104 protein-coding genes and 2 pseudogenes (2 of these 106 cut by a window edge) are annotated in these 115,343 nt (G+C 53.3%); 61 read left to right on the forward strand and 45 right to left on the reverse strand.

Annotated features, from left to right (window positions below):
• Nucleotides 1–339 carry the end of a metal-dependent transcriptional regulator gene (locus CpATCC19410_RS02285; RefSeq protein ID WP_013241303.1) on the forward strand. The gene continues 342 nt to the left of window position 1, outside the view, so only the last 339 of its 681 coding nucleotides appear in the window; its start codon lies off the left edge, out of view; the stop codon is at nt 337–339.
• A gap of 18 nt (nt 340–357) precedes the next feature.
• On the opposite strand, the gene CpATCC19410_RS02290 is transcribed toward CpATCC19410_RS02285, so the two are convergent.
• The gene (locus tag CpATCC19410_RS02290; RefSeq protein WP_013241304.1) at nt 358–831 is read right to left on the reverse strand and encodes a tRNA (cytidine(34)-2'-O)-methyltransferase; all 474 of its coding nucleotides are present in this window, start codon (nt 829–831) and stop codon (nt 358–360) included.
• 68 nt (nt 832–899) lie between these two features.
• Between CpATCC19410_RS02290 and CpATCC19410_RS02295 the strand changes: the two genes are divergently transcribed.
• Nucleotides 900–1,745 (forward strand): bifunctional methylenetetrahydrofolate dehydrogenase/methenyltetrahydrofolate cyclohydrolase, encoded by an 846-nt coding sequence (locus CpATCC19410_RS02295; protein ID WP_014522356.1) that lies wholly within the window; start codon nt 900–902, stop codon nt 1,743–1,745.
• The gene (locus tag CpATCC19410_RS02300) at nt 1,738–2,064 is read left to right on the forward strand and encodes a DUF3017 domain-containing protein (protein WP_014401012.1); all 327 of its coding nucleotides are present in this window, start codon (nt 1,738–1,740) and stop codon (nt 2,062–2,064) included. Before CpATCC19410_RS02295 ends, CpATCC19410_RS02300 begins: the two co-directional genes overlap by 8 nt.
• 6 nt (nt 2,065–2,070) lie before the next feature.
• Here CpATCC19410_RS02300 and CpATCC19410_RS02305 read toward each other — a convergent pair whose 3' ends face one another.
• The 3 genes and pseudogenes from CpATCC19410_RS02305 to CpATCC19410_RS02315 all read right to left on the reverse strand — a co-directional run bounded on the left by CpATCC19410_RS02305 (nt 2,071) and on the right by CpATCC19410_RS02315 (nt 5,127).
• Nucleotides 2,071–3,171 (reverse strand): HNH endonuclease signature motif containing protein, encoded by a 1,101-nt coding sequence (locus CpATCC19410_RS02305; RefSeq protein ID WP_013241306.1) that lies wholly within the window; start codon nt 3,169–3,171, stop codon nt 2,071–2,073.
• 282 nt (nt 3,172–3,453) lie between these two features.
• Nucleotides 3,454–4,545 (reverse strand): annotated as a pseudogene (gene metX, locus CpATCC19410_RS02310) (homoserine O-acetyltransferase MetX).
• A 78-nt stretch (nt 4,546–4,623) separates the two neighbouring features.
• Nucleotides 4,624–5,127 (reverse strand): hypothetical protein, encoded by a 504-nt coding sequence (locus CpATCC19410_RS02315; RefSeq protein WP_014300495.1) that lies wholly within the window; start codon nt 5,125–5,127, stop codon nt 4,624–4,626.
• Between the two features lie 200 nt (nt 5,128–5,327).
• On the opposite strand from CpATCC19410_RS02315, the gene CpATCC19410_RS02320 reads away from it, so the two are divergent.
• The 5 genes from CpATCC19410_RS02320 (at nt 5,328) to CpATCC19410_RS02340 (ending at nt 11,285) form a co-directional block, all read left to right on the forward strand.
• Nucleotides 5,328–7,175: an HtaA domain-containing protein gene (locus CpATCC19410_RS02320; RefSeq protein WP_013241310.1), complete on the forward strand. Its 1,848-nt coding sequence runs from the start codon at nt 5,328–5,330 to the stop codon at nt 7,173–7,175.
• A gap of 125 nt (nt 7,176–7,300) precedes the next feature.
• Nucleotides 7,301–8,356 carry a heme/hemin ABC transporter substrate-binding protein gene (locus CpATCC19410_RS02325; protein ID WP_013241311.1) on the forward strand — a complete coding sequence of 352 codons (1,056 nt, stop codon included), beginning with the start codon at nt 7,301–7,303 and terminating at the stop codon, nt 8,354–8,356.
• Nucleotides 8,340–9,392 carry a FecCD family ABC transporter permease gene (locus CpATCC19410_RS02330; RefSeq protein ID WP_013241312.1) on the forward strand — a complete coding sequence of 351 codons (1,053 nt, stop codon included), beginning with the start codon at nt 8,340–8,342 and terminating at the stop codon, nt 9,390–9,392. Before CpATCC19410_RS02325 ends, CpATCC19410_RS02330 begins: the two co-directional genes overlap by 17 nt.
• Nucleotides 9,389–10,231: a heme ABC transporter ATP-binding protein gene (locus CpATCC19410_RS02335; protein WP_013241313.1), complete on the forward strand. Its 843-nt coding sequence runs from the start codon at nt 9,389–9,391 to the stop codon at nt 10,229–10,231. Before CpATCC19410_RS02330 ends, CpATCC19410_RS02335 begins: the two co-directional genes overlap by 4 nt.
• A gap of 145 nt (nt 10,232–10,376) precedes the next feature.
• The gene (locus CpATCC19410_RS02340) at nt 10,377–11,285 is read left to right on the forward strand and encodes an HtaA domain-containing protein (protein WP_013241314.1); all 909 of its coding nucleotides are present in this window, start codon (nt 10,377–10,379) and stop codon (nt 11,283–11,285) included.
• A gap of 67 nt (nt 11,286–11,352) precedes the next feature.
• Here the strand turns inward: CpATCC19410_RS02340 and CpATCC19410_RS02345 are convergent.
• Both CpATCC19410_RS02345 and CpATCC19410_RS02350 read right to left on the reverse strand, forming a co-directional pair.
• Nucleotides 11,353–12,667 (reverse strand): annotated as a pseudogene (locus CpATCC19410_RS02345) (O-acetylhomoserine/O-acetylserine sulfhydrylase).
• Between the two features lie 182 nt (nt 12,668–12,849).
• Nucleotides 12,850–15,060, reverse strand: a complete 2,211-nt coding sequence (locus tag CpATCC19410_RS02350; RefSeq protein ID WP_014401014.1) for an NADP-dependent isocitrate dehydrogenase — start codon at nt 15,058–15,060, stop codon at nt 12,850–12,852.
• A gap of 252 nt (nt 15,061–15,312) precedes the next feature.
• On the opposite strand from CpATCC19410_RS02350, the gene CpATCC19410_RS02355 reads away from it, so the two are divergent.
• Nucleotides 15,313–16,542 (forward strand): MFS transporter, encoded by a 1,230-nt coding sequence (locus tag CpATCC19410_RS02355; RefSeq protein WP_013241318.1) that lies wholly within the window; start codon nt 15,313–15,315, stop codon nt 16,540–16,542.
• Here CpATCC19410_RS02355 and CpATCC19410_RS02360 read toward each other — a convergent pair.
• Nucleotides 16,539–17,309: a MerR family transcriptional regulator gene (locus CpATCC19410_RS02360; protein ID WP_014300497.1), complete on the reverse strand. Its 771-nt coding sequence runs from the start codon at nt 17,307–17,309 to the stop codon at nt 16,539–16,541. The genes CpATCC19410_RS02355 and CpATCC19410_RS02360 overlap by 4 nt on opposite strands.
• 69 nt (nt 17,310–17,378) lie before the next feature.
• Here CpATCC19410_RS02360 and CpATCC19410_RS02365 point away from each other — a divergent pair, with 69 nt between their 5' ends.
• From CpATCC19410_RS02365 to CpATCC19410_RS02380, 4 genes are all read left to right on the forward strand, one after another.
• Nucleotides 17,379–18,278, forward strand: a complete 900-nt coding sequence (locus CpATCC19410_RS02365) for an exodeoxyribonuclease III (protein ID WP_041481570.1) — start codon at nt 17,379–17,381, stop codon at nt 18,276–18,278.
• An 86-nt stretch (nt 18,279–18,364) separates the two neighbouring features.
• Nucleotides 18,365–18,544 carry a hypothetical protein gene (locus CpATCC19410_RS02370; protein ID WP_013241321.1) on the forward strand — a complete coding sequence of 60 codons (180 nt, stop codon included), beginning with the start codon at nt 18,365–18,367 and terminating at the stop codon, nt 18,542–18,544.
• 169 nt (nt 18,545–18,713) lie between these two features.
• Entirely contained in the window at nt 18,714–19,742 is a 1,029-nt protein-coding gene (gene trpS, locus CpATCC19410_RS02375) for a tryptophan--tRNA ligase (protein ID WP_014401016.1), read from the forward strand.
• A 135-nt stretch (nt 19,743–19,877) separates the two neighbouring features.
• Nucleotides 19,878–20,963: a YhjD/YihY/BrkB family envelope integrity protein gene (locus tag CpATCC19410_RS02380; protein WP_014300499.1), complete on the forward strand. Its 1,086-nt coding sequence runs from the start codon at nt 19,878–19,880 to the stop codon at nt 20,961–20,963.
• 97 nt (nt 20,964–21,060) lie between these two features.
• On the opposite strand, the gene CpATCC19410_RS02385 is transcribed toward CpATCC19410_RS02380, so the two are convergent.
• Entirely contained in the window at nt 21,061–22,275 is a 1,215-nt protein-coding gene (locus tag CpATCC19410_RS02385; RefSeq protein ID WP_013241324.1) for a D-alanyl-D-alanine carboxypeptidase family protein, read from the reverse strand.
• A gap of 35 nt (nt 22,276–22,310) precedes the next feature.
• Between CpATCC19410_RS02385 and CpATCC19410_RS02390 the strand changes: the two genes are divergently transcribed.
• Nucleotides 22,311–23,201, forward strand: coding sequence for an amidohydrolase family protein (locus tag CpATCC19410_RS02390; RefSeq protein ID WP_014522359.1), 891 nt, complete (start codon nt 22,311–22,313; stop codon nt 23,199–23,201).
• A gap of 61 nt (nt 23,202–23,262) precedes the next feature.
• On the opposite strand, the gene CpATCC19410_RS02395 is transcribed toward CpATCC19410_RS02390, so the two are convergent.
• Genes CpATCC19410_RS02395 through CpATCC19410_RS02405 form a run of 3 tightly spaced genes read right to left on the reverse strand, consistent with a single transcriptional unit; the run spans nt 23,263 to nt 25,651 of the window.
• Nucleotides 23,263–24,498: a SatS C-terminal domain-containing protein gene (locus CpATCC19410_RS02395; protein WP_013241326.1), complete on the reverse strand. Its 1,236-nt coding sequence runs from the start codon at nt 24,496–24,498 to the stop codon at nt 23,263–23,265.
• Between the two features lie 20 nt (nt 24,499–24,518).
• A complete protein-coding gene (locus CpATCC19410_RS02400) occupies nt 24,519–25,385 on the reverse strand; it encodes a C40 family peptidase (protein ID WP_014522360.1) in 867 nt (288 codons plus the stop codon).
• A complete protein-coding gene (locus CpATCC19410_RS02405; protein ID WP_014522132.1) occupies nt 25,382–25,651 on the reverse strand; it encodes a hypothetical protein in 270 nt (89 codons plus the stop codon). Before CpATCC19410_RS02405 ends, CpATCC19410_RS02400 begins: the two co-directional genes overlap by 4 nt.
• Nucleotides 25,652–25,715: 64 nt before the next feature.
• On the opposite strand from CpATCC19410_RS02405, the gene upp reads away from it, so the two are divergent.
• Both upp and CpATCC19410_RS02415 read left to right on the forward strand, forming a co-directional pair.
• Nucleotides 25,716–26,351 carry a uracil phosphoribosyltransferase gene (upp, locus tag CpATCC19410_RS02410; protein WP_014300503.1) on the forward strand — a complete coding sequence of 212 codons (636 nt, stop codon included), beginning with the start codon at nt 25,716–25,718 and terminating at the stop codon, nt 26,349–26,351.
• A gap of 201 nt (nt 26,352–26,552) precedes the next feature.
• Nucleotides 26,553–26,990 carry a helix-turn-helix domain-containing protein gene (locus tag CpATCC19410_RS02415; protein WP_013241330.1) on the forward strand — a complete coding sequence of 146 codons (438 nt, stop codon included), beginning with the start codon at nt 26,553–26,555 and terminating at the stop codon, nt 26,988–26,990.
• 22 nt (nt 26,991–27,012) lie between these two features.
• On the opposite strand, the gene CpATCC19410_RS02420 is transcribed toward CpATCC19410_RS02415, so the two are convergent.
• Nucleotides 27,013–28,614: a phospho-sugar mutase gene (locus CpATCC19410_RS02420; protein ID WP_013241331.1), complete on the reverse strand. Its 1,602-nt coding sequence runs from the start codon at nt 28,612–28,614 to the stop codon at nt 27,013–27,015.
• A 277-nt stretch (nt 28,615–28,891) separates the two neighbouring features.
• On the opposite strand from CpATCC19410_RS02420, the gene CpATCC19410_RS02425 reads away from it, so the two are divergent.
• The 3 genes from CpATCC19410_RS02425 to CpATCC19410_RS02435 all read left to right on the forward strand — a co-directional run bounded on the left by CpATCC19410_RS02425 (nt 28,892) and on the right by CpATCC19410_RS02435 (nt 35,586).
• On the forward strand, nt 28,892–30,088 hold the full coding sequence (locus CpATCC19410_RS02425) for an amidohydrolase (protein ID WP_014401019.1): 1,197 nt from the start codon (nt 28,892–28,894) through the stop codon (nt 30,086–30,088).
• Nucleotides 30,089–30,215: 127 nt separating this feature from the next.
• Entirely contained in the window at nt 30,216–31,637 is a 1,422-nt protein-coding gene (locus CpATCC19410_RS02430; protein WP_041481571.1) for an NAD(P)H-quinone dehydrogenase, read from the forward strand.
• 523 nt (nt 31,638–32,160) lie between these two features.
• Nucleotides 32,161–35,586: a pyruvate carboxylase gene (locus CpATCC19410_RS02435; protein ID WP_013241334.1), complete on the forward strand. Its 3,426-nt coding sequence runs from the start codon at nt 32,161–32,163 to the stop codon at nt 35,584–35,586.
• A gap of 70 nt (nt 35,587–35,656) precedes the next feature.
• On the opposite strand, the gene CpATCC19410_RS02440 is transcribed toward CpATCC19410_RS02435, so the two are convergent.
• The 5 genes from CpATCC19410_RS02440 to CpATCC19410_RS10795 all read right to left on the reverse strand — a co-directional run bounded on the left by CpATCC19410_RS02440 (nt 35,657) and on the right by CpATCC19410_RS10795 (nt 40,853).
• Entirely contained in the window at nt 35,657–37,114 is a 1,458-nt protein-coding gene (locus CpATCC19410_RS02440) for an MDR family MFS transporter (protein ID WP_013241335.1), read from the reverse strand.
• A gap of 110 nt (nt 37,115–37,224) precedes the next feature.
• On the reverse strand, nt 37,225–37,611 hold the full coding sequence (locus CpATCC19410_RS02445) for a hypothetical protein (RefSeq protein WP_013241336.1): 387 nt from the start codon (nt 37,609–37,611) through the stop codon (nt 37,225–37,227).
• 116 nt (nt 37,612–37,727) lie between these two features.
• Nucleotides 37,728–39,503 (reverse strand): acetyl/propionyl/methylcrotonyl-CoA carboxylase subunit alpha, encoded by a 1,776-nt coding sequence (locus CpATCC19410_RS02450; protein WP_013241337.1) that lies wholly within the window; start codon nt 39,501–39,503, stop codon nt 37,728–37,730.
• 244 nt (nt 39,504–39,747) lie between these two features.
• The gene (locus CpATCC19410_RS02455; RefSeq protein WP_013241338.1) at nt 39,748–40,626 is read right to left on the reverse strand and encodes a sulfurtransferase; all 879 of its coding nucleotides are present in this window, start codon (nt 40,624–40,626) and stop codon (nt 39,748–39,750) included.
• Between the two features lie 77 nt (nt 40,627–40,703).
• A complete protein-coding gene (locus tag CpATCC19410_RS10795; RefSeq protein ID WP_162281814.1) occupies nt 40,704–40,853 on the reverse strand; it encodes a hypothetical protein in 150 nt (49 codons plus the stop codon).
• A 491-nt stretch (nt 40,854–41,344) separates the two neighbouring features.
• On the opposite strand from CpATCC19410_RS10795, the gene CpATCC19410_RS02460 reads away from it, so the two are divergent.
• Both CpATCC19410_RS02460 and CpATCC19410_RS02465 read left to right on the forward strand, forming a co-directional pair.
• Nucleotides 41,345–42,415, forward strand: coding sequence for a Cj0069 family protein (locus CpATCC19410_RS02460; RefSeq protein ID WP_014401021.1), 1,071 nt, complete (start codon nt 41,345–41,347; stop codon nt 42,413–42,415).
• 290 nt (nt 42,416–42,705) lie between these two features.
• Entirely contained in the window at nt 42,706–44,820 is a 2,115-nt protein-coding gene (locus tag CpATCC19410_RS02465) for an acyltransferase family protein (protein ID WP_013241341.1), read from the forward strand.
• Between the two features lie 37 nt (nt 44,821–44,857).
• Here CpATCC19410_RS02465 and CpATCC19410_RS02470 read toward each other — a convergent pair whose 3' ends face one another.
• The 7 genes from CpATCC19410_RS02470 to CpATCC19410_RS02500 form a co-directional block, all read right to left on the reverse strand.
• Complete coding sequence (locus CpATCC19410_RS02470) at nt 44,858–45,274, reverse strand: DUF3151 domain-containing protein (RefSeq protein ID WP_013241342.1); 417 nt, start codon at nt 45,272–45,274, stop codon at nt 44,858–44,860.
• Nucleotides 45,275–45,278: 4 nt separating this feature from the next.
• Entirely contained in the window at nt 45,279–45,908 is a 630-nt protein-coding gene (locus CpATCC19410_RS02475; RefSeq protein ID WP_013241343.1) for a Maf family protein, read from the reverse strand.
• Nucleotides 45,909–45,927: 19 nt separating this feature from the next.
• Nucleotides 45,928–46,830, reverse strand: coding sequence for a ribokinase (locus tag CpATCC19410_RS02480; RefSeq protein ID WP_013241344.1), 903 nt, complete (start codon nt 46,828–46,830; stop codon nt 45,928–45,930).
• Between the two features lie 67 nt (nt 46,831–46,897).
• The gene (locus CpATCC19410_RS02485; protein WP_013241345.1) at nt 46,898–47,932 is read right to left on the reverse strand and encodes a LacI family DNA-binding transcriptional regulator; all 1,035 of its coding nucleotides are present in this window, start codon (nt 47,930–47,932) and stop codon (nt 46,898–46,900) included.
• A 179-nt stretch (nt 47,933–48,111) separates the two neighbouring features.
• Entirely contained in the window at nt 48,112–48,360 is a 249-nt protein-coding gene (locus CpATCC19410_RS02490; RefSeq protein WP_013241346.1) for an acyl-CoA carboxylase subunit epsilon, read from the reverse strand.
• Nucleotides 48,361–48,461: 101 nt separating this feature from the next.
• A complete protein-coding gene (locus CpATCC19410_RS02495) occupies nt 48,462–50,093 on the reverse strand; it encodes an acyl-CoA carboxylase subunit beta (protein WP_014522361.1) in 1,632 nt (543 codons plus the stop codon).
• Between the two features lie 258 nt (nt 50,094–50,351).
• Nucleotides 50,352–51,983, reverse strand: coding sequence for an acyl-CoA carboxylase subunit beta (locus CpATCC19410_RS02500; RefSeq protein ID WP_014522134.1), 1,632 nt, complete (start codon nt 51,981–51,983; stop codon nt 50,352–50,354).
• A 273-nt stretch (nt 51,984–52,256) separates the two neighbouring features.
• Between CpATCC19410_RS02500 and CpATCC19410_RS02505 the strand changes: the two genes are divergently transcribed.
• Genes CpATCC19410_RS02505 through CpATCC19410_RS02525 form a run of 5 tightly spaced genes read left to right on the forward strand, consistent with a single transcriptional unit; the run spans nt 52,257 to nt 55,846 of the window.
• A complete protein-coding gene (locus tag CpATCC19410_RS02505; protein ID WP_014401023.1) occupies nt 52,257–53,102 on the forward strand; it encodes a biotin--[acetyl-CoA-carboxylase] ligase in 846 nt (281 codons plus the stop codon).
• Nucleotides 53,103–53,573 carry a hypothetical protein gene (locus CpATCC19410_RS02510; protein ID WP_014401024.1) on the forward strand — a complete coding sequence of 157 codons (471 nt, stop codon included), beginning with the start codon at nt 53,103–53,105 and terminating at the stop codon, nt 53,571–53,573. It abuts the gene before it with no gap.
• A gap of 53 nt (nt 53,574–53,626) precedes the next feature.
• On the forward strand, nt 53,627–54,832 hold the full coding sequence (locus CpATCC19410_RS02515) for a 5-(carboxyamino)imidazole ribonucleotide synthase (RefSeq protein ID WP_013241352.1): 1,206 nt from the start codon (nt 53,627–53,629) through the stop codon (nt 54,830–54,832).
• Nucleotides 54,833–54,872: 40 nt separating this feature from the next.
• On the forward strand, nt 54,873–55,373 hold the full coding sequence (gene purE, locus CpATCC19410_RS02520; protein WP_013241353.1) for a 5-(carboxyamino)imidazole ribonucleotide mutase: 501 nt from the start codon (nt 54,873–54,875) through the stop codon (nt 55,371–55,373).
• Nucleotides 55,374–55,378: 5 nt separating this feature from the next.
• Entirely contained in the window at nt 55,379–55,846 is a 468-nt protein-coding gene (locus tag CpATCC19410_RS02525; protein WP_013241354.1) for a YdcF family protein, read from the forward strand.
• A 61-nt stretch (nt 55,847–55,907) separates the two neighbouring features.
• On the opposite strand, the gene CpATCC19410_RS02530 is transcribed toward CpATCC19410_RS02525, so the two are convergent.
• From CpATCC19410_RS02530 to CpATCC19410_RS02555, 6 genes are all read right to left on the reverse strand, one after another.
• Nucleotides 55,908–56,111 carry a hypothetical protein gene (locus tag CpATCC19410_RS02530; protein WP_013241355.1) on the reverse strand — a complete coding sequence of 68 codons (204 nt, stop codon included), beginning with the start codon at nt 56,109–56,111 and terminating at the stop codon, nt 55,908–55,910.
• A 39-nt stretch (nt 56,112–56,150) separates the two neighbouring features.
• Complete coding sequence (locus CpATCC19410_RS02535) at nt 56,151–56,987, reverse strand: carbohydrate ABC transporter permease (protein WP_013241356.1); 837 nt, start codon at nt 56,985–56,987, stop codon at nt 56,151–56,153.
• Nucleotides 56,984–58,069 (reverse strand): carbohydrate ABC transporter permease, encoded by a 1,086-nt coding sequence (locus tag CpATCC19410_RS02540; RefSeq protein WP_013241357.1) that lies wholly within the window; start codon nt 58,067–58,069, stop codon nt 56,984–56,986. The genes CpATCC19410_RS02535 and CpATCC19410_RS02540 overlap by 4 nt, the downstream gene beginning before the upstream one ends.
• Nucleotides 58,070–58,246: 177 nt before the next feature.
• Nucleotides 58,247–59,506, reverse strand: a complete 1,260-nt coding sequence (locus CpATCC19410_RS02545) for an ABC transporter substrate-binding protein (protein ID WP_014300512.1) — start codon at nt 59,504–59,506, stop codon at nt 58,247–58,249.
• Between the two features lie 158 nt (nt 59,507–59,664).
• Nucleotides 59,665–60,342: a TIGR03089 family protein gene (locus CpATCC19410_RS02550; RefSeq protein ID WP_014300513.1), complete on the reverse strand. Its 678-nt coding sequence runs from the start codon at nt 60,340–60,342 to the stop codon at nt 59,665–59,667.
• 116 nt (nt 60,343–60,458) lie between these two features.
• Complete coding sequence (locus CpATCC19410_RS02555; RefSeq protein ID WP_013241360.1) at nt 60,459–62,027, reverse strand: LCP family protein; 1,569 nt, start codon at nt 62,025–62,027, stop codon at nt 60,459–60,461.
• 116 nt (nt 62,028–62,143) lie between these two features.
• On the opposite strand from CpATCC19410_RS02555, the gene CpATCC19410_RS02560 reads away from it, so the two are divergent.
• The 3 genes from CpATCC19410_RS02560 (at nt 62,144) to CpATCC19410_RS02575 (ending at nt 65,175) form a co-directional block, all read left to right on the forward strand.
• The gene (locus CpATCC19410_RS02560; RefSeq protein WP_013241361.1) at nt 62,144–63,094 is read left to right on the forward strand and encodes a glycosyltransferase family 2 protein; all 951 of its coding nucleotides are present in this window, start codon (nt 62,144–62,146) and stop codon (nt 63,092–63,094) included.
• Between the two features lie 174 nt (nt 63,095–63,268).
• Nucleotides 63,269–64,357, forward strand: a complete 1,089-nt coding sequence (gene manB, locus CpATCC19410_RS02565) for a mannose-1-phosphate guanylyltransferase (protein ID WP_013241362.1) — start codon at nt 63,269–63,271, stop codon at nt 64,355–64,357.
• Between the two features lie 518 nt (nt 64,358–64,875).
• Nucleotides 64,876–65,175 (forward strand): WhiB family transcriptional regulator, encoded by a 300-nt coding sequence (locus CpATCC19410_RS02575; RefSeq protein ID WP_014300514.1) that lies wholly within the window; start codon nt 64,876–64,878, stop codon nt 65,173–65,175.
• Nucleotides 65,176–65,278: 103 nt separating this feature from the next.
• On the opposite strand, the gene CpATCC19410_RS02580 is transcribed toward CpATCC19410_RS02575, so the two are convergent.
• Nucleotides 65,279–65,734, reverse strand: coding sequence for a metallopeptidase family protein (locus tag CpATCC19410_RS02580; RefSeq protein ID WP_013241364.1), 456 nt, complete (start codon nt 65,732–65,734; stop codon nt 65,279–65,281).
• Between the two features lie 94 nt (nt 65,735–65,828).
• Between CpATCC19410_RS02580 and CpATCC19410_RS02585 the strand changes: the two genes are divergently transcribed.
• The 4 genes from CpATCC19410_RS02585 (at nt 65,829) to manA (ending at nt 70,133) form a co-directional block, all read left to right on the forward strand.
• Nucleotides 65,829–66,230 carry a DUF3499 domain-containing protein gene (locus CpATCC19410_RS02585; RefSeq protein ID WP_013241365.1) on the forward strand — a complete coding sequence of 134 codons (402 nt, stop codon included), beginning with the start codon at nt 65,829–65,831 and terminating at the stop codon, nt 66,228–66,230.
• Between the two features lie 186 nt (nt 66,231–66,416).
• Nucleotides 66,417–67,796 (forward strand): phosphomannomutase/phosphoglucomutase, encoded by a 1,380-nt coding sequence (locus CpATCC19410_RS02590; protein WP_013241366.1) that lies wholly within the window; start codon nt 66,417–66,419, stop codon nt 67,794–67,796.
• A 137-nt stretch (nt 67,797–67,933) separates the two neighbouring features.
• Nucleotides 67,934–68,920: a hypothetical protein gene (locus CpATCC19410_RS02595; RefSeq protein ID WP_014401027.1), complete on the forward strand. Its 987-nt coding sequence runs from the start codon at nt 67,934–67,936 to the stop codon at nt 68,918–68,920.
• A gap of 55 nt (nt 68,921–68,975) precedes the next feature.
• Nucleotides 68,976–70,133 (forward strand): mannose-6-phosphate isomerase, class I, encoded by a 1,158-nt coding sequence (gene manA, locus CpATCC19410_RS02600; protein ID WP_013241368.1) that lies wholly within the window; start codon nt 68,976–68,978, stop codon nt 70,131–70,133.
• 69 nt (nt 70,134–70,202) lie between these two features.
• Here manA and CpATCC19410_RS02605 read toward each other — a convergent pair whose 3' ends face one another.
• Nucleotides 70,203–70,970, reverse strand: a complete 768-nt coding sequence (locus CpATCC19410_RS02605; protein ID WP_014522362.1) for a lipase chaperone — start codon at nt 70,968–70,970, stop codon at nt 70,203–70,205.
• Nucleotides 70,971–71,592: 622 nt separating this feature from the next.
• Between CpATCC19410_RS02605 and CpATCC19410_RS02610 the strand changes: the two genes are divergently transcribed.
• The 9 genes from CpATCC19410_RS02610 (at nt 71,593) to secA (ending at nt 82,555) form a co-directional block, all read left to right on the forward strand.
• Nucleotides 71,593–71,946: a DUF4259 domain-containing protein gene (locus CpATCC19410_RS02610; RefSeq protein WP_013241371.1), complete on the forward strand. Its 354-nt coding sequence runs from the start codon at nt 71,593–71,595 to the stop codon at nt 71,944–71,946.
• Between the two features lie 191 nt (nt 71,947–72,137).
• Nucleotides 72,138–73,577, forward strand: a complete 1,440-nt coding sequence (ahcY, locus tag CpATCC19410_RS02615; protein WP_013241372.1) for an adenosylhomocysteinase — start codon at nt 72,138–72,140, stop codon at nt 73,575–73,577.
• Nucleotides 73,577–74,197: a dTMP kinase gene (locus CpATCC19410_RS02620; RefSeq protein WP_013241373.1), complete on the forward strand. Its 621-nt coding sequence runs from the start codon at nt 73,577–73,579 to the stop codon at nt 74,195–74,197. Before ahcY ends, CpATCC19410_RS02620 begins: the two co-directional genes overlap by 1 nt.
• A 138-nt stretch (nt 74,198–74,335) precedes the next feature.
• On the forward strand, nt 74,336–75,013 hold the full coding sequence (gene mtrA / locus CpATCC19410_RS02625; RefSeq protein ID WP_013241374.1) for an MtrAB system response regulator MtrA: 678 nt from the start codon (nt 74,336–74,338) through the stop codon (nt 75,011–75,013).
• Between the two features lie 29 nt (nt 75,014–75,042).
• Complete coding sequence (gene mtrB / locus CpATCC19410_RS02630; protein WP_179946589.1) at nt 75,043–76,701, forward strand: MtrAB system histidine kinase MtrB; 1,659 nt, start codon at nt 75,043–75,045, stop codon at nt 76,699–76,701.
• Nucleotides 76,694–78,430 (forward strand): MtrAB system accessory lipoprotein LpqB, encoded by a 1,737-nt coding sequence (gene lpqB / locus CpATCC19410_RS02635; RefSeq protein WP_013241376.1) that lies wholly within the window; start codon nt 76,694–76,696, stop codon nt 78,428–78,430. The genes mtrB and lpqB overlap by 8 nt, the downstream gene beginning before the upstream one ends.
• Before the next feature lie 18 nt (nt 78,431–78,448).
• The gene (locus CpATCC19410_RS02640; RefSeq protein WP_014300518.1) at nt 78,449–79,057 is read left to right on the forward strand and encodes a ComF family protein; all 609 of its coding nucleotides are present in this window, start codon (nt 78,449–78,451) and stop codon (nt 79,055–79,057) included.
• Between the two features lie 137 nt (nt 79,058–79,194).
• Complete coding sequence (gene hpf / locus CpATCC19410_RS02645) at nt 79,195–79,857, forward strand: ribosome hibernation-promoting factor, HPF/YfiA family (protein WP_013241378.1); 663 nt, start codon at nt 79,195–79,197, stop codon at nt 79,855–79,857.
• 154 nt (nt 79,858–80,011) lie between these two features.
• On the forward strand, nt 80,012–82,555 hold the full coding sequence (gene secA / locus CpATCC19410_RS02650; protein ID WP_014401034.1) for a preprotein translocase subunit SecA: 2,544 nt from the start codon (nt 80,012–80,014) through the stop codon (nt 82,553–82,555).
• A gap of 12 nt (nt 82,556–82,567) precedes the next feature.
• Here the strand turns inward: secA and CpATCC19410_RS02655 are convergent, their stop codons facing one another.
• Nucleotides 82,568–82,999: a hypothetical protein gene (locus tag CpATCC19410_RS02655; RefSeq protein WP_014300520.1), complete on the reverse strand. Its 432-nt coding sequence runs from the start codon at nt 82,997–82,999 to the stop codon at nt 82,568–82,570.
• A 156-nt stretch (nt 83,000–83,155) separates the two neighbouring features.
• On the opposite strand from CpATCC19410_RS02655, the gene CpATCC19410_RS02660 reads away from it, so the two are divergent.
• The 4 genes from CpATCC19410_RS02660 to CpATCC19410_RS02675 all read left to right on the forward strand — a co-directional run bounded on the left by CpATCC19410_RS02660 (nt 83,156) and on the right by CpATCC19410_RS02675 (nt 86,610).
• On the forward strand, nt 83,156–83,566 hold the full coding sequence (locus CpATCC19410_RS02660) for an HAD-IA family hydrolase (protein ID WP_013241381.1): 411 nt from the start codon (nt 83,156–83,158) through the stop codon (nt 83,564–83,566).
• Complete coding sequence (locus CpATCC19410_RS02665; protein ID WP_013241382.1) at nt 83,566–84,072, forward strand: DUF6912 family protein; 507 nt, start codon at nt 83,566–83,568, stop codon at nt 84,070–84,072. Before CpATCC19410_RS02660 ends, CpATCC19410_RS02665 begins: the two co-directional genes overlap by 1 nt.
• A gap of 188 nt (nt 84,073–84,260) precedes the next feature.
• Nucleotides 84,261–85,319 (forward strand): ferredoxin reductase, encoded by a 1,059-nt coding sequence (locus tag CpATCC19410_RS02670; RefSeq protein ID WP_013241383.1) that lies wholly within the window; start codon nt 84,261–84,263, stop codon nt 85,317–85,319.
• Nucleotides 85,320–85,335: 16 nt separating this feature from the next.
• On the forward strand, nt 85,336–86,610 hold the full coding sequence (locus CpATCC19410_RS02675; protein WP_013241384.1) for a fatty acid desaturase family protein: 1,275 nt from the start codon (nt 85,336–85,338) through the stop codon (nt 86,608–86,610).
• Nucleotides 86,611–86,620: 10 nt separating this feature from the next.
• On the opposite strand, the gene rsgA is transcribed toward CpATCC19410_RS02675, so the two are convergent.
• Together rsgA and aroA are read right to left on the reverse strand one after the other, a co-directional pair.
• The gene (gene rsgA, locus CpATCC19410_RS02680) at nt 86,621–87,637 is read right to left on the reverse strand and encodes a ribosome small subunit-dependent GTPase A (protein WP_013241385.1); all 1,017 of its coding nucleotides are present in this window, start codon (nt 87,635–87,637) and stop codon (nt 86,621–86,623) included.
• Nucleotides 87,637–88,911: a 3-phosphoshikimate 1-carboxyvinyltransferase gene (gene aroA, locus CpATCC19410_RS02685; RefSeq protein ID WP_014300522.1), complete on the reverse strand. Its 1,275-nt coding sequence runs from the start codon at nt 88,909–88,911 to the stop codon at nt 87,637–87,639. Before aroA ends, rsgA begins: the two co-directional genes overlap by 1 nt.
• Nucleotides 88,912–88,931: 20 nt before the next feature.
• Between aroA and CpATCC19410_RS02690 the strand changes: the two genes are divergently transcribed.
• Nucleotides 88,932–89,600, forward strand: a complete 669-nt coding sequence (locus CpATCC19410_RS02690) for an SOS response-associated peptidase (RefSeq protein ID WP_014401035.1) — start codon at nt 88,932–88,934, stop codon at nt 89,598–89,600.
• Here the strand turns inward: CpATCC19410_RS02690 and ybaK are convergent.
• Complete coding sequence (gene ybaK, locus CpATCC19410_RS02695) at nt 89,559–90,062, reverse strand: Cys-tRNA(Pro) deacylase (protein WP_014300523.1); 504 nt, start codon at nt 90,060–90,062, stop codon at nt 89,559–89,561. The genes CpATCC19410_RS02690 and ybaK overlap by 42 nt on opposite strands.
• Nucleotides 90,063–90,109: 47 nt before the next feature.
• Here ybaK and CpATCC19410_RS02700 point away from each other — a divergent pair, with 47 nt between their 5' ends.
• The gene (locus CpATCC19410_RS02700; protein ID WP_013241389.1) at nt 90,110–90,781 is read left to right on the forward strand and encodes a sigma-70 family RNA polymerase sigma factor; all 672 of its coding nucleotides are present in this window, start codon (nt 90,110–90,112) and stop codon (nt 90,779–90,781) included.
• The gene (rsrA, locus tag CpATCC19410_RS02705; protein ID WP_013241390.1) at nt 90,781–91,062 is read left to right on the forward strand and encodes a mycothiol system anti-sigma-R factor; all 282 of its coding nucleotides are present in this window, start codon (nt 90,781–90,783) and stop codon (nt 91,060–91,062) included. The genes CpATCC19410_RS02700 and rsrA overlap by 1 nt, the downstream gene beginning before the upstream one ends.
• A gap of 83 nt (nt 91,063–91,145) precedes the next feature.
• Here the strand turns inward: rsrA and CpATCC19410_RS11105 are convergent, their stop codons facing one another.
• Together CpATCC19410_RS11105 and CpATCC19410_RS02710 are read right to left on the reverse strand one after the other, a co-directional pair.
• Complete coding sequence (locus CpATCC19410_RS11105; protein ID WP_014300525.1) at nt 91,146–91,220, reverse strand: 50S ribosomal protein bL37; 75 nt, start codon at nt 91,218–91,220, stop codon at nt 91,146–91,148.
• Between the two features lie 80 nt (nt 91,221–91,300).
• On the reverse strand, nt 91,301–91,561 hold the full coding sequence (locus CpATCC19410_RS02710) for a WhiB family transcriptional regulator (protein WP_013241391.1): 261 nt from the start codon (nt 91,559–91,561) through the stop codon (nt 91,301–91,303).
• A gap of 614 nt (nt 91,562–92,175) precedes the next feature.
• On the opposite strand from CpATCC19410_RS02710, the gene CpATCC19410_RS02715 reads away from it, so the two are divergent.
• Nucleotides 92,176–92,598, forward strand: coding sequence for a hypothetical protein (locus CpATCC19410_RS02715; protein ID WP_013241392.1), 423 nt, complete (start codon nt 92,176–92,178; stop codon nt 92,596–92,598).
• 66 nt (nt 92,599–92,664) lie between these two features.
• Here CpATCC19410_RS02715 and CpATCC19410_RS02720 read toward each other — a convergent pair whose 3' ends face one another.
• The 3 genes from CpATCC19410_RS02720 to CpATCC19410_RS02730 form a co-directional block, all read right to left on the reverse strand.
• Nucleotides 92,665–93,522: a GDSL-type esterase/lipase family protein gene (locus tag CpATCC19410_RS02720; protein WP_013241393.1), complete on the reverse strand. Its 858-nt coding sequence runs from the start codon at nt 93,520–93,522 to the stop codon at nt 92,665–92,667.
• Between the two features lie 104 nt (nt 93,523–93,626).
• Nucleotides 93,627–94,832 (reverse strand): Rv3212 family protein, encoded by a 1,206-nt coding sequence (locus tag CpATCC19410_RS02725; protein ID WP_013241394.1) that lies wholly within the window; start codon nt 94,830–94,832, stop codon nt 93,627–93,629.
• Nucleotides 94,829–96,154: a DEAD/DEAH box helicase gene (locus CpATCC19410_RS02730; protein ID WP_014522690.1), complete on the reverse strand. Its 1,326-nt coding sequence runs from the start codon at nt 96,152–96,154 to the stop codon at nt 94,829–94,831. Before CpATCC19410_RS02730 ends, CpATCC19410_RS02725 begins: the two co-directional genes overlap by 4 nt.
• Before the next feature lie 282 nt (nt 96,155–96,436).
• Here CpATCC19410_RS02730 and CpATCC19410_RS02735 point away from each other — a divergent pair, with 282 nt between their 5' ends.
• From CpATCC19410_RS02735 to CpATCC19410_RS02770, 8 genes are all read left to right on the forward strand, one after another.
• Complete coding sequence (locus CpATCC19410_RS02735) at nt 96,437–96,664, forward strand: DUF3107 domain-containing protein (protein ID WP_013241396.1); 228 nt, start codon at nt 96,437–96,439, stop codon at nt 96,662–96,664.
• A 2-nt stretch (nt 96,665–96,666) separates the two neighbouring features.
• Nucleotides 96,667–97,557, forward strand: coding sequence for a DUF3152 domain-containing protein (locus CpATCC19410_RS02740; RefSeq protein ID WP_013241397.1), 891 nt, complete (start codon nt 96,667–96,669; stop codon nt 97,555–97,557).
• 68 nt (nt 97,558–97,625) lie between these two features.
• Nucleotides 97,626–98,465 (forward strand): TIGR02569 family protein, encoded by an 840-nt coding sequence (locus CpATCC19410_RS02745; protein WP_014366630.1) that lies wholly within the window; start codon nt 97,626–97,628, stop codon nt 98,463–98,465.
• A gap of 3 nt (nt 98,466–98,468) precedes the next feature.
• Nucleotides 98,469–101,657, forward strand: a complete 3,189-nt coding sequence (locus tag CpATCC19410_RS02750) for an ATP-dependent helicase (protein WP_013241399.1) — start codon at nt 98,469–98,471, stop codon at nt 101,655–101,657.
• Complete coding sequence (locus tag CpATCC19410_RS02755) at nt 101,654–104,878, forward strand: ATP-dependent helicase (RefSeq protein ID WP_014401038.1); 3,225 nt, start codon at nt 101,654–101,656, stop codon at nt 104,876–104,878. Before CpATCC19410_RS02750 ends, CpATCC19410_RS02755 begins: the two co-directional genes overlap by 4 nt.
• A gap of 36 nt (nt 104,879–104,914) precedes the next feature.
• A complete protein-coding gene (locus tag CpATCC19410_RS02760; RefSeq protein WP_013241401.1) occupies nt 104,915–105,994 on the forward strand; it encodes a potassium channel family protein in 1,080 nt (359 codons plus the stop codon).
• A gap of 55 nt (nt 105,995–106,049) precedes the next feature.
• Nucleotides 106,050–106,709, forward strand: coding sequence for an NAD(+) diphosphatase (locus tag CpATCC19410_RS02765; RefSeq protein WP_014401039.1), 660 nt, complete (start codon nt 106,050–106,052; stop codon nt 106,707–106,709).
• Entirely contained in the window at nt 106,702–108,753 is a 2,052-nt protein-coding gene (locus tag CpATCC19410_RS02770; RefSeq protein ID WP_013241403.1) for an ATP-dependent DNA helicase UvrD2, read from the forward strand. The genes CpATCC19410_RS02765 and CpATCC19410_RS02770 overlap by 8 nt, the downstream gene beginning before the upstream one ends.
• On the opposite strand, the gene CpATCC19410_RS02775 is transcribed toward CpATCC19410_RS02770, so the two are convergent.
• Nucleotides 108,747–109,634: a hypothetical protein gene (locus CpATCC19410_RS02775; protein ID WP_013241404.1), complete on the reverse strand. Its 888-nt coding sequence runs from the start codon at nt 109,632–109,634 to the stop codon at nt 108,747–108,749. The two genes, CpATCC19410_RS02770 and CpATCC19410_RS02775, sit on opposite strands and share 7 nt — an antisense overlap.
• Between CpATCC19410_RS02775 and CpATCC19410_RS02780 the strand changes: the two genes are divergently transcribed.
• Nucleotides 109,633–110,148, forward strand: a complete 516-nt coding sequence (locus CpATCC19410_RS02780; protein WP_041481572.1) for a M48 metallopeptidase family protein — start codon at nt 109,633–109,635, stop codon at nt 110,146–110,148. The genes CpATCC19410_RS02775 and CpATCC19410_RS02780 overlap by 2 nt on opposite strands.
• Before the next feature lie 67 nt (nt 110,149–110,215).
• Here the strand turns inward: CpATCC19410_RS02780 and CpATCC19410_RS02785 are convergent, their stop codons facing one another.
• Complete coding sequence (locus CpATCC19410_RS02785) at nt 110,216–111,604, reverse strand: zinc-dependent metalloprotease (RefSeq protein WP_013241406.1); 1,389 nt, start codon at nt 111,602–111,604, stop codon at nt 110,216–110,218.
• Nucleotides 111,605–111,685: 81 nt separating this feature from the next.
• Here CpATCC19410_RS02785 and CpATCC19410_RS02790 point away from each other — a divergent pair, with 81 nt between their 5' ends.
• A complete protein-coding gene (locus CpATCC19410_RS02790) occupies nt 111,686–112,741 on the forward strand; it encodes a YlbL family protein (RefSeq protein WP_014401041.1) in 1,056 nt (351 codons plus the stop codon).
• 16 nt (nt 112,742–112,757) lie between these two features.
• Here CpATCC19410_RS02790 and CpATCC19410_RS02795 read toward each other — a convergent pair whose 3' ends face one another.
• A complete protein-coding gene (locus CpATCC19410_RS02795; RefSeq protein ID WP_014522693.1) occupies nt 112,758–113,462 on the reverse strand; it encodes a hypothetical protein in 705 nt (234 codons plus the stop codon).
• Between the two features lie 44 nt (nt 113,463–113,506).
• A complete protein-coding gene (locus CpATCC19410_RS02800) occupies nt 113,507–114,010 on the reverse strand; it encodes a PPA1309 family protein (RefSeq protein WP_013241409.1) in 504 nt (167 codons plus the stop codon).
• Nucleotides 114,011–114,151: 141 nt separating this feature from the next.
• On the opposite strand from CpATCC19410_RS02800, the gene CpATCC19410_RS02805 reads away from it, so the two are divergent.
• Nucleotides 114,152–115,343, forward strand: the beginning of a protein-coding gene (locus tag CpATCC19410_RS02805; protein ID WP_013241410.1) for a UPF0182 family protein. 1,775 nt of this gene lie beyond the right edge of the window; the window shows 1,192 of its 2,967 coding nt (coding positions 1–1,192); its start codon is at nt 114,152–114,154; its stop codon lies off the right edge, out of view.

Genomic DNA, 115,343 nt, shown 5'->3' on the forward strand with positions numbered 1-115,343 from the left:
TTGCTTGAGCGTATCGACGCCCACCTAGGCCACCCGACACGAGATCCGCACGGTGATCCGATTCCTTCTCAGGAAGGAATCGTCGATTCTATCCCAACACGAGAGCTCGGAGAGTTTGAAATTGGCGAGACCGTCATTGTAGAAAGAATTCATGACCGGGATCCTGATCTATTGCGCTATCTCGCTGGCCACGGGGTATTGCCGGGAGTGTCCGTTACAATCAAGCAACCTGTCTACCCAGGGATGAGTCTTATCTCGGTAGATGGAAAAGACGTTCCGCTTGCCGACGCCAGTTTGTGGGCGATTAATGTGACGGAGGCTGAGGCGTCGAAAGGCTAAGCAACCTTGGGTGACTGCTTAAACCCCGCCTTGGTAGCCTAGTTGGCGCCATACCTCATAGGCAGCCACGGCAGCTGCATTTGAGAGATTCATGGAACGACGTCCTGGCAGCATTGGGATGCGAACCAGCTGGGTGATGCGAGGATGAACTAAAGTTTCTTCTGCTAAGCCAGTGGGTTCGGTGCCAAAGAGTAGTGCATCGCCGGACTCCCACCTGATATCCGAATGATGAGTTTTCCCGTGCGTGGTAAAAGCAAAGATACGGGTGTGCGGGAGAGAATCGAAACATCTTTCCAGGTTCTCATGAATGCTTACCTCAGCCAGATCGTGATAATCGAGTCCAGCTCGGCGGAGGTTTTTCTCTTCGAGGTTGAATCCTAGAGGACCCGCAAGGTGTAAATGCGCTCCAGTACCAGCGCACATCCTTATCGCATTCCCTGTGTTCGGAGGTATTACAGGCTGGTCAAAAATGATATGAGCGAATGCAGACATGAAAGTAATCTTAGATCTGTTCTGGAAGGAATCGACGATTCGTTCCAGAAAGTGCAATAATTCGTACTGTGACTGCTATTAAATTAGATGGAAAACTGTACCGAGACGAGATCTTTGCGGACCTAGAAGACCGTGTTCAAACTTTAAAAGAAAAGGGGATCGTTCCCGGTCTGGCAACCGTTTTGGTGGGTGACGATCCCGCAAGTCACTCTTACGTAAAAATGAAACACAGTGACTGTGAGCAGATTGGCATACGATCCATTCGTCGAGACCTTCCTGCTGATATTTCACAAGAAGAGCTGTTGAACGTTATTGATGAGCTGAATAATGACCCCTCATGCACGGGCTACATCGTTCAGCTTCCATTACCGAAACATCTGGATGAGAACGCGGTTTTGGAGCGTATCGATCCTGATAAAGATGCTGATGGTTTACATCCAGTTAATTTGGGCAAGCTCGTGCTCAATGAAGATGCTCCATTACCGTGTACTCCGAACGGAGCAATTCATCTACTAAAGCGTTTCGGCATTGAAATCGCAGGTAAAAAAGTGGTTGTAATCGGCCGGGGAGTAACTGTAGGAAGGCCGATTGGTTTGATGCTAACTCGTAGAAGTGAGAATGCAACGGTAGTGCTGTGCCATACCGGAACGAAAGATCTTACGAAGGAAACGCTTCAAGCCGATATTATCGTCGCAGCTGCAGGTCAGCCTCATATGATAACAGCAGACATGGTAAAACCCGGCGCTGCTATTTTAGATGTAGGGGTCTCTCGTAAAGACGGAAAGCTCTTGGGGGATGTGCACCCCGATGTTTGGGATATTGCAGGGGCTATTTCTCCGAATCCCGGAGGCGTGGGTCCGCTTACCCGTGCATTTTTGATTCGTAATGTGGTGGAGCGCGCGGAACTTGGTTAAAATTTCGCCTCTCGATAATCCTCACGACATTGGCCGGAAGGAATCGAAGATTCCTTCCGGAATCCAGTACATAGGGCTATCGCTCTTCGTGATCGCTGTCGCCATCTCAGGTGTCTATTCGCTTACTGAGCATTGGCGTCGCGCCACTTTCGTGCTTGGGACAGCTTTGCTGTGGTTAGCGGTCCTGAGATTGACTTGTGATTCGAAAGTATTGGGTGTTCTCTCTATACGCTCGAGGGCATTTGATGTGATGTATGCATCGGCAGTCGGTGGAGCGATGGTGTTTCTTTCTTACTCGATCGATTCGCTGGGCTCATAGTGGTATCTAGCTGCGATTTGCTTGCCGACGCGCCCTCATCCGTTGCTCCTCATGTTTTTTCCACGATTGGCCGAAACGAGGTGGGCGTTTAACGCCTCCTGGCTGTGATTTTTTGATGACACCATTGGGAAAGTACCAAGTAGCTACCCGATTCTCATCGATTGAGTAATGAACTCGCTGCTCGGTTTTAAAATTATGATGGAACCGACAGAGGCAAGCCAGATTATCTGGAGTCGTCGGGCCATTTTCATCGTGATTAATGACATGATCGATGTCGCAATGCTGTGCGCTGACAGTGCAGTTGGGGTAGCGGCAGGAACCGTCGAGTAGCTGCACCGCTGCCCGGATTTCATCGGTGGGATGATACGAGTCTGTATATGCATCCGCATCGATTACCCGGGTGGCGTCGATAGCGGAGGAATCGATGATTCCGCCGTCGACCATACGCATGAGGCCATCAGTGCCTTTAAAAACATTGAGAATAACTTTCGTCGTTATTTTCTTATCAATCAAATTCATAAAAGAATCGATGAGCTCAGCACCGGGTTGTTTCTTAAGCGCTTGTTGCAGCACACAAGCTTCTGCATCGGTCATGGTTACGCTAAGGCGTGTGTATCCGTCGAGTCCCCGTTTAAAAGATGCTGTCCGTTGCTGCTGATCCTGTGGTCTTTGCGCAGCTGGGGGATCGATTCCTTCAATGTAATTTCGAATATGTTTAGATAATGTTGCCTTCTGCGGTATTACTTGGCCCGATACCTGTGGAGTGAAATACTCACATAGATAGCTATCTACCTGTGGTAATAAATTTTTATTTATGGCCATGAGGTGCTTTTCCAGGATCACAAGTCGAGGCATATCCAAATGCCAGTGAGTTTGTAAACAAGACAGTAATTTTGGAAAATTTCTCAGCATAACTCCCACTCGCAGTCCACTTTTCGCCTCATGTCGGGAAATGTTCATGGAAATGCTTAGGGCATCTACCTGAGTATGAAAATCCTCTTCCTTTTCAGGAACCTGATGCAGCCAAAACGTAATGAGCTGACGATTAATACTCATCTGAAATGCGGATACCGAGTTACTCGTATCGGTGTGCCTAAAACCAACCATGAAAACTCCCTGTTTAAAGCTTTACGACGCTCACCTATAAGCGGAGCCAGCCGATATTTCAGGCTCAGCCTAAGTCGGCGACAAAATGTAGATGGCTTCGAATAAAAGTTATGCACAGGCGAGGACCTGAAGAGGGAAAGAAGTAATGGCGTGGCATTAGTTATCCACATTTTTGACGGTTGAGTGTTAGTCGATTGTTTTTTCTTTTTGTCTTGTATATAGCCCGACTTTTCGGATATCGCACGCAAGGGGAAGTGAGCTTCAAAAGGAGATGATTGAGGTTTAGGGGCTGAGGTGTGGGAAAGAATCGTCGATTCTTTCCCACACCTTCCTGATGATTCGATCCATCTGTCGGGTTTCTGTCAAGAACGCGTCGTGTCCTATTGGGGAGCTTATTTTTGCCATGCCCAATAGGTTTTTGATGTTTCGGGAAATGTGTTCCTGTTGGTGATAAGGGTAGAGAATGTCGGTATCTACGCCAGCAACCATCGTCGGCACGCTAATAGAAGCGAGTGCTTTGTTTAGGCCGCCACGTCCGCGCCCGATATCGTGACGATTAAGGGCTTCTGTGAGTATTACGTAGCTGCCGGCGTCGAAACGCTCTGTTAGCTTCCGCCCTTGATGTTGCAGATAACTTTCTACTGCAAAACGCTGCGAAGCATCCCTATAAGCACCCAAAGGATTCTCATCGTGCTGGGCAGAAGTGCCGAATCTTTCATCAATCTCTAGCTCCCCTCGGTAGGTGAGGTGCACGATCCTGCGTGCAGCGGCAAGCCCATCAACGGGGTAATCGGCGGCGTAGTAGTCGCCATTTTTCCAGTGGGGGTCGCGTTCGATTGCACTGATTTGGGCGGACTGAATGCCGATTTGCCAGGCGCTCGCTCTCGCTGACACTGCGATCACTAGGGCGGCTCGAAGCATATCTGGGTAAAGAATCGACCATTCCATCGCACGAGCACCGCCCATTGAGCCGCCGACGATTGCATGAATTTTATTGATGTTAAGCGTGTTAAGGAATTGTTTTTCACAGTGCACAAGGTCACGAATAGAAAGGGCGGGGAATCGGGATCCTCAAGGGCGGGCGTCGGGGTGCAAAGTGCTGGGGCCGGTAGAGCCCATGCAACCGCCGAGCGCATTTGTGCATAAGACACAGTAGCGGCGAGTATCGAGCGCTAATCCATCCCCGATAAGGCCGTTCCACCAGCTTATTGCGTTGGAGTCTCCCGTGAGAGCGCGCTCGACGATCACAAGATTATCGCCACGAAATGTGTCCCATGCTTGATACGCGATAACGACGTCAGGAATCATGATGCCGGCTTCCGTGCGAAAGTCGCCGATGGGAACAATCGTGAGTTCTCCTGTGGTTTTGAGCATGTCATGGCTCCTTGGCTGTTCGCGGTGAGGATCGCGTACATGCTACATGGACAGCTCTGTCTAGTTCATCCTTTTGTGCTACGCCGCAGTGCGCATATGCTTCCTAGCTTGCCGACGCCCTCCCGAACCCTTGCGCCATATCGAACTCATCCCTGGCATAAACCAGGTGAGGATTCCTGTGATTGCTGCGGCGATGGAAGCTGCGAGTAATTGGCTAATATGTGGCGCCGCCAAAAATAATCCGATGCATACCGCGGTGATGGCTACCCAAAACAGCACGATGAGGAGAATTTGCCGTCGCCCGGAACTTTTGGCATTTTCTGCCCAAGGTTGTGTGGGAAAGCGATTTTTTGCTTCTGTTCTGATTCGCCGAGCTGTTTTTTGTGCGGGTGCGATGGTGGAAAAAAGTATAAAGATAAGGCCTGCACCGACGATGATGAGATCGCCGAACACTGCTCCAAAGGCGAGCGTTGCGCAAGAAAAAGTAATAGACAAACGTTCGGACCAGTTGAGGGGTAAACCTTGGGTGGGATCGACGTCTGGGTAGAGATTCTTAAAGGCTGAGGTAGTGGAGGTATTCATGCAAAATCCTTCGAGAGGCCAAGGGATGGACTAGAAGATTAGGTAAGTGTAGCCTATACATGTTTTCTGTTAGGTAACACTTCCTTTTTTCGTCGCCTCACCTTCGATCGGCTCTTTAAAGAACTCTGTTGTGGTTTCTTTTGGGTGCTGTTTTAGGAAAGAATTGACGATTCCCTCCCTCTTCTAGGAGTCATCTACTCATGTTGAAACCTCGCAAATTGGTCTTAGGGCTGATGAGCGTTGCAGCCCTTGCAACTGCACCGCTATCAGTTGTCTTTGCCTCGCACGCGTACGCTGCTGAAGAACAATGCTCCTTTGACTGGGGTATCAAACAAACCTTTAGGTATTACATGCTTAAAGGAGCTGCAGGACAAACCGGTGGGCAGTGGGCTACGGAAGGAATCGGCTTTTCTGGTAGCGATACGGGACACGATGGAGCTTTTAACTTCACCCCAAGTAAAGCTCGTGTTGAAGGTACTACTGCCACCATTCCTTTCGGTGGCCTCATCCACTTCAAAGGACACGACCATGGTGGTGGCGTCTACCTGTTAGATATGACTCTTAGCGACTGGAAAGTTGTTACAAACGGTTCGTCTGCAGAAATTAAAGTTGATTACGTCTCTTATGAATCAGATATGAGTAATACTCATGAAAGAGGAGCTCAGATCACTGGTGACGATGTAACTATCGCCACGATTAATCTTTCGAACTATGCCGACCCCTCGAGCGGCTCTGTCGACTTAAGCGGTACGACAACTTTGACGAGCGAAGGCGCCAAACTATTCATCGCTTACCAAGCAGGGGAGACGATGGACGATACTCGGGGACACGTACGTCTTGATGGGCAGTGTTCCCCATCCATAGAGGGTGGTAATGGTTCTGGAGGATCAACAGGTGGCAAAAAGCGTGCGCTATCTTCGATCAAAGGAAACTTTACCGGCTTTAATAAAGAAGCCATGTCTATTTTGTCAGAAACCAATGACACCATGAACGCCACCACGATTTTCATGGACAATGCAGGCCACTTTCTCGATTCTTTGAAAGACTTTGAGACCCGTGGAACCGGGGCTGGAAAAACTAACTCGACGACGAGAACTACTCGAGGAAGTAACGCCACCGCCGCAAATGGCCAGGATTCTGGAAAGAATCGTCAATTCCTTCCCAAAACTGAGAACCAAACCCCACCTTCCCCCTCGCAACAAACCGCTGGAAACACCACCCCTCAGACATGCGAATCTGACTCTAAAGGAATAGAGAGTGCTACGGCTCGCTGGGGTGTGAAAAAATCGTTCCAGTCTTATATCACTGGCTCGATCGCCAAGGGAAAGTGGAGCCTGGACCAAACGACTCACAGTGGTGGACAGTTTGTGTTTTCCGGAAAATCTGGAGCTGTGGACGTAGCAAAGCGCTCAGGGAAAATTAAATTTGCAGGTGGAGTGAACTTTAGCGGCCACAACGGCATATTGGATCTACGTATCTCCAATATTGCAATTGGTTTTAATGGAAACAGCGGAGTGATGTATGCCGATGTTCGTTCATCTGATCTGCAAGGTAACAAGAGCGATTACGGTCATATACCGCTAGCCAATCTGAGCTTTGCTTCGCTGGATCTTTCGGACTCCAAGGTTTCAGGAAAGGCCTCTGCAACGTTAACTAAAGAGGGCGCTGGGGCTTTCGCTGGTTTTTATGAGGCTGGAACAGAGTTAGATCCTGTAGATTTTGATGCTGGCCTGGGCGGTTCCGCGGATTGTGATTCCAGCGTCGCTAAAGCTGGAGCTAACACTGCCACTAGCAACGGAGCTAAAAAAGCATCCGGAACCACGGCCTCTGCTAAGCAAGGAGACAAAGACGACAGCGAAGAATCGTCTATAGATTCCCAGAACCCACAAGAAACTGGCTATAAGAATGGTGCAAAGAACTTTAAGATCCGTCAGGCCTCCGATGACAAGGACGGTATCGATCCCAACATGTATCTGTTGCTCATTGTCGCTGGTTTTGTGATTGCTGGAGGCAGCATGGGGCGTTTGGTTCTTAACAATCCTTCATAGATTCAGATCCCCCATTACTTAATTGCTGGTTTGTTTATGACCCTTGTTGTTGAGCTCTCGGCCGTAGTTTTGCAATAGGCTGTGGAAATAGATGACCTCGACAGCACCGCGAATAGGATTTTTTGATGAATAAGTTTGTGCGTGTGGCTGCATCAGTGGCGTGTGCGTTGGCACTGGTAAGCTGCGGCGTTCAAGGGTCGTATGATTCCACTAAGGAGTTGCGCGAGTCCTTTCCTACGGATGTGAAGGATCCTCGGAGCTTCAAAGGAGTGTCGGAAGTAAAGAACTTTGACGACGTCCAACCGGTTGCAGACTCCGTTTCCCCAAAGCTTCCTGTGAAGCTGACCGATGCTGATGGATATGAGGTCGAAGTCACGGATGTTTCGCGAATTTTAGCTTTAGACATCTATGGCACATATACAAAGACCCTTGAGGGGTTGGGCCTAACAAAGAACATTGTGGGACGTACGGTGTCTTCAACGGAGAATGCGCTGAAGGATCTTCCAGTAGTCACAGAGGGTGGCCACACCATTAACGTGGAGGCTGTGCTGAATCTTCGTCCCTCGTTGGTTATTGTGGACCATTCCATTGGGCCGCGGGATGCCATTGATCAGATACGCGCTGCTGGTGTTACTACCGTGGTTATGGAGCCCACACGTACTATTGATTCGGTATCTGAGGATATTAAGAATCTCGGCGGGGTAGTAGGGCTTAACGACGAAGCCGTAAAGCTGGCCGAGCGAAGCGTCAATGAGATTCACTCGGCGCAGGAAGCCATTAAGGAAATTGCGCCAAAAGATCCAATGAAGATGGCGTTCCTTTATGCTCGTGGTAATGGCGGAGTCTTTTTTATCATGGGTGACGGCACAGGGGCTAAGGACCTTATCGAGGGATTAAGCGCTGTGGATCTTGCTGCTGAGCATAAGCTTTCTTACGCAGAACCCGCCAATGCAGAGGCCCTAGCCAAGATTAATCCTGAAGCAATCATCATGATGTCAGGTGGCTTGGAATCTACGGGAGGTATCGATGGCCTACTGTCGCGTCCAGGCGTCGCGCAAACGACTGCAGGTAAAAACAAACGAGTGATTACCATTCCCGATGGACAGTCTTTGGCATTTGGCCCGCTGACTGGCCAGACCCTCCTCCGAACCGCGCAGGCTTTATATGCTCCGCAAACGTAGTACTTCAGTCCGTGATGTTTTTGAACACCGAGCTAGGCGCAGAGCGATACTCTTTATTGTTCTCGCCGGCTTGGCGTTTGTAGCGTTTGTAACTTCTCTTGCTTTAGGCCAATACTATGTTCCGCTGCAAGATCTGCCTTTTATCCTATTCAATCGAGGCGACGAGGGCCTTACCACTAGCGTGGTGTGGGAAATTCGGCTGCCACGTATTGTGCTAGGCCTTCTGGTTGGAGCCTGTTTAGGTGTGGCTGGCACATTGATGCAAGCAGTATTTGCCAACCCGCTTGCCGAACCCTCCATTATCGGTGTGACCTCGGGGGCTGGCGTGGGCGCTGCTGCCGTCATCGTGTTTAATATTGGTTTTCTGGGGACTTTTACGGTTCCTGTCGCTGCGTTTATCAGTGCAGTTTTGGTTACTGTGATTATTTATCAGTTGGCGCGCCATCAGGGAAAAGTTGCGGTGGTCAATCTTATCCTCACGGGTATCGCGATCAATGCCGTATGTAATGCTCTGATTTCTTTTCTGGTCTACTTGGCCCCCACAGCAAACCGGGAACAGATTGTCTTTTGGCAGATGGGTTCGCTTAACGGTTCGCAGTGGAAGCATGTTTGGGTGGTGTTGCCGATAGCAATAGCCGGTGTTTTGATAGCAGTCCGATTAGGACGCCAACTAGATGTCCTCGCGCTAGGGGAGCGGGCGGCCGTCCACACGGGGATTCATGTTTCTCGGTTGCGGATTATCGCTATTGCGGCATCGACCATTCTGACTGCCGGCGCGGTTTCTTTTGCCGGTTTGATTGGGTTTGTTGGTCTTATCGTTCCGCACTTGCTGCGTAGTCTTGTTGGGCCAGAAAACAAGATTCTTTTACCGGCTTCTGCTCTCACGGGCGCTGTGCTCATTGCTTTTGCGGATGTCGCGGCTCGTACGTTGATTCCTTTTGCGGACTTGCCCATTGGTATTTTCACCGCAATAGTTGGCGGGCCGACATTTTTCATCTTGCTTCGTCGTATGCTCAAGAAAGGTTCGGTTCATTGAGTAAACAGCCGGCAGTCGTCGTCCGCGATCTTACCGTCGCTATCGGCGAGAAGATTTTGCTCGACAAAGTCACTTTTGAAGCTCGCCGGGGGGAAATCACTGGTCTGATCGGTCCTAACGGCGCGGGAAAATCGACGCTTCTTGCCGCAATTAGTGGTGATCTCGAGCGCTCAAGTGGCACCATCGACATTCTAGGGCACGACCCAGCTACCAGTTCACCGAAAAGCTTGGCGCGGATCCGTGCCGTGATGATGCAAGATGTGAGCGTCTCGTTTGAGTTTCTTGTACGCGATGTGGTCGCGATGGGGCGGCGTCCCTGGGAAGGTACCGAAAAACAGCTTTTCGACGACCCCCTCATCGACGCCGCTCTCGCAGCTACGGATGCTGCTCACCTGGCCGGGCGTGATGTAATCACCCTCTCTGGAGGCGAACGCGCGCGCGTGGCCTTGTCTCGGGTCCTGGCCCAGCAAACGCCTGTGGTGATGCTTGATGAGCCCACGGCTGCGTTGGATATTCGCCATCAAGAACAGGTTTTGGGGCTTATGCGCACAATTGCTCGTGAGACAGATGTGGCGGTGATCGTTGTGCTTCATGATCTCAACGCAGCCGCTGCGTATTGCAACCGAATAGTTTGTTTAGCTAACGGTTCCGTGGCTCAGGAAGGAAACGTCGATTCCGTCTACACAGACGAGAATCTGTCCACCGTATATGGGTGGCCAATTCATGTGGAAAAACGTGAAGATGACTCTCTTTTTGTTCATCCCGCGCGTGATCAGGGAGGCAAGCAGGAAGCTGATTTCGTGGCTTTGGCAAATCAAGCAGCGGCAGCCACTACCTAAGGCGATAAAACTGAGGCTGTTTTCTCTGAGAGCTAAAAGTTCAGGGGTGTTCGGGGTAAACCTTTAGTAGTCATACTAGGCAAGGTGCCCTAATCTTTAATAAGGTATGCCTTGCCTTTTAAATGTCTAAAGATAGGATCCCTCCGTGTTTAAGCGACTCGCTGTTCCCTTGGCAGCCACAATGTTTGCTGCCAGCATCGCCGTCCCTCAGGCTGTGGCATCTGAAAAATGTTCGATCGAAGTTGTAGGTGGAACTCTCAGCTGGGGGGTTAAGCATTCCTGGCGGAGTTATATCCAAGGGCCTATCGCAAGAGGCAAATGGGAAACCGCAGGCGCGGTCACCGAAAAAGGAACGAATAAAAGCGGTGCCGATTTTGCTTTCACGTTCGATGTGGACCCTCACGCTTCTCAGGTGACTGTGGATACTGAAGGAAAGGTCACCTCGGCAGAGATCAAGACAAAAACGTCTTCTCTTACCTTTACCGGCCACGGCGATGCGCTGCAGTCGATAATGAAAGATCCCTATGTGTCTATTGAGGGGCAGAGTGTAAAGGCTGGATCCTCTTATGAAGGGTATTACGTAGAAGGCAAGGAGATGACCAGTTACAAGGCTTCAGATCGTACTGAGGCTAACAAAAAGACTGGCACGGATACCTTTGCTGCGGGACAGCTCCAGGGCTGGAAGCTTGATAATGAAAAGTTGAGCTTTTCCGGGAAAAATATGAAATACACCCCCAAGCCTCTTACTGATGCTAAGAAGAACATTATTGAGGGGATAGATATCCTATTCATGGGTATATATAACGATGAATACAAGCCGGAAATTGATGACGTCAACGTTGAACTGACAGTTAAGAAAGACTGTGTTATCAAACAAAATCAAGCGTCTGGCGTAGCAAAAGGGAATTCCTCGAAAGACGCCTCGCTTGGCGACTTCCCTAAGATTTGGAGCATTGTTCTTGGCGTTGCCGGACTTGCGGCTACCGTAGCTATTTTGTTCCAAGTTCTTGTGAAGTCTGGCCTTTTGCGTAATCTTCCCTTCATTCAAAAGTAGGCGGCTTTAGAAGCCGGGGGTAAGACATGTGAGGCGAAGAGAACGGTTCTTCGCCTCACATGTTTGTCTAGATGGCGTCGAGCCCTACTTGTAGATCGGCGATTATGTCTTCGATCGACTCGATCCCCACGGAAAGGCGTACGGTGGCGGGCGTAATGCCAGCAGCTTCAAGAGACGCTTTATCGGATTGGGAATGCGTAGTGGTGGCTGGGTGTACAACCAGCGAGCGAACGTCTCCTATGTTGGCTAGGTTTGAGTGGAGCTTGAGGGCGTCGATAAAGCGCCACGCTTCCTCCTGGCCTCCGCGGACATCAAAGGATAAGACTGAACCTGTGTGGGAAAGCTTTAGCTTTTCTTTCGTAACAAACCACGGGGAACTGGGGAGTCCTGCGTAGTTAACCTTGGATATTTTGGGGTGTTGGGCCAGGAACTCTGCGACGGCTCGGGCATTCTCGTTGTGACGCTGGATCCGGAGTGAGAGCGTATCCAGGCCCTGTGCTGTTACCCAGGCGTTAAACGGGGATGGGGCAGCGCCGGTGTCGCGAAGTAGCCCAACGCGTGCTTTAAGTCCAAAGGCTGCTGGCCCAAGGTCTATATATTTAAGTCCGTGATAAGCAGGGTCGGGGGTTATAAAGTCGGGGAAGAGGGGCTTTCCGTGCTTTTCGACGCTCCAGTCGAAGCGGCCACCGTCGATAAGCACTCCTCCGAGCCCTGAGCCGTTGCCTGTATAAAATTTTGTGAGGGACGCTACAACCACGTCGGCGCCAAGCTCTAGTGGTCGAACGAGTGCTGCCGTGGCAAGAGTGTTATCGACGATCAAAGGCACATAATTTTTATGTGCAACGTCTGCGAGCGGGAATGTCTAGGATATCGGCTTGGGGGTTAGCAAAGGTTTCGCCATAAAGGGCGACAGTATTGTCCTGTATTGCGTTCTCCCATGAGGTGGGATCGTCGGGGTTATCTACAAAAGTCGTTTCAATTCCGAGACGCGCAAGGGTCACGGTGAATAGGGTCTCGGTGCCGCCGTAGATTCTCGGGGAGGAAACGATGTGAGATCCGGCGCGGGCAATGTTGAGAATCGCTGCGGTTTCGGCAGCCATTCCTGAGGAGAATAGGACGGAATGGACTCCTCCTTCCAAAGAAGCGAGTCTTTCTTCGACTGCATTAACTGTTGGGTTTGTGAGTCGGGAATATACCGGCCCTGCGTCGGAAAGGTTGAAGCGATTCGCTGCATGTTCCGCGTCATTGAAAACATAGGAGGATGTGAAGTAAATGGGGAGATTCCTCGCCCCGGTGTCTGCATCGACGGTTTGACCGGCATGGATAGCGCGGGTATCAAAGTCCCATTGATCGGATTGGGAGTTGTCGTACTTGGTAGTCATTTCTTGCCTTTCTGGATAAATTTACGTTGGCAAGAACGCTAGACCCTATCTAAAGAAAAATAAACCGCTTGGTCTATTTTTTAAAGAAAATGCAGGTAGTTGCTGAATTAAAATATAGACTAAGCGGTTTTTATGGAAAGCCGCACCCGTGCATGAACGTGGTGCGGCTTTTAGAGAGTGAGCTACTTTATGGAACTAATGATGTCGTTGTAGCTAGCAACGGGACGCATGACAGCGGTGGTCTTGGCATCGTCGGGATGGTAATAGCCGCCAAGATCTGCAGGAGCGCCCTGAACTGCGAGGAGTGCGTCGGCGATATCCTCTGAGTGTGTTTCCAAGGCCTCTGCGACAGGGGTGAAGGTGGCAGCGAGGTCAGCGTCTTCGGACTGAATCGACAATTCCTTCGCCCAGAACTTAGTAAGGAAGAAATGCGAACCACGGTTGTCGATTTCGCCCGCTTTGCGCGATGGGGAGTAGCCCTCGTTGAGGAGGGTTTCGGTGGCACGGTCGAGGGTATCTGCAAGTATTCCGGCCTTGGTGTTGCCCTCTGTATTGGCAAAGTGACGTAGGGACTCTGCAAGAGCTAGGAACTCGCCAAGAGAGTCCCAGCGGAGGTGGTTTTCCTCGACAAGCTGTTGGACATGCTTGGGGGCAGAACCGCCGGCGCCTGTTTCAAAGAGTCCACCGCCGGCCATGAGTGGAACCACGGAGAGCATCTTTGCAGAGGTGCCGAGCTCGAGGATCGGGAAGAGATCCGTGTTGTAATCACGGAGCACGTTTCCGGTAACGGAGATGGTGTCCTCCCCGCGGCGGATGCGGTCGATGGAGAACTGCGTGGCCTCGACGGGGCTCATGATGTGAATATCGAGGCCCTCGGTATCGTGGTCGGCAAGATACTTTTCCACGAGGGCTGCTAGGTTACGATCATGAGCTCGTTCAGGGTCGAGCCAGAATACTGCAGGCATGCCAGAGAGCCGTGAACGAGTGACCGCCAGTTTGACCCAGTCTTGAATGGGTGCATCTTTGGCCTGGCAGGCGCGCCAAATATCGCCGGCTTCTACGTTGTGCTCAATCAGGACCTCTCCCGCGGAACTTACAACCTGCACGGTGCCATTAGCTTCGATCTTGAAGGTCTTATCGTGTGAGCCGTACTCCTCGGCTTTTTGCGCCATGAGCCCGACGTTGGGAACGGTGCCCATTGTGGTGGGATCGAATGCACCATTCTTCTTGCAATCGGCAATAACGGTTTGGTACACGCCGGCATAGGAGGAATCGGGGATAACGGCTAGTGTGTCCTGTTCTTCATCATTCTTGTTCCACATGTGTCCAGAGGTTCGGATCATGGCTGGCATGGAGGCGTCGATAATGACATCCGAGGGGACATGGAGGTTGGTAATACCTTTAGCGGAATTAACCATGGCGATATCTGCGCCCGATTCAAGGGCCTCATCGAACGCGGCTTTGATTTCGGCGCCATTGGGCAGAGACTCCAACCCGGAATAAATTGCGGCGAGGCCATTCTCGCCATTTAACCCCGCTGCTTCTAGCTGCTCACCGTACTTTGCAAATACATCTGCAAAGTAAGCGCGGACGACATGCCCAAAGATGATGGGGTCGGAGACCTTCATCATGGTGGCCTTGAGATGTGCGGAGAAGAGGACGCCCTCATCCTTTGCACGCTTGACCTGATCTGCGAGGAATTCATCGAGCGCCCGGGCGGAAATGAAGGTTCCATCCACGACCTCACCTTTGAGAACTTTAAGCCCGTCTTTAAGGACTTTTTCCCCATTATCGGTTACCAGTTTAATGGTGAGGGTGTCGTTGTCAGGCATGATCACGGACTTCTCGTTATGGCGGAAGTCGTTACTTTCCATCGTGACCACGTTGGTCTTGGAATCTGCGGACCATGCACCCATGCGGTGAGGGTGCTTCTTGGCAAAATTCTTTACTGCGATGGGCGCACGACGATCTGAATTGCCCTCGCGGAGCACAGGGTTGACGGCCGAGCCCTTGACCGCGTCATAGCGGGCGCGAATATCCTTTTCCTCTTCGGTGGAAGGGGAGTCGGGATAATTCGGGAGCTTGTAGCCTTGGGACTGTAATTCGGTGACTGCGGCTTTAAGCTGAGGAACGGAAGCTGAGATGTTGGGCAGCTTAATAATGTTTGCTTCCGGAGTCTTGGCGAGCTCGCCGAGTTCTGCAAGAGCATCGTCGACCTTTTGATCCTCTGTGAGGAACTCTGGGAATTGTGAGAGGATGCGGCCTGCGAGGGAGATATCGCGGGTCTCCACCTCGATGCCCGCGGTAGAGGCGAACGCCTCGACTACCGGCTTGAGGGAGTAGGTGGCGAGAAGCGGTGCTTCGTCGGTGCGAGTGTAGATGATCTTTGCCATGAGTCTCCTCTTTAATCGGGCTCGTTGTACAAATAAAAAGAATACCTGTTGTGCAGCATAAATGCTTTCCAAATGGGGTAAATGTGGCTGTATGCTGGGGATAGTCGTTAGGGGGCCGGGGGTAAAAACAGTACAGCCGTTCTGTTTATCAGGCGATGCTATTGCGTTAAATGTCCGCTTGTGGCGTCAGGGTGGCGGAGCATCCCCGCGCTCTTGCATAAAGTGAGCTCATTGGCTGTAAGGTAGTCCGATGTGCAAAAAATGATGCGTCGCCCAATTCCCCGACAAACTGACATTTCTGAGCAGCGTCGGCTCGCCACCATGATCGCCTTGGCTCTCGGAACGTTTGGTCTGGGAATAACAGAGTTTGTCACGATGGGGCTGCTCAATCAGATCGCTGCGGATTTCAGCGTTAGCGAAGATACTGCAGGACATGTCATTGCCGCCTATGCCCTAGGCGTGATGATTGGCGCTCCTCTTATTACTGCACTAACGGGCATGATTCCGCGTCGTAGGCTTTTGCTCATCCTTACGTTTGCCTTTGTGGCCGGAAACGCATTGACCTTCTTTGCCTCCAGCTTTTCCGTACTTATTGTGGCGCGCGTTATCGCGGGTCTACCACAAGGCGCATTCTTCTCAGTAGCAAGCCTGGCCGTTGCGTCGATGGCGCCTGAGGGGCAGCGCGGCCGTTCTCTTGCTTTTGTTGGGATGGGTCTTCCCCTTGCCACTGTTTTGGGTGTTCCAGCTGCTCAAGCTCTAGGTCATGCCACGAGCTGGCACGCTGCATATTTGCTGGTGACTATCGTGGGCGTGGTTACTCTCGGCCTGCTCTGGTTCCTTATGCCTCACATGACCAAGATGAAGCCAACCAGTCCCTTGACAGAATTGGGGGCTCTGGCTCGCGGTCAGGTTTGGGCGTCGTTACTTATTGGCTCAGTGGGATTTGGCGGCATGTTTGCCGTATATACCTATATCTCTTGGACCATGACGCAACAAGCGGGGCTACAGGAAAATCTCATGTGGCTCGTGCTTATGGCTTATGGAATCGGAATGATCGCCGGAAACTGGCTTGGTGGCCGGTTATCTGACTGGAGTGTGGAATACGGAATTTTTTGGGCATTGATTGCCATCGTGGTCACCTTGGCCGGCTTCTTCTTTACCAGCCATAATGCCGTCTTAGCGACCATCAATTTTGGGCTCATCGGGCTCTCCGGCTCGCTGCTTATCCCCTCATTACAAATCCGGCTAATGGACGTTGCCGGCCAAGCGCAGACACTGGCTGCAGCGCTCAATCAGTCTGCCCTAAACATCGCCAATGCTGCAGGCGCACAGTTCGGAGGAATCGTAATCGCTGCCGGCTATGGTTATTCAGCACCTGCTCTCGCTGGTGCCGCACTAGGGATCGCTGCCATTATTCTGTGGATCCCCGCTCATATTTTCCGCATGCGAGCTGAGCAGAAGCCCACGGCGTCGGCAAGCTAAACCCACGACGGATTATCCACGTCCACACCTCCGCGCTGGGCAGCGTCGCGGACAAGCTCCAAAAGATAAGGCGCAAGGCCCTGATAGTGAGCGGCAAAGCGGTCGTCGCTCACATACATTTGCGCCAAAATGAGTTGTTTTGAAAGCGAAGACTCGTACCATTGATCGATTTGTTCGCGATGCAGCGCAACGATCCGGTCTGCTGCCGCGGAACCAGGACGCACTCCCGCTTGCCAGGCGCTGTGTAACTCGGACACAAAAGCTGCATCCGAGGCCTGGGCATTCTGCCAATCGTTTGTGGACATTGAACGCACTTTGCTTTGCGACGCCGCCCATTCCTCCGATTCACCCCACCGCGACTCAGCCTCATCCCGATAGTCAGCGTAGTTCTCGCTCCAGTCATGGGAAAAAGCATTGGCAAAGTCCTGCGGGGTCATGGAAGTTTCTCCTCGGAGTAGCTTTTCGACGGAAAGAATTGCCGATTCCTTCCTAAAAATCTCTTGTTTAAGTAATTTCAATTGCCTCTGAAGGTGCTCTTTTTCCGTGGACGGCTCCTCCAAAATGTTTTGGATGGTTTTTAAGCTCAGCCCGGCTTCTCGATACACCAAGATAGTAAAAGCCTTTGTGAGGTCTTCTTCGGTGTAGAGACGGTAGTCGCTATGGTTGCGCCATTGGGGCTCCAACAATCCGATGGTGTCCCAGTGCCGCAGTGCGCGTGTGGTTATGCCAAGAAATTCGGCTGCTTCACCTATGGTGAGTTCGTTCATGCTCACTATTGTGACGCTTGACGTTGGGGCAAGGTCAAGAAGCAGAAAATTAAAGTTAGGATGAACATCATGCAGATTACGACGGTCAACGTTAATGGCATCCGCGCAGCCGTGAAAGAGCGCAGCGAAACGAATAAGGGCATGCTCCCATGGCTGGATGGCTCTGGTTCGGACGTAGTACTTTTGCAAGAGGTCCGAGCATCTGAAAAGGACACCTTGACAGCGCTTGCTCCGGCACTCGATGCTGGTTGGCACTATGTGGGAACTCCGGCCGCTGCTAAGGGGCGCGCCGGCGTAGGAATCTTGAGCCGATCTGAGCTTTTCGACGTTCACGTGGGAATCGAAGGATTTGAAGATTCTGGCCGGTATATCCAGGCAACGTTGCATGACGGCACCGATGACGTGACAGTCGGCTCGCTATATCTGCCTTCTGGCTCGGCACAGACGGAGAAACAGGATGAGAAGTACCGCTTTTTGGACGTCTTTGAGCCTTTCCTTGAGCAAGCGGCCAAAGACCATAAATACATGGTGATAGGCGGCGACTGGAATATCTGCCATCGGCGCGAAGACCTGAAAAATTGGAAGACCAATAGAAAGAAATCTGGATTCCTTCCCGACGAGCGCGCTTTTATGGATTCGGTATTTGGCACGTTCCCTGATGCTGCCTCTCAGGTGGAGGACGCTGGGCAATGGGCCGGTGCGGTGGACTATGCTTCTGATGGAAAACGCAAGCCGGCGCTTAACCCTCAATGGTTTGACGTGGCGCGTCGTCTGCACCCTCAGGACGCTCCTTATACTTGGTGGACGTATCGTGGCCAAGCCTTTGATACAAATGCCGGATGGCGCATTGATTATCAAGCTGCGACCCAAGCGATGCTAGATCGCGCTGAAAAGACCTGGGTGGATAAAGCTGAGGCTTATGATCTGCGATGGTCGGACCACTCGCCATTGAGCGTTATTTACCATTAAAAGGTGGGGGCTTCGGTACCTGCGAAGTTTTCGAGTAGGATACACCGGGTTGTTATTCCTGTGTACGTTATTTTCTAGGAGCTTTCATGCGCGTTAAGAGTCTCATTGCGATGGTTGTCGGTCTTGTCTTGTTTGTGGGGGCTCACTTCATGATCGGCGCATACGATGTGAGCTCTATGCTTTGGTCCATCATCATGGGCGTTGGTGGAGCAATGGCAGTTGGTGGACTAGTGGGGGCTCTGTGCAAAGAGCCGCGGAAGCAGTAACACAAAATTTGTGTAATTTTTAGACTATGGCCTGTTGCTTTATTGCGGCAGGCCTTTTGTCTACGTATGTATAGCTCTAAGCGCTGAGCCGAAGCTTTTAAAGTTAAGAAGCTGCGTGGCTTTTGTGCTCAGCGTGTGCGTCGAAAAGCAGGATACTAGAATAACCATCATGACTGAATCGAAGGCTGTAAAAAAGCAACGAGTACTGTCGGGAATCCAGCCGACAGCTGATTCCTATCATCTGGGCAACTACCTCGGTGCTTTGAAGCAGTGGATTGATCTCCAGGATGGATATGATGCGTTCTATTTCATTCCTGATCTTCATGCCATCACCGTGGATCAAGACCCCAAAGAGCTACGCCAGCGCACTATTGCAGGAGCAGCGCAGCTTTTGGCATTGGGCATTGACCCCGAAAAGTCGACGCTATTTGTCCAGTCGCATGTTCCAGAACATGCGGAGCTGGGTTGGATCATGACGTGCCTGACAGGGTTCGGTGAGGCAAGCCGCATGACGCAATTTAAGGACAAATCTGCAAAACGTGGCGCTGATCGCACTTCTGCGGGCCTATTCACATATCCAATGTTGATGGCTGCGGATATTCTCCTATACCGGCCTCAGCTCGTGCCGGTTGGTGAAGACCAAAGACAGCACCTGGAGCTGACTCGCACCCTCGCAGAGCGTTTTAATTCCCGCTTTAAAAAGACCTTTGTTGTTCCAGAAGGAATCATTCCGGAAGGCGCCGCTAAGATCTACGACCTGCAGGATCCCACATCAAAGATGAGTAAATCGGGAACAAATCCTAAGGGACTCATCAATCTTCTCGACGAGCCCAAAGTATCTATTAAACGCATCAAATCTGCTGTTACGGACAGCGACGGCGAAATTCGCTACGACAAAGCTAACAAACCAGGTGTTTCCAACCTCCTGGTGATCCAATCAGCGCTAACCGGTAAATCTATCGACGACCTCGTAGCCGGGTACCAAGGCCAAGGCTATGGCGCTCTCAAGACCGACACCGCTGATGCCCTTGAAGCTTTTGTGACACCGCTTAAAGCCAAATACGACATGTATATGTCCGACCGGGCAGAGCTTGAGAGAGTCCTTGCACTTGGAGCTTCCAAGGCGCGGGAGGTAGCCTCCCGAACGCTTGCGGATGCGTATGAGCGCATCGGTTTTCTAAAGGTTGGGAAAGAATAGACGATTCTTTCCAGAAAACATCTAACAAGTTGACAACGATCCGGCCCAGATGACTGAAATCTCGGGCCGGTTTTTGCTTCTCGTCTCTATCGTGGAAACAGATAACAAGAAAATTTTTGTCAAAAGGAATCCCTCATGCCCACAGTATCCACGTCAACTCGCCAAGATAAACACAAAACTGATGAGTACGGAATTGAGCGATCCAATGCCGATGAACCAGGATTTGTGGATAAATATCGCGCTAAATGGTCATGGTTCGACCACATTATGCGGATGAACGAGCGGTATGGCAAAGAAGGCGGCAATCAGTATTCCGCTGGTATTACGTACTTCTCAGTCCTATCCATGTTCCCCCTGTTGATGCTCATTATGGCGATTGCAGCGTCGATGCTGGCACAGCGTCCTGACTTGCTTGCACAGCTTCAGGAGAAAATCGTCGCTTCTGTCGACGGATCCATCGCCGAGACTCTGACCAAGATTCTGGACACCGCTATCGCCCAGCGTGGTGCCATGTTTGGCATCGGTGGTCTGACGGCATTGTGGTCGGGTCTTGGATGGATGTCTAATCTGCGCTATGGCGCGTCGAAAATGTGGTGTTACCCAGTTACTGGGGAGAATTTCTTTAAAGCAAAATTGCAGGATCTGCTTGGGCTAGTGGGCCTCATTTTTGCGTTTATGGTTGCTTTTGGCGTTACTGCTATTGGCTCTTCAGGGCTTACAGAGCGCTTGCTCGTTGTGGTTTCTTTAGACAAAGTTCCCGGTATATTTCTTCTCACCTTTGCCGTCTCGATTCTGCTTGGGTTGATCGCTAACTTCTGTGTTTTCCTATGGATGCTTAAATACCTCCCGCGTGGCGAGGTGCCTATGAAGTCTGCAGTGCGTGCCTCCATTATCGGTGCGGTTCTTTTCGAGGTGTTCAAGCAACTTGCCGCCCAGTTCTTCTCGAATGCTTTGAATAACCCCGCGGGGGCTACGTTCGGACCAATCATCGGCGTGATGGTTTTGTTCTATTTTGTTTGGAGAATTCTGATGTACTGCTCTGCGTGGGCAGCTACCACAGAAGAATCCCTAGCGATAGCTAAGCTCGACGTGCCAGCACCTGCCGTGATTCGGGTGCGTGAAGAGGTCCGAGTTAGCAATGACAAAGGCAAAGGAATCGGGATCGGAGTGGCAACTGGTGCTGTTGCCGCCGCAATAGTTGCGGCTTTAAGAAAGAAATAAACTCAAAAGGAGTCAGGTATGAAGCACCCTCTAGACAAAGGAATTGGTGTAATCCGTTGTCTTTCAAGAGGGTGCTTCATGCTATAGCCTGCTCTTTTCACGCCTTCCTATCGTGTTTCTTTCTCCCCAAGAACCATGTCAATATTCCTAAGACTACGAGTCCTAGGGTCGCCCCTCCGATAACAAGGACCGGGGCGTGGTTTCTGTCTCGACTTGGAGCATCGCCTTCTTCAGGAGTTGGCGGGGTCGGTAATTCAGATGGCGAAGGTTGGGAAGGAATCGACGTTTCTTTCAAATTCCCCACCTTTTCCCCTCTTGGAACCGCATAGGCGGCGTCGATAAGCTTTTGCGCCTGTTGCCATGGTCGGCCTTGTTCCACGGTGGTATCTAGGATCACCGCGGCGAGGCGACGCCCGTCGATGTTTTTCGCCCCGACAAAAGTATGGTGGGCGTCGTCGGTATAACCGGTTTTCCCACCGATGCCGTGCTCGTCGTTAAGGAAGAGCCCGTTGTCGTTCCATACCTGGAATGTGGGGGTGGCGGCGTTGCCAGGTAGTTCTATGTGCTCTGTGGCTACCATTTTTGCAAAAGTCGGGTTCTTCCAAGCATGGCTATAAATAAGCGCCAAGTCGTGGGCCGAAGTGGACATCCCGGGGGCATCGAGGCCGGAATAGCTGGCGGCGTAGGTGTCGACTGTACCCAGGGAGTGCGCTAGAGCATTGACCTTTTCCAGGGTTTTGTTATCGCCGCCAAGCCGCTGTGCTAGGGCGTGGGCAGCGTCGTTTCCGCTGTTGAGAAGCAAGCCATAGAGAAGTTGCTCATTGGTGTACTCGACGCCGTCTACATATCCCACCGCAGAGCCTTCCTGATTGGCGTCCTCGGCGGTGATTTTTACTTTTGCTTTCAGATTGAGCTCGTCGAGCGCAACAAGTGCGAGTAGCGCTTTGATAACGGAAGCTGGTCTATAGCGTCCGTGCGGGTCTTTTGTGGCGATAACGTCGCCGTTGTCCAGATCAAAGACCATCCACGCGGAGGCGGTGTTTGCGGGTTCGTTGAACCCCTTCGCTTTTGTCACACCGCAGCCACCGCGATATTCATTGATAACCGTAGGCCGGGGAGTGGGCGAAGTCTGTCCTGGTTTCAACTGCTCAGAAGTGGTTTCCGCCGGGGGAGGGGTGAGTGCGTATTCGCAGTTATTGGTGTTGGGTGCCGATGATCGCGGGGTAGGGTCGGCTAGCGCCGCGGGGGTTAAAACAAACGCTAAGGTAAAAGATGATGCAGTTAACGCTGCGATCGTGGATGACACTTTCATAACAATGATCGTGCCTGTGCCTTAATGTTATATGCATGTACGACACCCCAGATTTTCGAACAGAGTTTAAGATTCTCCAGCCGGAGCTGCTTCATGCAATGCCAAAGATCATTCTTGGCGACGCCGGTGACGCAGCTTACCTCAACGCCCGGATTCGAGAACTGGGCGATGATACTGTTGCCTACTACGAATGCACGGTGCCTCTCGACTCCGCGGATGCCGCCATTGCAGCCGCGGAATCCGCGCCCTTCCCCGTGGGCATAGTACTCGATCTTGACGATAAACCGGCGCCTCTCAAACAACTCAAAAATCCGGTAGTTCTAGCCTGCAGGACCTCCAACCCGGGCACCGCTCGTGTGCTGCGCGAAAATTTAATCGCCTACGATTTTGTTGGCCCGCTCGAACACCAAATACATGCCGGCGCTACCCGCATACTCCACGGCATAGAGCTTTTCGACGACTTCTGCGTTACCGACGGCGATCTTAAACCCGGACGACTTTCCGCGTGGGTTTTAGATCGACGTATTCCCGTCCTCACCAACCCAAGTGAAGACCTGAATTCCGGAGACATTAGCGACCTCTCAGATCACCCGCTACCCCTTATGCATAAGCTCGGCTTCCAAGCCGCCCCTGCGTTATTGAGCACCGATCGCATGCTCGAACTAGTTGAGCACTTTGATTATTCGATCGAAGACCTTTACTCACTAACTATGACGGCGGTTTTCGTCTCTTATGCACCAGAGTTCGTACGGTCTCAGCTCATCGAATCAACTATTGCTCCTTTCTTTGCAAGTCTCGGCGATGAATACGGCGGGGAAGCAGAAGACGTGGAGGTTGGGAAAGAATCGACGATTCTTTCCCAACCTCCACTAGAACTGGTTACGGAGATGGGCATTGATCTCAAAGATCTTGGGTTTAACCAGTAAGCCTCATAACAAGAAAAGGCCCTACGCATCATGCGTAGGGCGGGGGAGAATTGGCGATTCTTTAGAACTTGCTAAAGCGCTTGGTTAGCATTGCTTCGAGTTCTTTCCAGCCTTCTGCGTGGTCGTCGAAAGGCGGGGTCGGGGTGTAACCTGATACTTCGCTGGAGCCAAGCATATAGGAGATGTAATCCTGCATGCGAGGGTTGGCCAGGAAGTAGGAGTTAAGGGAGTCGTCTGCGGCCCAGTCGGCTGCGTCGGCAAGCAATTCGTAGGCGCGACCCATCTGCGCGGTGTCCACGGCCTCCACGCTGGAATTGATGTCGCGAACCAAACCATTGAAGGAATAGACGTTATCAGCGTGCACGGTGACATCGAGCTCACCGGCGTTAAGCGGGACCATGAGGTCTTCCCACGTAGAGACTTTAGCTAGGTCGTGATCTTCATGCTCGACAAGCCAGCGCAAGAGCGCTTTAGACGAGGAGAAGGTGAAAATCTCACCAAACTTGCCTAGGAAGACGGGTTGAGCCTCAACGTAGGTGCGCAGGGTATAGAGGGTGCGACCGTCGATTGAGATTTTAATGGGATCGATGCCCGCTGCGGCCCAGGGGGTGGTGTCGTAGGGATCAACTTTTTCGGCTTCGGCCTTCTTTTGCTCTTCTGCCTTTTCGCGTGCGATGCGAGCGGCTTCTTCTGCATCTTTAATGCGAGAAGCAGCGTCGTCGATGGCAGCGGATTCCGTGGTGAGATCTTTGACCGTGATCAGCTTGTCTAGGCTATCGACGACCATGCCCCAATTGCTCAGAATCACACGTCCGATGGCGCTCCATTCTCCAAGGCCACCTTCTCCTGCGAAGTGATCGACGCCGCGCTCAGGGTTGCTCAGGATGGAATGAGAGGAGAAAAAGACGAGGATATCGGTAGTGCCGGTGACGTCGCCAAGGCTGCGGGCAATCTTGAAGTTGCGGGCCACGGCGGAGACGTTGTCATAAGAAGGACGCTCAGAAAGCAGTTGGGGCGTGCCGACGATGTCGAATTCTTGGCGTGCGGTGGGAACAACGCGATTAGCTGCTCCTGCGTTAAAGGAATTCCACTTAGGATGGTCGCTAAGATCGTGCTTTGCGCCGGATTCGAGGAAGAGCAGAACCTCTTCAGGGGAGGAGAAGACGTAAAGGTCGTCGCCCTTCCCTAGGAATGCTTGCCATACTGCGCCGTGTTCGCGCCACTCGGGCGCCCAGAGAGTGTAGAAGTCGCCCTCAGTCAGCGACAGTTTGACGGGAACGATTCCTTTGTTAGCCATGGCTATGTATCCTAGCGGGTTTAGTCCGTAGGTCGGAAGTAACCCTTAAAAGCCATTCCCATATTCGTTGTACGCAATGGATTTATTTGAACGGGGTTTCCTGCCTCAATGATAGTTCCGTCCCCTGCGTACATGGCCACGTGTCCGTCCCAGACGACTAGGTCTCCAGGGAGAAGCTGCTCTCGGGTGACCTGTGTGCCTACCGTTTGTTGTTCTGCAAGGCGGGGAAGCTCTACGCCAGCTTGTCTCCATGCCCACTGCGTAAGGCCGGAACAATCGAATCCAGCAGTAGAGGTCCCTCCCCAGCGGTATGGGGTTCCCAATGCGCTTTTGGCTGCGGTTACTGCCAAGGCGCCGGGAGTTTGGCTCATACCAGCGCTTTGGGTAGTTCCATGCATGGGTGGTGCGTGAGAATCAGGCTTGTCACCGGAGCTTTCAACACTATCTATCTCAATGCCGGCTAGCCGGTTCAATTCGGCGGTGACCCCGGCAAGCTTGATAGAAGCCGTGTGCAGGCGCGCATAGGCAAGTTGAACGTATATTCCTGGTAGTGCCGCGATCTCCGCCAGCGCAGGTACTGAGATAGCAGGTACTGGACTAAAAACTCGGGGGAGTAAAAGTGCTGATTCCTTAAGAAAATCGGCAGCCATATGACCAAGCTCAGTTCGGACTGCGTCAATCTCGGTATGCGCTCGAGGGAGCAATCGATGTGCATGCTCTATATCGGTGGCTAGCCTATGGGCGTCGTCGACAAGCTTAGGGTGAGCGCCAAAAGTAGCGGCTAGGGGCAAAGCCGCGCGAAACAACGGAACACAGGGCAGTGTGAGCAGTTGCGACGGCGGTGCGAGGGTGCTCAGCATGGAGACAACTGCTGCGAGGTTAATCACAGTGTCTCCAGTGAAAAGGCGAGGGATGTATCGGCGTTCTCCACCGCTTCGAGGCTGTGTAGGGCCTTGTCCACGAGGATTTCTGCACGGGTGCATTGCGCCGTCGACCGTGCCATAAATGCGTCGAGACAGCTGTTGTAAGCAGCAAAGAAACTGCCGAGTTCGGGAAGGCTCGCGCCGACGCTATGCGCGATGGGGACGAGAGAGGCAGCATCGTTGGCAAGCTGGGCAATGAGCGTGCGTGCGTGGTCTGGATCGATCCTCATGAACACTTAGACGTTTGCGAGTGTGGTTCTGGTTCCCAGTTATAAGGAGGCTACGATAGGGGGCATGGAGATTACGATCGTCGACCACCCCCTCGCGGCTTCCCGACTAAGCATTATGCGAGATAAGCGCACTAATAACGCTGGATTCCGTGCAGCGCTAGCGGACCTTGGTGCAATGCTGATCTATGAGGCTTCCAGAAGTTTGGAGGTGGAAAACTTTCCGATGAGCACACCTGTAGCCGATACCCAAGGAATTAGGCTGCAGGATCCGCCGATCATCGTTCCTATCATTCGCGCAGGCCTAGGCATGGTGGATCCAGCGTTGTCGATGATTCCTGATGCGCAAGTGGGTTTTCTGGGGCTCGCCCGAGACGAAGAGACTCACGAGCCGGTGCCATATTTAGAAGCACTTCCGGCGGACCTATCTGGCCGCACAGTGTTCTGTGTAGACCCTATGCTTGCTACAGGTGGCTCGTTGTTGCATGCGATTAAATTGCTGGCCGATCGCGGCGCAACAGATATTACTGCGGTGTGCATGGTGTCTGCTCAAGCGGGAGTCGATGCCCTTGCAGGGTCGGGACTGCCATGTCGATTGGTCACTGCAACGATTGATCCTGAGCTCAACGAGAATGCATATATCGTGCCGGGCCTTGGCGACGCAGGTGATCGTCTTTACGGACCACGCAATATCGATCTTTAGAGGTTAGCTTCCCCTTGCCGAGCTGCGCTGTATTCAGAGGCGTATAGCCTCTACCACTTTCTATAACATGTAAATTATTAATCCACTGCGAGCCATATTAAAATTAGGGAATATTTCCCAACAGGGCTCAGCTGTAACGGTCAAGATCTTGCCCAATACATTGTGCGGACTTTGCCAATTGCAGTGGGCAGTGTGTGTTGCATGGTGAATGGTTGGCAGCAGTGGCCGAGTTTTGGTCATGCGTTGAGCGTGCGATTGCGCACGCTCCGTAAGATGCGTGGCCTGAGCCAGGATCGGCTTGCAGAACTCTCTGATGTGAGCCGTAACCAAATCTCCAACCTTGAGCGCAACGAGAATAGTGTGACTAAATCGGCCGACCCTACGATGTCCACGGTCTATCGTTTAGCTCGCGCTCTCCACGTGCCGCCTGCAGTTCTTCTCCCCGCAGCCACGGACATTGTGCAGGACATCTGCAAAGACAATGCCGCCGATCTTGGCGTAGACCTGGTGTGGCCCGCAGCCCCTGAGGACACGCTAGCTTTTGATATCCAACACCTTTATGGACTGCGCATGGGAGAGAATCCCCGCTTTGTCGATCCCTCGGGGCCTAAAGCAACACCTGGAGATGCCACCGGGTGATGTGTGCATCTGCGAAAACTCATTAAAAGCGCAGGGCTCGGCTCCGCATCTCATCGCACAATTGGGCAAGAAGTTCCTCGGCCTGTTCAACACTGGTGGCCTGAGATACCTCCAGGTACATTTTGACTTTGGATTCAGTGCCTGATGCTCGAACAATAGCTCTGATCGAGGCATCCTCGTTGCTGCCGCTGAGCTTGAGTCCGCGAATCTCCGGTAGTTGGGTAGCTGTGACAGCAAGTCCGGCAAGCTGCTCAGGAGGGTTGGCAACCCAATCGGAAACAAGCTCTGCAGGGTCGATGGTTCTTACCGCGATCTGGGTGCCGGTGAAATAGCCATATTGACGGTAAAGATCATGAAGCGCGCTATGAAGCCCTAGCCCTAATCCCTTAAGCTCTGCAGCCCATGCACATGCCACAAGAGCTGTGACCACGCCGTCTTTGTCTCCTACTCGGTGCAAATCTGGGGCCACGCCATTTGCTTCTTCGCACGCATAGGCAATACCACCATCTTGCGCCGCAGAGGCTGCCGCAGCCGCTAGGTTTTTGAAGCCAATGGGGGTCTCTTGATACAACCATCCGCGGTCCTTGGCCATCACACTAAGCAGCTGAGAGGAGACAGTAGTGGTAGCCACGACCGGTTGTGGAATAGCATCTTCCGGGCTCCAATTGGGAACAAGCCGAGCAGCCAGCAAAGGGCCTAGCTCATCGCCTCTGAGCATTCGAAGAGTGCCGTGTTCGGTGCGGATCCCCACAGCGCAGCGGTCGGCATCTGGGTCTAGGGCAATGAGAACATCGGCGTCAACAGCTTCTCCGTGTTCAAGCAAAGCAGCCACTGCCGTTGGCTCTTCCGGATTTGGAAAGTCCACAGTGGGAAAGGTGGGGTCGGGATACAACTGAGAGCGGACAGGAAAAACTTGTGCAAAGCCTGCTGCCTGGAGGCAGACCTGCAAAGTGCGACCGCCCACGCCGTGCATAGCGGTAAAAGCGACGCGGAGATTAGCCCGGTCGGAGTTTACCCGTAATAAATCCGCTTGTGCGGGGATAATTGTGGAGACCGCATCATCGATGTAACGGCGGAGAAGATCTGAGCTCGGCCGTACGGAGACGCGCGGTATCTGGGAAGAATCGTCTATTCCATCGTAAATAGCCTCGATGCTGCGCGCGCTGGCGTCGATAAGCTGCCTTCCGTTGTGGCAGTAAACCTTGTAGCCGTTGTCCGCGGCTGGGTTGTGGGACGCGGTGATTTGGACGCCACCATCGAGTTCCCATTTGCGAATGAGCCAGGGGATGAGCTGAGTGGGAGCGGGCATGGGCATGAGAAAGACCTCGAACCCGGCCCCGGCGAATACTTCTGCTGTTGTAGTAGCAAAGGCGTGTGAACCATAGCGGGCGTCGTAGCCCACGGCAACGCGCAGCGGAGCGGCATCATCGTGGAAGACGTCGCCGATTCCCTTGATCAGGTCCTGAGGGTAAGTCCTTGCATGAGGCGTGGGAGACGCCGCTGCTTGCTCCGCTAACCACATGGCTACCGCTGAGGTGAACTTGGTGACGTTTCCTACGTTCATCTGGTTGGAAGCTGGGCCGACGGGGGCTCGGACGCCGGCTGTGCCAAATCTTAAGGACATACTGTGCCTCTTTTCGCACGTGAACTGATGGAACGGATAAGAACTGCGGAAGTGCGGAAAAATGGACCGAGATCTTAATAACCTGAATTTATAATTTTAGAGATTTCTTTCCTGGCGCGCTGGCACCTCCTGACTGTGGCTTTGCCGCGCCGGGACCATTGTGGGCGTAGTACATTTGCTACGCAGTGCTGGTTTGAGCGCCATATAGGTAGCCAGATGGGTAGCTTTTCGTGGTCGACCCTCTAGGATGAGCAATCGAGAGTGAAAGGGGTTGATCGTGGCTACTTCGATTTCCGAGCATGTGAACGCTTGGATCGCGGATCATCAGGAGGAAGTAATTGGATGGCGCAGGCACCTGCATCGTTATCCTGAGCTATCGCATATGGAGTTTGCTACCACTGATTTTATCGCTAAGACTCTCATATCTTATGGCCTGAGCCCCATAAGGTTCCCCACAACTGGTTTGATGGTCAACGTTGGGCCGAATACAGAAGAAAAAGTGGCGTTCCGAGCAGACATAGACGCTCTCCCCATCAGCGAGCAGAATGATCTTGATTATGCTTCCCTCAATGCTGGCGTTATGCACGCCTGCGGGCACGATGTCCACGCGACAATAGCTCTAGCCACCGCATGCGCACTCGCCTCGGCAGAACTTAATATTGGTGTTCGCGTGATTTTTCAGCCGGCAGAGGAGGTCATGGATGGGGGAGCTCCAGATGTGATCGGATATGGGGCGCTGGAAGGAATAGCCAATATCTTTGCAATCCATGCAGAACCCAAGCTTAAGGTCGGTTATGTAGGCGTGCGTACGGGAGCCATCACAAGCGCATCTGACGTCGTCGAGGTTCATGTCACGGGACCAGGCGGGCATAGCTCGCGTCCGCACCTCACTGTGGATGTTGTGTATGCCCTTTCTAAACTGGTGGTTGACCTGCCAGGACTACTTTCTAGGCGTGTGGACCCTCGTACCGGTACGGTATTAGTGTTTGGTTCTATTAACGCAGGTTATGCCCCTAATGCTATCCCGGAATCTGGCTCGGTGACCGGTACGATCCGTACCGCGGATATTACTGTGTGGCGGACAATGGGAGAGCTGCTCCGTGAATTGATTCCGCAAGTCCTTATGCCCACGGGGTGCGAGGTATCTATCGTGCATCATAAGGGAGTCCCTCCTGTGCTCAACGATGATGTGGCTACGGCACTGCTTGCCGACGTCGCCCGCAGTATAGACCCCAACGCAGTGGTGCAGGCACCGCAGTCATCCGGCGGCGAAGATTTTTCGTGGTACCTCGAACACGTGCCGGGATCGATGGCGCGTCTGGGATGCTGGGATGGGATCGGAGAACCCGGTGACCTGCATCAGGCGGACATCCTTATAGACGAGCGCTGCATTGCGGTCGGTGTTAAATTATTTGGCTCAGTTGTGGATCGGTATAACCACAATGCTGAACTCTTTTCCCAGCCTTCGCGGTAAAACGCAGTGGCGTCGAAAAGCTCAAAACTGAGCTGACCCTGTTTTAGCCGCAGGCTTGTCGTATGTCACATGACGCGTCATGTACTGCGTTAGACTATGGGCGGATGAACTTAAACCAGCCCCACCCATGTCTGGAGGAATTTTGACTCGAATCGTCATTATCGGCGGCGGCCCTGCTGGATACGAGGCCGCACTTGCTGGTGCCAAATACGGCGCCGACATCACTATTATTGAAGATCGTGGCTTGGGCGGGGCCGCCGTTATCAACGATTGCGTGCCATCAAAGTCCTTTATCGCGGGCGCAAACATCAAGACAGACTTGCGCCGTGCAGATGATATGGGGCTGAACAAGGGGATAGGCGAGGCCAATCTTCTCCTGGACGCGCTGAATGCTCGCGTGCAGGCCTTGGCAAGGGAACAATCTGGGGACATTCGCCGTTCCGTGATTAATCAGGGCGTGAGGGTGCTCGATGGGCGGGGATCCTTTGACGATTACAACCCGAAGCAGACCCTCCACTACATAAAGGCCGAACTTAACGACGGCACCGTGGAGACCATTGAATGCGATCTGGTCCTCGTAGCCACCGGTGCTACCCCGCGTATCCTTCCTGGTGCGCAGCCAGACGGAGAACGCATCCTCACCTGGCGACAGCTCTATGACCTGAAGGATCTTCCCGATCATCTTATTGTGGTCGGATCAGGAGTGACCGGTGCGGAATTTGTTTCAGCGTTCGCAGAGCTAGGCGTCAAGGTGACCATGGTGGCCTCACGCGACCGTATCTTGCCTCACGACGATGCCGACGCAGCCGATACCCTGGAGTCGGTGCTCGCTGAACGAGGCGTCTCGTTGGAAAAGCATGCCCGTGTGGATTCTGTCTCTCGCACTGAAGATGGCGGTGTGTGCGTACGGACTTCCGACGGCCGTGAGATTTTTGGGTCCCATGCTCTTATGGCCGTAGGTTCAATTCCTAACACCAAGGATCTAGGATTGGAAAAAATCGGTGTAGAGATGACTCGGTCGGGTCATATCTGCGTAGACCGTGTCTCTCGCACCAATGTTCCCGGTGTATATGCCGGCGGTGACTGTACCGACCTGTTCCCGCTGGCTTCTGTTGCCGCCATGCAGGGACGTATTGCCATGTACCACGCGCTTGGAGAAGGCGTGAAGCCGCTGCGCTTGAAAACTGTCTCCACTGCGGTATTTACCCGCCCGGAGATTGCGGCAGTTGGCGTGACACAACACCAAATCGAGTCCGGTGACGTTAACGCCCGTACGGTGATCCTCCCATTAGAGACCAATCCTCGTGCAAAGATGCGTTCGCTGCGCCATGGCTTTGTCAAGATGTTCTGTCGCAGGCATTCGGGCATTGTTATCGGCGGTGTCGTGGTGGCTCCTACAGCTTCAGAATTGATCCTTCCGATCGCAGTTGCTGTGACCAACCAACTCACCGTGTCTGATCTGGCAGAAAGCTTTGCTGTTTATCCTTCGATGTCTGGCTCTATCACGGAAGCCGCGCGGCAGCTTGTGAGCCATGACGATCTGGAATAACGCCTATATTTGAAGCCTCTTATAGCCCCGCTTAGTCCTTCTGATCCTGCAGGGCCCGGAAAAGCAATATCCGGGCAGTAGGGGATGATGCGACTTGTGGGGCGTACGGGTTATATCTACTGAGAAAGATCTGCTGTCTCTCCCTGTTGTAGGGGCATCCGCGACGAATCAAACAAAATAGGGGTGGGGGAGAGATGTTTTTACAGGGAAAGCTCTTGTGCTGTTGTGAGAAACCGCATTTAGGCGCTTGTATGTGCGCGCTCTATAGATTAAAAAACCTTGGCAAACTTTGCATAAAAGGTGTAGTAAAAGTGTGAAATATGCTGTTAACCAGAAACCTGTGCTGACTCTTTTGTTGCGAGTGGGTAAACTCAACAACCGTCGTTGTAACTCTGCTCACAAACCAGGTTTTCTGTCTGTGGGAACACCGTGTCGGTGCCTATCCGAGGTGTAAGCCCGAGGGGGATAGCTAGGCTTATGGGTAGGGTTACGTGTCTCGTTAAAACACAAGGACTCTTTAGCCGTGCATCACTCCACGCAGAAAACTGCTACGCATCATCCGACGTCGTTTTCCAAGATTTTGGTCGCTAATCGCGGCGAGATTGCAGTTCGTGCTTTTCGTGCTGCTTTTGAGACTGGGGCTTCAACGGTAGCTGTCTACCCCATGGAAGATCGGAACTCTTTCCACAGGTCATTCGCCTCGGAGGCTGTTCTCATTGGTGAGGGCGGGTCCGCAGTTAAGGCATATCTAGACATTGATGAGGTCATTCGGGCAGCCAAGCAAACAGGCGCGGATGCCGTCTATCCGGGCTATGGATTTCTTTCAGAAAACGCCCGATTAGCCAGGGAATGTGCGGAAAACGGGCTCACTTTTATTGGCCCGCCGCCCTCAGTACTTGATTTAACAGGCGACAAGTCGGCGGCCGTAGCCGCAGCCCGTGAGGCAGGACTTCCTACTCTCACGGAGACCGAACCTACAGATGATCCGAAGGAATTGGCGATTCTTTCCAAAGATCAGGTCTATCCGCTCTTTGTTAAAGCCGTCGCGGGCGGCGGTGGCCGAGGGATGCGTTTCGTAGAAAAGCCGGAAGATCTGGAAAAACTGGCAGCAGAGGCCTCTCGTGAGGCTGCGGCTGCATTCGGCGACGGCCGCGTTTATGCCGAGCGCGCTGTGATCAACCCACAGCACATCGAGGTTCAGATCCTAGGTGATGCCGAGGGAAATATCGTTCACCTCTATGAACGCGATTGTTCGCTCCAGCGGCGGCACCAAAAAGTTGTGGAGATTGCGCCGGCACAGCACCTTGACCCTGATTTGCGGGACAAGATTTGTGCAGATGCCGTGGCCTTTGCTCGACATATTGGCTATATGGGTGCCGGAACCGTGGAATTTTTGGTTGATGAGGACGGAAACCATGTCTTCATTGAGATGAATCCCCGCATCCAGGTGGAGCACACGGTGACGGAAGAAGTCACCCAGGTGGACTTGGTTAAGTCACAGATCATGATTGCTGCTGGTGCGACGCTAGAACAATTGGGGCTACGCCAGGAGGACATCCATACTGAGGGCGCCGCTCTGCAGTGCCGTATCACCACTGAAGATCCCAATAATGGTTTCCGGCCAGATACCGGAACTATTACGGCGTATCGCTCTCCAGGGGGCGCCGGTGTGCGTCTCGACGGCGCAGCAATGCTTGGTGGAGAGATCAGCCCGAACTTCGATTCCATGCTGGTAAAGATGACGTGCCGCGGCGCTGATTTTGAAACGGCGGTTGCCCGTGCGCAGCGTGCGCTGGCGGAGTTCGTGGTTTCTGGTGTGGCTACGAACATTGGATTCCTGCGTGCTTTGCTGCGTGAAGAAGACTTCCAATCCAAGCGCATAGCCACCGGTTTTATCGCGGATCACCCATGGTTGCTCCAGGCTCCTCCGGCGGATGATGAGCAGGGCAGGATCCTTGATTACCTTGCAGACGTGACAGTAAATAAACCCCACGGGATACGCCCAGCTGTGGTCAATCCGGTGGAGAAACTGCCCGTAGAATCCAAAGGAAAATTACCCAGGGGCTCCCGCGACCGACTCCTTCAAATGGGACCGGTGGAGTTTGCACGTGCTCTGCGTAAACAAGATGCACTTGCAGTCACTGACACCACGTTCCGCGATGCCCATCAGTCGCTGCTGGCTACGCGCGTCCGCTCTAACACGCTTATCGACGCCGCCCGCCACGTAGCGCGTCTCACGCCTGAGCTTCTCTCCGTTGAAGCCTGGGGCGGTGCAACCTATGACGTCGCTATGCGATTCCTCCACGAGGACCCGTGGGAGCGCCTAGATCACCTGCGTGAGGCCATGCCCAACATCAATATCCAGATGCTGTTGCGTGGGCGCAATACCGTGGGATACACCCCTTACCCGGATTCCGTGTGTGCTGCTTTTGTCAACGAGGCGGCTCGCTCCGGCGTAGACGTCTTCCGTATCTTTGATGCTCTTAACGACGTCTCCCAAATGCGTCCGGCTATCGACGCAGTCCTCAACACCGGTACCACAGTTGCGGAAGTTGCAATGGCCTACTCGGGGGATCTCACTAACCCCAAGGAGAAGCTCTACACCCTGGATTATTACCTCAATCTTGCTGAGCAAATCGTTGATTCAGGCGCTCACATCCTGGCTGTTAAGGACATGGCTGGTCTGATGAAGCCCGCCGCCGCCACCAAACTGGTCACCGAGTTGCGCAAGAATTTTGATCTGCCCGTGCACGTTCACACTCATGACACCGCAGGCGGACAGCTGGCCACCTACTGGGCGGCTGCTGCTGCCGGCGCCGATGCGGTGGATGGTGCTTCCGCGCCGCTGTCCGGTACCACATCGCAGCCATCGCTCTCTGCCATCGTGGCGGCCTTTGATAACACTTACCGTTCAACCGGGCTTTCTCTCGACGCCGTGGGATCGCTGGAGCCGTACTGGGAAGCTGTTCGTAAGTTATATGCGCCGTTTGAATCCGGAACCCCCGGGCCAACCGGCCGCGTCTACCTTCACGAGATCCCGGGTGGTCAGCTTTCCAACCTGCGGGCTCAGGCTACAGCCTTGGGCTTAGCTGACCGCTTTGAGCTCATAGAAGATACCTATGCTGCTGTTAATGAGATGCTCGGGCGACCTACTAAAGTCACGCCTTCCTCCAAGGTTGTCGGCGACTTAGCCCTTTATCTGGTGGGGGCGGGAGTCGACCCCAAAGACTTTGCGGCCGATCCGCAAAAGTATGACATTCCTGACTCCGTCATTGCCTTCCTCCGGGGAGAATTGGGAACTCCTCCCGGTGGCTGGCCAGAAGAGCTACGCAATAAGGCTCTCTCCGGACGCAAAGAGTCAAAGGACACCCTTGCTGAGCTGCCCGCTGAGGAAGCCGCAGCACTGGCTGATCAAGCTACTGTTCGCGGGACTCTAGATCGTTTGTTATTCCCTAAGCCAGCACAGGAGTTTTCGGAGCATCGTCGTCAGTTCGGTGACACCACCAAACTGGGTGACGCAGAATTCTTGTATGGCCTGGTGGAAGGAAAAGAGACCGTCATCCATACCGCGGACAACAACGTTCCCATGATTGTAAGACTCGATGCAGTCGGTGAGCCCGATGAGAAGGGCATGCGGAATGTTGTGTGCAACGTCAATGGACAAATCCGTCCGATTCTTGTTCGTGACCGGAGTGTCGAATCTATTACTGCCTCTGCAGAAAAAGCGGATACCGCCAATGTTGGCCATGTTGCAGCACCGTTCTCTGGCGTGGTCACGGTGACAGCAGAGCCTGGTGCGAATGTTGCGGCAGGGGATCCCGTTGCCGTTATCGAGGCCATGAAGATGGAAGCCACCATCTCGGCTACCAAAGACGGAACCATTGAGCGCATCGTTATGACTCAACCCACCAAGGTCGAAGGCGGAGACCTACTTCTGGTTATTAGCTAAGACCTATACAAGTTCAAGGGCGGCCACTCGTATGTAAGTGGCCGCCCTTGGGCGTGGGCACACAAAATTATCACTCGGTCTTGCTGACATGGACCTTGACGGTGACGGGGGTGATAAAGAGCGAAGTCACTAGAATCAGTCCAGCGAAAACCGTTCCGGCCACGAATGCGGTAGTTGTACCCTCCGACTGCGCTATTGCGGGGGCTGCCGTGGAACGCATCGCAACGATGGTCATAATCCCGATCATCACGGCAGTTCCCATAGCGCCACCTAGCTGCTGCAGCGTATTCACAATCGCCGAACCATGCCCGTAGAGACGAGACGGAAGGGACGACAAAGAGACCGTCATCAAAGGGGTCATCACAAAAGCAAGTCCCACGCAGAAAAGACAATGAACAACGACCACAATCATCACCGAAGCCTCAGCAGTGAACATGAGGGTTGCAACAACCATTGACACGAACATGAAAACCGCGCCGGGAATCACCAAGGGACGGGGGCCTACGCGATCGTAGATTCGGCCAATAAAAGGTGAAACTAGGCCTTGGAATAAACCCCCGGGCAGTAGTGCCAGGCCGGTGGTTAGGGCAGAAACGCCGATTCCTTCCTGCAAATAAATCGGGATCACATTCACCATTCCCAAGAGCGCAGTGAGACCCAACATGAGGACTATCGTGGATAAGACGAAGTTGCGGATTGTAAAAGGGGACATATCTAAAAGGGCACGACCCGATTGCGCTAGACGCAGCTGCCGACGCACAAAGAAGGCTAGAGAGGTCAGCCCTATGAGGAAGACTGCGGCGGGTGGCCAGTGGGCGTCGACAAGCTCTCGGATAGTAGAAAAACCATAGATGATCCCTCCGAAGGCCAAGGCTGATAAGGCTAGCGAGGCTATATCAAAAGGAACACGAGAAACGTCTTGCACGTTGGTCACTACGATAAATCCCAGAATAAAAACAGCTCCAGCTACTGGAATCACTACCCAAAACAACCAGTGCCAGGATAAAGAATTCAGGATAAAACCTGAGAGAGTTGGGCCAAAAGCAGGAGCTACTGAGATGACGATTGAGTTGATGCCCATCATCGTGCCGCGTTTGGCTGGCTCCACCAACGTGATGGTCATCGTCATCAACAGTGGTAGCACTATGGCGGTGCCCATCGCCTGCACGATTCGTCCCGCGACCAGCACCCAAAAGACGGGGGCTATGGCACACATCAGCGTGCCTAGGATGAACAGGCCCACAGCAGTTAAAAAGTTCATCCGGGTAGTAAAACGTTGGAGCAGGAAGCCAGTCGCTGGGATCACGACCGACATGGTGAGTAAAAATCCAGTAGCCAGCCACTGAACAACGTCGGCTGTGACCCCAAAATCAGCCATGATTGACGGAAGCGCGACCGACAGCACCGTTTCATTCAGAATCATGATCATCGCCGCAACAACGACGACGCCAAGGATTAACCCCACACGCGGTTTGGAAGAAACGTGTGCTTGGGATGGCTCGGGGATGCGTTGCGATGAAGTCGCCACGGAACGTCCTATCTTTGGTTGATTACTTTTCTTTGAGGCGCGGAGGAAGCGCGTAAAGCGTCACAAAGCAAGATAGCTTACGCGGGTGGGAAAGAATCGACGATTCCTTCCTACCTAGTAAGGGTGATGCCGTGCGCCTCGCACCACCGTTCGATGGGACCCCGGATCTCATGTACCCCGTCACCGACCGTCTTTTGGTCGAGGATAGGGTCGTTAGGTAATTCCCTAGCAGGGTCTCCCGCGGGAGCAATGTCAAGGATCCCGCTTAGTCCGTGTTCCGTGGTGGTCAGGTGGAGGACCGCGAGAGCAATCATATCGATATTTGTTTGTTCGCACACTGCCCAGGAGTACATGGAATTATCGTGCCAACGGTGGTGGGCTTGGTCGACATCAAAGTGTGCGTCGATTAGCCGGATGGCGGGGGTGTCGTCGATTCGGTCGTCGTTATGCAGAGGACGCGCATAGAAGCGCCCGCCGTTGATATCGGTTGGTTCCATAGCACATATTCTAGAACGCCGTTCAATGGTTGCGTAGACGTGGAAAAGCCGCACGCTTTACGACGAAAACATCGATGAGCATGCGGCCTTCAAACGGATAAAAATCGCCTGGTGCGCTATTTAATTTCGAGCAGAACCTGTCCCTTGGTCACACCTTCGCCTGCGGCGGCCACAAGCCCTGTGACGGTGCCGGACTTATGTGCCTTGACTGGGTTTTCCATCTTCATAGCTTCGAGCACTACAACAGTGTCGCCTTCGGCAACTTCAGCGCCTTCTTCTACGTTGACTTTGATAACTGTGCCCTGCATCGGTGCTGCCACCGCATCGCCGGATACAGCTGCTTTGGAGCCACCTGCGCGGCGCTTCTTGGCTTTTTTCTTTACGCCACCAGCGCCTCCCAGTGCGAGGTCGCCGGGTAGTGCAATCTCCACGCGACGGCCGTCGATTTCCACGACAACCTTTTGGCTTGGGGTTGCTTCCTCGTCTTCTGCAACGTCAGCGGGATCCACATAAGCAGGAATTGGGTTATCCCATTCCTCTTCGATCCACTTGGTGTAGACGTCAAAGCCGGAGTCGTTACCAACAAAGGCGGGGTTTTCAACGATGTGCCGGTGGAAAGGAAGCACAGTTGGCATACCCTCTACAACGTACTCACTGAGAGCGCGACGTGCTCGCTGGAGGGCCTCATCGCGGGTCTCTCCGTAGACAATGAGCTTTGCCAGCATAGAGTCAAATTGTCCGCCAATCACAGAACCCTCAACGATGCCGGAATCCATGCGCACGCCGGGGCCGGAAGGCTCAACGTATTTAGTGATTTTTCCTGGGGCTGGCATGAAGTTGGAGCCTGCGTCTTCACCATTGATCCGGAACTCAAAAGCATGTCCACGCGGTGTGGGGTCTTCCTTGATATGGAGTTCATGCCCCTCGGCGATGCGGAACTGTTCACGGACAAGATCTAATCCGGTGGTTACCTCAGTAACTGGATGCTCCACCTGGAGGCGTGTGTTGACCTCAAGGAAGGAGATGAGGCCGTCGGCGCCTACGAGGTATTCCACGGTGCCGGCACCGTAGTATCCGGCCTCACGGCAGATTCGCTTTGCGGACTCGTGAAGGGAAGTACGCTGTTGATCGGTGAGGAACGGTGCGGGAGCTTCCTCCACAAGCTTCTGGAATCGACGCTGCAAGGAGCAATCGCGGGTACCAGCGACTACTACGTTTCCGTGTTGGTCTGCAATCACCTGACACTCAACATGGCGGGCTTTGTCCAGATAGCGTTCCACAAAGCACTCGCCGCGGCCGAATGCCGAAACGGCTTCGCGGGTAGCTGACTCGTAGAGGTCTGCAACCTCATCCATGGTGTAGGCGACCTTCATGCCACGGCCACCGCCACCAAAGGCTGCCTTGATAGCAATGGGGAGGCCGTGCTCTTCTGCAAAGGCCACAACCTCAGCTGCGTTTTTAACAGGTTCCTTGGTGCCTGGGGCCATCGGCGCGTCCGCTTTAAGAGCAATGTGGCGAGCCGTAACTTTGTCTCCCAGGTCGCGGATGGATTGTGGGGAGGGGCCAATCCAGATCAGTCCTGCTTCGATGACTGCCTCTGCAAAGTCACCGTTTTCAGATAGGAAGCCGTATCCGGGGTGGATAGCATTGGCACCGGACTTGCGGGCTGCGTCGAGAATTTTTTCTACAACGAGGTAAGACTCAGCGGAAGTCTGCCCGCCGAGAGCAAAGGCCTCGTCTGCCAGGGACACGAAAGGGGCCTCGGCGTCTGGCTCTGCGTACACAGCAACGCTTGGGATGCCGGCGTCGCGCGCGGCGCGAATGACTCGAATGGCAATCTCGCCGCGGTTAGCAACGAGAACCTTCGTGATCTTCTTCTGTTCCACAGACACTGAAGCTCTCCTAGTTCTTGTGAAAGTATGTTGACTTATGCGACGACGGTCTTTGCAGCCGCATTTATCGCATAGGTCCGAACGGTTATCGATTATGCAGAGTGGACTACTAAATCTTCAGCAGGCCGTTGAATATCGATGCGTTGTGCATCACATATTGTTGCACATTCGGCACTTTTTCAAAGCAAAAGCTCCCAGAGATTTAACTGTAGGAGCTTTTGCTGCTGAAAGTAATTATAGCGTCCTACACCTGGCCCGGTTCATCTCCGGTGGCGATGGGCATCTTGACCATGTTGCCCCATTCAGCCCAAGAGCCGTCATAATTTCGAACAAAATCATATCCAAGCAGGTGTTTTAGAACGAACCATGTATGTGCTGCGCGGTCTCCCACTTGGCAATAAACAACCGTTTCGGCGTCCTTGGGGATCTCCGCATAAAGAGCGGAGAGCTCTTCGGCAGAGCGGAAGCGGCTATTGGGGTGTACGGATTTTTCCCAAGGAATATTCACTGCAGTGGGGACATGCCCCCGCCTTAGGACCCCAGAAGAGGGGGAGTCGGCGTCGGCAGTGCCGTTATATTCCTCGGGGCTACGGACGTCGATAAGCTTTGGCGTGCCCAGTTTTTCTAGGAGTTCCTGAACATAAATGCGATCTGGATGGTCGGCGCGCTTAATAACGGGGTAATCGGTAGCGGGGTATTCGGGTACCGCATAGGAAGTGTCGCGTTCTTCTGCCATCCAGGCGTCGCGGCCACCGTTGAGGATGCGTACGTCCTCATGGCCAAAAAGCTCGAAAATCCATAGGGTAAAGGCTGCCCACCAGTTGGATTTGTCCCCGTAGATGACCACTGTGTCATCCCGGGCAATGCCTTTAGCGCTCATGAGCGCGGCAAAGTCTTCGCCCGTGATGTAATCGCGGATCGTTTTATTGTTGAGGTCTTTTGCCCAGTCGATGCGTACGGCGCCAGGGATATGCCCGATGTCGTAGAGCAAAGAGTCCTCGTCGGACTCCACAACTCGGAGCCCCTTAGTGCCCAGTCGAGCACTGAGCCACGAGGCAGAGACGAGTTTCTCGGGATGTGCGTAGTCCTGAAACAGAGGATGGGGATCGTAGGGTGCGGGCATTGGACGACCTTTGCGCTTACATGAAATACGGATGATTAATGGAACGTGAATGCATTTCTTGATAGATATCAAAAATCTTAAACCACTCGGTGGATGGAGGTCAGTGCCTTAATCATCACGATGTGGCCACCGTAACTATTTTTGATCATGTTGTAGTGGTGGGGAACGGGCATGGAGGAGCCTTCGACGATGTCGTCTAGTGCGTTCCTTTTTATGTAATTCCCCACTTCCTGCACTGTGACGTCAGGTCCTGAACTTTTACAACCGAGACATGTCTAGCTTATGCAATAGACGGGTCGTACGTCACGCAAAATTAAAGATGTGTTTTTCATTACTGCCGTGTTTGTTGTGATCCTTGTGGGTCGGAGATCTAATACGATGAAAATAAGGTGTGTGACACGAGACTATAAATCCGCGCGTCACGCCAGCAACAACATGGCAGTCCTATGCAGCTGAAACTCAGATAGCTTTAGTTAACGGGCTGGTTGCCGTTGGCGTCGCAAAGCCTGCAACGATAACAGCGGTGAACGATGGTGTGTCGTGGGGGCGGATTTGAAAAGTAGTGCCACGTTATGTGCATTGTTGTGTCCTGTTGATCGCTGATCCTCTCTAGGCGGCTGGGTAGCAGTTGTCTCGTTTAATAGTTCGAGGTGTTTTAAGGCATCGCGGACATGCGTAGGTCCCGAAGGCCTCCGAAGATCCCCGAAAGGTTATGTGCATGCACAAGAGCATCGTTGTTTTTGAAGTAGAAGGCGGAAGCGATAAGCAGTTCAACGGTCACCGCAAAGATACTCTGCCCATCGTGAATGCGATCAAAGAAAAAGGGTGGCATTCTGAGGTGGTTTTCTACCGCCCCGAGTGGTCTGAACAGCTGTTTGACTATGTTTCGCAGAACTTTGATGGGTATATTTCCCGGGTTAATCCAGGCAATATTCCTGGCGGGGAAAAGGGGTACTTTGAGCTTCTGACCAAGCTTTCCGACGCCGGCCTCGTAGGCATGTCCACTCCCGTGGAGATGATGGAATACGGCGCAAAGGATGCCCTGGTTAAACTCAGGGACACAGACCTAGTTCCCTCGGATACCGCTGCGTATTATGACGTCGAGTCCTTCCACAGCACTTTCCCCACGTCTTTGTCTTATGGGGAGCGCGTACTTAAACAAAATCGTGGCTCCACAGGTTCTGGTATTTGGCGCGTGCAGCTTGAGGATAAAGAACTTGCGGCTTCTATCGCCCCGGGAACCGCACTGCCATTGGACACCAAGCTGCGCTGTACCGAGGCAGTGGACAACCACACAGAGCTTCGCGAGCTCGGTGAGTTCATGGATTTCTGTGATCAATACATCATCGGTGACAACGGCATGCTGGTGGACATGCGTTTTATGCCACGCATTGTGGAAGGGGAGATTCGTATTCTCCTTGTTGGCCCTCATCCGGTATTTGTTGTGCATAAGAAACCAGCCGCAGGTGGAGACAACTTCTCTGCCACCCTCTTCTCTGGCGCAAAGTACACCTATGACAAGCCAGAGGCCTGGCAGTCGCTCGTGGATATGTTTGCAAACGCCCGTCCCGTGATCGCAGAGAAACTCGGTGGAGACAATATCCCGCTGATCTGGACCGCCGATTTCATGCTTGCCGACGGCCCCAACGGTGAAGACACCTACGTTCTAGGGGAAATTAACTGCTCGTGCGTTGGCTTTACCTCCGAGTTGGACATGGGAATCCAAGAACTCGTAGCTGAAGAGGCAATCCAACGCGTGGAAAAGAAGGCGGAAAAAGAGAACGCGTAACCGTCTCTTTCTCAACGTCAAGGGCGTAGCGGGCGGTGCAGAGCGCGCAATTTGTTGCGTATTTTGTCTGCCCGTTCGCGAGTTTATAACTCCAGCCTCTGTTTTGCCCTCCCCCAACCAGGGGAGGGGCAGGAGCCGCTCGACAATGATGTCGAGCGCAAAGCAACACAAGAGTCCTGTGCGTCGGCCATACGACTATGTGCGGAATAGGTAAAGCGGTGTTGATTTGGTAAGAAATAAAAGGACTTTTTTAGGCACCACAATCGGGATAGTTTAAAGCTCAGGTATCAATGGCCGCTGGGACAACTCAACAATCGAAAGCGAAAGCTACCAAATACAGGTTTGATCTTGACGGCCTGCGCGGTATCGCTATCGCTTTTGTCGTCATATTTCATGTTTTCGTCGGCCGTGTCTCCGGCGGCGTTGACGTCTTTCTTTTATTGTCTGGCTACTTCTTTCTTGGATCGCAGTTACGATATGCGACTAAACCAAACGCGAGTTTGAACCCATGGTGGCCTGTTTGGCGGACAATTCGCCGGCTTTTCCCTGCACTGCTGGTTACGCTGATGTCCACGATATTGGCTGTACATTTGTGGATACTAGAACTACGAACCACCAATCTGTCCGACCAGCTTCTGGCATGCATCGGCTACTTCCAAAACTGGGAGCTTGCAACGCAAGGCGCAGCCTATGGCGCGGCATCAAGCACTACAAGCCCGCTACAGCACCTCTGGTCGATGGCCGTCCAGGGGCAGTTTTACCTGATGGCTATCGCCTTTGCCTGGGTGCTGGCAGTCGGCATAAAATTGATGCATCGTCGCCGGAGGGTCGTTACTACGCTGCGTCTAGCCGCAGGTATCCCGCTGATCCTGGTCACCATAGGCTCATTTGGCTATGCGGTGTACCTGCATTGGCAAGACCAGTCGCTGAATTACTACTCCACGTGGTCACGTTTGTGGGAGCTTTCCCTCGGTGCGGTACTCGTTTTATACGCCGAAAAGCTCAGGCTTACCCAACGGTTAAGCGTTGCTTTTACCTATCTGGGCTTGTTGATGGTGGTCTCTACAGGACTGCTTTTCGACGGCGCAGCGCTCTTCCCCGGACCCGCCGCACTTTTCCCACTCGGCGGTGCCACCCTCGTGATTCTCGGTGGCGGACAAGGCGCATCCTGGCTCAGCAATCGTTTTATGCTGTGGCTGGGAAAGATTGCCTACCCCCTCTATCTGTGGCACTGGCCAATTCTGATTGTCTCCACAGCCTATCTTGGAGAAAAACGCCCGAGCGTGGCCTTGGGACTTGGCGTGGTTGTTGTTTCTATCCTTTTGGCGCAGATCACGCACGTGTTCATCGAGGAACCGTTTAAACAGCACGCAAAGCGTCCGGTTTCTTTGGAAGGCCGTAGCCGGGCGGCAGTGGCTTCTCTTTCCACCCCCAGCGGCAGCATTCGTGCCGTCGCGGGACTGTGCGTGGCCACGCTGTGTGGGACGGCAGTGTGGATTCCTTCCGTATGGCAAGAAGAAATCGACCGCGTGAGTGGAACACAGCTCAACCCAACGCTATACCCGGGGGCAGCTGCACTCAAGGGCGTTCGAGTTCCCAATGTTCCCTTTGAACCCGATCCTTTTGTCCTTGCTAATACTCTGTCGCCGGCGTGGACTGACGGCTGTATTTCTTTGCTCGGTGATGACCCAGAGGTTATTGCCAACGATAAACTAGGGCCCGATCATTGCTTGTACGGTGATATCCACGCTAAAAAAGTAGCGTACTTAGTAGGTGGCTCTCACGCCGAACAATGGATGGCTGCATGGGACGAGATCGGAAAGCAGCATGGGATAAAAATTGTCCCCTTCGTGCGCCAGGGGTGTCCTATATATGAGGAAGAAAAAGACGACGTCTTCTCTCAAGAATGCACAACTTTTAACCAGAAAGTCATTGAACGGATTAAAGAAGATCGCCCTAACCTGGTGATCAGTAATTCCACCCGACCGCTTCTAGAAAAAGGCCATAGCCAGGATGAAGTTCCTCAGAGCTACCCCACGTTCTGGGAATTTCTTAAAAAAGAAAAGATTCCTTTTATTGGGCTAAGGGATAACCCATGGTTTGTTCTCGCCGAGGGAGAAGGCTGGATGGTCTCCCAGTGCGTGGAAAATGGTGGGAGCATCGAGGAGTGCGGGTTGCCGCGTTCGCAGGTGTACGCCGACACAGATCCGTCTCAGAAGTTTTTCACTACAGACTCGATGCTGTCCGTGGATACAGCAGACTGGTTCTGTCCAGATGATTTTTGTCCAGCTGTTATAGGAAACATCTACGTTTATCGCGACGGAAACCATATTTCTGACGCCTACGCGTTGTCTCTTGTCCCGCTTCTCTGGGCCCAGATCGGCACGTTCGTGGGCAAGGTTTAGGAAAGAATCGACGATTCTTTCCTAAACACAGCAGTTTTTAAAGCAACGTGGCAACTGACTCGGGATCGGCGTCGGAAAGCATTTGCCGGCAGCGGTCGTATTCGGATTGATCGCCAATGAGCTGAGAAGCCCGCGCCAGAGCTGCGATGGCGCGCAGAACTCCTCGGTTGGGCTCGTGGGAATAGGGCACGGGTCCCCATCCTTTCCAGCCATGCGCGCGCAGCCTGTCAAGACTGCGGTGGTAGCCGGTCCTGGCAAAGGCGTAAGCCGCAGCCAGAGCGTCGGCATCAGTTGTTGTGATGGCGTCGAGTCGTGATTCCGCCAGGAGCGCCCACGCGAGGGGGCTCGCAGGGTGCCGGAGCACTACCGCTGCGGTGATTTCTGGCTCAGCAGCTGCCTCGTCTTCCGGGAGCATGACGGGCGGGGGTGCGAGCATATCATTGAATTGTGTCATGCCGTCATTCTTCCAGAATCTGTATGTTCCAGAAATCTGAGACATTCAAACCAAAGGAATAGAGAGCGCGACGAACAACGGGCAGAGAAAGACCAATAACGCTGGAAGGATCGCCGTCGATGGCGTCGATAAACCAGCCTCCAAGCGCCTCGAGTGTAAACGCCCCTGCGCACTGCAATGGCTCTTCGGTCCGAGCGTAGGCTTCAATATCGCTGTCGCTGGCTGGGGCAAAGCGAATCTTGGTAACAGATGTCTCCACATGCTGATAGCTTGTCGACGCCCCACCAGCAGCGCCGTTGATAATGCAGTGTCCAGTAATGAGGTGAGCAGTGCGACCGCGTTGCTCTAGCCATCGTTGAATCGTACGCTCGACGGTGTGCGGTTTTCCCTGTAGCTTTCCGTCGAGCAGCAGCATGGAATCCCCACCGATCACTACATCGCCGGGGTGTCGGCTCGCCACGGCATGCGCCTTTGCCGTGGCGAGTTGTGCGACTATATCCTCCGGTTGTTGTCCTTGGCATTGTTCAAGGAGGCTGTCCTCATCAATCTCAGCGGGGTCGATGATGGGATCTACGCCGGCAGAGCGAAGAATTGCGCGTCGGGACGGTGATGCAGATGCAAGGACGATTCTCATTCCTTACATCTTATCCGGGCTAACGCGGGAGTTCGGCGCCCGCGTTAGGGTAGGAGACCTGGGTGCCTCGATACTGCACGGCATAGGCGGCGACCCGGACGGCGTGCTGTGCAGCTTCTACAGAAGACGCTCCGCTGAGCAATTGAGCCACAAAGGCGCCAGCGAAGGCATCCCCAGCTCCAGTTGTGTCCACTGCGGTTACCTTTGGTGACGGAACTATGACGCTGGCCTGAGGATCTGCCACAAGCGCGCCTTTACTACCTAGAGTGAGAACAACCGAGGCAAAACCCTGGGCTAACAATTCTTGAGCGAGCTCGTGCGGGTCATCGCTGCTGATGCTGCTGCCCAGTTGCTCCAGAATGAGGTTGGCTTCATGCTCGTTAGCCATGAGTGGGTCTGCTTTGAGCAAAGCTTCACGATCCACGGATATAACGGGAGCAAGGTTGACCACAATGCGACCAGTTGCTGCTTTTATCGCTTCGAGGAATCCATCGGCAGGAATCTCTCCCTGAAGAAGTACGATATCCGCACCTGCGATAGCTTCTGCATTTTTGGCCACATAAGCGGCGTCGACAGCAGCATTTGCGCCAGGGATCACGATGATGGAGTTCTCTCCGTCATCAGAAACTGTGATTACTGCGCTGCCCGTGGGGCCGTCGACAGCCGAGACATGTTCTAGAGATACGCTGGAGGCGCGCAGCAACTCCATAGCAGGTTCGGCGTAGGAATCTTTACCTACAGCGCCGATGAAGACAACTTTTGCACCTTGGAGTGCTGCTGCTACTGCCTGATTCGCGCCTTTTCCACCGGGAGAAATGGAACTATCCATGCCGAGGACGGTCTCTCCCGGCGTAGGAGGCCGGTGAACACGCACGCTCAAATCTGCATTGATGGAGCCTATGACGGCAACAGTCTTTAGCATGGTGGTTACTCCTAACTGGTGGGATGGTCGCCGGACCTTTGTTTGATTCTATTGTAGGAACGCGTTTTTAAGTTAGCGTGTGGGAATCTCTGACTTTGAGCACAGTAGGGACGACAACCGAGTCAGGCATCGTGTCATTTTTCATGATGGAATACAACAACTCGAAGGCCTTTTGTCCGATGGTTTCCACTTGCTGATCAATGACAGTAAGCGGTGATTCCTGGAGAGTAAACACGGCTGCATTATCAAAACCAATAAGCGCCACGTCTTTACCAATTTTCAGCTTGCGGGAATAGATAGCGCTCAGCGCGCCGACAGCCATCATCATGTCGCCTGTGAGAATACTATTGACTCCGCGGTCTAAAAGCTCGAGAGTTCCTGCGCGTCCAGCGTCATAGTGATACCCGCCGAAATAGACGTCGGGGGAAGGGATACGTAGGTCTTCCTTGATGGAAGTAATTGCCTCGAGTCGTACTCTGCCAGTGGAAGTGTCTTGAGGGCCAGCTAGGTAGCCGATTTTTGCATGGTTGTTTAGGCTGAGGAGTCGGATAGCTTCCTTCATAGCTGGGAGCGGATCCGAGGTAACTGAAGGCACAGAACTTCCAAGGACGCTTCGGTCTGCTGCGACGATGGGGACCCCGGCGTTTGCAAGCTCTGTGATTTTCTCTGCGGATTGAATATGGGGAACCACGATGATGCCGTCGACTTGCTGGCTGTTCATCGTATCGAGCGCGCCGTTGAGCACGCTAGGAGATTCATCTGTGTTGGAGAGAATCGTGCTATAGCCTTTGGCGCGCGCGGCCTGCTGGATCTCAAAGGCAAGGGTATTGAAATATGGGTTGCAGATATTGGGCAGCAGAACGCCGATGAGATTTGTTTTTTGGTTGCGGAGCGCTTTTGCCTGTGCGTTGGGGCGGTAGTTGAGTCTTTTAGCGGTTTCCGCGACGATCGTACGTGTGGGCTCTGGAATCACTGGATTGTGCGCGAGGGCACGGGACACTGTGCTGATAGAAAAACCGGTCTCAGCGGCAATGTCTTTAAGCGTTGTTGACTGGCGGCGGCGACGCGGATAAGACGTGCTGGGAGTACGAGGAGCTTCCATAAAACCTGCTTTTGGTGCAAACGTTTGCAATCGGAACTTAACTAAAATTAACTTACACCAATATTATTGCCAAATGGGGAAATGGAAGAAAATGGCTGTTATCTACAGGTAATCCCCCTCCTTCTCCAATATGGAGTAATAAAAGAAGGGGGTGTATTGTCGGATTTTTCTAAGTTTGCTTAGTAGAAACTTACATTCCGAAAGGCTGTGGGGTTGTACGTTGTGGGACGTTGTAGCCGCTCTTCAACATTGCCCCAGAGGTTGCGATCACGGTCTTTAGCGGCGGCTTTCTCTGCGTCCTGAGCAAGGGAAGCGATCACGGTGGTGATTGCTGCAACTTGAACATTGTCCGGATTACCTTTTACCACGGTGAGAAAGGGCTTCTTGGCCGGGGCTGCTTCTGCGGTTGTAGTGGACGTGTCAGACATAGAAAATACCTTCTGGCCATGGGGTGAACAGGATAAGAACTTGGTGCGGTTAGATATGCGACGGCTAGCGGCACCAAGCCCCTAAAAGACATATTCGAATATTAAAGCGGAATGTTACCGTGCTTCTTGGCCGGCATATTAATAACTTTGCGGTCAAGCAGGCGTAGTCCTTCTATAATTTGGCCACGGGTCTCGCTTGGTGGAATAACGGCATCCACATAGCCGCGCTCGGCTGCCATGTAAGGATTGACTAGGGTTTCCTCGTATTCCTTTTCATATTCCTTGGCCAGTGCGACAACATCCTGTCCATTGGCTGCGGCGTTCTTCAGTTCCTTGCGGTAGATGAATCCTACTGCGCCTGAAGCACCCATGACGGCGATTTGGGCGGTAGGCCATGCAAGTACGATATCCGCTCCCATATCCTTTGACCCCATCACGCAATAAGCGCCGCCATAGGATTTGCGAGTAATCACCGTGATCTTGCCAACGCTTGCCTCGGAGTATGCGTAAAGCAGCTTGGCGCCACGACGAATGATGCCGTCGTATTCTTGGCTTGTGCCAGGTAGGAATCCCGGGACATCCACGAACTCGATGATCGGAACGTTAAAGGCATCGCATGTGCGGATAAAACGAGCTGCCTTCTCTGAGGCCTTGATATCCAAACAGCCGGCGAACTCGGTGGGCTGGTTGGCCACGATGCCTACGCTTCTGCCTTCTACTCGGCCAAAACCGATAATGATGTTGCCAGCATAGTGTTCCTGGACCTCGAAGAAGTCGCCGTCATCAACAATGCGAGAGATGACGTCCTTCATGTCGTACGGCTGGTTTGGGGAATCGGGGATCAATGTGTCCAGCTCAAGATCGGATTCAGTGATGTTCTCCTGAATCGACCCAACCATAAGATCAGCAGCTTCCCTAGGTGCCTCTGCGCGGTTGTTGGATGGCAGGAAGCCCACGAGATCGCGAACCCAATCCAATGCGTCTGCGTCATCGGAAGCGGTGTAATGAGAGGTGCCAGAAGTGGACATGTGGGTGTGGGCTCCACCCAATTCTTCTTGGGTGACTTCCTCGCCGGTGACGGTCTTGATTACGTCAGGACCGGTGATAAACATCTTGGAGGTCTTATCCACCATGATGATGAAGTCGGTGAGAGCCGGGGAATAGACGTGCCCGCCGGCGCAAGCTCCCATGATGAGGGAGATCTGCGGGATAACGCCAGACGCCAGTGTGTTGCGATAGAAGATCTTGGAATAAAGGCCGAGGGAGACAACACCTTCTTGGATGCGGGCCCCAGCGCCTTCATTAATGCCGATAAGTGGGACGCCGGTCTTGATGGCTAGGTCCATGATCTTGACGATCTTCTCGCCGTATACCTCACCCAATGCGCCACCAAAGACGGCGCCATCTTGGGAGAAGACACAGACTTTACGTCCATCGATGGTGCCGTAGCCGGTAACCACGCCGTCTGTAACAGGGTGCTTAGCGTCAAGCCCAAAGTTCTTGGAACGATGGCGGGCTAATGCGTCGACCTCGACAAAAGAGTTGTCGTCGAGGAGATACTCGATACGCTCGCGAGCGGTCTTTTTTCCCGCTGCGTGTACCTTCTCAATCGAGGCTGGGCCCATAGGGGCTACAGTCTCGGCGAGGCGGGAGCGAAGATCCGCGAGTTTTCCGGCAGTGGTGGTGAGATCGGGAGCCGAGGCTCCCTGACCATTGATCGTTGCGGCAGTCATGACTCAATAGTGTAAAGGTAGTACCCAAAAATTGTGAGATGTTTCAAAAAACTTCGGTATGTTGCTAGAGGTTTTTTCTGCTATATGGAGAAGTCGCCAGAATTAGGGCTCTCGACCAGCAAAAATTTTCCTCTTTGGGGGTAGATGCTTTGAAGTTTTTTACAGATATATGGGGGTGGTAGGGGAACGGTCCGGCGCGGAAAAACTCTTTGGGAGTTGGTCTCTGCGCACGGACCGGGTTCTAGCGTTGGTAGAACCTTATAGCGGAATATTTCCGTGCTTGCGTGCTGGGCGCTGCACGTGCTTGTTTTTGAGGAGCCGGAGGTTGCGCGAAATATGCCCGCGGGTCTCGCTGGGCAAAATGACTGCGTCGATAAGCCCGCGTTCGGCAGCGAGATAGGGGTTGAGCATGTGGTCTTCATACTCCCTCTCTAGAGCCTCGCTGAGAGCCACAACGTCGTCGCCATTCTCGGCTGCTGCGATGAGTTCGCGTCGGTGTAGGAATCCTACGGCTCCGGCTGCCCCCATCACGGCGATTTGGGCGGTGGGCCATGCCAGGTTGACATCAGCGCCTAGGCCTTTGGATCCCATGACGCAATATGCTCCGCCGTAGGCTTTCCGCATGGTGACGGTGATTTTTGGAACTGTAGCCTCGCCATAGGCGTACAGTAATTTAGCGCCACGACGCAGGATTCCGTTATGTTCTTGGCCTGCGCCGGGGAGGAACCCGGGGACGTCGACAAGCATGACGATGGGGACATTGAAGGCATCGCATGTGCGGATAAAGCGTGCGGCCTTTTCTGACGCATCAATGTCGAGGCAGCCGGCGAATTGGGTGGGTTGATTGGCAACAAAACCTACTGATTCGCCTTCGATCCGCCCGAATGCCACAACAACGTTTTCTGCGCGATCGGCCTGAATCTCCAGATATCCGCCATCGTCTGTTAGGGATTCAATGACGCTGCGGACGTCATAGGGGATTGAGGGGGAATCCGGAATGATGTGGTCGAGTCTCAAGTCGTCTGGAGTGAGATTATCCTCGATACTTCCTGCTTCTTGATCATAATCTTCACGCGGGGTGACACTGCGATTGTTAGAGGGGAGGAAGCTTACAAGGTCTTGAACAAAATCGAGGGCCTCTTCATCATTTGCTGCAGTGAAATGGCTGTTGCCGGCTGCAGACATATGGGTGTTGGCGCCGCCCAGTTCCTCTTGGGAGATGATTTCTCCTGTTACTGTTTTAATAACGTCAGGTCCGGTAACAAACATCTTGGATGTTTGGTCTACCATCACCACAAAATCAGTGAGAGCTGGGGAATAGGCGTTTCCGCCCGCGCAACTTCCCATAATGACGGAGATCTGGGGAACCACTCCAGAGGCATTGATGTTGTGGTAGAAAGTCTGGGCGATGAGGTCTAGTGATACGGCGCCATCCTGAATGCGGGCACCTGCACCTTCATAGAGTCCGATAAGGGGCCGTCCGGTGGCCACGGCGAGCTTCATAATCTTGATCATTTTTTCGCCGTACACCTCGCCGAGGGCACCGCCGAAAACGGTTCCGTCTTGGGAGAATATGCATACCTCGCGGCCGTCGATAGTGCCCCAGCCGGTTACAATTCCGTCGGTGACGGGACGTTTTTTGTGCATACCAAAGTCGAAGGTGCGGTGGCGTGCGAGCTGGTCCGTTTCAATGAAAGAGCCTTCATCTAGAAGGTAATCGAGCCGTTCGCGAGCCGTGAGCCTGCCGGCTTGTTTAACTTTATCCAGAGCTTTTGTGCCCATGGGCTGGCCTGCTTCAGCGCGTCGTGCTTTGAAGTCCGCGATCTTGCCGGCGGTGGTTGTCATGTCTTTAAGTGCGGCAACATCAACAAAAGGTGAGGAAAGTGTCATGTTTGGCAGCATAGACTGCTAGCGCAACAGTTTCCAGAACAAAATGTTAAATTTTTTCCGGGAAAAGTGTGTTTTCCCACCATAGCCGGGTTGTTTTGTGTACAAAAAATTTTTCCGCATGTCTTTCTACGGTGCTTTTTATAAGGACGTCCCATCCCACAAACTGGAAATCAGGCACCCAGTCTGTGCCGGAAATAGGGGACAGGCGAGTTATGACGAGTAATAAAGCAAGCGGCTAAAATGATGCGAATGAGCATAGGGTCAGGAGAAACGATGGACAAGGACGCAGCACAAAGCGCTCTCGTAGAAAGCGACGGCGGTAGTCGTGACTCGCGAACCCCTCTCAACGTCGAGTGGTTGCGCGAGCAGCTGGTAGTCGACGGCCCCTTCGCAAGCATTCTTCATTCAGCAACGACGGGCTCCACTAACACGGATCTGGTTGCCGCCGCGCATGAGGGGGCGCCCGCATGGACTGTCTTTCTCACAGAGCACCAAACCTTAGGGCGGGGGCGCATGGGGAGACGTTACGAGGCGCCGGCGGGGGCGCAGCTCACCCTTTCCGTACTTATCCGGCCACCACGGGAATCGGTTTTCCGGCTCGGCACGATGCCATTAGCTACTGGATTAGCGCTTATCGACGCTCTCAAGGGCGCAGAAGGAGTCGGCCTAAAATGGCCCAATGACCTGCTCCGCGAGGGACGTAAGCTGTGCGGTATTCTCGCTGAAGCCGTGAGTCTAGGAGAAGAGCCTGCCGTGGTCATAGGCCTTGGGCTTAACACCTCGCTCACGCGTGAGGAGCTTCCGGTGCCGCATGCCACAAGCCTGGAACTAGAAGGAATACCCTACGAACGTAACGAGCTAGCAGTTCGAGTGCTGACCGCGCTCCACCGGCGGCTGCGCCAATGGGAAGACAACGACCCCACCCTGATGGCAGAATACCGCCAGGTGTGCACCTCTATAGGTGCTGACGTTCGAGTGGTCCTATCAGAAAACGAGGAGCTCCTCGGCGTAGCGGAATCCGTCTCCGACGCCGGACTGATCTGCGTTCGTGACTCGCAAGGGGAGCTCCACGAGCTCATGGCCGGCGACGTGACCCATTTGCGACTTCAGGATAAATAAGTGGCACGAGTCCGAGTTCTCCCCGACGAAATTGTGCGTGTGGACGTCACCCGCTCACTTGTCTCCCTGATCTACCCCGTCTGCGAGCTCCTGCTGATCACAGGCGTGTGCTGGATGCTCATCGGATACCTGGATCGCGACCCCCAGGACTCCGTCCAACTGCGCAACGCCGTGGTAGGGCTGTGGGCGGCGCTGGCCCTCTGGCGGTTTGCTCTGCCTGTGCTGCGTGCCCGCAAAGAACGCGTGATTGTCACCGATCAACGAGTGATTCTGCGTGCTCAAGGCATCATGGGGGCTAGCGAATCAATCCCGCTGCGTGCGGTGCGCCATGTGGGACGTAAGCGCAAGAATATTTCTTTGGCCGTCTCTGGCTACCAGCGTCCCATCATGCTGATAAACGTAGCAAAAGCCAAGCACGTGGTTGCGTCTATTGAGGAAGGTATGAATCAAGGGCGCGGGTATTGGGGATAGAGGGGCCACTAACAGCCCCCTTCTCTTCTGCTCACAAGCTATAGTTGTTACCCGTGACTCACAGCAATGGTAATCCAGCAGCGCACGCACCAGACATGCCAATTCTGTGTGTGATTGGCGACGGGCAATTGGCACGAATGATGCACACAGAGGCCATTGAACTGGGGCAATCGATACGGGTTCTGGCAAGCTCTCATGATTCTTCCGCTGCCCAAGTAACCGCCGACGTGATTATTGGTGATTACACTAACCTCGACGACCTGCGTCGCGTCGTGGCCGGATCGAATGCCGTGACTTTTGACCATGAGCATGTGCCATCTGAACACCTGCGCACACTTATCGCTGAGGGCTACAATGTACAGCCTCAGCCCGATGCTTTGCTCAATGCCCAAGACAAACTTGTGATGCGTACGCGTCTTAAAGAAATGGGCGCACCGGTCCCACCGTTTGCTCCGATCACTAGTGTGGAAGACGCCCGCGCTTTCTGGGAATCGGTGGACGGACAGGTGTGTGTGAAGGCACGCCGAGGCGGCTATGACGGACATGGGGTGTGGTTCCCGGATTCGGCGATGGAGCTAGAGGAGCTCGTCGACAAGCTTCTTAGCGCCGGAACTCCGCTGATGGGCGAGAAAAAAGTCCAGCTTGTTCGTGAACTCTCAGCCATGGTGGCGCGCACCCCCAGCGGTGAGGCGCAAAGCTGGCCCGTGGTGGAATCAGTACAAACTGACGGGATTTGTACGGAAGCGGTTGCACCTGCGCCGGGCTTGGGTGAGGAACTAGAGCACCAGTGCCGTGAGCTTTCCATCCGTATTGCCACTGAGCTCGGAGTCACGGGAGCGCTTGCCGTGGAGCTCTTTGAGACTCGCGGGGAGGACGGGCAGTCAGAGATTTTTGTCAACGAGCTAGCCATGCGTCCACACAACACCGGGCACTGGACGCAAGACGGATGCGTGACCAGCCAATTTGAGCAGCATATTCGTGCAGTATTGGATTATCCGCTCGGCGCTACTGATCTCACCGCGCCGGTTACTGTGATGGCGAATATTCTTGGGGCGGCAACCGATCCGGCTCAGCCGATGGGGGAGCGCGTTGCGGAAGTTATGCGTCGTTTCCCTAACGCAAAGGTTCACCTGTACGGGAAAACCTATCGAGCTGGCCGTAAGATAGGCCACGTCAACCTCACTGGTACTGACGTTGAGACAACGCGTGCCGACGCCCGCCTCGCCGCGCAGTATCTAGCCCACGCAACATGGGCATAACCGCGGTTTTTGCTGGCTTTTACTACAACTAGGAGAAAAGATGTCCCCTCTCGTCGGCCTTATCATGGGCTCCGATTCTGACTGGCCCACAGTGCAACCAGCAGCAGAAACCCTGGCTGAGTTTGGTATTCCCTTTGAGGTCGGTGTCGTTTCTGCGCACCGCACACCCGAAAAGATGCTGGCCTATGCCAAGTCTGCGCACACGAGAGGACTGAAAGCGATTATCGCTTGCGCCGGGGGAGCAGCGCATCTGCCCGGTATGGTTGCAGCGGCCACGCCGTTGCCAGTGATCGGTATTCCGCGTGCGCTCAAAGACCTGGACGGGATGGACTCTTTGCTCTCTATTGTTCAGATGCCGGGAGGTGTTCCGGTAGCCACGGTTTCCATCGGAGGAGCAAAAAATGCTGGACTGCTTGCCGTGCGCATCCTTTCCGCGGGTGACCCGGCCCTGACGGAAAAAATGGTTGCGTACCAAGACGCAATGCGTGAGGAAGTGGAGCAGAAAGACGCCAACCTCAAACGCCAATTGATGGGCGAGTAGAACTTTTGTCGGCTGATTGTAGGAAAGAATCGACGATTCTTACCCTCGGCTCTAAAGTTCGCGGTGCCGAACCCGGACATGTGCTGTTGTGGCGTCTCCAGCATGCCTTGGAGCTGTCGCAACAAACGTCAGGCCCTGTTGTGGTCTCTGGAAAAGGCGAAGCTGCTGTGATGGGGGACTGGTTGGTGCGCCACGGATTGGATCCTCATCGGTTGATAATCGAACCCGAAGCGACCAGCACCAACGAGAACCTGGAAAACGCGCACGCCCTTCTGCCCGAAACCCACACATGGATCGTGGTAACGAGCGATTTTCATAAACTCCGCACCCTCGCGTGGGCGCGACACCTGGGGATCCCCATAACGGTAAGCTCCGCGGTGACCAAGCCGCCCTTTAGAGTGCGGAATTTTGTTCGCGAGATCTTTGCGTTGCCTCATTCGCTGCTGCGGATAGCGTGGCGTCGAGTAGCTTAGCTTTGCGACGCCACCAAATCACGGCAGCATTAACGATTCATTTGCTATCACGCAGGTAGCGCTAACGCCATGCTCGCCACAGGGCGATAGTCGCGATGACCAAAATAAGCGCCAGGAACGCCGGCCAGAGTGAGGGCTGTGGCTGAAACAGATTTACTACGGCCTGCACCAGGGAAAGAAACGCGAAAAACCCCACAAAGCCTAGGACGGAGTCGCGTACGAGTTTCTTCCTAGTCTCTTGGGGCTGAGTATCGCGCGGTTTCATGCGGACGATTGTACTGTTCCTAGTACCCGAAAGCGGTAATTATGCTTTCACGCCGCCTGCCGTCAGGCCGGAGACGATACGGCGTTGGAAAGCGAGCACCATGATAATAAGGGGGATGGTTACCAGGGATCCCGCCGCCATAATGGCTGCGTAGGGGAACTCGAAGGCGCTCGGACCGGAGAAACGGGCGATGGCTACGGTGACGGGTTCGGTCGCTGTGGTGGAGAGCTGACGCGCGAGCATGAACTCGTTCCACGTAGCGATAAAAGCCAAGATGGCAGTGGTAAACAACGCAGGTGCCGCAAGGGGCAGGAGCACGTGGCGGAAGGCCTGGCTGCGGGTGGCGCCGTCGACAAGCGCTGCCTCCTCTAATTCCCAAGGAAGCTGCCGGAAGAAGGACACGAGTGTGTAAATAGTCAACGGCAATGCAAAGGAAATGTTGGGGATGATGAGTGCGCGGTAGGTTCCTATCCAGCCGAGGTTGCCAAATAGCTGGAAAAGTGGGGTCACCAGGGCTATGCCGGGGAACATCGAGGCGGCAAGCACAACGCCCGTGACTATTCCTTTCCCGCGAAACTCGATGCGAGCCAGCGCATATGCGGTGAAGACTCCGACGAGGACTGCGAGAATAGTGGTGGCAAGGCCTACCAGCAAGGAATTGATGATTGCGCCAAGGAAGTCGTTTCCTTTGTCTGTAGAAAGCGCGTCGCGGAAATTCTCCAGGGTCACATGCGTTGGCCAGGGAGTGGTCTCAAAGGTGTAGTCCTTGTTCCTCAGCGCGGTGATCAGCATCCAATAGAAAGGCGCCAGACCCCAGATCAGGATAAAGACCACACCAATGTAATTGCCTAGCGTTGCACGAATTTTGTGATTCATGGTGCGGTAGCTGTCCTTTCTTTGGGAGCCATGGAGTTATCTCGTTTCTGGTGCTTTCCACGTCTACGCTGTCCACGCTGCCGGCGTTGCTTAGGGGTGTTCTCACGGCCGGTAACATCCGCGCCAAGGACGCGGATCATCAGGAAAGCGACCGCAAAAATAAGGAGGAAAATCAGTGTGGAAAGCGCAGAAGCCGAGTTGAAGTGATTCTGGCGCACATCTTCCACCACCAGCTGAGAGATGGTAGCCGTGGGGGAGTTTGAAGACGAAGAGATCAAGATGACCGGAAGGTCGTACATGCGCAAGGCATCGAGCGTTCTAAAAAGAACAGCGACCATGAGGGCGGGCTTTACCAGCGGGAGAGTGATCTGTAGAAACTGTTGCCATGTATTGGCACCGTCGACACGAGCTGCCTCGTAGACATCTTTGGGGATCATCTGTAATCCTGCGAGAATCAGCAAGGCCATAAAGGGGGTGGTCTTCCATACATCGGCAATGATGACGGCGAAGCGTGCTGCCCACGGGTCGGTAGTCCATTGGATGGGGGTGTGGAGGAGCGAGTTGACGATGCCCTTATCCGCAAAGATAAACTGCCACAATTTTGCGGTCACTGCCGTAGGTATTGCCCACGGAATGAGCACTGCGGCTCGGACTAGTGCTCTACCGCGAAACTCCCTATTCATGACCAAGGCCATGCCCATGCCTAGAACAATTTCTAGGGTTACCGTGACCACGGTAAAAAAGAGCGTGTTTCCCACAGCTGGCCAAAAGTCAGTGGCTATGACTCCGGGTGGACACGCGATTGCGCTTCCAGAGGAAGTACCACAGCGCTGCGTTAACCAGTAGGCATAATGCTCCAACCCGGCGAAACCGCCTTGGGTGAAAAGCCCGGTTACTGGATCAAGGCCTTTGTCTGCTTGAAAAGAAAGGTAGATGGCCCTGAGTATGGGGTAGCCGATAACGATAGCTAGGACGATGAGCGTGGGTGCGATCAACAGCGCAGCGTTGCGGTGCTGTTTCCGGCGCGCTTCGACGATTCCTTCCCGAGAAGGAACTTTTCGCGCTGGGCGCGTTGTGTCCACGGTACCTCCTTTGTTTGATGCTGGTCCGCTTCAACTTTAAAACACTAAAGGAAGCCCGCGGTAAGAACATGTTCGTGGAGCATGAGCTTACCGGTGCAGGCTTCCTGGATAAAGATAGTGGAGCTTAGTGCGAACCGTATATGCGGTTATTGGCGTATGAACTCAGTGGAGCTGAAACTACTTCTTGGATGCGTTCTGGATTGCAGCCCGCATGTCTTTAGTAGCTTCTTCTACGTTCTTATCTCCCTTGAGCGCAGCGTAGGCGTTATCTTGAATAGCCTTGGAAATGGCCGGGTAGAAGGGGCTGACGGGGCGAGGGGCAGCGTTTTCAAGGGACTTTTTCAAGGCCGGAAGGTAAGGATACTTGGCCACGAGTGACTCATCATCGTAGATGGAAGCGAGTACTGGTGGGAAAGAATTATCTGCAAAGGACTTCTGGTTGTCCTCATTCACAATGAACTTAATAAAGTCTCGGGCGGTGGCTTTGTTCTTGGAGTTCACATTGATGCCGTTGTTGTATCCGCCCAGCGTGGACACGCCAACGCCGTCTTTACCTACGAGAGGGGAGACTTCAAACTTGCCCTTGACCGCAGATGTGGCCTCAGCAGCATTGGTATACATGTAAGGCCAGTTGATGGCGTAAGCGGTTTCACCGGCCACAAAGGCTAGGTTGGTTTCCTCTTCTGTAGCGGAGATGGAGTTCTTGGAAATGGATCCGTCTTTGTAGGCATCGACAAGAGCCTGAACGCCAGCTTTGGAGTCTTCAGAATCTACGGCGGGCGCACCAGAATCATCCAGGATGTGTCCGCCCCAGCCTTCGATGAAACCTGCGGTATTTACCGTGAGGCCCTCGTATTGTTTGAGCTGTGTAGTGAGACAATCTACGTGCTTGGCTTTTGCGGCTTCGCAGCTAGCGGTGAGATCTTTCCACGTGGTGGGCGCTTCCGGCACGATTTCCGTGTTACGGAACAATAGCTGACCGTTAGTGTTCTGTGGCAGCGCGTAGAGAGTCCCGTTGTAAGTGGCAGACTCCACAGTTGCCTTGAGTAATCCTGAGGTATCTACCTTGAGGTCGTCTTTGAGCGGAGCTAGCCACTGGTTGGCGGCAAAGTCGGCTGTCCAGACTACATCGAGCGCCATTACGTCATAGTCAGAGTTGCCGGCCTGAAGTGATTGCACGAGGGTCTCGCGTTGATCGTCTGTCTCACCGGCGAGCTCTTTGAGAGTGACCTTTTCTTCTGGATGCGAGCTATTCCACTTCTCAATAATCGGAATAACTTTATCCGTGTCATTTTTGCCCATGGCAAAGGTGATGGGGCCGCGGCCATCAGTGTTTTGAGGTGCTGGCGCTGAGGAATCGGAGGAGCAACCTGCTAGGGCTGCCGAAGCAAAAAGGGCTGTGGCTGCAAGCGACGCGCCGGTCTTTGAGACGTTCATCGAGAGGATCACCTTTCCATTGAGTTCCCTCACTAAGGTAGTGACCCTCCGGTGGAAGTAAAGGATTTATGGCCCTTATCACCCCGTAAAAGGGGTGTTAAATGTGAATGAACACGGTTGCCGATCTCCGAGTATTCACCCCATATGCGCGAGAAGGATTATGACAATCTCATCGTGGCTTTTTCGGCGCGTCCGATGGCTTCGAGGCGCTGATCGCTAGCCACGCCCGTGACAACTACAGCCGATCCTCCTACCGCTAGTGGAGCTAAGACGGTGCGTTGCATTTCTGCAAAAGTGGTCCAGCCGGTGCTCAGCGCACGTGAACCAGAGGGAAGCTCAGCATAGACCTGCTTATCGACGCTCTCCTCGATCCTCGTGCCAGGCTCAAAGAATTGATCGCCGTAGAAGCGGACAGTTGGCCCAAAGTCGATCATCCCATCAGGAACCGTGCCTTCGCATTCCACAACACCGCGGCCAAAAGGATCTTGCGTGACAAGTACAACGTCACCGGGGAAGGCCGGGGATGCGTCGATACGCTCAGGGGCGACAAAAGCTACTGCGCCCTGAGCTTGCTCGATGGGGCAGAACTCGACCTCAATTTCTGCGGCCATTGCTCCTAAAACTATGGCTACGCATTGCCAACTTGCAGGAAGGTCGAGGCTGATAAGTGAGCCTTGATCAAGGTCTAATTCCTCGCGCATCATATTTGCTACCTTTGCGGCCCAGTTATCCAGCGTCTGGGCCGAGAAATCGAGCCGAGCTCCGGTTGATTCGTTATAAACCGTCAACCGTGGGGCGGCAGGGTCTGAAGAAAGCAAGTTGCGCAGAAGTTCCATGAGAGTCCATCGTAGGTGAAAATGAGGGTCTACTGTGCGGGACAATGAATTGAGGTGCATCGACGATCGGAAAAGTCGATGCACCTCAGCCGGCTGGAGAATCTACAGAGTGATTACTAGTTCACGCACCTTGGCCCGTTTCCGCCAGCATCAATTTCTGGAGAGACGATGGCTTGTCCTTCGTCTGCGCCCGGTTGTCCTACCACAGACGTTGTGGTTGACGTGCTTGTTGCAGACTCGGTGCTCTTCGGACCTGCATAATCACTGGCGGCAACTACCACATAAGAGTTCAGATCGAGGCCATTATGCTGCACCACAGGGATGTTGCCGAGCTCCTGGGAAAGGCGTTTGGCGTCCTCAGACTCTGGATCAGTAGCTAGAATCTGGCTGTGCGAGTACAGCCCCTGGGGAGCATTGCCAGTTTCTGCGATGGTGTGCCCCTTGGTCTTAAGATACCCGGCAACCTCGGCGGCGAGCCCTGACGTAGTGGTGGCATTAAGGACGTCAACAGTGATATTTTGACGCGCCGTGGGGGCGGCAGACTCAGAAGACGTCTGGCTTGAGGGCTCTTCTTTGGGGCCACCATTAAGTAGCTGGTCAAAGAATTTGTGTACCTGCTGTACGTCTACGGTAACAACGGATTCGCCGTAGTCTCCGGTTCCATCGATTGAGGTAACCGGGATGGTATTAAAACGGACATTGCCACCGGCAAGATTTTGCAGTTGGTTAGCAAAGCTCATGACGTCCCAGTTCTGGTCAATAACAACGGAACGCTCTACAGCCTTGCCCATGTCTGCTAGTTTCTGCGGGTTAGTTAGGGTTCCCGAAGACAGCACCTTATTTACTAATGAGGCCATAAATGCTTGTTGACGAACAATACGGTCTAGGTCGCCGCGGGGGAGGCCATGTCGCTGGCGGACAAAGGCCAGCGCCTGACCACCTTTGAGCGTTTGGCGCCCGGCACCGAAATCAGCGCCGGAGTACTCGTCTTTGACACTATTGTTCAAGCAGACTTCTACGCCGCCCACGGCTTCTGTCAAAAGAACAAACCCTAGGAGGCCAACCTCTGCATAGTGATCGACGGTGATACCAGTGAGATCGGATACCGCACTGATGAGGGCCTGCCGTCCGGCTTGTTTGGAGCGCTCATCGAGAGTCTTTCTATCGCCGATTCCCTCAGATAAGAGTTTGGTTGCTTCCTTATCTTTGTAGTTCTTGTACACGCCGTTGATCTTGAGATTTCCCAAGTTATTGTCATGCACATATGTGTCGCGAGGAATGGAGATAGCGGTTGCGGAGGAACCGTCGTTGGGGATACGAATCACCATGATGGTGTCAGTATTATCGTTTTCCTCGTCACCTGCGTGCAGTAGTTCTATCTCCTGCGGGCTCAGCGGATTGCCCTGTGCGTCGGTACGCGAATCGGAGCCGACGAGGAGGATATCGGTTGCGCCGTCGGCGGCCTCCTTCATCCCTTTGTCGCCTCCTAGGGAAAGATTGCCCGCAGAAGCAACTGTGTTACCTAGTTTTCCAATGGTGAAGTAACCGGCGCCAGATATGACCAGCACTATCGACGAGATCAACGCGAGGAAGATCTTAACGGGCCGTGGGCCCATCTGTTTGGTATCAGGCATCACCGAAGGAGGTGCCTGAATGTCGCGGTTACGACGGTATTTGTCGGTCATATTTATTGGATCTCCATGAAGAAAGGAGTAGAAACAGATAAAAGTTTAGGTGAAGTAAGGGTAAAAGCCGTAGTTTTTCTGCGAAATTGTTTTATTGAGTACGCGAATTTCCGGCTATGAATAAAAGCGTGGCAGACATCGATTCCCAGATATGCCCGACTAAGCTCAAACGAGTGACTACAACAGATGCCAAGCCGATAGCCGTGATTACGGTTACTTTCTCGCCCGGTGATCACCTTGCAGCATTCCTGGATTCTGTGAGTGGGGCAACCGTGCGGGGCGCGTATACCGTCCTTGCGGATAACGGGTCTACAGATGGAACTCCCCAGGCCGCTGCAAAGGAACGAGACAATGTGGAGTTTTTTGCTACCGGCGGCAACATTGGCTACGGCTCTGCGATTAATGCTGCGGCGCGTCATCTCAAGGACAAACGGCTAAATGGTGACATAGAGCCGGAGTTCTTCGTCTTGGCTAATCCTGACGTGGTCTTTGATAAAGGCTCGATCGACGTCATGCTTGAATGTGCTCAGCGTTGGCCACAAGCTGGGGCAGTTGGCCCCTATATTCGGCAGAGCGATGGTTCTGCTTATCCTTCGGCACGCGCGATTCCCACGCTAAGTAACGGTATCGGGCATGCGTTATTCGGTGCGGTATGGCCAAATAATCCATGGACAAAGGCGTACAAGGATGATGCCGATATGTCGACTGAGCGCACTGCCGGGTGGTTGTCAGGCTCGTGCTTGTTGGTCCGATGGGATGCTTTTGATGCCATAGGCGGCTTTGACGAGCGTTATTTTATGTACATGGAAGACGTGGACCTGGGCGATCGCTTTGGCCGGGCTGGTTTTGATAACGTCCTTTGCCCTTCTTCTTTTATCACTCATGCGGTGGGGCACGCGGCAGGAAAGCATCCGGAAAAGATGCTGCCCGCGCACCACGAGTCGGCTTATCGTTTCCAGGCAGACCGTCATCCCCATGCGTGGCAGCTACCCATACGCGTTGTGCTTAAACTCGGGCTTCAAGCTCGTGCTTTTGTAGCGGTAGCATCAGCAAAATTGAAAAAATAACTCCCAGGATGGCAGCGCCGGGCCGAGTTTTTGTGATGGAAGTAGCGGACCGTGGCGCCGGGCATTCCGGGCGAAACCATAAATTTCGAGTTCTGTCGGGGTACTCTGATTGAGTCAATCCGGAGGTGCACGTCTAGGCGTGCGTGACAAGCAAGAAAAGTAAGGACATCAAAAATGACCACAACGACGCTGCGCGGTAATACAGATGCCGTGATCCTGGTTGGTGGCAAAGGCACGCGCCTTCGTCCGCTGACGGTGTCGACTCCGAAGCCGATGCTACCCACGGCGGGTGTGCCATTCTTATCGCACCTCCTTGCGCGAATTAAAGCTGCGGGCATTAAACACGTCGTTCTAGGCACGTCTTTTAAGGCAGAAGTTTTTGAAGAATACTTTGGCAACGGTGAAGACCTAGGCCTAGAAATTGAATATGTTGTTGAGGATAAGCCGCTAGGAACCGGTGGTGGCATCCGGAATGTTTATGAGAAGCTCCGTGCAGATACCGTCATGGTTTTCAATGGGGATGTTCTAGGCGGCACAGACCTGGGAGGAATCCTCGACGCGCATCATGAGAAGCAGGCTGATTTGACCATGCACCTGGTTCGCGTGCCTGATCCACGGGCTTTTGGGTGTGTTCCTACTGATCAGGACGGGCGTGTTTCGGCATTTTTGGAAAAGACGGAAGATCCTCCTACTGATCAAATCAACGCTGGCTGCTATGTTTTCCGTCGCGAGTTGATTGAATCGATTCCGGCTGATCGTGTGGTCTCTGTTGAACGTGAGACTTTCCCTAAACTGCTGGAAGAGGGGCGTCGCGTGTTCGGGTATGTGGATAACGCATACTGGCGCGACATGGGTACGCCGGCGGACTTTGTTCGAGGGTCTTCTGACTTGGTTCGTGGCATCGCGCCGTCGCCGCTGCTTGATGGACGCACTGGAGAGTCGCTTATCGACGAATCCGCTGGCGTGAAAGATGGTGCCCTTTTGTTGGGCGGCACCGTTATTGGCCGGGGAACGGAGGTAGGAGCGGGCTGCCGTCTTGATGACACGGTGGTTTTCGACGGCGTGACCATCGAACCGGGAGCGGTCATCGAGGACTCCATTATCGCGCATGGTGTTCGCATCGGTGCGAATGCCCGCATCAAGGGGTGCGTTATCGGCGAAGGCGCGCAGATTGGTGCACGCTGCGAACTTTTGAACGGGCTACGGGTATGGCCGGGAGTGGAAATCCCCACTGCTGGAATCCGGTTCAGCTCGGACGCTTAAATAAAAATGTGTCGACCATCTCATTTTTAGTGGCGTGTGTTTGCGTCCTTGAAGGCGTTTTGCTGCTAAAAAATAGAGCTGTTGAATAAAACTCGGAGGGCTTTCGGGGGGTGCGCAACATCTCTTTCGTGCGGGATAGCACGAAGGGATTTGATCGTTGTATCGACACGCTGGTTATCAGAGCTGCAGTAGCGTAGTTAGATCAGGGATACTATATCTAGTACCCCTGACCCCCGCCCCCGCGAAATGTGTTGTGTGAAAGATGTGACTCGTGAAGTTTGCGAGCTGGGGAAATTCATTTTTTGCACGGGGAAAACTGTTTTCGGGTTGACGACATCTTGTGTTGGAGTGTTGAATTTCAAGTATGTAATTCGTTGCATAGTCTTCTTATATGGCTGTACATATCCCGCTAATTCAGCGTGAGTGTGCTGTGAATCTATGTGGCGTGTTGTGAGCTGGCGCGATTTTCTCGCGTAAGCGCTTGCATATGTGAACATCAACGAGGAGAGGAGGGTGGCGTGGAAGATATGGCCAGTAACGCCGCGCCTCGGACTCGCACACCCTTAGAGCTGACGCTGGATGATCTTTTTGGTGCAGTTGAACAGGAGTGGCAAGAGCAGGCCCTGTGTGCCCAGACGGATCCAGAAGCCTTCTTTCCAGAGAAGGGCGGGTCTACCCGTGAAGCAAAGCGCATCTGTCAAGCATGTGCTGTACGGGATGAGTGCCTGGAATATGCGTTGGAACATGATGAACGCTTTGGTATCTGGGGTGGGCTTTCTGAGCGTGAGCGTCGGAGGCTCAAACGGGATATAGGCTAAAGTTCCGTAGCGCAAGGGTCTGCTAGGTGTATAAACCTGGGAGGCCCTTTAACTGTTTAAATTTAACTGTTTAAAACGGAGCGGTGGGGGTTGTGGGGGGGGGTTACCACTGAAAATCGGGGTCAATATCGGTGGGGGATACGTTGAGATAATTGGCCACAAGAGAAGTAAGGACCATTGTTAATAACTCTTGGCGTTCCTGCGTGGAGTTAGTGCGCTGCTCGATCGGCATGCGGAAGAGAACGATTCGGGCCCGAGTGGGGCGTCCAAGATGGTCTATTCCTGCGGGAATGACTCGCCCCAGGGGGATCGGGCCGTCGGCTGCGACTTCGTCTGGCAATAATGCGGCATCGAGGTTGAGGCGCATGCGGGGAACCGTGTCTACCGCAATATCTAAATTTGCAAGCTGCTGGGCAAAACTTTGTTGGATAGGCGCGTATGCTTCGAGCACTGCGGCGTCGAAAAGCGAACGCCGTGAACGGTAGCGCGGGACGGCTGTGGGGAACGTGGGGCCTCGTAGTCCTCTGCCGTGGCGGTCTCGATTCAGGCGGTAATCCATGGTGATAAGAGTAAAACTAAGACCGCTATAGATCGGTAAAACGCGCCGAAGCCCCCCTGGGTCTACCTAAACCTCAACTAGGAGTCTAGACTTTATGGACGTGAATCAGTTTCGTCGTTGTTCTCGCCCCGGTTGCGGTAAACCTGCCGTAGCTACGTTGACTTACGCGTACGCACATTCAACCGCTGTGGTTGGCCCTTTGGCGCCCAACAGTGATCCGCATAGCTGGGATCTGTGCGAATTCCATGCGTCCAAGATTACGGCCCCTCTGGGTTGGGAGCTGTTGCGTGTGGACGCGGTTGATGATGACGATGAGGATCTTACGGCCTTGGCAGAGGCAGTGCGGGAGGCAGGAAGAACCACTAGCGGGCTGATTGATTCCAATCAAGATTTTGGAGTCAACCATCCAGTCCACCGTGCTCAACGCAAGCAGGTATCAAAGAACACTAAACGTGGGCATCTCTCAGTAGTTCCTGATCCGGAGGATGATTGCTAAGCGTCTAGGAGGGCCTAAGGGGCTTTCCGACTGCCGGCTCAGTGCTGAGCCGGGGCGCTAGGTAAGACTGGCCACGCGGCGGAGTGCGCAAGCGCAATCCAACGCCCATGCTGCTAGGGCTGGGTAGACCAGGGTACAATCTCTCCGGAGTACTTTTGTTTATCCCTGAAAGGTGGGATTTGGTAGATGCGTACCCGTGAATCGGTGACCAAGGTCATCAAGGCTTATGACGTGCGAGGGGTCGTCGGTGTTGATATTGATGCTGACTTCATCCGCGAGGTAGGCTCGGCTTTTGGCCATCTGATGCGCAACGAGGGCGCTACTAAGGTCGCCGTAGGTCATGACATGAGGCCGTCATCACCTGAGCTAACTCAGGCTTTTGCAGACGGGCTCACCGCTCAAGGCGTTGATGTGGTTGCGCTAGGGCTCACCTCCACTGATCAGCTGTATTACGCTTCTGGCGTTATGGATTGCCCCGGCGCAATGTTCACCGCATCCCACAACCCTGCCGAATATAACGGCATCAAGATGTGCCGCTCTGGCGCACGACCCGTGGGGCAGGAAACTGGTTTGGGCGCGATTATCGACATGCTGGTGGAGGGCGTCCCGGCTTACGACGGCAAACCAGGCGCTATTACGCAGAAAGATACCCTCGCGGATTACGGTTCCTTCCTTCGTGAACTTGTGGATCTGTCTGGCATCCGGCCTCTTGTTGTTGCTGTGGACGCAGCGAACGGCATGGGTGGGCATACTGTCCCTGAGGTTTTTGCAGGACTTCCACTCGATGTCAAGCCCCTCTACTTTGAGCTAGACGGAACCTTCCCTAACCATGAGGCAAACCCGCTCGACCCCAAGAACCTTGTGGACCTGCAAAAATTCACTCCAGAGGTAAAAGCCGACATCGGCCTAGCTTTTGACGGCGACGCAGATCGCTGCTTTGTGGTTGATGAGAATGGCGACCCGGTGAGCCCCTCTGCTATTTGCGCCATCGTCGCAGAGCGATACCTTGCGCAGCATCCAGGCAGCACGATTATCCATAACCTGATTACCTCCAAGACGGTTCCGGAGGTAATCGCGGAAAATGGCGGTGTTGCCGTGCGTACGCGTGTGGGACATTCCTTTATTAAGGCACAAATGGCGGAGCACGGCGCGGCATTCGGCGGCGAGCACTCTGCTCATTACTACTTCTCTGAGTTTTTCAATGCCGATTCTGGAATCCTTGCAGCAATGCACGTGCTAGCGGCTCTAGGCGGACAAGACAAGCCTTTGTCAGAGCTGATGAAAGAATATTCGCGTTACGCGGCATCGGGAGAAATCAACTCACGTTTGGCTAGCGCTGAAGAACAGGCTGAGCGCACCCAGGCTGTTCTGGATGCTTTCGCGGATCGTACGGAAAGCGTTGATCGTCTCGACGGCGTTACCGTTGAGCTTCAAGGCACTAAGGCGTGGTTCAATGTTCGCGCTTCCAACACAGAACCACTTTTGCGTCTTAACGTCGAGGCTCCTACGGCAGAAGAAGTGGACGCCCTAGTCACTGAAATTCTTGGGGTTATTCGTCAACAGTAGTTTTACGCTAGCTCTTGCCTAGTTTCTGGCTCCCAGGGGATGCACAGCTATGTCTGGCTTTCCTCGGGAGCCTTTGCGTATTTTGTTAACGACTTAGCAGAATAGGCCTTCCTGTTTAGACCTACAATTGGAAGGACATGAATACACAGGAGATTTTCCACGACAGCGAATCTGCCGCTGTACCCACCCATTCTTATGATCCAGAAGCCGTAGCCTTTTACGATATAGCGCATGAAGGCGCACAGTTACGAGTGGTCGCGGAGTTTGTTCGCTCTGGTGGGTTGGACGCGGTGCAAGGAACACAACCACGAAGCGTGGTTGTAGTTACTACAGAGGCAATTGCCACGCACTCGGCGCACGTCTCTATAGCGTTGCATGCTCCGCTCAAGGTTCCCGTGATAGTCACTGCAGAACTGCCGCGTTATGTGGGCCCTTTAGATATTGTGATTGTGGCCACGGAGCGTTCTTCCTCGGAGCATCTATCCCAGGCGCTAACTACTGCGATGCGTAGAGGCTGCATGGTTATCCTCGTCAGCGCTTCCGGGGGAATGCTCCATAAGGATGCTGCCCAAGAAGCCATCGTTGTTCCATCTCTCCCTTTAATAGAAGGCCCAAGTCCGCTTCGTATTATCGCAGTGGTTATGGCAGTACTAGCGCTGCTTGAGCAGGACCAAGAAAGAACCGCGACTGTACTAGAGGAGAGCGCATCTCATGTGGACGCAGAGATTATGCAGTGTTCTCCAGAATATGGTGAAAACGCCAATAGGGCGCGCCAGTTAGCTCAGATAACCGGACATATCATTCACACCGGTACTACCGCCTCCGCTGTGGCAGTGGCCAATCTCATAGCTGTGTTATGGACTAGTTATGGGAAAGAATCAACAAGTCTTCCCGCCACGGAACTTGGGGCGGCCCTGGGGCGTTTCTCGTATGCGGTTAAAGATATATTTTTTGATCCTGACTTGGATAAAGCTCCTACGGGACAAAGCCTAAAAACCATTGCGTGGTGTGAGCCAGAGCCTGACGCATGGGAGCGGACAGAACATATTGATGCTGGATCAACGGGCACGCCATTGCGAATGATTGCTCGCGGATTCGCGGCGACTGCCTTTATATCGAGTTAGCAAGTATTCTCTTACATCGGTGCCAAGAGTGGTACGAAATATCGGGAGGAATGACATGCAGTTGCTGTCCCCAAGTGCACAGGCCTATGCCTGGGGCTCTAGGACACTCATCCAAAATCTCAGAGGTGAGGAGCAAGGAACCAGTCCAATTGCTGAACTTTGGTATGGCGCCCATCCGGGTGGGCCATCGAAGATTGGGGACGAGTCTCTTGCCGAGCATATCGCTGCTGCTCCTGAGCAGCAGCTTGGGCATCGTGTCCATAGCGAATTTGGAGAGAGGCTTCCATTCCTCCTGAAAATTCTGGCAGCGGACCAGCCTTTGTCTTTGCAAGCACATCCTTCCTTGGAACAAGCCCAGGAAGGTTTTGCTAGGGATAACGAGCAGGGGATTCAGCTTGGGGCGCATAACCGGAATTACAAGGACGATAACCATAAGCCTGAGTTACTGATTGCCTTGACCGAGTTCCACGCGATGGCAGGATTCCGTCCGCTTGCTAAGACCCTGGAGATGCTAAGGTTCCTCGACTGTGAGGAATTAGAGCGCTACATCGCGATGGTTGTAGATAATCCACTGAAAGAATCTGATAGCCTGCGTGCGCTGTTTACTACGTGGATCACAATCCCTACGGCTAATCGACGCGATCTCATTGTCGCAGTTGTTTCATCTGCAAAGGAAAAAGCAGAAAGCGCTCCGGAGTGGATGAGCGCTGCGTTGAAGAATATCGTGCTGCTCAACGAGCAGTATCCTGGGGACGTAGGCGTATTGGGGGCGATTCTGCTCAATTACGTTGTTCTTCAACCGGGGGAGGCCATCTACCTTGATGCGGGTAACCTGCATGCCTATGTGCGGGGGCTTGGCGTTGAGATCATGGCAAACTCCGACAATGTTCTTCGTGGCGGGTTGACGTCAAAACATGTTGATGTGCCGGAGCTTGTGCGAGTGCTTAAGTTTGCTTCTTTGGAAAATCCCATTGTAGAGGCAGAATCTGGAGTCTATCCAGTGCCTATCAACGAGTTTGCTATTAAGCGAATCGATCTTGATAAAACTGCAGAAAAGATCGCTCACGATGGTCCCGCCATACTCTTGTGCACGGCTGGAACAGTGGAAGTAGGCGGAGTGACTCTTAACCCAACTCAAGCATTGTGGCTCTCTGCCGCCGATGCTGAGGTGGAGGCGCGCGGTCAAGGCCAGCTCTTTGTGGCTACCGTGTGATCTGATTGTAGGAAGGCATAAGAAAGGGGAACAGCTCAAAGAGCTGTCCCCCTTTTAAAATCATCTATTTTAAGGCTGCAGAACCACTTTTTCTGTGTTCTGAGCCGGTGCTTCAGGCTTAGGCTCAGTTTCTTTTGCCGCAGTAGGATGGGGTTTCTCCTGCGGGGAGAGAAGGGTTCCTGCAGAGCCCAGCATTTTTTGCACGGTAGAGGGGTCCACCAAGGGGGCGGTGGGCTCCGTGATAATTTCCGTGGGGGCCGTGCTTGGTTCTGTTGAGGTGCTACTCGTATTTTGGTCTGGCTTCTCCGTAGACTGAGCGGGATTGGCAGAAGAACCCTCTGATACCGGAACGGTGGGGGGATGCGGTTGCGAGCTTTGGTTTTGGGGAGTTTCTTCTGCGGGATCGTCGAGAGTTGGGGTGTCTATCTCCGGAATTGCAATTGTTGTTTGCTCTTGGGGAGTGGTAGGGACAGCGACCGTGGTAGTAGGGGGGCGAGGTTTCCCACTACCTAGATGCGCATTGGGCGGCATCAGAGGATCGTGACGCACATGAGGAACGCGATTAGGCGCTATTGGGTATTGGGTGCGAACCACATAGGGGTCCTCTTGCGGCGAAGAATCTGCAGGAGCGGGAGCGCTGCTCTGCGGCTGTGGTGCAACACTAGCGGAAGAGGTCACCGCGGCTTCTTCCAATTTTTGTGGCCCAGCGTCGGAGGTAGCGTTTGATGCTGTGGTCTGTGGGCTCCCGAGCTTCCAAACCAAGATCCCAATGGCAATAGCTAGCGTGGTGCCGGCAGCAATGAACAATAGAAACCGGCGAGTATAAGTGTTGTCCACGTCGGCTCCTCTCAACGTCGTAATGGATGTTGAACATCGGCATCGTGTGGCAGGGTTATTCCGTTATGTTGTTCGCTGCGCGGATCGGCTATTCGCCGGTCGGTTCAAGAACAACGAGAGAAAACCAGTCACGATTTGATAACAAAAACGACCGTAGCATACCTTTTAGCGCTCTGTAACCTGAGCGTGACCCTCGCCGTGCTGTTTCTTAAGAAAAAGTACATGATGTTGGGAACAGCGGAAACAGAAGATCATAGGGGACTATAAAAGCTCTTCTTGCAGATGAAAATAAGTTTTTTAGGCACTGGCTGGAGAGAATAATAATGATCAGGAGTGCCAGTTATTCCTATAGGGAAAATCATAAAATAAGTTTTTGTAAGTCGGTAGCGGCTGCCTTCATGGAAGGTGTAATAAAAGAGGTACATACGTGATCGAAACCTCGGTCGGGTTCTTGATCGAGGTGCATGCTAATGATTACGGTGCCGTTTTCTGATGTGTATCAGACTTGACATACGGGGCGGTTTAAACTCTCCAATGTTCATTGAATACAGTTAGCTCAGCGATGCCTCGCCGAAGCGCCGAATAATTTGGTTAAAGATAAAAGTAGTGAAAGGAATAACTCATGAGCACCTGGGAAAGAGAGATTTTCTCCGAGGAAGTTAACGTTGATTTTCTCGATGAGCTAAATGACCTAGACAGCGATGATGTCGTAGAAGCAGTGCGCGATGCTTGTGTTTTAGCAACCGGAACGGGGCGGGTTTCTGAAGACGAGCAGCTTAATGGCTTAGCCGCGGCAACAATTGCGGCTATCTGGGCTGGGGCGCCCTTTAGCGATGGCGACCTGGTAAGCACCTACCCCTTTATCCGGGAATATATAGGGGAGGGCGACGAGGCTTTACACGAATCCGCTGCCAAGCTACTAGAAGAAGCCGATACGGAAGAAGACCTTGAGGCTTTCCTAGAGGCTTTGAGCTAATTCCGGAATAATACTTTTCGCCCCAGTCATGCGGGTATGGGAAAAGCTGTCGAAGGAGGGCGTCGTAACGCCCCCATCTGCGCATGCGTTATGAAAGACTTTTAGAAAGACCCCGCTGTGTATATTGCCGGGATACACCGGTAGAGCTTTGGTGTATTAGGTGCGCGGCACTTGTGAGAAGGAATACTTAAATGACCTCTTTTGATTTCAAGGTGAAAGATTTAAGCCTCGCGGAAGCAGGCCGCCACCAAATCCGTCTCGCAGAATATGAGATGCCGGGTTTGATGCAGTTGCGAGAAGAATATCGTGAAGAACAGCCGCTCGCGGGGGCTCGGATTACCGGCTCGATTCACATGACTGTTCAGACCGCCGTGTTAATTGAGACGCTCGTAGCGCTGGGCGCAGAAGTGCGCTGGGCATCATGCAACATCTTTTCCACTCAAGATGAAGCAGCAGCTGCAGTTGTAGTTGGCCCGGAGGGGACTGTAGACAACCCGCAGGGTGTCCCGGTTTTTGCGTGGAAGGGCGAGACTCTTCAAGAGTATTGGGATTGTGTACACAAAATTTTTGCATGGCCGGGAGACCAGCTTCCCAATATGATCCTGGATGATGGCGGGGACGCAACTATGGCGGTTATTCGTGGCCAGCAATATGAACAAGCCGGCGTTGTCCCACCGGGCGAGGAGGGGGACTCTGACGAGTACCAGGCGTTCTTGGAGATGCTGCGAGCAACGTTGGAATCAGATCCAGGGATGTGGACGGCTATCGCATCCTCCGTGAAAGGTGTCACCGAGGAAACCACGACGGGCGTGCATAGGCTATATCACTTTGCAGAAGAAGGCGTGCTGCCATTCCCCGCAATGAACGTTAACGACGCCGTGACCAAGTCCAAGTTTGATAATAAATACGGTACCCGGCATTCGCTTATCGACGGCATCAATCGTGCCACCGACATGCTGATGGGCGGCAAAAATGTCCTGATCTGTGGCTATGGCGACGTAGGTAAAGGCTGCGCAGAGGCAATGGCCGGGCAGGGTGCGCGCGTAAAAGTTACAGAAGCTGATCCCATTAATGCTCTTCAGGCGCTGATGGACGGGTTCCCGGTAGTCACAGTTGATCAGGCTATCTCGGAAGCGGACATTGTGATTACCGCGACGGGAAACATGGGCATCATTTCCTTTGAACAGATGCTGAAGATGAAAGACCATGCGGTTCTAGGCAACATTGGGCACTTTGATAATGAAATAGACATGGCCTCGTTGCTGCATCGCAACGATGTCTCCCGTGTGACAATCAAGCCGCAGGTTGATGAATTCACGCTGCCCAATGGCAACGCGATTATTGTGTTGTCAGAAGGGCGCCTTTTGAACCTGGGCAATGCCACCGGCCATCCTAGCTTTGTGATGTCCACATCATTTGCGGATCAGACCATTGCCCAGATAGAGCTTTTCCAAAATGATGGACGCTACCGCAATGAGGTCTACCGTTTGCCTAAGATCCTGGATGAGAAGGTAGCCAGAATCCACGTGGAGGCTTTGGGCGGAGAAATTACTGAGCTAACCAAAGAACAAGCGGAATATATAGGCGTGGACGTCGCAGGGCCTTATAAACCGGAGCATTACCGTTACTAATGATTATTGCGATTGAAGGAATTGACGGCGCGGGTAAAAATACTCTGGTTCGTGCCCTCGTCGAGAAGCTTGACGCACGAGTTTTAGGGTTTCCGCGCTACCAGGACTCTATCCACGCCCATCTTGCGCAGAAGGCGCTCTACCAGGAGATGGGTGACGTCAGTGATTCCATCTACGCCATGGCCCTACTTTTTGCGCTAGACCGTAGGGAGATAGCGGAGGAACTCCGGTCCTATAAGGGGAGTGAAGACGTTATCTTGCTCGATAGGTATGTCTCCTCTAATGCCGCATATTCGGCGGCTCGCGCACAGGACTGGAACCTGGTGGCGTGGGTTTCTCACCTTGAGTTTGAGGAGTTTGGCCTTCCTACCCCCGATATACAAGTGCTTCTGAATACCTCCCCGGAAGTAGCAGCACAGCGTGCGGCAAAGCGGGAGGAACAGGACCAGGATCGTTCCCGCGACTGCTATGAAACCGATAGTAGCCTGCAGGTTCGTACCTCAGATGCGTACGCTAGATTGGCTGAAGAGAAGCGGTTTTCTCCTTGGATTGTGGCGCAGCCGGGAGACTCTGTTGATGACGTCGCACTCAAGATCATCCAAACCCTGGGTACGATGTAATGAGTTAGTTTTAAAATTATTATAAAACCCGCTAGGCGGGATGTGGCCTTCTTCTGGAGCTCCTGGGCGAGCAAAACTCGTATATAGGGGCGACGGCGGTGGGTATTCCGCGCTTGTTTGAGGAAGGACTTCAGGCAGATGCCCCAGAAGATTCTTGTCGTTGATGATGATCCAGCCATCTCTGAGATGCTGACAATCGTGCTGGAAGCTGAAGGTTTTAATACCGTAGCTGTCACCGATGGTGCCTTAGCAGTAGAAACCTTTAATCGAGAAGAACCGGATCTTGTTCTTCTGGATCTTATGCTTCCAGGTATGAACGGTATCGATATTTGCCGTTTGATCCGTCAGAACTCGACAGTGCCTATAGTGATGCTCACAGCTAAAACAGACACCGTTGACGTGGTGTTAGGGCTGGAAACGGGGGCGGATGATTACATCACTAAGCCTTTCAAGCCCAAGGAACTCATTGCGCGGCTGCGGGCGCGGCTGCGCCGTACAGATGACGCACCCGCGGATGTCATCGAGATCAGCGATCTTGCCATCGACGTCCCCGGCCATGTGGTCAGCCGCGGGCGAGAGGTTATCCAGCTCACCCCGTTGGAGTTTGATTTGCTTCTTGAGCTAGCAAGTAAGCCCGGCCAGGTATTTACTCGGGAAGAATTACTGCAAAAGGTATGGGGATACCGGAACGCGTCGGATACCCGATTAGTCAATGTCCACGTGCAGCGGTTGCGTGCAAAAATTGAGAAGGATCCGGAGAACCCCCAGATCGTGCTCACTGTCCGAGGCGTCGGATACAAGACCGGGCAGGAGTAAGTTTTATTTCTGCATACGGCCTGAAACAGCTGCGACATCGCTTTGTCGAGCTGTGGCGCACCTCGCTTCAATTCAAGGTTCTCGGATCTATCTTTGCGGCATCGCTGGTAGTCATGATGATCTTGGCCTTTGTCCTGGTTAGCTTTGTTACCCAGCGGTTAATCAATACCAAGTTGGATATTGCAAACTCGGAGATCGACCGTGCGCGTGTGTCTGTGGAACAACAAATTAAGGCCACAGGTGCTTCCAGCAGTATGCAGGTTCGTCTAAATTCTGCCCGTGCCGCCCTTGTAAACAAGGTGGCATCGGCAGAAGACCAAGCAGTATATGAGCCAGTCATTCTGGTGAACAACCCCGATGGTTCTGTGATCGCGTCGCCGGAGGGATATCGCATCCCAGAACGGCTTCGGAGCTTTGTGGATCAACGGCAAGTTTCCTATCAATTTGCCACCATTGACCGCGCCAACGGTACAACCTATAAGGCGCTTATCATCGGGACCCCGACAAACTCCGATATTCCTAACACACAAGTCTATTTAGTGATGTCTATGGAATCTGACGAGGCAACTCTAGCGCTGTTGCGCGGTCTGTTTTCCGGGGCAGCCATTGTCCTTGTGGTGTTGCTCGTGGGGATCACCTGGTTGCTTACTCAACAGGTGATCACGCCGGTGCGTTCTGCAAGCCGCATCGCGGAACGCTTTAGCTCAGGACATTTGAGAGAGCGCATGGTGGTCGATGGGGAAGACGAGATGGCGCGTCTGGCAATGAGCTTTAATTCCATGGCCGAGTCCTTGTCTAAGCAAATTGCGCAGTTGGAAGAATATGGAAATTTACAGCGCCAGTTCACCTCGGACGTCTCCCACGAGCTAAGAACCCCGCTTACCACGGTCCGCATGGCCGCAGACATGATCGCGGACGGTTCTGAGGATCTCTCACCTGGCGTGAAGCGAGCCTCTGAGCTCATGGTGAGAGAACTCGATCGCTTTGAGGCACTATTGGCTGATCTCCTAGAGATTTCTCGTCATGACGCCGGTGTTGCGGACCTTGCAGAGAACAATCTTGATATCCGCGCGTGTATCAATGCAGCATGGCAACAAGTCGAGCATCTTGCGCAAGAGCTGGGGATTGAAGTGCGCTTTGATATCCCCGCCGAACCCGTAAACCTGGTGGGTGATTCACGCAGGATAGAGCGGGTGCTGCGTAATCTTTTGGCCAATGCCATTGATCATGCCAATGGAAAGCCTGTGGACGTCCACTGTGCAGTCACGGAAGACGCCGTGGCCGTGGCCGTGGTGGACCATGGCGTAGGCCTTAAACCAGGGCAGGAGGAGCTGGTATTTAACCGGTTCTGGCGCGCCGATCCATCTCGAGTTCGTCATTCTGGAGGCACTGGGCTGGGGCTGGCAATTTCCCGTGAAGACGCAGTCCTACACGGTGGAACGCTAGCAGCAGCGGGTGTCTTGGGGCATGGAACCATGTTTTTGCTTACGCTGCCGCTTATTCCGCGCTCCGATATTACGACTACTCCCATTGAACTCGTAGCTCCGGGCTTTTCGACGCCCGAAGGGTTGGAAGCATCCGGCGACGCTGTGCTGACTGTGGAGGAAGGGCTCGCGGAAAAATCGCTCGGCCAGGATGCCCATCAAAAAGAAGACACCGAGGAAAGGCTAGGGAAGCAGAATGGCTAGAGTTGCTCGCTTAGGGCTGGCGATTGGACTCGTCGGTGTTCTCGTGAGTGCTTGCACAACCCTGCCTAGTAGCTCAGACCCGCAGGCCATCCGAGGCTTTGATGTGAGTTCCTCTACTGAGCAACAAGCGCCGATCGCAGGCCAAGAGCCCGACTTGTTGTTGCGTGATTTCTATGAGGCAAATACGAACCCCTCGCAACGCTATAAACATGCAAGAGGGTATTTGACCGATGCTGCCTCTGAGCGATGGTCACCGGGCACAAGCGTATTAGTGCTGGACGGGATTGACATTAACTCATCGGCGAATAGTTCGGCCTCGCGCCGGGTATTTGATGTGCGTGGAAACATTGTGGGGTCGCTTGAAGAGGGGGGATCGTATGTGTCCAAGAATGAGAGCTATAGCACCACTATCACTTTGGAAAGGGTTAATTCTGAGTGGCGGATAGCTGAGCTCCCTGACCAGATTGTGGTACAGCGCAATGAGCTGTGGAATCACTATGACCCAAAGCAGTTGTATTTCTTTGATACGAGTGGGTCGACGCTAGTAGCGGATCGACGCTGGGTGTTCAAGGACTCGAGCGCCTCGCGCAATAGCGTGGAGAGCGCACTGATCACCCTGATGGTCGGCGGTCCGTCGCGCAATCTTACTCCTGGCGTGGTTAATGAGGTGCCTTCTGGTGCATCATTTGCCGGTTTGAGTAACGGCTTTTATCAATTCACCGGTATGTCTGGCTTGGGACAAGATGAGATACGTCGGATTTCCGCTCAATTTGTGTGGACACTTGCGCTCTCTGGTTCTGCGGGGCCCTTTAAGTTTGCTTTTGACGGAGTCCCTATCAAATCTGAACGCCGCGATAGTGAAGAGCTCACCGTAGATGATTTTGCAGAGTATAACCCGCAGGCAGGGGCATCTGTGTCCACGGAGATCTATGCGCTGACTAACGGTAGTTTACGTAGCGTTGTAGGCGGACAGGCAGCGCCTGTGGCTGGCTCCTATGGAGCGGTGCACGATATTGAATCAGTAGCTATCTCTAATAAAGATAAGGTGACTGCGGCGGTTCGCGCGGTGGGCAGCGGGGATAAGAAAAAATCTAGCTTGCTGCTTGGCACCGTGGGCGGAAATTATTCTGAGGTTTTGTCGGCTAAAACGATGACTAAACCGACATTTGAGCCCGGGGCGTCGTCGTTATGGACAGTACAAGACGGCCGTAAGATTATTCGTCTTGCGCGTTCTTCCTCAGGCGGGGACATTGTGGAAACCGAAGTATCCATGGACGGGCTTGCGGAGTCAGCAAGCGGCATATCAATGCTGCAGCTCTCTCGTAGTGGCGTACGCGCTGCAATGATTATCGGCGGACGCGTGTATATCGGCATTGTGTCGCGCCCTAACGCCGGAGAACGCAGGATCACTAATATTCATGAAGTCATGCCAGCGATCCAAGATACGGCAGTATCCCTTGACTGGGACAGCAATGGCTCTTTGATCGTGGGAACGTCGAGTTCTGAGGCCCCGGTGTGGGTCATCGCGCAAGATGGTTCTATTGCAACCAAGCTTTCCGCCGGAAATATTGTCGCACCTGTTGTTTCAGTTGCGTCGAATTCCTCGACTCGGTACATCACCGATGCGCGCGTGGCCCTAGAACTTCCTAATTCTGATTCGGCTACGGTGTACTGGCGCGAGGTTCAGGGACTTGAAGGCGGGCGTTCAGTGATCGTGGTACCGCGCTAAAACGTTAAGTCAGGGGGGATGATGTGGGAATTTCTTTTTCCACAGGCTTGCATGGGGTGCGGAAAACCTGGGCTCCGGATGTGCGAGGAGTGCAAAGAAGAGTGGTCGCGTGCTCCGCAGCGGGTGACTACTCTCACCGATCCGCACGTGCCTGTGTGGTCTTTAGGCGAGTTTGGCGGGGTGCGGCGAAGAACGATCATCAATTTCAAAGAGCGCGGACGTACAGATGCGGTGCGTTATCTCGGACCGGTGGTGGCCGCAGCAGTTGAGCATCTTGCGGCTTTAGGCGAAGTGGAAGAGGACATTGTGCTGCTTCCTGCGCCAACTCGTATGCGGGCTGCGCAACAACGCGGTGGTGACCCGGTTGAATTAATGTGCCGGGCTAGTGGCCTGCGCACGGAGCGGGTTTTATGGCATAGACCGTCTGTGGCGGATTCTGTGGGATTAGATGTTTCTCAGCGTAGGAGCAATCTTTCTGGAAACGTTTTTCTGACCGGGGTCCCCTCGTGTGCGGTGCTTATTGTTGACGATGTGATCACAACGGGCGCTACCCTTGCAGAGTCTGTAGCGGTTTTGACCAGCGCAAATGTAAAAATTAGGGGAGCCTTGGGACTTTCGAATGTGTAGTAGGACAAAACCGGTGGCAAAATGGTTATGACCAGATGTACTCTGGTTCTTGGAAGTTGAAACCCGCCGATATAAGGGAAAGCTGAGTAATCCCACTCATCAAGAACCGGGCGGCTGATACAGGAAGGTACGTGATTATGACCACGCCTACTGGAAACAACGAGACTCTGAGCCCTGACGTCCAGGTTTCGATCACTGGCCGCAATGTTGAAGTTCCGGAGCACTTTGCGGAACGCGTTAATACTAAGCTCGCTAAAATAGCTCGTCTTGATCCAACACTCACCTTCTTCCACGTCGAACTGCAGCACGAGCCTAATCCGCGTCGTGCTGAGCAGTCTGATCGTATCCAGATCACGGCTACCGGCAAGGGACATATTGCTCGGGCTGAGGCTAAAGAAGATAGCTTTTATGCAGCTCTGGAGACGGCGCTGGCTCGGATGGAGCGTTCCCTGCGTAAGGTGAAGGCCCGTCGTTCCATCTCCCTATCCGGACACCGTGCTCCTAAGGGGGCTGGCGAGACCGCTGCTGAATTGGTGCATGAAGCAGAAACGGCTCGCGCTGATTCTCAGTACGATCACGATCCTTATGCGGACTCCGTAGAGGAAGTGCTGCCAGGCCGGGTCGTTCGTCACAAGGAACACCCATCCACCCCGATGAGTGTCGACGATGCCCTTTCTGAGATGGAACTTGTGGGACATGATTTCTACATGTTTGTTAATGAAGAGACAGGGCGTCCGTCGGTTGTGTATCGTCGCCACGCTTTTGATTATGGTCTTATCTCCTTGGCAAAAGAGGACTAAACCTTAACTTTTTCTGTGGAAACGAGATGACCTAGAACCCGGATTCCTCCAATAAAGGTGATCCGGGTTCTTTAATTTGTTTCGCCTGTGATTACAATGGCGAAGTTAAAGCTATAAACCACATACTTAAAACATTTCTAAGGACTTAGTGCACGTGTTTGGACTTTCCAAGATGCTCCGCGTTGGCGAGGGGCGCGCTGTTAAGCGGCTGAAGAAAATCGCTGAAGATGTTATCGATCTCGAGCCTCAGTTTTCTGAGCTCTCCGACGACGAGCTCAAGGCAAAGACTAAAGAATTCCAGGATCGAATCGCTGCGGGAGAAACCGTTGATGACCTCCTGCTAGAGGCGTTTGCCGTTGCGAGAGAAGCGTCGTGGCGTGTTCTTGGACAGAAGCACTATTTAGTTCAGGTTATGGGTGGCGCGGCATTGCACTTTGGCAACGTTGCTGAGATGCGTACCGGTGAGGGCAAGACTCTTACATGTGTGCTCCCTGCGTATCTGAATGCTTTGGAAGGCAAGGGCGTTCACGTTGTTACGGTGAACGATTACTTGGCCAAGCGCGACGCCGAGTGGATGGGGCGTGTGCATAGGTGGCTGGGCCTTGAAGTCGGCGTCATTCTGGCCAATATGCAGCCTACTGAGCGTCGTGCGGCTTATAACGCAGATATTACGTACGGCACAAACAATGAGCTGGGTTTTGATTATCTTCGCGATAATATGGTGCGCTCGCTCGATGAACTGGTGCAACGTGGACACCATTACGCGATCGTGGACGAGGTCGACTCCATCCTTATTGATGAAGCCCGTACCCCCCTTATTATTTCCGGTCCGGTCGATGGCTCTTCGCAGTGGTACAGCGTCTTTGCCCAGATCACTCCGCGACTGACTCGTGACATTCACTTTGAGGTGGATGAGCGCAAGCGCACCGTGGGCATCAAAGAAGAAGGCGTGGCGTATGTCGAGGACCAGCTGGGAATCGAGAACCTTTACGCGCCTGAGCACTCACAGCTGGTGAGCTACCTCAACAACGCTATTAAGGCGCAGGAACTGTTTACTCGCGATAAGGACTATATTGTTCGCAATGGCGAGGTTCTTATCGTGGATGACTTCACCGGTCGTGTCTTGGACGGGCGTCGGTATAACGAGGGCATGCACCAGGCCATTGAGGCCAAAGAAAATGTGGAGATCAAAAACGAGAACCAAACCCTCGCTACGATCACTTTGCAGAACTACTTCCGCCTATATGACAAGCTCGCGGGAATGACGGGTACTGCGGAGACGGAAGCCTCTGAGCTGCACCAGATTTATAAGCTCGATGTTATTCCGATTCCAACCAACCGCGATAATCAGCGTGAAGACATGACAGACCTGGTTTATAAGACCCAGGAAGCCAAGTTTGCTGCCGTTGTGGACGACATCGCAGAACGAGTGGCTAAGGGACAACCAGTGCTTGTGGGTACCACGTCCGTGGAGCGCTCTGAGTATCTTTCCCGGCTGTTGCAACGCCGTGGCGTGAAGCATAGCGTGCTTAACGCTAAGTTCCACGAGCAGGAGGCTCAGATCGTGGCACAAGCCGGACTCCCCGGCGCTGTTACGGTGGCTACCAACATGGCCGGACGTGGAACGGACATCGTGCTGGGCGGCAACCCAGATATCATCGCAGATATCAACTTGCGTGAGCGCGGACTCGATCCCGTGGAGACTCCAGAAGAGTACGAGGCCGCATGGGATGAAGAGCTAGCTAAGGTGAAAAACCGCGGTGAGCGATTGGCCGAAGAAGTTCGGAAAGCCGGTGGCCTCTATGTCCTAGGGACAGAGCGCCATGAGTCTCGGCGTATCGATAACCAGCTGCGTGGACGTGCGGGCCGTCAGGGCGACCCCGGTACCACCCGTTTTTATCTGTCAATGCGCGATGAGCTGATGGTTCGGTTTGTTGGGCAGTCGATGGAAAACATGATGAATCGTCTCAACGTCCCAGATGACGTGCCTATTGAGGCCAAAATGGTTACCAACTCCATCAAGGGTGCTCAGGCATCCGTGGAGAATCAGAACTTTGAGATGCGCAAGAACGTCTTAAAGTATGACGAGGTCATGAATGAGCAGCGCAAGGTCATCTATAGCGAGCGTCGTGAGATTCTTGAGTCTGCAGACATCGCTGAAAATATCCAAAAGATGATCGACGACACCATTGGGGCCTACGTTGATGGCGCAACCGCCAATGGCTACGTTGAAGACTGGGATCTTGACGCTCTATGGAACGCACTTGAGTCCCTTTATGGCCCTTCCATGCAGGCACAGGAGCTTATCGACGGCACCGAGTACGGCTCGGCAGGCGAGCTATCTGAGTCAGACTTGCGTGCTGCGGTTCTTGAAGACGCACACAAGCAGTACGCCGAGCTGGAGGAGAACGTTTCTGCTATCGGTGGAGAGGCACAGATGCGCAATATCGAGCGCATGGTGATTCTTCCCGTTATTGATCAGAAGTGGCGCGAGCACCTTTATGAGATGGACTATCTCAAAGAAGGCATCGGCTTGCGCGCTATGGCGCAGCGTGATCCCTTGGTGGAATACCAAAAAGAGGGCGGCGATATGTTCAACGCCATGAAAGATGGAATCAAGGAAGAGACTGTGCGCCAGCTCTTCCTGCTACGTAAACAGTTCCAGGCCCCAGCGGTGGACGAAACCGTAGAGGCTTAATAAAAACCCGCTCTAGATAACCCGCAGGCTTCGCATTCGCAGTCTGCGGGTTGTTTCGTCGAGAGGCAAAAACTGGGCGAGGTAGCCGATGTGCTTGTTGTTGATGTTGGCGGAGCCGAGGGCGTCGATAAGCTGTCCGCGTGGGCGCAGGTGTAGCGCTTCCATGACGATGCGCCCGCGTACAGCTGGCATTGAACGACGTCGGGCGGCAATGAGCCGGTGTACTTGATCGCCGAATTGCTCGTGGCACAGCGGGGTGATGGAACGGATACCAAAAGCCGCATTCAATGCCATAAAAACCAGTGATTTGGATTCTTTGTACACGTAATCTGGCAATTGTAGGCGCTTAAAATCTGTGGGCGCATAAGAAGAACTGCTGGATTGTGGTGTTGCATCGGCTGTGAATGTTTTGAGATAACTGAGTCCAGGAATCGGAACAAGCATGTAGATTTTCCTTAAGAGAACACGATTCCAAGGCAGGCTCTGTGTGTTTTGCAGCCAAAAAATACGCGTGGGCGTGCGTTTCCTCTGACTAATGTGAAACAATAACCAAGGTCAATTCTTTTTTCCAGAAATAATTACGTGAGGTGTAGGCAAGCTGTGCGCGGCTTAATCGTCGATTATGTAGGTGTCCTTGATGGGCCGGTAGAAGACCAGCGACGCTGGCGCAATCTCTTGTCCGCTGCGCGGGCTAATGGGATTGGTACTGCGGTGCTGTCAAATGACCCCGGCGGCCCCGGCGCGGACCCTATTCGTGTGCTTCAGACGCAAGGAATCGTCGATGCGGTCATCCTCAGTGGTGAGATCGGAGCGGAGAAACCCGAAGAGGCTGCTTTCCAAGCCGCTGCTGATGCAATTGGCTTGCCCATGCGCGACTGCGTGATGGTTGATGACTCGATCCTTAACGTTCGTGCAGCAGTAGAATGCGGTCTTGTTGGAGTTTTCTATCAGCAATTTGATCGCACCGTCGTTGAGCTTTCGGGGCTGTTTGGTCTAAGCGGTGACTTCTGATGCGCGTCTATGTCCCTGCAACTTTTTCCCTGCTCAAAGAGTTGAGTGAGCAAGGGGAAATCTCTGCGCGCTCGGGCTATGGATTTGCGGTGACTCCTGCGCTTCGGGAATTTTATACGTCGGGCGATGAAGACGAGATAGCGCATTCGGCATTTGAGGATGCCGCTTTGGCTTCCATTAGGCTGCTTGCGGTCGGAGATGAAGAAAAATTCCCGTACCGTAGGGTCGTGATTTCTGCGGATATCGCGGATGAAAGCGTCTCTCTAGAGCCGGAACTAGGGGAGTCTGTGGTCAAACTGTCTCCGTCTTCTGTGTCTTTGGATTCGGTTGCCGCGATTCACGTAGACGTTCAGTCGTCTGAAGATGCTACTGCTAAGGCCATCGAGGCTATTGATGAGGCAGATTTAGGCGTAGAGGATGCTGAGTTGATTGTGGGGGACGCACTGGATAATTTCCTTGCGTGGTATGACCCCAGCGAGTTGGGTGCGCTGGTTGAGTTGCTCTAACTTCTGAGAAAACCGCATTGTATCGAAGGATATAGCGGGTTTTTAGTTTTAAACCGTTGTGTCGGTCCCTAAAGGGGCTGTGCGCAACGGTTTTCTTTTGTGCCGCTTTGTCTAGTGGACAATAAACCTACGGATGCGTAAGCTACTGCAAAGTAACTTTTATTAGGGAAACAATACGAGGTTTATCCATGGCACGTGACCGCTTAGCGTCTCTTCGGGGAGTGCTCAAAAGATTCACCACACCGCTTTTGCCAGATGATTACTCTGTCCTGGTCAACCCCCTATGGAGTACTAGAGAACTACGTGGGCAAATCCAGGAAGTACACCGTGATCGGGATGTTGTTCATCTCTCCATCGTTCCGGGGTGGGGAGTGGAAACAGATTTTCACGCAGGGCAATACATTGGGATCGGGGTAGAAATTGATGGGCGCTTTGTGTGGCGTAGCTACTCTTTGACCAATGCTCCGGACCCTCATGCGCGCACATTGAAAATCACCGTTCGAGCGGTGGAAAAAGGAAAGCTTTCTAATCACCTGGTGGGGTCTGTCCGCCCCGGCACCACGATTCGTCTGCTTGCTCCAGCCGGAGACTTCCATCTGAGTGAACCGGTTCCTAGCAAGCTTGCGTTCTTAGCAGCCGGGACCGGAATTACCCCGATTATTTCTATGCTGCGCACCATGGCTGAGCGCAAACAGCTAGAGCGTTGCCATGCGGTCTTAGTCTATTGCGTTCATGATTCCACTCAGCTTCTTTTTGATCAGGAACTCACGCGGCTGGAGCAAGAAAATCCACAGCTTGAGGTAATCCGCCGCATTACGGCCCGCGAGGGACGCCTCACCCCGCAGGATTATGAGCAGGTAGTACCGGACATTACATCACGAGCGATTTTTGCTTGTGGGCCCTCTCGCATGCTTGATCAAGCCCACGCGTGGGCGGAAGAACGCGGCATAACCATCACCTCAGAGAGGTTTACCATCGACCGCGCCAGCGACGCGCAGGGCGGGATGATTACGTTTGGGGACCGGGGGAATATTCAGGCAGATGGTGCGACAACCCTTTTGGAAGCTGGCGAAAAATCGGGGGTTAATCTTCCCTTCGGCTGCCGCATGGGAGTGTGCCATACCTGCGTTAGGCCATTGCTTGAGGGACATGCTCAGAATTTAGTCACAGGGGAAACTCACGAGCCAGGAAGCCGCGTACGAACATGCGTATGCGTGGCAGCTGGCGATCTCACCATAGGCGTATAAAAGGAGACTTTGAACAATGGCGATTGATAATATTCAGGCGTACTCGCACCTCAGCGATGAAGACATAGCGGAAATTGGAAAGCGTCTCGACGCAATCAAGCTAGAAGTAACTGAGTCCTTAGGAGAGCGCGATGTGGCCTACATTAGAAGGCTTATCCGGGCCCAGCGTGCCCTGGAAGTCGCCGGGCGCATAAGCCTTATCTTTGCCGGCAATAAGAAGTGTTGGTGGGCAGGTACGGCTTTTCTGAGCATCGCAAAGATTTTGGAGAACTTGGAAATCGGACACAATGTTTTGCATGGTCAGTGGGACTGGATGAATGATCCAGAGATACACTCTACGACCTGGGAATGGGACATTGTATGCCCATCTTCGCAGTGGATGCATTCTCACAATTACGTGCACCATACATATACCAACGTATTGGGGATGGACCATGACGTGGGATACGGGGTCCTTCGAGTTACTCGCGACAGAAAATGGACACCGCTGCACGCATTTCAGCCGGTGATTAACCCCGTGCTTGCCACGATGTTCCAGTGGGCTGTGGGATATTACGATGTTGAGCTTGGAAAATTCTTTTCCCAACGGACTACGTGGGAAGGCACCAAAGAAAAATTTTGGGAGACCACCTCTAAAGCCGTCCGGCAAGTATCGCGAGACTACATCCTTTACCCTGCACTGGCAGGCCGCAATTACCCACGCGCCGTGGCTGCAAATGCATTGGCCAATTTCACCAGGTCAGTGTGGGCCTACGCCGTTATTTTCTGTGGTCATTTTCCTGATGAGACTGAAACGTTTACTAAAGAGCAATTCAAAAATGAAGACCGCAATCAGTGGTACTTACGGCAGATGTTAGGGTCTGCTAATTTCCATGGTGGAAAGCTCTTGACCCTTATGTCGGGCAACCTGAACTACCAGATTGAACACCACCTTTTCCCTGATATGCCATCGAATCGGCTTGCGGAAGTTGGGAAGAAAGTTCGTGCGCTTTGCGCAGAATACGATCTTCCTTACAACATTGACTCTTTCCCCGTGCAATTGTTTAAGGTACAAAAGACGTTGCTCAAGCTGGCCCTGCCTAACAAGTATCTGGTGGCTAGCCCCGATAACGCCCCGGAAGTGAGGTCCAACAGGGCCTTTACGGAAAACCCTAGTATTGAGAGACAGCTAGGCGTGGATAGCTCAGGCAAGCGCGTGGGGTTGAAGACCGGCTTGCGGCTGCTCAAACAGGTTCGCCCCGGTATCCGTGATGTTATACGGGCCTACTCCGGCCGTTCCACAAGAAAGTAAAAAGAAACTTCTAATCCCATTCGGTATTGGTGCGCAGCGAGGCCAATAATTTGCGCACCGCGATCACTCGGCGACCCGTGGGGGAATCTGCGTCAAACTGATCTAGCGCGCACTCAGGGTCCGCCGGGGGGCCGGCATGAGTGCATCCGCGCGGGCAGTTTTCCGTGGCGGCAGAAAGATCCTCAAAAACGCCGACGACTGCATCTGCGTCGACATGCGCGAGGCCGAAGGATCGAATCCCCGGTGTGTCCACGATCCAGCCACCGCCGGGGAGACGTAAAGCTACTGCTTGGGTTGAGGTGTGACGGCCCTTGCCCACTCCGGACACGGTCCCTGTTTCACGGAAGGCATCGGGAACAAGCCTGTTTACCAGTGTAGATTTGCCTACACCAGAATGTCCGATGGTCGCAGTAACAGAATTTGTAACAAGCTCTTGAACTGGAGCGATCGGGTCATCAATGCCGCAGACAACTACCGGAACGTTTAAGGAACTGAACTCTTCTGCAAATTGGGTAGGGTCTGCAAGATCAGACTTGGTCAAACAGAGAATCGGCTGAAGATTGCCCACAAAAGCAGCCACGAGCGCCCGCTCGACAAAACCTGCACGAGGTGGGGGATCGGCGACAGCACAGACTATGAGCAAGCGGTGCGCATTAGCCACGACGATTCTCTCATAAGGATCTGTATCGTCTGCTGTCCGTCGTAGTACACTTGTGCGTTCTTCCAACTTAACAATCCGCGCGAGTGATCCTGGACGACCAGAGGTATCGCCTACTACGCCTACGCGATCACCAACCTCCACAGCAGTGCGTCCCATTTCCCGAGCACGCATACAGACAATGGGGTCTGCCGCTGGATCTGCAGAATCCAACACCACGCCCCATCTGCCACGGTCTTTTGTTACTACCATCCCGAAAAGAGCATCATCGTGTCTCGGGCGATCCTTGGTACGGGGACGGGAACCTTTACTTGGTCTGACTCGTACGTCGGACTCATCCCAGCGATGTGCTGAAGATCTTCGTGCCATTAGTCGCTCACCATCGCAGACCATATGTTTTCAAAATCTGGCAGCGTCTTTGCCGTTGTCGCGATGTTTTCTACGCGTATTCCTGGCACCACGAGTCCGACGATGGCCCCTGCTGTGGCCATGCGGTGATCCGCATAGGAGTGCCAAGTTCCCGCTCGGAGGGGGCGGGGAGTGATGCGGAGGCCGTCGGCAAGCTCCTCACAATGCCCGCCGATACGGTTGATTTCATCCGATAGCGCTTTAAGCCGGTCGGTTTCATGCCCCCGAAGGTGTGCGATGCCGCTGAGCTCAGAAGGGGTTGCAGCTAGTGCAGCGAGAGCCGCAACCGTGGGGGTGAGTTCGCCGATGTCTGACATATCCAGGCAGATCCCGTTAAGTCCGTCAGAGGGGCCCGTGACCTGGAGTGCGTTTGATCCGTTATAGGTGATAAAAGAGACGTCACAGCCCATGCTGCTAAGAATTGAGCGAATCGAGTCCCCAGCCTGTGTAGTGCGCTGAGGCCACCCGGGGATGGTGACGGTACCACCCGTGACCGCTGCCGCGGCGAGGAACGGAGTGGCGTTGGAAAGATCTGGCTCGATCTCCCAAGTACGGCCAGAAATACCCCCTGGATGAACTGTCCATTGATTTTCCGAGGAGTCGTCTACCTGCACGCCTGCGCTTCTGAGCATGTCCACGGTCATCTCAATGTGCGGGATGCTCGGAAGCTTTCCTCCGATGTGTCGGACAGTGAGACCATCACGGTAACAAGGCGCTGCAAGAAGGAGCCCTGAGACAAACTGGGAAGAACTAGAGGCGTCTATATCGATGGAACCACCATGAGGAGTCTCAGAGGAAGAGATGCTAAAAGGTAGCGCATCTCCATGAACCTGGACACCGATTCCGCGCAGTGCATCCAATATCTGGTTCATGGGGCGTGTGCGTGCCTGGGGGTCACCATCAAACTCTGTGGTTCCCTGAGCAAGTGCAGCCACGGGGGGAACAAAGCGCATGACTGTCCCGGCGAGCCCGCAGTCGACTGTGCCACCATGAAGGGGGACTGGGTTAACAACCAGTGAGGAAGAGTCGTGGGAGCGCACATCCGTGCCCAAAGCCTGTAGCGCACGGGTCATTAAATCGGTATCTCTGCTGTGTAATGCGCCTTTTATGTGCGAGGGGGAATCCGCGAGGGCCGACAGTACGAGGGCACGGTTGGTCATCGACTTAGAACCTGGGACTGTTACTACTGCCGATACCGGAGCCGTAACAGTCGGAGCATCCCACAAAACACACATTCCACCATCATAAGGCCATAATGAGGTATATGTGCGGTCGATTCGTATTGTGTACCACCGATGAGCAGCTTTTGCAGGTGCCCGGCTTTGCTGCGGTACATGCTCCCATGGGGTTGCCAGCGCCCAGATATAACATTGCACCGACCCAAAAGATTGCGGTCTTAAGGGCCGGTAGCACGCCTCATGAGGCCGTGATAGAGCCGGCAAGATGGGGGCTTTTACCCAGCTGGAAACAGGATGATTCCGGGCCGCCCCTTTTTAATGCACGCGCAGAAACCGTGACAGAAAAACCGAGTTTTCGTGCCGCCTTTGCTTCTCGACGCTGCCTCATACCTTTGGACGGCTATTACGAGTGGCATAATAAACAGCCTTATTGGATCACAACCGGATCGGTAGTCTGGGTAGCTGGTCTTTGGGACTCCGGGGCGCAACAGTTATCGGCCACGATGATTACTACGGATTCGCGTCCGCCGTTAGACCGAGTGCATCATCGCATGCCACGCTTTCTATCGGAAGATGAGTTCACGATGTGGCTACAGGGAAGTCCAGATCAAGCAGCCAGCCTGTTGATTCCGGGCGACGCCAGCGCTTTTTCCCTTACCCCCGCGGATAAGGCGGTGGGGAACATTCGAAACGATTACCCGGAGCTAATCGGCTTGAACGTCGACAAGCTTCCCATCGACGAGTGACGCAAGCGATTCCGCGCTGAGTTCTACGTCTAAGCCGCGTCGTCCCGCGGAAACAAAGATCGTGTCAAAAAGAATCGCGGTTTCATCAATAACGGTGGGCAGCACAGTTTTTTGTCCGAGGGGCGAGATACCGCCGGGGATGTACCCGGAGGATTTTGAGGCGTCGTGAGGATCGGCCATCGTCGCTTTGGATGCGCCAAGAGCCGCGGCGACCTTTTTTAAACTTAATTGGGAGGTGACAGGCACGCATGCCACCGCTAGTTGGCGCTTGGGTCCTTTCCCAGCAGTGAGATCAACAACTAGGGTTTTAAAGATGCGTTCGGGTTCCACTCCTAGTGCCGCTGCAGCATGATCGCCAAAATGCTCGGTTCCACCTTCAAAACTAGAGACCTTATAGTCCACGTCGGATGAAGCCAGCACCGCCAGCGCGGGTGTTGCTGCCGAATGCTTCTTCTTACTCACGGGGTACCTCCTACTAGACTTGATAGTGTCCAATTCTAAGGAGATCAGTGGCAACGAAAACAACTGAGCTAGGGAAGCGCTTTGAAGCCGAGGCCCTTCCGCTCCTCGATCAGCTCTATGGCGGCGCTCTGCGGATGACACGGAATCCCGCAGATGCCGAAGATTTGGTGCAAGAGACCTACATCAAGGCCTTTCAGGCGTTTGCTTCTTTTAAAGAGGGAACCAACCTCAAGGCATGGCTCTACCGAATCATGACAAACACTTATATCAATTCCTACCGTAAAAAGAAACGTCAGCCGGTGCAATCTTCTGCGGAAGACGTGACTGATTATCAACTCTTAGCTACTGCTTCGCATGACTCCACGGGATTGGAATCCGCTGAGGTGGAGGCACTGAAAAACCTTCCCAACCAGCGCATTGCTCAAGCAATGAATGAATTAAGTGAGGACTATCGGATGGTGGTCTATTACGCGGATGTGGAAGGCCTCGCGTATAAAGAGATCGCCGACATTATGGAGACTCCCCTGGGCACAGTGATGAGCCGATTACACCGGGGAAGAAAACAACTCAGAGAAGCGTTGAAAGACGTGGCACATGACCACGGAATTGGCGTGAGCGAAACCGCGTCGTCTGAGAATGAAGCCTCGGCGGCTTCTCACAGTTCTGAAACCATGGATATAGCCGCTGGGAATCATAAAGTTGGAAAGGCGAAGGCATAATGTCGGAAAAGGGCTCGCTCGATTGCGGCTGTAACTGTGAGGACCTGCATGTACACATGTATGCGCTTTTAGATCGGGAACTTACTGAGGTTGAATGTGCGCGACTCAACGCACATATCGCTCAATGCCCGGAATGCGCGGAAATGATCGCGGCGGAGGAAAGCCTGAGACGTTTGCTAAAGAAGTGCTGTTGCGGGCCGGCTCCTGCGAGTTTGCGGGAAAAGATTTCTTATTCTATTCAGATTGAGCGGACTACTATTATCACTCAACGCGAATTTTAGTTTATTTTTGTGGTCAAACGACCAAGCACAGAGGGTGCTCACCTTAAAGGTGAGCACCCTCGACTAGTAATAGACCGCTTACTTTAAGAGTTGGGTCGTTTACCGTGGTTTGCTTTGTTCTTACGGCGATCCTTGCGCTTACGTCCACGCTTACTCATGTGGTGCTCCTTGGCTAGCTAATTGTGAATAACAAAAGACCACTTTAGTGGGTGGCCGTAGGTCTCGGGAAATCGATGGATTAAAGAGAGATACGAGCACGCCCGCGTCCGCGGTTTTTCCTACGTTTGAGTGCACGACGCTCGTCTTCGCTCATACCGCCCCAAACACCTGCGTCTTGGCCGGTTTCCAGTGCCCATGCGAGGCACTGTGATGTGACGGGACAACGGTTGCACACAACCTTAGCTGCGGCTACCTGAGCTAGCGCTGGGCCAGAATTGCCCACGGGGAAGAAGAGCTCGGGGTCTTCGTCGCGACAAATGGCTTCGTGGCGCCAATCCATGGTGATCTCCTAACGTGCTACAAGTGTAAGAACAACGGGGCGCGCAAAGAAAACCACCATAAACTGGCGGTAAAAATAGGGACACGTCTTTTATGCAAGCCAGGGGGTGCGGCTGCTCAAGTCTTAGCGGGGACGTGTAGTTCCTTCGCGGTAACCCGAAGTATTGGCGAATGCGTTGATCGCTCGCCTGAGGTACCTGCAAATAATGACATGTCCGCTCACGCTTGGCTAGGGTTTAAGGGGTAAATGTGGTTAGTATCACACTGGAATGTTGATTGTGGACGTGTCGTATTTCCGGATTTTTGCAACTGTAGAAGCTTCTTCTGTGTATTCTACCTGCTGTTTTTGTGGGTTTTCTAAAAGTGTATAGGGATGGGCTGCGTCAAATTGGGGTGCTTGACAGATATTGGGTCATGATCAGTTTAATCTGAATGAAGGCTAAGTGCAATGCTTTGCATGGGAATGTTTTCTTTGCGACGGTAGTGGTTTGTTAATTTAGCAAAGTCTTTATTTGCTAAATGCGTAAATTGTTTAATCCCTCATATTGGGCATCAAGGTGAGGAGCGGGCAGAAACTGATGTTTTGGTCACGATGTTGAGCTACACTCAATCGCCGTGAACAAGAACATCCAATTCCCTCCGCGCCCAGTTCTCTATGGTGGTTGGATCGCTGCGATTCAATCTCTTATCGGAATCGCTTATGCGGTCCTTCTTATCGTGAGGGAAGCTGCTGGATATAACGACGCGTCGATTGTCTATGAGTCTGACGGCGCAAATACGTGGGTGGGATACGGGACCGCAGTGTTCTTTATTATCGTTTTTGGCGCTGTCCTAGCTGGGGCGATCATGATGAATCGGGGTAAACGTTGGGGGCGGGGTCCTGTGATTATGCTCCAAATTTTATTGCTGCCGATTGCCTATTACATGTTTAGTGGGGGTGCGTTTGTTTTCTCCGTGATAACAGCTCTGACTGCGATTGCGGCCTTGGCTCTGCTCTTTAGCCCGCGTGCGGTGGATTGGGCTGCCCGTAATTATTAAAAACAAAAATAAGCATGAAGCTGGCAAGTTTTGCTTGCCAGCTTCATGCTTATGTGAGACTTGTTACTACTTTGCCAGGAAGTCGGCCACGTATTTGTGTCCGCGATCGTTGAGATGGAAGGGAAGATTGGTGTGCCCTGCGGTGCCGTCGATAATGCCCGACCACATGCGCTGATTATCGGGGGCGCACATGTGGTTGTTTTTGGTTGCGCCTTTTAGATTCACAAACTCGGCTCCGGAAGCTGCCGCTGCGTCTTGCTCCATCTCTTGAGCGAGCCTTTCAAGATGGGCAACCTCGGGGGCGAAAGTGTAATCATGAAGATTGTTTCCCACATGGAATAGGCAGACGGAGTTGTTCTCGGTGATTCGAGGGTATCCGATGAACTGAATTCGGGCATGGGGGGCTAACTTGCGGATTCTTGCAACCTCACGCGTCATTTTTGCGGCAAAGTCATGACGGATTTGATGGTCGGTGCGGCCGCGTGCGAGCTGCGAATAGGTGTCATTAAAACCTAATGATATGAAGACTCGCTTAGTGTTCCGGTTTAAGGTTCGCTGGGCTGCGGCTTGGTCGATCTGAAGAGATACTGAGCGTCGGCTAGCTGAAAGAAGCGATTTATCGCCAACTCCTACGGCTCCTGCACAAGCGTAATTATCTGCTCGAAGCCCGAGCCGTTGTGCGGCTAGAACTCCAAAATTATGGGGAGAAGTGGGGCACTCTCCTCGCTCGGTAGGAGGCGTGGTGGTGGGGATTTTTAACCACGTGGCAACATAACGGATAAGCTCCGGGTTTGCTACAACGGAGTCCCCAAAAATGACTGCATTGTGGGTTGACGCATGTGCATAGGCTGGAGTTACGGCGGCGGGAAGGGTGGCGATGAACGCAAGGATTGCTGCCCCGGCTTTGAACAGTCTGTGTCTCATTTCACCAGTATACAAAATTTCTATCAGTATTTTTTAGGATAAATTAGATTTTCTGATCATGGGCGCAGTTATCCGTATAAAGCTGTATTTTTACGCAGCGGTGATCAACTCAACGCTAATCCGACGAGATGATCGCCGCGTTTTTCCACTACATGATTGCCCGCAAGTCCGAGAGAAACTAAACCGTTGTATGTGCCTCGATCAACCTCAAGGACGGATTCGGCTACTCCTGTCTCCCAATTAATTACTGCGATTCCGTTGAAAACGGGTACATACAGCTTGTTATTAATAGCCACGCCTGTGCCAAGAACGTTATCGATGATGTGTTCCACATGCAGGGACGAGGGGTTAAACAAGTAAAGACGGTGTCCATCAAACCAAGTAATGTGATGTGGGAGATCCGCCACAGATGGACCATGATCCCACGCAGAAGCATCGGCCAGAGGAACCTGGATAGACGCAGTGAGTTCTCCGTTTGCGTTAAAAGAATCAATGCGAGGGTGTGGAGACTCTACGAAAACGGCGGCGGCTTCTTGGCCTATAGCAACAATGCGCGCGTTTTCACCAGAAATGTGAATATCGCGGGTAATTTCTGGGACGCGTGAATCCTCGGGAACTGTTTTTTGAAGCCGCAACCACCAGGCCTCTTCACATTTTTCGGTAACTCCTAAAAGAGTTTTCCGGGAAAGGGCTGAGGAAATTTCGCAATCCTCATGCGGTTGTTGATTCGCCTCTTGTTTGATCGGGACGTCGCCGTATTCCACGGTACGCACAAGGTCGGAGCGCCATAGTTCTACGCGTTCGGAAGATACGGTGCCAACGGCGTCATTGGAGGAAATAGGTACCACAACATCGCTGGCACTGGCGCTTCTCGTTGCTTTATATGTGCCAGAAGCCGCATCCAGAGACACCACGTCACCGCAGCCTCGTCCGGTGTGAAAAGTCAAAACGACGCTGGACCAGGCTTGGCCTAAAGAACACAACTTCTCCGTGCGCGCATAAGACCATACAGGGGCGCCTGTTGCGGGGTCGATGGCGTTTACGCTGTGCCCGTCATAAGACATGACCAAGCCTGCCGCGATGATGGGTTTTGTGGTCAATTGGTCTGCGGGCGTTTCCCACTGCGGAGTCAGCGAATGCACGGGAACTGGTGGGGTCTCTGAGACGACCAGGGGCTGTGCAGCAGGGGAATACGTGACATTGTTAACCGGAGCGGTGGCCCAGACAATGCTCACCCCGGTGATGCTGATTCCCGCGATAATCGTGGCTGCGATCAGGTCTTTCCGCGTCTTGCGTAAACTTTTAGTCATCGCCGACGGTGCCTTCGGGTTGTTGGTTTGGCATCAGTAGAACGCTGGTTACCTGTGTGCCTGCTCTTTATGGTGCTTCTGCTGCTTCCTGCAACTTTAAGCGGTTGGCCGACTGTCTCCCCGGCAGTCTCGGGGATCGAGAGGGCGTCGAAAAGCTCCGGGGACGTGGAGAACCATTGCGGCGGGGCGGGAGTATCTAGGCCCAATTCATCGCTAATGAGCTTCCACTTAATTAGCTCGTCATACCCCACAAGCGTGATTGCGGTTCCGGTATGGCCAGCGCGGCCTGTCCTGCCAATGCGGTGTACATACGTCATGGGGGCATCGGGAGTCTGGTAATTGATCACGTGGGTGACGTCATCAATGTCAAGACCACGTGCGGCAACGTCAGTGGCAACCAGTATGTCTACCCGGCCATTGCGGAACATGCCCAACGATAATTCGCGTGCCGCCTGACCCAAATCGCCGTGCACCCCCGCCACTCGGAAACCTCTACCGGCAAGATCTTCTGCAAGCTCTGCGGCAGTGCGCTTGGTGCGTGTGAAAATAATGGTTTTTCCGCGTTCTTTTGCCTGAAGCGCACGTGCGGTAATCGCGGTCTTGTCCATCCTATGGGCCTGGAAAACAACCTGCTCGATGCTGGCATGGGTGTGAGAGGCGTTGACTTCCTCCGCCCGGATATGGATTGGGCGAGACATAAAGGTCCTGGCTAGGGTGAGCACCGGGCCCGGCATTGTTGCAGAAAATAAGAGCGTCTGGTGTTGGTGCTTGAGCGCTCCCAGAAGCTTTTCAATATCAGGGAAAAAGCCTAAGTCCAGCATCTCATCGGCCTCATCTAGCACGAGAATGGCCACGTGATCGAGCGTTAGATTGCCCTGCTGGTGTAGATCAATAAGTCGGCCGGGGGTTCCCACAACAACGTCAACGCCAGCAGTGAGAACCTGGATTTGTTCTTCATAAGGCCGCCCACCGTACACCGTAGTCACTCTCACTGGTGTTCGCCGGGCTGCGCGCTCCAAATCTTCGCCCACCTGTTGTGCCAGTTCCCTGGTAGGCACGACGACGAGTGCGCGGGGGGTTCCATCGAGTTCGGCGACGTCTGCGGCGTCAAAGACTCTGTCTAAAAGCGGAACACCAAAACCGAGTGTTTTGCCCATCCCCGTGCGAGCCCGGCCGATGATGTCTCGGCCGTCGAGAGCTATAGGCAGCGTAAGCTCTTGAATCGCAAACGTATGTGTGATTCCTTGTTCAGAAAGCGCGTCGACGATCTCAGCAGCGACACCTAATTCGGCGAACGTGGGTTTATGAGTAGAAACTGACACCCCTCCGATACTAATGGGAATGTAAAGAAAGAAGCCAAGGAGGCCCTAATACTGAAGGAAGTGTGAGGAGAAGAACGTTATGCAAGAGACTTAAAACAGTAGGATGTATCGATTGCCTCCGAATTAAACTTGAAGCAGCGCACAACGGGTATGCTAGGGGAGCTATTTAGGCACCGTTGAGATTTTGGTATTTACTAGTGCAAGGAAAATGAGGGTTCGTGTTCCAAGCACAAGGCCTCACTCAAAACGGCAAACCGCCAGAACAATATTTTAGGAGCGAAGATGGACATTAAAATCGGGTTCTCTGATTCCCCACGCGAGCTTGTGGTCTCTAGCCGCGAGACCCAGGATGAGGTTGTGGCACGAGTATCGGAGGCATTAGCTAATGATTCCGGTCTTTTGACGCTTACGGATGAGAACGGAAACCGGTATCTGGTGCGTAACTCTCAAATTTCCTATGTAGAGGTAGGAAACTCAAACACCCGTACCGTGGGCTTCTCTGGAGCCTAGCGTTGAAGACCCCACACGAGGAAAGCTTTTTTGTCCGATTCGCTCGCGATTACGGGTGGAGAGCATATGCCATTCCCGTACTCGCCGTGATCACCGTGTGGGTGCTTGTCGACGTCTTTGTGGCTCGCCCCAGTGACCAAAAACCAACCGAGAAACCAGTTTCCGAGTCCACCGAACAGGTATCGGAAACACGGCAGCCGCCTCTCAAAGGCCCTAATCCAGCGGATCAAGAACAACCCAAGATCGCTGCAACTGAGTTGCCGCCGGGAGCAGACTTCACGCAAAAAGGTGAGGGTACCTACCGGGTTGTAGGTGCGCCGGGGGCAAAGGCTGGTCAGGGAAAAGAAAAAAAGTTCACCTACGTTATTGAGATTGAAAACGGTATTAAATCTGAGGTCTTTGGGGGCGATGACGCCTTTGCTGCAGTGATTGACGCGACGCTGACTAACCCCAAGAGCTGGGCTCATGATGAAAAGTTTGCGTTTGAGCATATAGCGAATAGCCCGGATGCCGATCCTGATCTCAGGATCCAGCTATCGTCTGTGGACACTACACATGGACTGTGCGGGCATAATATATCTATGGAGACCAGCTGTTTCTATTCCGATGGCAATCGGGTAGTGATTAACGAGTCGCGCTGGATCCGGGGTGCAATCCCATTCCAAGGTGATCTAGGAGCATATCGGCAATATCTGATCAACCATGAAGTGGGGCATGGAATCGGATATGCCTCGCATGAGCCTTGTGGCGGAAACGGCGAATTGGCGCCCATCATGATGCAACAGACATTAAGCTTGTCCAATACCGAGTTATCCAAGATCGATGCTACGGAAGCGTACAAGGACGACGGTGCCGTGTGCGCCGCAAATCCTTGGCCTTATCCCTTTGGTTAGAGCCATCACGATATAACTCACTCATTTAACGCCCTCTTTGGCCCGAGCATTCTATTAGGCTACAACTCATGGATTTCACGGCTCTTCCTCCTCACGTCCGCAACGTTTTTCATGCGCCGGATGAACCCGCTCGCGCCATGGGCGCAGCGTGGGATTACGGTTGGAAAGTCGGATCGGTAGTTTTTTCTCAGGTGGCGCATCCCGTGCGCGCTGCGTGGTCGTCTCGAATTAGAGAAAAACTACAACCAGAGGGCGTGCGTATCGTTCGGCCGATCAAATCCACTGACGGTAGGTTTATTAACGCCGGATGGCGCGCATCGAGCTTTGCACCGGGGATACTTACCCGGCGTGTCGACGAAACCGTGGCAGCCGCATTACGCCTAGACCTTGCGTTGAGCACAGTGGAGGTGCCCGCTTCCTTTAAAGATGTGGATGACACCGACGTTTTTTCCATCGCAGACCATATAGCGTGGCATGCGTCTCCGACATCAGCGATCGACTTACAAGATTCAGTACCGCGCCACTTAACGGCAATCAATATCATGCCCAAAGTAGAGCTTTTATTGCGCGAAATAGACGCTCCCAACCAGGTTGTTCACGCTGATATGTTTGCCACCACGTTGTATGCAGGGGTGCAGGCGCCTACCGTGACTGATGTGATGGGGGTAGCCCGTCCTTATGGCTATACGGCCGCAATAAGCATTATCGACGCCCTCTGCGTTGGGGCAGTAGACGAGGGGATCATTGGACGTTTTTCCCATGTTCCCCATCTTGACCAGCTACTCTTGCGCGCATTGGCGTATCGTACAGCAGTGCACGCTCTTCATCCTGATGCGACATCGAATACAGGAACGAACTTAGAGTGGGTAGCCAAGACCGTGATGTCAAAGGTATCTGTCACACTATGAGGCATGAATCTCTCAGCGACCTCGGAAACACCTTTGACAAAGGACGTACATAAGGTACCGGGGCAGGAACCGACCCCTGCCGTGGGCTATTTGGATTCTCAGCGAGCAGCTTTTAAGCAGCCGCCTACGCCGCAGGTGCGTATCGTCTCTGCGGATCATCACGTAGAGACTCATAACTGGGAAAATGACCTCTTTAAGAGCCAAACCGGTATATGGCGGCTAATAGGTTCGGCGGGGTCGGGTGTGTCTACGTTAATCATGGATACCGTTGCAGAGCGCCTGCGGCGTGGAGAAGATCCCTCAAACATTCTTGTCATTGCGGCTTCAAAGGAGGGAGCTACACGGCTGCGCACTGGGATTGCTGCGCGTCTTTCGGGGGAATCATACACAGCAGCGGCCACGATGGTGCGCTCTGTGCATTCTCTTGCTTTTGCCTTGCTGAGGAGCTTAAGCGGAGAAGACCTTAGGCTTATCACGGGGGCTGAACAAGACGCAGTGATCCGGGAGTTGTTACAAGGGCACAACGAGGACTCTGAAGCAGCCCAGATTTGGCCGCAGGAGACGCGTGACGCGTTGGGATTTGTTGGCTTTGCTCGTGGTCTCCGAGATTTTCTACTACGAGCAGTCGAGCGCGGTCTCAGCCCAGAAGACTTGGAAAGACTCGGTAATACGTACCATCGGCCTATGTGGAAAGCCGCGGGGGCTTTCCTTCGGGAATATGAACAAACAATGGCCCTTGGTGGGGCGAAGAGTCTGAGTGCCTCTGAACTCGTGAGTACTGTGCTTGAGTACCACATTCCAGATCAAGGATGGCGGACAGTCATCGTTGATGATGCTCAGCACCTTGACCCCAAATCCGCACAACTTATTGGCGAGCTATTGCGCTATGCAGAATTTGGCATCATTGGTGGCGATCCAGAGCAGTCGGTATTTCATTTTCGTGGCGCAAGTCCAGAGTTTTTAACCAAGTACCCTGCAGAGCACCAACTGATGTTAAAAACTACGCGGAGATTACCTGAGACTACGGCGCGGATTGTTGAGAACCAAGGGCAGCACTTTGAGTATGTTGCAGATAAAATCCGTAGAGCTCATTTGATTGATGGGGTCCCCTGGGATGATATTGCAGTGATCGTGCGTTCTACGGGATTAATTGCCCCTATCAGGCGGGCACTACTAGCCGCAGGGGTTCCCGTTCAGGTTGATCCTACGGACATCATCTTGAGTGAACAGCGCATTGTAGCCTCGATGATTCTTGCCGTGAGGGCGATACACGGGGAACTTAACAATCGTGAGCTCGAGGATCTCCTTCTCGGCCCTATTGGCGGTGCGGATTCGGTGACCCTGCGTCGGCTTTATCGTGGGCTACGTAAAGTTGAAATGAGCCGTGGCGGGAGCCGGCGTGCCATAGAACTGTTAAAAATCCTCATTAGCCCCCGTCCATCGGAGGAACAAAACGACCTAATAGGAGAAGCTGAGGAGGTTCTTTCTGAAAGAGAACTACAGATTTTAGAAAGAACCAGAAGGGTGCTCTTGCGAGGTGCTCAACCAGGTAGCGTTGAAGAAGTCCTGTGGGCAATTTGGCATGAAACCGGTTTAGCCAATCACCTACAAGCGGTGAGTTTAAGGGGCGGAGCTGCAGGCTCTCAGGCGGATCGTGACCTTGACGCGGCAATGGCGCTCTTTGATGCCGCGGGGGACTGGGTGGAACGACGCCCTACGGCGGGGATTGTGTCCTTTATGCGGCACATCGCAGAACAAGAGCTGCCCACAGGCGTGCGCGACCGGCGACAAATCCGAACACAGGCCGTACAGCTTCTTACAGCTCATGCAGCGCTTGGTCAACAGTGGCATACAGTGATCGTTGCAGGAGTACAGGAGGGGAGCTGGCCTTCTCTTGGGGAAACCGGAACTCTTTTTGGCCAGGAGGAGCTCACGGACCTCATTGATTCAGGCATAGAACCAAATACCATCGTTATGCGTTCTAAGGACCGGCTTGATGAGGAACGCCGCCTTTTCCATGTGGCTAAGAGCCGAGCCACGCATCGTCTGTATATCACCGCTGTGGAGGATCCTGCGTCTAATGACGTAGCCGAGCCATCGCGTTTTATAGAAGAGCTTGATCCTTCGTTTTTCCAGCAACAATCGCAGGAGAATGAAGCATCGTATGCGGATCTTTCTGTGCCCTTGGCCCCCAAAGACACCGGTTTGGAAGACTATATTCGGCTTTTGAGCGTTCCAGCGATGGTAGCGGAGTTACGTCGAGAAGTTCGTAACAGCGACTCGCCACAGCGGCGCCGTGATCAGGCTGCTCGTCAGCTAGCGCGTCTAGCGTCGGCCGGAGTCCCGGGGGCGCACCCTGAAGAATGGTGGGGTGAAGGCGGACCTTCCACTGATCAGCCATTACAACAGCGGTCTATTTCTCCTTCCCTTATAGAACAGGGTCTTACGTGTCCTTTGCGCGCTCGACTGGATGCCGTTATTGAGGGAGAAGAGACACCATTTCAAATGCTGAAAGGCTCTTTGGCCCATGCGTATGCAGAAGCAATTGCTCGGGGAGTGGAGTCGGAGACAGCAAAAGAACTCACTACTGAGGCATTCCTCCGGCTGCTTAATGCTCCTGCGTGGCAGCAGGAGACAGAAAAAGCCGCGTGGATACGGATGATTGAGCGTTTAGAGGAATGGATAACGGTGTCGGCGGCCCGGTATGAGCTGGTGGGAGTAGAAACCTCAGTGAACACGAAGATCGCAGAGGGAATCACCATCAGAGGCCGTATAGACAGGATAGAGCGCACTCAGGACGGCGCGTATCGGATCATCGACTATAAGACGGGCACCCGCGGGCTAAGTGCGAAGGAGGTCGCCGATCACAAACAATTGATGGCGTACCAACTTGCATTGAGCAAAGGGAAGCTTAGTGATACCGGCGATGTGATCAGCGGGAATGACGAGGAATCGCTGATCGTAGACCAGGCAGTACTGGTGTATCCCGGTTCTACAACAAAGAAGATCAAAACCTGTGAACAGGCGACAAAAACTCCAGAGGAACTCCAGGAATTTGCAGACCTGCTACCACCGCTGATCCAGAATCTGACTGGTCCTAGTCTTATGGCGGTTGTCAACGATGGATGTTCGAATTGCTCGATAATCAACATATGTCCAGCGCAGCCCGAAGGAAGGATGACCCCGGCATGATAGATCCGATCGAACTATCGCGATTGCTCAAGCAGAAATTCCCTCCTACGCCGCAGCAAGCGGCAGTCATAGGAGCTGAGCTCGAACCTATGCTGGTAGTAGCTGGCGCCGGTGCAGGAAAAACAGAAACCATGGCCGCCCGCGTGGTATGGCTGGTGGCTAATAACATAGCGAATCCTGATCGCATCCTGGGCCTGACGTTTACCAGAAAAGCTGCGCAACAGCTCTCTCAACGCATCCGAGGCCGGCTTGAGCAACTCGCGGGTATGGATGCACTGAGGGACATCGACCCGAGTGGGGAGCTGTCTTATAAACTAGAGGCTATCGCTCCGACAGTCTCCACGTACGATTCCTATGCCGGCAGCCTGATCCGAGAATATGGTTTGTTATTACCGGTGGAACCCACCTCACGGTTAATTACAGAAACCGAGCTTTTTCAGATTGCGTATGACATCGTTATTAACTATTCAGGGAGCTTAGATACACAGACGCAACCTGTTAACGCGACAGAGAAGCTCTTGTCTTTAGTCTCTGAAATAGACAACCATATTGTTTCGCCGCAGGACATTGTGGAAGAGACAGACGCATTTTTATCGGTGCTAGATGACGTAGAGGCGGCGTCTAAGCGCGGGCTAAATCAGATCCTTATCGGGTGGAAGCAGCGTCAGATAATCCGGAAACAAATGTTGCCCATGGTCGCGATGCTCAAGCAGCACTTGGCCTACAATAATCTTATGACCTTCGGCGAACAGATGTCGCTTGCCGCCAGACTCGCCGAGGAAAATCCGCAGGTAGGAGCATCTCAGAGGGATCGGTATTCCGTGGTATTGCTGGATGAATACCAGGACACCGGGCACGCGCAACGGGTGTTGTTACGCAGCCTCTTTAGCGGCGCCGCAGTCACCGCGGTGGGCGATCCGATGCAATCAATTTACGGATGGCGTGGTGCTACCTCTGCCAACCTCGAGCGTTTTAGAGAGGACTTTGCACTAGGGGAAGAACCTGCGCAAAAACGCGAGTTAACGGTGAGCTTCCGTAATCCCCCCGAGGTCCTTCAGCTGGCCAACGAGGTATCTCGGGAAGTCCTGGGAGCCCCGGACAACCCTCGTAGAACAGTGCAACCGCTCTCTTCCCGTGAAGGAGCACCGCACGGGGAAGTAACACTGGGATTTTTCCCTAGCGCAGAAAAAGAGCGCGAATTTGTAGCCGATCAATTGGCAGAGGCTTATAAAAATCGGGGAGAGAGTTTTACCGCTGCTGTTCTAGTGCGAAAGAAACGGCACTCTGCTCCCATCGCGTTAGAATTGCAATCGCGGGGAGTTCCCGTGGAAATTGTTGGTTTATCTGGTCTTATAGACATCCCCGAGGTCGCCGATCTGATTGCGATCGCAGCGATGTTGATTCGGCCTCAAGACACAAAATCTGCGCTACGAATTTTAGCGGGTCCGCATGTGGGGCTGGGCGCAGCAGATATTCTGGCATTAGCTGACCGTGCGGCTAACCTCGCAGGACGCGGAAAAGCTGAGCGGGAAGAGAAAAAGACAGATCCGCTTGAGCGCCTGGAACAGATAATCGCTGAAACCCTGCCCAAGGCACCAGAATCGGTCGTGGGATTGGCAGAGGCTGTTGCAGATCTTGATGTACCACGGGAAGAAGGGGCCGCAACTCGCTATAGCGACGAGGGGTTGCGCAGGCTGCAATTGCTGGCATCTGAGCTTAGATATCTGCGTACGCACAGTTTGGGCCACTCATTGCCAGATCTTTTTGCAGATATTGAGCGAGTATTTGGGATCCGCACCGAAGTATTGCAGCGAGAAGATCCACACTCGGACGGTGCTCCAGGCACGGTACATCTAGATCGTTTTGCTGAAGTTGTCTCGGATTTTGCGCGGGTTCCAAATGCAACGCTGAGCCAGTTTTTAGATTATCTTGAGCTGAGTAGAAGCCAGGGAGATGGCTTGGAGCCTGGAGAAGTGCAGGTTCGTTCTGACCGCGTTCAGATCCTCACTGTGCATAAAGCTAAAGGTCTGGAATGGCAGATCGTGAGCGTTATGCACGCAGACTCCAGCACCTATAAGACAACAACGTCGACATGGCTTAGCAACGAGTCTGCGGTGCCATCGGCGCTTCGAGGAGATGCCCGAGAAGACGATTCTTTAGTGGGAGCTCCCGTTTGGTACATCGATTCTGCAGAATCGCCAGCTGATCTGAAAAAACAAGGAGAGGCTCACATCGCGGAATTTAGGGCTGTGGAAGAGGAAGAGAACGCCCGGTTATTTTATGTGGCTTTGACCCGTGCAGAGGAGCGTGTTCTGGTTACTGCGTCGACTGACATCACCAAGGCTTCGCCCCCAGGACCTTATGCGCATCTTGATATGCTACGCACTAAATTTCCAGATTGCGTGGTGGAATGGTTCGACGGCGAGAGTGATGATGCCCTTGAGCCGCCTCTTCCAGAGATCGGAGTTTTTCCGCAAGAATTGCGCCCTGAGGGGGCAGACGCCGTAAAAGCTGCCATGGTAGATCTTCCTGAGCTGATAGAAGATGGCGAGCTCTTCGAGCGATGGGAACAAGAGGTAACTGCGCTCATCGAGGAACACCATCAGTTGAGTACCCCGGTTGTCCCCGTCGAGTTGGGCCTTGAGCTTACGGCCTCGGACATCGTGAATCTTTCACAGGACCCCCAAGCTTTTGCTCGAAGGCGACGCCGCCCAGTTCCTTTCAAACCCAATAGCTATGCCAAGCGCGGAACTGCCTTCCACCAGTGGCTTGAAAACCGTTTTGGCGCCACAGCCCTACTGGACGCTGATGAGCTCCCTGGTATCGATGATGCGCTGGATGGAACAGAACTAGAGACTTTGAAAGCTCGCTTTTTGGACAGCGAGTGGGCGGACCGGACCCCCGAATATGTGGAGCATCCGTTTGAGGTTTCTATTGGCGAGCATATAGTGCGAGGCCGCATGGACGCTGTGTTTAGGGACGCAGATGGCAGATGGATTGTTGTTGATTGGAAGACGGGACAACCCCCCACGGAGGCTGCGGAGCGCCGCTCTGTATCGCTGCAGCTGGCGGTATACCGACTAGCGTGGGCCCGGTTGCAGGGAGTCGAACCATCAGAGGTACAAGCACTATTCCATTATGTGGGGCGCAACTTTAGCTATCGGCCCAGCGAGCTTCCGGATGAGGCGTCGTTAGCTCGAATGCTGGCGTTGAACGTGTAATCTTGATGAGCACTTTGAGAAGAACCTAGGAGCATAATGCCGTTGACCAACCGCGATGCGGGGCGATACCTCGGGGACGAGGGACTCACCGAGTTGCCAGAGCATACCCTGCTCAACGTTATTCGTATCCCCGGAAACCCATTGATCAGTCCAGTGCGGTTGATCGCTCGGCGTTTTGGCTATGCGTTGGTGCTGATTCTGCTTGTAGCGTTGATCGTTTACTTTGATAAGGGCGGTTACAGCGAGCATCTCACCTTCATCGATGCGCTTTATTATTCGGCGGTCTCCTTGTCCACCACCGGTTATGGCGACATCACTCCGGTGACGCAAGGGGCACGTCTTCTCAACATCATCATCATCACTCCGCTTCGGTTAACATTTGTTATCCTCCTGGTCGGCACGACGTTGTCAGTGCTGACAGAGGAATCGCGCCGAGCATGGAAGATCCAGCGCTGGAGGAAACGCATGCGAAACCACACCGTGGTTATTGGATATGGAACTAAAGGACGCTCGGCAGTCTCTGCACTGCTGGCGGATGGCGTGTCTCCTAAGGAGATCGTTGTTGTGGATACCGATCCTGTAGCGCTTGAGACTGCAAATACGGTAGGACTGGTCACAGTTAATGGTTCTGCGACTAAATCAGAGGTGCTCAAACTCGCGGGTGTGCCTAAGGCAAAGGCAGTTGTAGTAGCCCCGAATATTGATGACACCGCAGTGTTGGTAACGCTCTCGGTGAGAGAGCTGGCGCCAAGCGCATGGGTTGTTGCCAGCGTGAGGGAATCTGAGAACCAGCACCTATTGGAACAATCGGGCGCAGATTCAGTGGTGATTTCTTCTGAAACCGCAGGTCGCATGCTTGGCCTGGCCACGGTGACGCCTTCGGTGGTGGAGATGATGGAAGACTTGTTGTCTCCTGATGAGGGATTTTCCGTTGCAGAACGTCCTGTAGGTGAAGACGAGGTAGGTGCTAATCCGCGGCACTTGGCGGATATTGTTCTTGGAGTTGTGCGCTCTGGAGAGCTGTATCGAATCGATTCTCCAGAAGCAGAGACCGTGGAGCCCAGTGATCGATTGCTTTATATCCGACGGGTTTTTAGTGAGGATGTTTCAGATTAAAAAGTGCCTGCTGGTTGATCCTGGTGGACGAGTTCCTGTCCAGAACGGCCATCCGGTGCTGTCTTCACAGTGGCCAGGCGCTCCAGCCTTTAATGTGACGGATCAGCTGCTAGTGCAAAGAGTGGATCCCGAGGTGGTGGATTCGGTGACGGGAACAGCAACGCGACTTTATACCTCCTGGGTGACCAGGGCTATAGCGGTCCTCCGGAACCGTGAAGTAATGGTTTATGATCCAACTTCTGGAGAGAGATTGGAATATAACGCTCCCACCATCGGGCAGACGCTCGGCGGGAAGGAAGTGTTTCCTCGCATTGACCCGGCAGTGATTGGTCTGATTACGTCAGAGTCTGATGAGTACGTGCTTGTAGGGGAAAACTCACATCGCTGCGGGTACTTTTCCCTCATCGCTGGTTACCTTGGAATGGGCGAGACCTTTGAGCAAGCGCTAACTCGAGAGGTGTGGGAAGAAACTGGAAGACGTATCTCTCATATTTCCTATGTAAAAAGTCAGTCGTGGCCTTATAGCGGTGCCATTATGGTGGGGATGACGGCACAGACAACGGACATGGATGCTGTTGTACAACCAGATGGTGAGCTCAAAGAGATTCGCTGGATAACGCGCAAAGAAATCATCCAAGGAACCATCCAGCTTCCGGCTCCGGGCAGTATTGCGCATGACATGATGTGGGATTGGGTAAAGAAACACGATGATTGATCTCAACGAGCTGGATAGCGATCAAAGGGCCGCCGCTAGCGCCCCGCGGGGACCAGTAGCTATCCTCGCGGGCGCGGGTACAGGTAAGACTCGAACGATTACCTATCGGATTGCCAATCTTATTGACCGCGGCATGGCTAGCCCCAACCGCGTACTTGCAGTGACGTTTACGCGTCGCGCTGCGGGGGAAATGCGGCACCGACTGGGAGTTATGGGGGTCGGGGGTGTTCAGGCGCAGACCTTTCACTCAGCTGCGATGCGACAACTATCGTATTTTTGGCCGCAAGTGGCGGGGAATCTTCCCTGGAAACTGTTGGATAACAAGTTTCCGCTCGTTGGCAAAGCAGCGCGCTCGGTAGGCATAGAGACGACGACGGAAAACGTTAGGGATCTTTTAGGCGAGATTGAGTGGGCAAAGGCTACGTTAATAACGCCGGACCGTTATGTGGAGCATGTGAAGGATCGGAAGATTCCCGCGGCCGCAGATAAAATTGCCCAGGTATATCGCAGGTATGAGCAGGCTAAAACAACGAGTGAAGGCATGCTTCTGGATTTTGATGATCTTTTATTGCACACGGCAGGGGCCATTGAGAATTCGACTGCTATCGCAGAGGAATTTCGGGAGCAGTATCGCACTTTTGTAGTCGACGAGTACCAGGACGTTACGCCCCTGCAACAGAGAGTGCTGGATGCGTGGCTCGGTGAGCGTGACGATATCACTGTGGTGGGAGACGCCAATCAGACTATTTATTCTTTTACGGGAGCAACTCCTAATTATCTTTTGGGGTTTTCTCGTAAATACCCTCATGCGACCGTAGTCAAACTACAGCGAGATTATAGGTCGACCCCCCAAGTGACGGACCTTGCCAATACGGTCATTGGGAAGGCTCGGGGTCGGGTAGCTGGTACCCGGCTTCAATTGGAAGGAATGCGCCCTCCCGGTCCGGATCCGGAATTCTGCACTTTCGACGATGAACCGGCTGAGGCTCGCGCCGTAGCTAGTAGGATTAAAGAACTCTTAGACAAGGGGGTTGCAGCGTCGGAAATCGCGGTGCTTTATCGCATCAACGCGCAATCGGCGGTTTTTGAGCAGGCCCTTGCAGATGCCGGGATCGTTTACCAGGTGCGTGGTGGCGGCGAGTTTTTCCAGCGCGCGGAGATTCGCCAGGCAATGTCGCAGCTTGTTCGCGTGGCCCAGCGCACGGGAACGGAATCGATCCGAGGCTCTGCCCTGGAGACCTTGGTACGCTCGTCGCTAGCACCTTTGGGGTTAACCCCGGAAGAACCGGAAGGAACGCAGGCTCGCGAACGGTGGCAATCCCTAGATGCCCTTGCAGAGCTCACTGTAGAGCTGACTCAAGCTACACCGGATTTGGATATCCAAGGACTCCTAGAACAGCTCAATCAGCGTGCAAGCGCAAAGCACCCACCGACGATGCAAGGCGTGACTTTAGCGTCTCTGCATGCGGCTAAAGGCTTGGAATGGGATGCGGTGTTCCTTGTGGGGCTTGTAGACGGCACGCTTCCGATCACTCATGCGCTCAAAGGAGGGGAGCCCCATATTGAAGAGGAACGCAGGCTTTTCTATGTCGGCGTCACCCGTGCCCGGGAACACCTTGTGTGCTCGTGGGCAAAAGCTCGGCAGGAAGGAGGCCGTGCAACGCGCAAGCGAAGCCGATTTTTTGACGGCATCGTGGAAGAACCTATCCATGCCGCAGTCCCGCCGCGTACCAAGCGATCACGGCGCTGTCGTGTCTGTGGCTCGCCCTTGAGCACGTCTGCAGAAAACGTGATGGGAAGGTGCGTTGATTGCCCATCGGGCGTGGGCGAGGAGGTATTTGAGACTCTGAAGGCGTGGCGTCTAGACATGGCCAAAGAGGGGGGCGTACCTGCTTATATAGTCTTTACAGACGCGACCCTGCACGCTATTGCTGAGGCCTGCCCGACGACCACCGATGAGCTACTAAAAATTTCGGGTATCGGGCAGATGAAAGCGGAGAAGTATGGCAGTAGCTTGCTAGAAGTTTTGGCCCAATTTCACTGACGTTGCAGGTCCCAGCAGAACGGGCACCTAGGGTGGGTGGAGAGACGAGGAAGCCTCTCCACCTCAAAAGCGGAGATCTTGAAGCTATCGCCGGGGATAACTGACTGGGAGGCTGCAGAATAGACGTTGTTTTGCTCTGAAAGCAGGCTTTGAATCACAAAGATTGCATGGGCAGCGGTGGCCGTTATGAGGTGGGGTTCCGCTGAAAAAGAATGGCTAGAAAGTAGCGATTGGGTGCGAAGCGCTGGCCACTCGGGATCGGCATCGGTGCGGTAGAGATCGCTGCAGGCAAGGCAAGGACCACTTCCCGCTATTCGGACGGGACCGATCATTCCGTGGGCGTCGATAAGCGCTACTGGTAGGAGAAAGCCGTGCGTGTTTATGCGATCCTCCACGCAGGATTCTTTGGGGTTGCACACGATCACTAAAGTTCGGCGGTGAACATGTTCCATAAAATCCTCTGAGATAGGAAAATGCGTTGAGCGCAGTACGCTGACCCCGGCTCCTTTTAGGAGGTTTGATATGGCATTTGCTAGGGGGTCGTCGCCGATCACAGCACTCGCGTAGGGGGTGCTCTGCTGTCGGAGTACCCCGTGGGCGAGCAAATCTTCCATGAGCCCCCGTGCGGCAACAGGATGTAGTCCAGCTGAAGTAAGTTCAGAAATTACCTGAACTTTTGCTCGTGGCTCGCGTAAGCTGCGAAGTATCGGAACTAGTGCATCGATAAGCTCGCGCGGTGCTGGAAAAATTCCTGCATGCGCTGAGTCGAGCCCAAACTGAATCCCCTCAGTCCGCGCCAATACTTGGTTACTGGGACTGAGAACTACGTTTCCCCCCGTGTTCATGACGGTAATTTCAGCACAGAGAGCCATTTTTGTCATGCCCCGTAAAAACACCCCCGAGCTTCCTGTGGAAGTGATTCGCTCAAAGCGCCGGGTACGCACCGTTTCTGCTCGGCTTATCGGCGGGCGCGTGCAGATCCGAATCCCGGAGTCAATGAGCAAAAACGACGAACAGCGAGTCATCGCTGAAATGTCTGCAAAAGTGAAACGGAAAACTCAATCCACCGCAGATTCTAATGAGCAGCTCTTTCAGCGCGCTCAGTACTTAAACCGACGCTATCTGGATGGGAAAGCCAACCTAGGATCCATTAAGTGGGTGACTAATCAACGGAGACGCTGGGGGTCGTGCTCGCAAAGCACCGGGGAAATACGAATTTCTCACCGGTTGAAGGAAGTACCCGACTACGTTTTGGATTCTGTGATTATCCATGAACTCGTGCATACGTTCATTCACAGTGGTCACAGCAAAGAGTTTTGGGAATGGGCGGATCGTGCCCCTTATGCGGAGCGGGCTAAGGGGTTTCTCGAGGCCATGCAGCGGGTGAGCGGTTAACCGCACGAGAAAACCCCGAGCGGATCTGCAGCTTTAGCTTAGGAATCTAGCTCGGGGTTTCTCGGCGTTAAGACTTCTTGGGGTCTTGATCGTCGGTATCATCTTCCGGCTTGGGATTCTCCTTGCTTTCAGGATTCTCCCCCTCAGAAGCAAGCATTTCTTCTAGCTTGGTGATCTCCGCGATGGGGTCAAAGTCGGATCCGGAGGAGTCGTCGAGAAGCGCATCGATAAACTCAGCAGAAGATTCGAGGTCCTCGGCGGTGGGCAAGAAGTCCGGGTGATCCCATACGTGATCGCGGAGCTCAGTGCCTACTGCGACGCCTACTCGACGCCACAGCTCTCGGGCCTCAGCCACCTTGGGGGCGGCGAACTCAATACCCACGACCTTTGCAAATGCCTGCTCCGCAGAACCTCCGGTGGCGCGGCGGCGACGCCATGCCTCGTTTAATGCGGCTGTGGAGGGAATGCGGTTTCCCATAGCCTCAGTAACCACTATTTCTACCCAGCCTTCGATCAACGCAAGGAGGGTCTCTAGACGAGATGCAGCGTGGGAGTTACGCGAGGTAATGCGAGGGCTCATGTCGAGCCCCTGAAGCTGCTCCATAGCATTTTGGATCGCAGCGGGGTCACCAGACTCTAAGTTCAAATCACGCATGGCCTCTTCAATATGAGAAGTGTCGATGACCAGGCCTGCCGCATACTCCTCAACGGAAGACACTAGCCTTTCCCGCAGCCAGGGCACGTGTTTGAACAAGCGCTGCCGGGCTGCCTCGCGTGCGCTGAGATAGACTATGACCTCGCGGTCTTCAATTTTTAGACCAGAGGTTTCTTTACGCAAGTTAGCGGGGAGCAAGGCGGTGACACCTGTAGGGGCTATGGGGAGCCCGAAATCCGTGCCGGCGATAGTCTGGGTAGCCAGGTCACCTAGAGCGTGACCTAGCTGCATACCAAAATTCATTCCGGACATCTGATTCATGATCTGCATCATGGGGCCCACCATCTCGCGAGCCTCTTCAGGCAGCGAGTCAACCTGAGCTTGGGCCATGTTCTCAGCTACCGGGGTGACCAGACGCTTCCACATGGGAAGGGTTTGTTCTAGCCACAAGGAAGCATCCCAGGCAGCCACGGTATTGCCGGAGGCTGGCAAAATGGTGGCGTCATCAAGCCATATTTCCACCAGCCGGACGGCTTCTTCTACAGCAGCGGTGTCATTGTCCGAAACAGCTGTTGAAGAGCCAATTTGTTGCCTGGCAATCCGCTCTGCGAGGGCGTAGTTCACTGCCCCCTGTCCCTCGGGAGAATTCATAGTGGAACCCATCCCAGAGAGCATCTGTCCGAATTGGTTCAGCATGTCTCCCAAACCACCGGCGCCAAAGGGGTTGTTGTTGCGGCCGTTGTTATCATCATCGCCATTGCCGCCGAAGTTGAAAGAAAAACCGAATCCATTGGTATTCATGCTTCATAACGGTACCTATTCTTGCGCTATTTGTGCCATGTTGGAAGCAACGCTGTGAGCGAACATGTACCCTAAGGACTCGTGAAACGTCGTCTAAGCACTCTTACACTGGGAGCCCTTCCCATCGTTGTCTTGGGAACTCTTGTCACCATTGATCATGTTCCCGGAACTGATATTGATTTAACCGTGCCGTATGCGGCGGAAGGACCAGGTCCTACGTTTAACACACTTGGGCAAATCGACGGGCAAGATATCGTGGAGATCGATGGCGCGGAAATTGATAAGACCCGCGGCAATCTCAATATGACAACGGTTTCTATCCGCAGCGGGATGACTCTGGCCCAGGCGTTCAGCCGTTGGCTCTTTACAGACGACACGCTTATTCCCCTGGAACGCGTCTATCCCAAGAACAAAACCCCAGATCAGGTTAATCAAGAAAACCAGCTTGCCTTTTCCACCTCCGAGGCCTCTGCGACCATCGCTGCGATGAATCATTTGGGCCGGCCGGTGGAAACGGAGGTTGCGGGTATCGTAGAGGAATCTGCCGCACAGGGGATCCTCCATGAAGGCGACGTGATTGTGGAGATCGACGGCACGGCTGTTGGCGGCCCCAAGCAAGTTCGAGAGGCTGTCCGGAAGAAAAACGTTGATGATACCGTGACAATTACGTATCAGCGTGACGGGAAAAAACACGATGCCACGGTGAAACTGGGTAAAAACCCTAGTGATCCCAAAATTCCGTTCTTAGGGGTCAGCATGGCAGCCAAACCAGCTGACGGAATCACGGTTGATTACCATCTCAAAGATATCGGCGGCCCCTCAGCCGGCCTTATCTTTTCCCTAGCCGTGGTGGATAAGCTCAGCGGCGGAGAACTCAACGGCGGAAAATTTGTGGCAGGTACTGGAACCATAGATGATGACGGCACCGTAGGGCCTATCGGTGGGATCGCTCATAAAGTTCAAGCAGCCAAAGACGCCGGTGCAGAACTCTTTCTCGCTCCCGCTAAGAACTGCTCGGAGGCTGTAAGCCGGAACCATGACGGCATGACTATTGTGAGTGTTGACTCTTTAGAAGACGCCATCAAACAAATGGATGCCTATAATTCCGGCGGCGAGTACACAACGTGCAAAGAATAGCGGACAAAGAAAACAGTTAAGACTTAGCTTTGGCAGGCTCCGTATGGGTGGGGGTTTCCATGGCGGAGCTCTCTGCCTGCGGACACTGTGCTAATCCCAAAGCATAGATCTGTTCCGCTGGGTCTTTTTCATCAGTAGACACCATTTGCTGCATAACCAGGCCTTCATCGTTGTCTACTACCGTGATCACTGCGGTACTACCCAGAGTGGACCAGCCCACAACGCGACGCCCGGTATCTTCTACCACTCGTGAGCTTCTGAGCTCCGTGAGCAGCTGCGTTGTGGATGCGGCTTTAGAATCGGATTTAAAAAATTGGAATTGGCCAATTTTTTCTCCAGAACAAGCCATCGAATTTTGGACTCCGTTTGCGTCGCAAGAGTCAAACTGGTCAAAAAAATCCTTAGGCGCGAGCGCCGCAAACTGCTTACGGGCCTTCTCCAAGTTGGGATTCTTCTTTGTTTTCTCTGAACTTGTCTCTGCTGTTCCAGCATCTACCGTCCCGGTTCCCACCGATTGGCTGGTTTCCCGTGCACTCGACGCCGTAGGCGTCGTGGTCTCTGCCGCAGACTCTGAGGATGTTTCTGTTGCCGCCTGGGCTGGGTCATCTCGATCGTTTCCACAGGCCGTTACGCCTAAAAGACCGCATAATGCGAGGGCGCATGCGGATCTCCTAAAAACACGAATGTTCAGTGGCATCCGGAGAGCGGTGAGGGAAAGCACAAAATCAGCTCCTGGGGCATCAATCGGGCGGAAACAACTCGATTCTAATCCAACGTCATACGAAGAGCAGCGATAACTCCGGGGGCAACTCCAGGTCCGCCCCGCAACTCGATCTCATCAGCTGCAAAAGGACCACGCGCTTCCAACTCTTCTTCAGAAGGGCGCATCTGAAGAAGAGTCAACTCATGGTCTCCTTGGAGAACGCCGGAGAAAAGGCGCGCCGGGCGGGGGCCTGCTGCAGGATCGGAGGAATCTCTGAAGATGATTTCTTGGGCCAAAACGGCACCTATAACCTGGCTTGGCCAAGATACACGGGAGATATAATCCCCGAGTTCTTCTGATCCTGGCTGGATATGTTCCGGGAGATTATCTTGGACTACGAGCGCTAGGGGAGAGTCATCCTCTTCGGGGAGGGCGGAACCCACTAATTCTGCGGGGACCAGCGCAAATAGTGTAGGGGAGGCATCCCATCCCTCGGCGTGAATGAAATCGACTGCCTCCAGCATTGCCTTATTTAGTGCTTGGATGGGGTAGTCAGGAGTGCTCATTAAAAAATCCTTTACATTCACCTGTGAGGAAACTGTCGTAGACTAGGACATTACCTTGTCCATCGTAGAAAACTTTTGTATGGGATCCCCGTTGATTTCCGCGAATGTGACCCTACAAAGAATGAAATAAAGGAGTTCGAGTTGGCGAACGGCCTTACGCCTCCGTCCCCCTCGATCGGTCGCCCACCTAAGTTGTTCACCCGGATTGTGGTACTTCTGGTGATTTTGGGTGCGCTGGTCCCCACGGCAATTGGTCTTTATACCAATTGGCTGTGGTTCGGTGAAGTTGATTTTAGGGGGGTGTTTAACAAGGTCATACTGACCCGAATTGTGCTGTTTGTGGTGTTCGCTCTGGTTGCAGGGATCATTACATGGATTGCCGGATGGCTCACATACCGTGGTCGTCCCGACGAACTCGATGTTCTGGACCTAGAGGGCCCAATCCCGCAATACCGTGCGGTGGTGGAGCGCAGCGTTAAACGATTCTTGACCATTATCCCTATAGTCATTGCTCTTGTTGCGGGCTTCCTGGGGCAGCAGAATTGGCAAACCGTCCAGTTGTTCCTTAACCGCCAAAGTTTTGGCGTATCGGATCCACAGTTTGGAATGGACTATGGATTTTATGCTTTCATGCTTCCGGCGCTGCGTCTGGGGCTGGGCACGGTATCAATCCTTGTTGCAGTAGCCTTCCTGCTCTCCCTGATCGGTCACTACCTTCTGGGAAGCATCAGAATAGGCAACCAGGCAGCAGGCGTCCGAGGCAGTATCTCTTCCTACGCTCGCGTCCAGCTTTCCGTAACCGCAGGCTTGTGGATGCTTTTGAAGGTAGCCTCCTACTGGCTTGACCGCTATGACTTGCTCAATAACCGCCATGAGACTTTTACCGGCGGTAGCTACACGGACATCAATGCCGTCTTGCCTGCCAAGATCGTGCTGTTAGTAATTGCTGCAGTAGTTGCTCTCTGCTTCTTTTTGGTGGTTGTGCTGAAAGATCTTCGGATTCCGGCTGCAGCTACAGTTCTCATGGTGGTTAGCGCGGTTTCTATCGGAAGCATCTGGCCACTCATGGTGGAGCGTTTTTCTGTTTCCCCGAACCGTGCAGAGAAAGAGTCGGAATTTATCTCCCGTAATATTCAAGCGACTCGTTTTGCCTATGGCATCACTGATGACCAAGTAACTTACTTGAACAATTGGGGGGCTCAGGGGCCTAACTCGGATAAAGTAGCCTCGGATTCTGCCACAGTGAGCAACATCAGGTTGCTGGATCCTGAGATTATTTCTCCGACATTTACCCAGCAACAACAATTGAGAAACTTCTATGGTTTCCCCAAAT

The organism is Corynebacterium pseudotuberculosis (assembly GCF_002155265.1).
GTDB classification, from domain to species: domain Bacteria; phylum Actinomycetota; class Actinomycetes; order Mycobacteriales; family Mycobacteriaceae; genus Corynebacterium; species Corynebacterium pseudotuberculosis.

Excerpts from the sequence above, each read along its gene's own strand:
- CpATCC19410_RS02690 (WP_014401035.1), top strand. The coding sequence starts at position 88,932 with ATGAGGTATATGTGCGGTCGATTCGTATTGTGTACCACCGATGAGCAG.
- CpATCC19410_RS02370 (WP_013241321.1), top strand. The coding sequence starts at position 18,365 with ATGCGCGTTAAGAGTCTCATTGCGATGGTTGTCGGTCTTGTCTTGTTT.
- CpATCC19410_RS02405 (WP_014522132.1), bottom strand. The coding sequence starts at position 25,651 with ATGAGGATCGATCCAGACCACGCACGCACGCTCATTGCCCAGCTTGCC.
- CpATCC19410_RS02325 (WP_013241311.1), top strand. The coding sequence starts at position 7,301 with ATGAATAAGTTTGTGCGTGTGGCTGCATCAGTGGCGTGTGCGTTGGCA.
- CpATCC19410_RS02315 (WP_014300495.1), bottom strand. The coding sequence starts at position 5,127 with ATGAATACCTCCACTACCTCAGCCTTTAAGAATCTCTACCCAGACGTC.
- hpf (WP_013241378.1), top strand. The coding sequence starts at position 79,195 with ATGACCACGCCTACTGGAAACAACGAGACTCTGAGCCCTGACGTCCAG.
- CpATCC19410_RS02535 (WP_013241356.1), bottom strand. The coding sequence starts at position 56,987 with ATGAATCACAAAATTCGTGCAACGCTAGGCAATTACATTGGTGTGGTC.
- CpATCC19410_RS02475 (WP_013241343.1), bottom strand. The coding sequence starts at position 45,908 with ATGAGAATCGTCCTTGCATCTGCATCACCGTCCCGACGCGCAATTCTT.
- CpATCC19410_RS02500 (WP_014522134.1), bottom strand. The coding sequence starts at position 51,983 with ATGACACTTTCCTCACCTTTTGTTGATGTTGCCGCACTTAAAGACATG.
- lpqB (WP_013241376.1), top strand. The coding sequence starts at position 76,694 with ATGGCTAGAGTTGCTCGCTTAGGGCTGGCGATTGGACTCGTCGGTGTT.
- CpATCC19410_RS02330 (WP_013241312.1), top strand. The coding sequence starts at position 8,340 with ATGCTCCGCAAACGTAGTACTTCAGTCCGTGATGTTTTTGAACACCGA.
- CpATCC19410_RS02550 (WP_014300513.1), bottom strand. The coding sequence starts at position 60,342 with ATGGAACTTCTGCGCAACTTGCTTTCTTCAGACCCTGCCGCCCCACGG.
- CpATCC19410_RS02290 (WP_013241304.1), bottom strand. The coding sequence starts at position 831 with ATGTCTGCATTCGCTCATATCATTTTTGACCAGCCTGTAATACCTCCG.
- CpATCC19410_RS02710 (WP_013241391.1), bottom strand. The coding sequence starts at position 91,561 with ATGGATTGGCGCCACGAAGCCATTTGTCGCGACGAAGACCCCGAGCTC.
- CpATCC19410_RS02560 (WP_013241361.1), top strand. The coding sequence starts at position 62,144 with ATGAATAAAAGCGTGGCAGACATCGATTCCCAGATATGCCCGACTAAG.
- rsrA (WP_013241390.1), top strand. The coding sequence starts at position 90,781 with ATGTCGGAAAAGGGCTCGCTCGATTGCGGCTGTAACTGTGAGGACCTG.
- CpATCC19410_RS02675 (WP_013241384.1), top strand. The coding sequence starts at position 85,336 with ATGGCGATTGATAATATTCAGGCGTACTCGCACCTCAGCGATGAAGAC.
- CpATCC19410_RS02480 (WP_013241344.1), bottom strand. The coding sequence starts at position 46,830 with ATGCTAAAGACTGTTGCCGTCATAGGCTCCATCAATGCAGATTTGAGC.
- manA (WP_013241368.1), top strand. The coding sequence starts at position 68,976 with ATGCAGTTGCTGTCCCCAAGTGCACAGGCCTATGCCTGGGGCTCTAGG.
- aroA (WP_014300522.1), bottom strand. The coding sequence starts at position 88,911 with ATGTGTGTTTTGTGGGATGCTCCGACTGTTACGGCTCCGGTATCGGCA.
- CpATCC19410_RS02720 (WP_013241393.1), bottom strand. The coding sequence starts at position 93,522 with ATGAGACACAGACTGTTCAAAGCCGGGGCAGCAATCCTTGCGTTCATC.
- CpATCC19410_RS02420 (WP_013241331.1), bottom strand. The coding sequence starts at position 28,614 with ATGTCCTTAAGATTTGGCACAGCCGGCGTCCGAGCCCCCGTCGGCCCA.
- mtrA (WP_013241374.1), top strand. The coding sequence starts at position 74,336 with ATGCCCCAGAAGATTCTTGTCGTTGATGATGATCCAGCCATCTCTGAG.
- CpATCC19410_RS02460 (WP_014401021.1), top strand. The coding sequence starts at position 41,345 with ATGCACAAGAGCATCGTTGTTTTTGAAGTAGAAGGCGGAAGCGATAAG.
- CpATCC19410_RS02415 (WP_013241330.1), top strand. The coding sequence starts at position 26,553 with ATGGTGAATGGTTGGCAGCAGTGGCCGAGTTTTGGTCATGCGTTGAGC.
- CpATCC19410_RS02445 (WP_013241336.1), bottom strand. The coding sequence starts at position 37,611 with ATGGAACCAACCGATATCAACGGCGGGCGCTTCTATGCGCGTCCTCTG.
- CpATCC19410_RS02465 (WP_013241341.1), top strand. The coding sequence starts at position 42,706 with ATGGCCGCTGGGACAACTCAACAATCGAAAGCGAAAGCTACCAAATAC.
- CpATCC19410_RS02590 (WP_013241366.1), top strand. The coding sequence starts at position 66,417 with ATGCGTACCCGTGAATCGGTGACCAAGGTCATCAAGGCTTATGACGTG.
- CpATCC19410_RS02745 (WP_014366630.1), top strand. The coding sequence starts at position 97,626 with ATGGATTTCACGGCTCTTCCTCCTCACGTCCGCAACGTTTTTCATGCG.
- CpATCC19410_RS02395 (WP_013241326.1), bottom strand. The coding sequence starts at position 24,498 with ATGGCTAACAAAGGAATCGTTCCCGTCAAACTGTCGCTGACTGAGGGC.
- CpATCC19410_RS02360 (WP_014300497.1), bottom strand. The coding sequence starts at position 17,309 with ATGAACGAACTCACCATAGGTGAAGCAGCCGAATTTCTTGGCATAACC.
- CpATCC19410_RS02640 (WP_014300518.1), top strand. The coding sequence starts at position 78,449 with ATGATGTGGGAATTTCTTTTTCCACAGGCTTGCATGGGGTGCGGAAAA.
- CpATCC19410_RS02555 (WP_013241360.1), bottom strand. The coding sequence starts at position 62,027 with ATGACCGACAAATACCGTCGTAACCGCGACATTCAGGCACCTCCTTCG.
- CpATCC19410_RS02595 (WP_014401027.1), top strand. The coding sequence starts at position 67,934 with ATGAATACACAGGAGATTTTCCACGACAGCGAATCTGCCGCTGTACCC.
- CpATCC19410_RS02305 (WP_013241306.1), bottom strand. The coding sequence starts at position 3,171 with ATGGTTGGTTTTAGGCACACCGATACGAGTAACTCGGTATCCGCATTT.
- CpATCC19410_RS02455 (WP_013241338.1), bottom strand. The coding sequence starts at position 40,626 with ATGCCCGCACCCTACGATCCCCATCCTCTGTTTCAGGACTACGCACAT.
- CpATCC19410_RS02800 (WP_013241409.1), bottom strand. The coding sequence starts at position 114,010 with ATGAGCACTCCTGACTACCCCATCCAAGCACTAAATAAGGCAATGCTG.
- rsgA (WP_013241385.1), bottom strand. The coding sequence starts at position 87,637 with ATGGCACGAAGATCTTCAGCACATCGCTGGGATGAGTCCGACGTACGA.
- CpATCC19410_RS02780 (WP_041481572.1), top strand. The coding sequence starts at position 109,633 with ATGCCCCGTAAAAACACCCCCGAGCTTCCTGTGGAAGTGATTCGCTCA.
- CpATCC19410_RS02580 (WP_013241364.1), bottom strand. The coding sequence starts at position 65,734 with ATGGATTACCGCCTGAATCGAGACCGCCACGGCAGAGGACTACGAGGC.
- CpATCC19410_RS02485 (WP_013241345.1), bottom strand. The coding sequence starts at position 47,932 with ATGGAAGCTCCTCGTACTCCCAGCACGTCTTATCCGCGTCGCCGCCGC.
- CpATCC19410_RS02655 (WP_014300520.1), bottom strand. The coding sequence starts at position 82,999 with ATGCTTGTTCCGATTCCTGGACTCAGTTATCTCAAAACATTCACAGCC.
- CpATCC19410_RS02670 (WP_013241383.1), top strand. The coding sequence starts at position 84,261 with ATGGCACGTGACCGCTTAGCGTCTCTTCGGGGAGTGCTCAAAAGATTC.
- CpATCC19410_RS02755 (WP_014401038.1), top strand. The coding sequence starts at position 101,654 with ATGATAGATCCGATCGAACTATCGCGATTGCTCAAGCAGAAATTCCCT.
- CpATCC19410_RS02735 (WP_013241396.1), top strand. The coding sequence starts at position 96,437 with ATGGACATTAAAATCGGGTTCTCTGATTCCCCACGCGAGCTTGTGGTC.
- CpATCC19410_RS02775 (WP_013241404.1), bottom strand. The coding sequence starts at position 109,634 with ATGACAAAAATGGCTCTCTGTGCTGAAATTACCGTCATGAACACGGGG.
- CpATCC19410_RS02785 (WP_013241406.1), bottom strand. The coding sequence starts at position 111,604 with ATGAATACCAATGGATTCGGTTTTTCTTTCAACTTCGGCGGCAATGGC.
- CpATCC19410_RS02665 (WP_013241382.1), top strand. The coding sequence starts at position 83,566 with ATGCGCGTCTATGTCCCTGCAACTTTTTCCCTGCTCAAAGAGTTGAGT.
- CpATCC19410_RS02380 (WP_014300499.1), top strand. The coding sequence starts at position 19,878 with ATGCCCACAGTATCCACGTCAACTCGCCAAGATAAACACAAAACTGAT.
- CpATCC19410_RS02760 (WP_013241401.1), top strand. The coding sequence starts at position 104,915 with ATGCCGTTGACCAACCGCGATGCGGGGCGATACCTCGGGGACGAGGGA.
- CpATCC19410_RS02545 (WP_014300512.1), bottom strand. The coding sequence starts at position 59,506 with ATGAACGTCTCAAAGACCGGCGCGTCGCTTGCAGCCACAGCCCTTTTT.
- CpATCC19410_RS02610 (WP_013241371.1), top strand. The coding sequence starts at position 71,593 with ATGAGCACCTGGGAAAGAGAGATTTTCTCCGAGGAAGTTAACGTTGAT.
- CpATCC19410_RS02505 (WP_014401023.1), top strand. The coding sequence starts at position 52,257 with ATGGACAAGGACGCAGCACAAAGCGCTCTCGTAGAAAGCGACGGCGGT.
- CpATCC19410_RS02470 (WP_013241342.1), bottom strand. The coding sequence starts at position 45,274 with ATGACACAATTCAATGATATGCTCGCACCCCCGCCCGTCATGCTCCCG.
- CpATCC19410_RS02585 (WP_013241365.1), top strand. The coding sequence starts at position 65,829 with ATGGACGTGAATCAGTTTCGTCGTTGTTCTCGCCCCGGTTGCGGTAAA.
- ahcY (WP_013241372.1), top strand. The coding sequence starts at position 72,138 with ATGACCTCTTTTGATTTCAAGGTGAAAGATTTAAGCCTCGCGGAAGCA.
- CpATCC19410_RS02770 (WP_013241403.1), top strand. The coding sequence starts at position 106,702 with ATGATTGATCTCAACGAGCTGGATAGCGATCAAAGGGCCGCCGCTAGC.
- CpATCC19410_RS02750 (WP_013241399.1), top strand. The coding sequence starts at position 98,469 with ATGAATCTCTCAGCGACCTCGGAAACACCTTTGACAAAGGACGTACAT.
- CpATCC19410_RS02430 (WP_041481571.1), top strand. The coding sequence starts at position 30,216 with ATGTCTGGAGGAATTTTGACTCGAATCGTCATTATCGGCGGCGGCCCT.
- CpATCC19410_RS02390 (WP_014522359.1), top strand. The coding sequence starts at position 22,311 with ATGTACGACACCCCAGATTTTCGAACAGAGTTTAAGATTCTCCAGCCG.
- CpATCC19410_RS02385 (WP_013241324.1), bottom strand. The coding sequence starts at position 22,275 with ATGAAAGTGTCATCCACGATCGCAGCGTTAACTGCATCATCTTTTACC.
- CpATCC19410_RS02530 (WP_013241355.1), bottom strand. The coding sequence starts at position 56,111 with ATGAAACCGCGCGATACTCAGCCCCAAGAGACTAGGAAGAAACTCGTA.
- purE (WP_013241353.1), top strand. The coding sequence starts at position 54,873 with ATGTCCCCTCTCGTCGGCCTTATCATGGGCTCCGATTCTGACTGGCCC.
- CpATCC19410_RS02320 (WP_013241310.1), top strand. The coding sequence starts at position 5,328 with ATGTTGAAACCTCGCAAATTGGTCTTAGGGCTGATGAGCGTTGCAGCC.
- CpATCC19410_RS02490 (WP_013241346.1), bottom strand. The coding sequence starts at position 48,360 with ATGTCTGACACGTCCACTACAACCGCAGAAGCAGCCCCGGCCAAGAAG.
- upp (WP_014300503.1), top strand. The coding sequence starts at position 25,716 with ATGGAGATTACGATCGTCGACCACCCCCTCGCGGCTTCCCGACTAAGC.
- manB (WP_013241362.1), top strand. The coding sequence starts at position 63,269 with ATGACCACAACGACGCTGCGCGGTAATACAGATGCCGTGATCCTGGTT.
- CpATCC19410_RS02350 (WP_014401014.1), bottom strand. The coding sequence starts at position 15,060 with ATGGCAAAGATCATCTACACTCGCACCGACGAAGCACCGCTTCTCGCC.
- CpATCC19410_RS02725 (WP_013241394.1), bottom strand. The coding sequence starts at position 94,832 with ATGACTAAAAGTTTACGCAAGACGCGGAAAGACCTGATCGCAGCCACG.
- trpS (WP_014401016.1), top strand. The coding sequence starts at position 18,714 with ATGACTGAATCGAAGGCTGTAAAAAAGCAACGAGTACTGTCGGGAATC.
- CpATCC19410_RS02365 (WP_041481570.1), top strand. The coding sequence starts at position 17,379 with ATGCAGATTACGACGGTCAACGTTAATGGCATCCGCGCAGCCGTGAAA.
- CpATCC19410_RS02495 (WP_014522361.1), bottom strand. The coding sequence starts at position 50,093 with ATGACTGCCGCAACGATCAATGGTCAGGGAGCCTCGGCTCCCGATCTC.
- CpATCC19410_RS02620 (WP_013241373.1), top strand. The coding sequence starts at position 73,577 with ATGATTATTGCGATTGAAGGAATTGACGGCGCGGGTAAAAATACTCTG.